The following is a 113579-nucleotide window of genomic DNA, read 5'->3' as shown; positions in this document are numbered from 1 at the left end:
AGGAGAGCCGCGGTTCGCACGCACGCGAGGATTACACCGAGGGCGCATTCGCCGGCCGCGACGACGTCAACTGGCGCAAGCATACGCTCGCTTGGGTGAACGAGGCAGGCGAGGTGAAACTCGACTATAGGCCTGTTCACACCGAGCTGATCGCCGAAGGCATCGATCCGCACAAGATCGAGCCGAAGGCGCGCGTCTACTGATCTCAAGAGGAACCTCGCATGGTTGAACTCGCTCTCCCCAAGAACTCACAGATGCGCGAAGGCAAGGTCTGGCCGAAGCCGGCCGGTGCGACAAACACGCGCGAATTCCGCGTCTATCGCTGGAGCCCGGACGATGGTCAGAACCCGTCGATCGACACTTTCTACATCGATGTCGACGATTGCGGCCCGATGGTTCTCGACGGCCTGCTCTACATCAAGAACAAGATCGATCCGACGCTGACGCTGCGCCGTTCCTGTCGCGAGGGCATCTGCGGCTCCTGCGCGATGAACATCGACGGCACCAACACGCTTGCCTGCACCAAGGGCCTCGACGATATCAAGGGCGCGGTGAAGATCTATCCGCTGCCGCATCTGCCCGTCGTCAAGGATCTGGTGCCCGATCTCAGCAACTTCTACGCCCAGCATCGCTCGATCGAGCCCTGGCTGAAGACGGTGTCGCCGACACCGGCCAAGGAATGGAAGCAGAGCCATGAGGACCGGCAGAAGCTCGACGGTCTTTATGAATGCATCCTCTGCGCCTGTTGCTCGACCTCGTGTCCGAGCTACTGGTGGAACGGCGACCGTTATCTAGGTCCGGCCGTTCTGCTGCAGGCCTATCGCTGGCTGATCGACTCCAGAGACGAGGCGACCGGCGAGCGTCTCGATAACCTCGAGGATCCGTTCCGTCTTTACCGCTGCCACACGATCATGAACTGTGCGCAGACCTGCCCGAAGGGCCTCAACCCAGCCAAGGCAATCGCCGAAATCAAGAAGATGATGGTCGAGCGCCGGGTCTGATCGGTATGCATGCCACTGGCGGATTGGACGGCTTCGATCCCGGAGCCGTCACGGAGATCAGGTCGCGGCTCGCCTCCGTGCGCGAGCAGGGCATCCGCATCGGTCTGGCGGTCGAAAGCGGCAGCCGCGCTTGGGGCTTTCCGTCTCCCGACAGCGATTATGATTGCCGCTTTATCTATATCCGTCCTGTCGAACATCATCTCGCGCTTGTTTCAGCACGCGACGTCATCGAGTGTCGGCGATATCGCGGGCGGCTGGGATCTGCGCAAGGCGCTCCGGCTCGCTTTGAAGGGGAACGCAGTGGTGGTCGAATGGTTGAAATCGCCGATCGTCTATGAGGAGGAAGCGGGCTTTCGCTTGCGCCTCGGCGCGCTGCTCGATCTGATCATGGTGCCGGAGAAGGTTGCCGCACATTATGTCGGGCTCATGCGGCAACATTTTCAAGGCCACGGCGAAGAGACGATCAGACTGAAGAAGCTGCTTTACGCCGTGCGTCCGGCCATCGCGCTCGAATGGATGCGGCAGAGTTCGTTCCGCGCGCTGCCACCGATGAATATGCTGGAATGCCTCGGGGCGATCTCCATTGCGCCGGAAGTCCGGGCGGCGATTCTCGATCTCGTGCATGTTAAGAAGCAGACCCGTGAGATGGGGGAAGGTCTGCCGCCGGAGCCGGTGCGGTTATTCCTGCGGAGCTCATTCGAGCACCATTCCGAGACATTGCGGGAGTTTGGCAGAAATCCTGCCAGAGATGAGGGTGCGCAACACCTTGCTGACAAATTCTATGTGCAGGAAGTTTTGCAGCAGGGCAGTTGAACTGTATCGTTTTTCGGTTAGGTGTTGTCACGGGCAATTTCTGCAACCCGACTTGATTAACCAAAGCGAATTACGATAATCGGACGTGTCTCACGCCCGTTCTTTGCGGCGATAGCCGAATTCAGGAGTATGATGATGCAGTTGCGATATGCGATGACAGGTCTGGTGGTGGCTCTCGCGCTAGCCGGTTGTCAGCGTACGGCATATGATTATAGCTCCAACTCGAACGCCGGACCGGCGCCGTTGACGGCGCAGCCTGTGCCCTCTGTGCAGGGCGGCCAGCTTCCGCCGCCGACCGGCAGCTCGCAGTTTCCGGCCGCGCCGACGGCGACGGCACCGATGCCTGGGGCGCAGTCCGGCGCCATGGCAGCGAATGCGCTCGACGTCACCAAGGAATCAATGGTCGGAAGCTGGCGCGTCAACGGCAGCTGCGACATGTTCCTGACGCTCACCAATCTCGGCAGCGGGTCGCGTGGCGGCACGCGCGGCTGCGTCGGCGAGCTGACGGCAATGGGCTCCTGGGAGGTCGCCGGCAAGCAGGTGCTGCTCAAGGATCGTTCGGGCAACCAGATCGGCAGCGTCTACAAGACGGCCGACAATCGCTTCCAGGGCCAGACGAATACAGGTCAGCAGATCAGCCTCAGCCGGTAAACCAACCGCGCGGTAAACGATCCGGCGGCGCGCCGCTGATGACTGACAGGCGGACGTGCCCTCATGCAGCCAATGCCAGATTATACGCTCAGCGTTTGCGAACAGCTCAAATCGCTGACGCTTGCTGGTGCGTTGCAGGTCGATTCCGCCCAGATGGAGGTGGCCAAAAGCCTGGACCGGGTGCTTGCCGGGCTGAAGCAGCTGCGGCCGGCGGCCAAAGCGAGCGCGCTCGGTTGGCTGTTTGCCAAGAAGAAGAAAGCCGCCGACGGCATCAAGGGGCTTTACATTCACGGCAGCGTCGGACGCGGCAAGACCATGCTGATGGACATGTTCTTTGCCATGGCGCCGTGCAGGAAGAAGCGCCGGGCGCATTTCCATGAATTCATGGCGGATGTGCACAACCGTATCGCGGCACACCGGCTGAAGCTCAAGAACGGCGAGACGAAGCAGGCCGATCCGATGCCGCCGGTCGCCGCAGCCCTCTACGATGAAGCGGAACTGCTCTGCTTCGATGAATTCACCGTCACCGACATTGCCGACGCGATGATCCTGTCGCGGTTGTTTTCCGAACTCTTCGCGCGGGGATGCGTGCTGGTGGCGACCTCGAATGTCGAACCGGACAATCTCTACAAGGATGGGCTCAATCGCGGCCTGTTCCTGCCCTTCCTCGCTCTGCTCAAGCAGCATGTCGATGTCGTCACACTGGATTCGCCGACCGACTACCGGATGGAGAAGCTGAACAGCCAACCGGTCTATCTCGTGCCGATCAACGAACATAATGACATGGCGATGGAGGCATCCTGGACACAGGCGCTGCATGGGCGCAAGGCGCAGCCGCTCGATATTCCGATGAAGGGTCGCTCCATCCACGTGCCGCTTGCCGCCGACCGGATGGCGCGCTTCTCTTTCGCCGATCTCTGCGACAAGCCGCTCGGGGCCGCCGACTTCCTGGCCATTGCCGAGCGCTTCGACACCGTGTTCCTCGATCACGTTCCCCTGCTCGGGCCGGAGAAGCGGAACCAGATCAAGCGTTTCATCATTCTGGTCGATACGCTCTACGATCATGCCGTGCGGCTATACATATCCGCGGCGGCGTTGCCGGAGGACTTACTCATCAACCGTCGGGGCACCGAGAGCTTTGAATTCGATCGCACGGCATCGCGCCTGTTCGAGATGCGGAGCGCGGAATACCTTGCACTGCACCATGAGAAACGCGCCGCTGAATAACAGCATTGCGACAAAATATCTTACGTTTACGTAAGAATTTTGGGGTCTAAACGATTGAAAACGCTGCATCAAAATTAATGGATTGCCATTTTTAGTCTTTGGGTCTATGCGATTGCGTCATTGAGCGGCCTTGCAGCGTCGTTCGACGGATTTGATCGCAAAGGAAACAGCGAAATGGCGCGTAACAAGATCGCACTCATTGGTTCTGGCATGATTGGTGGTACACTGGCGCATCTCGCCGGCCTGAAGGAACTGGGCGACATCGTCCTCTTCGACATCGCCGACGGCATCCCCCAGGGCAAGGGCCTCGACATTGCACAGTCCTCGCCGGTCGAAGGCTTCGACGCCAATCTGACCGGCGCCAGCGACTACTCGGCGATCGAAGGCGCCGACGTCTGCATCGTCACCGCTGGCGTCCCGCGCAAGCCGGGCATGAGCCGCGACGACCTTCTCGGCATCAACCTCAAGGTCATGGAGCAGGTCGGCGCCGGCATCAAGAAGTATGCCCCGAACGCCTTCGTGATCTGCATCACCAACCCGCTCGATGCCATGGTCTGGGCGCTGCAGAAGTTTTCCGGCCTTCCGGCAAACAAGGTCGTGGGCATGGCAGGCGTTCTCGATTCCTCGCGCTTCCGCCTCTTCCTCGCCAAGGAATTCAACGTCTCCGTTCAGGACGTGACGGCCTTCGTTCTCGGCGGCCACGGCGACACGATGGTGCCGCTCGCCCGCTACTCGACGGTCGGCGGCATTCCGCTCACCGACCTCGTCACCATGGGCTGGGTCACCAAGGAGCGCCTCGAAGAGATCATCCAGCGCACCCGTGACGGCGGCGCCGAGATCGTTGGCCTGCTGAAGACCGGTTCGGCCTATTATGCGCCGGCTGCCTCGGCGATCGAAATGGCCGAATCCTACCTCAAGGACAAGAAGCGCGTTCTGCCTTGCGCGGCCCATCTGACCGGCCAGTACGGCGTCAAGGACATGTATGTCGGCGTTCCCACCGTCATCGGCGCCGGCGGCGTCGAGCGCGTCATCGAGATCGACCTCAACAAGACTGAGAAGGAAGCCTTCGACAAGTCGGTGGCCGCTGTCGCCGGTCTGTGCGAAGCCTGCATCAACATCGCGCCTGCCCTGAAGTAATCGGCGCTGAAGTAATCGAAACAGGGATAGACCCATGAACATTCATGAATATCAGGCCAAGGCTCTGCTCAAGGGCTATGGCGCGCCGGTTGCCGAGGGTGTGGCAATTCTCAAGGTTGAAGAAGCCGAGGCGGCCGCCAAGTCGCTTCCCGGCCCGCTTTACGTGGTCAAGAGCCAGATCCATGCGGGCGGCCGCGGCAAGGGCAAGTTCAAGGAGCTGTCGCCGGAAGCCAAGGGAGGTGTACGTCTCGCCAAGTCGATCGAAGACGTCGTTGCCAACGTCAAGGAGATGCTCGGCAACACGCTGGTGACTGCGCAGACCGGCGAAGCCGGCAAGCAGGTCAACCGTCTCTACATCGAAGACGGCGCCGACATCGAACGCGAACTCTACTGCTCGCTGCTGGTCGACCGCTCGGTCGGCAAGGTCGCCTTCGTCGTCTCCACCGAAGGCGGCATGGACATCGAGGCCGTCGCGCACGATACGCCCGAAAAGATCCAGACGATCGCCATCGATCCGGAAGCCGGCGTGACGACTGCCGACGTCGCCAAGATATCCGCCGCTCTCAAGCTCGAAGGTGCTGCCGCAGAAGACGCCAAGTCGCTCTTCCCGCTGCTCTACAAGGCCTTCAACGAGAAGGACATGTCGCTTCTCGAAATCAATCCGCTGATCGTCATGAAGAATGGCCATCTGCGCGTTCTTGACGCCAAGATGTCCTTCGACGGCAATGCGCTCTTCCGTCACGACGACGTCCGGGCGCTGCGCGACGAGACCGAAGAAGACGCCAAGGAAATCGAGGCTTCCAAGTGGGACCTCGCTTACGTCGCGCTCGACGGCAATATCGGCTGCATGGTCAACGGCGCGGGCCTCGCCATGGCAACGATGGATATCATCAAGCTGTACGGCAAGGAGCCGGCCAACTTCTGCGACGTCGGTGGCGGCGCCGGCAAGGAAAAAGTCGCTGCGGCCTTCAAGATCATCACCGCAGACCCGAAGGTCGAGGGCATTCTCGTCAACATCTTCGGCGGCATCATGAAGTGCGACGTCATCGCTGAAGGCGTCATTGCCGCGGTCAAGGAAGTCGGTCTCAAGGTTCCGCTCGTCGTGCGCCTTGAAGGCACCAATGTCGAGCTCGGCAAGAAGATCCTGAACGAGTCGGGTCTCGCGATCACGGCGGCTGACGACTTGGACGATGCGGCCAAGAAGATCGTCGCGGCGATCAACGGCTAATTTTGAGGGATCGGAAAGAATGTCTATTCTCGTCAATAAAGACACCAAGGTCCTCGTTCAGGGTCTGACCGGCAAGACCGGCACGTTCCACACCGAACAGGCGCTCGCTTATTACGGCACCCAGATGGTCGGCGGCATCCACCCGAAGAAGGGTGGTGAAACCTGGACCGGCGCAAAGGGCGAAAGCCTGCCGATCTTCGCGACCGTTGCCGAGGGCAAGGAAAAGACCGGCGCCGATGCGACCGTCATCTATGTTCCGCCGGCGGGCGCTGCCGATGCGATCATCGAAGCGATCGACGCCGAGATACCGTTCATCACCTGCATCACCGAAGGCATTCCGGTCATGGACATGGTGCGCGTGAAGGCTCGCCTCGACCGCTCCAAGTCGCGCCTGCTTGGGCCGAACTGCCCGGGCATCCTGACGCCGGAAGAATGCAAGATCGGCATCATGCCGGGCTCGATCTTCCGCAAGGGTTCGGTCGGGATCGTGTCCCGCTCGGGCACGCTGACCTATGAAGCCGTCTTCCAGACCTCCAACGAAGGTCTCGGCCAGACGACGGCCGTCGGCATCGGCGGCGACCCGGTCAAGGGCACCGAGTTCATCGATGTGCTCGAGATGTTCCTCGCCGACGAAGCCACGACTTCGATCATCATGATCGGCGAAATCGGCGGCTCCGCTGAAGAAGACGCAGCCCAGTTCCTGAAGGACGAGGCCAAGAAGGGCCGCAAGAAGCCGATGGCCGGCTTCATCGCAGGCCGTACGGCACCGAAGGGCCGCACCATGGGCCATGCCGGCGCCGTGGTATCCGGCGGCAAGGGCGACGCTGAATCGAAGATCGCGGCGATGGAATCGGCTGGCATCAAGGTGTCTCCGTCTCCGGCCCGCCTCGGCAAGACGCTGGTGGAAGTCCTGAAGGGCTGAAGCCGCCTATAGACCGGGCGGAGGAACGGCATCTGCGCCTTCGCCCGCTTGCATACGAGAGCAGCAGATGCGCCGCGGACAGGCGGCGATCGGAATGCGGCAGCCGGCGATCGATCCGGCAAAATCATCAAAGTCAGGAGGCGGACGGAAGCGTTCGCATATCACCATGGCACGGCAAGAAGCCAACGAGCAGTTTCAGATCACCTCGTTTCTGGATGGCGCCAACGCGGCCTATATCGAGCAACTCTATGCGCGCTACGAAGAGGATCCGGCGTCGGTCGACGATCAATGGCGCGCCTTCTTCAAGGCGCTGGAAGACGATCCTGCCGATGTGAAAAAGGCGGCAAAGGGAGCTTCCTGGCGTAGAAAGAACTGGCCTCTGGCAGCCGGCGGCGATCTGGTGTCGGCTCTCGACGGCGACTGGGGCATCGTCGAGAAGGTGATCGAGACGAAGGTGAAGGCGAAGGCCGCAGCCGAGGGCAAGCCCGCCGACAGCACCGACGTGCTGCAGGCGACGCGCGATTCCGTCCGCGCCATCATGATGATCCGCGCCTACCGCATGCGCGGCCACCTGCACGCCAAGCTTGACCCGCTCGGAATCGCCGCCACCGTCGATGATTATCGCGAGCTGTCGCCGGAAAATTATGGCTTCACATCAGCCGATTACGACCGCAAGATCTTCATCGACAACGTGCTCGGCCTGGAATACGCGACCATCCGCGAAATGATCGAGATCCTCGAGCGCACCTACTGCTCGACACTCGGCGTCGAATTCATGCATATCTCCAACCCGGAAGAGAAGGCGTGGATCCAGGAGCGCATCGAAGGCCCGGACAAGGGCGTGGCCTTCACGCCTGAGGGCAAGAAGGCGATCCTTTCGAAACTCGTCGAAGCCGAAGGCTACGAACAGTTCCTCGACGTCAAGTTCAAGGGCACCAAGCGCTTCGGCCTGGATGGCGGCGAATCGCTGATCCCGGCTCTGGAGCAGATCCTGAAGCGCGGCGGTCATCTCGGCCTGAAGGAAGCCGTGTTCGGCATGGCCCATCGCGGCCGCCTCAACGTGCTCTCGCAGGTCATGGGCAAGCCGCACCGCGCCATCTTCCACGAATTCAAGGGCGGTTCCTACGCACCCGATGAAGTCGAAGGCTCGGGCGACGTCAAGTACCATCTCGGTGCATCCTCCGACCGCGAATTCGACGGCAACAAGGTACACGTGTCGCTGACGGCGAATCCATCGCATCTCGAAATCGTCGATCCCGTGGTGATGGGCAAGGCTCGCGCCAAGCAGGACATGAGCGCTACGGTGTGGGAGGGCGACATCATTCCGCTTTCCGAACGCGCCAAGGTTCTGCCGCTGCTGATCCACGGCGATGCGGCCTTCGCCGGCCAGGGCGTCATTGCCGAAATCCTCGGTCTTTCCGGTCTGCGCGGCCACCGTGTTGCCGGCACCATGCACGTCATCATCAACAACCAGATCGGCTTCACCACCAATCCGGCCTTCTCGCGCTCGTCGCCCTATCCGTCCGACGTCGCCAAGATGATCGAAGCACCGATCCTGCACGTCAACGGCGACGATCCGGAAGCGGTCGTCTACGCAGCCAAGATTGCGACCGAATTCCGCATGAAGTTCCACAAGCCTGTGGTACTCGACATGTTCTGCTATCGCCGCTACGGCCACAATGAAGGCGACGAGCCGTCCTTCACGCAGCCGAAGATGTACAAGGTGATCCGCGGCCACAAGACCGTGCTGCAGCTCTATGCGGCCCGCCTGGTCGCCGAGGGACTGGTTACCGAAGGCGAAGTCGAGAAGATGAAGGCCGACTGGCGCGCGCATCTCGAGCAGGAGTTCGACGCCGGCCAGCACTACAAGCCGAATAAGGCCGACTGGCTGGATGGCGAGTGGTCGGGCCTGCGCACGGCCGACAATGCCGACGAACAGCGCCGCGGCAAGACCGCGGTGCCGATGAAGACGCTCAAGGAGATCGGCCGCAAGCTCTCGGAAATCCCGGCAGGCTTCAATGCGCACCGCACGATCCAGCGTTTCATGGAAAACCGGGCCAACATGATCGCCACCGGCGAGGGCCTCGACTGGGCGATGGCCGAAGCGCTCGCCTTTGGCGCGCTCTGCCTGGAAGGCCACAAGATCCGTCTGTCCGGTCAGGATTGCGAACGCGGCACCTTCTCGCAGCGTCACTCGGTTCTCTACGATCAGGAGACCGAGGAACGCTACATTCCGCTCGCCAATCTTTCGCCGACGCAGGCGCGCTACGAAGTCATCAATTCGATGCTTTCGGAAGAGGCCGTGCTCGGCTTCGAATACGGCTACTCGCTCGCTCGCCCGAATGCGCTGACGCTCTGGGAAGCGCAGTTCGGCGATTTCGCCAACGGCGCGCAGGTGGTCTTCGACCAGTTCATCTCCTCGGGCGAACGCAAGTGGTTGCGCATGTCCGGCCTCGTGTGCCTGTTGCCGCACGGCTATGAAGGCCAGGGTCCGGAGCACTCCTCGGCTCGCCTGGAACGCTTCCTGCAGCTCTGCGCGGAAGACAACATGCAGGTCGCCAATGTCACGACGCCGGCGAACTATTTCCACATCCTGCGCCGGCAGCTGAAGCGCGACTTCCGTAAGCCGCTGATCCTGATGACGCCGAAGTCGCTGCTGCGTCACAAGCGGGCCGTATCGACGCTTGCGGAACTCGCCGGCGAATCGGCTTTCCATCGCCTGCTGTGGGATGATGCCGAGGTGATCAAGGACGGCCCGATCAAGCTGCAGAAGGACAACAAGATCCGCCGCGTCGTCATGTGCTCCGGCAAGGTCTATTACGATCTTCTCGAAGAGCGTGAAAAACGCGGCATCGACGACATCTATCTCCTGCGCGTCGAGCAGCTCTATCCATTCCCGGCAAAGGCGCTAATCAACGAGCTGTCGCGCTTCCGCAATGCCGAGATGGTCTGGTGCCAGGAAGAGCCGAAGAACATGGGCGCATGGTCGTTCATCGACCCGTTCCTCGAATGGGTGCTCGCCCATATCGATGCGAAATACCAGCGCGTCCGCTATACCGGCCGTCCGGCCGCCGCCTCGCCGGCGACGGGCCTGATGTCGAAGCATCTGTCGCAGCTCGCCGCATTCCTCGAGGATGCATTGGGCGGCTAAATCAAGGGGGGGCGCAATGGCTTACTTCTTTCTGAGACTGCTGCCGCCGCGCCCCACTTTTCCGCACGACGGGACGGGGGAGGAAATGGCGGCGATGAAACGCCACGTCGAATATTGGCATCGGCAGGCCCTTGCGGGATCGGCAATTGTCGTCGGTCCCGTGTTCGAGGGTCAAGGCGCCTTCGGCATGGCAGTCGTCGAAGTCGAGGATCAGGCGGCGGCACAAGCGCTTGCCGACGGCGATCCCATCATCGCTTCCGGTCTCGGTTTCCGTTTCGATATCCTGCCGATGCCCTCGATCATTTTGCGGCCGCCCGCCGTCTGAAACGCATAAACGAAAACACACGAAATCAGGATTTGAACAATGGCCACAGAAATCCGCGTTCCAACTCTCGGTGAATCCGTCAGCGAGGCAACCGTCGGCACCTGGTTCAAGAAGGTCGGCGACGCCATCAAGGCCGACGAGCCGATTCTGGAGCTTGAAACCGACAAGGTGACCATCGAAGTTCCCGCGCCCGTCTCCGGCACGCTTTCGGAAATCGTCGCTGCCGCCGGCGAGACCGTCGGCCTCGGTGCATTGCTAGGCCAGATCTCCGCAGGTGCCGGCGCCGCCGCCGCGCCGGCTGCTGCCGCACCGGCCGCTCCCGCCCAGCCAGCCCCGGCTGCCGCGGCCCAGCCAGCTGCTGGTGCCGCTGCATCGTCGTCGAGTGCTTCCGTCTCCACCATGCCGCCGGCACCGGCGGCTGCGAAGATGCTGGCCGAAAGCAATCTTTCCGCCGATCAGGTCGACGGCAGCGGCAAACGCGGCCAGGTGCTGAAGGGCGATGTCATCGCCGCCGTCGCCAAGGGCATTTCCGCTCCGGCGGCCGTACCGGCAGCGGCGCCGGTTGCAGCGCGTGGCCCGTCGACGGTCGAGGATGCCTCACGCGAAGAGCGCGTGAAGATGACGCGCCTGCGCCAGACGATCGCCAAGCGCCTCAAGGACGCGCAGAACACCGCCGCCATGCTGACCACCTACAACGAGGTGGACATGAAGGCAGTCATGGACCTGCGCAACAAGTACAAGGACATTTTCGAGAAGAAGCACGGCGTCAAGCTCGGCTTCATGGGCTTCTTCACCAAGGCGGTGACGCATGCCCTGAAGGAACTGCCGGCAGTCAATGCCGAGATCGACGGCACCGACATCATCTACAAGAACTACTGCCATGTCGGCATGGCCGTCGGCACCGACAAGGGCCTCGTCGTTCCTGTTATCCGCGACGCCGACCAGATGTCGATCGCCGAAATCGAGAAGGAACTCGGCCGCCTTGCCAAGGCGGCCCGTGATGGCTCGCTTGCTATGGCCGACATGCAGGGCGGCACCTTCACCATCACCAATGGCGGCGTCTACGGTTCTCTGATGTCTTCGCCGATCCTCAACGCGCCGCAGTCCGGCATTCTCGGCATGCACAAGATCCAGGAGCGGCCGGTTGCAATCGGCGGCCAGGTGGTCATCCGTCCGATGATGTATCTGGCGCTGTCCTACGATCACCGTATCGTCGACGGCAAGGAAGCGGTCACCTTCCTCGTGCGTGTCAAGGAGAGCCTCGAAGATCCGGAACGTCTGGTTCTCGATCTCTAAGGAGCATTTCGATGCGGAACCGGGTCATGCGAGCGGCGCGCCTTCTTCTTTGCGCTGCCGTCGCGCATGCGCCGGTCTCCGCGTCGGCTGCCGGCTGGGATGTCGGCAAGGCCAGCAGCAATTTCGAGTTGGTGGCGCTTGATGATGCCGAACTCTCCAGCCGGTCGATCGACGTGGTCCATATGGGCGATGTCGAGCTGACATCGGGGCGCATTGTCGCTGCCGATCCGCTTGCTCAGCCGGATCGTCCGGCGCTGGCAAGAACGGTTGCGCCGGGCGACTATCCGGTGACGCTCTACCGGGCCTTCGGGCGCGTCGCGGCGGCCAGCATGCGGTTTGCCGAGGGCAAGCCCGATCATTGGGAGCTAGCTGTCCTTCCCGGGCAGGACCCGGCGATGCTGAAGGATGACGAGATCTTCGGCTATCCCGTCGATGCCGGCATCGGCTGCTACATGGATGCCGATACGCTGGCGCTGATCGATGAGCGTGAAGCGCAGGTCCAGGCGCAGAAGCCGGGCGTCGACATCAACTATTATGATGACGTGCTGGCTTCGGACCTCGATGCCAACAAGAACCACTATGCGCTGCACCGGCCGATTGCCGGCAAAAAGGGCAACGTCGCTGTGTTCTGGAGCGGCTGGGGCGACGGTGTCTATCCTGTCCTCTGGGGCCTCGACAAGGGCGGTCGTCCATTGGTGCTGTTGACGGATTTTGGTGTGATCGAGAATGCCGATGGACGGCGAGAGGCGATGGTGCAATGAGCGGGTCGATCGGGATCATGGCAGGGCGGAAAGGCGTGGCTGCAATTGCAGCCGCCGCGGTTTTCACCACTCCGGTTGCCGCGTTCGCCGCCGACTGCAAACAGGAGCACGCCGTTTACGTCGACCGTGACGGCGCCTATGAACTGCGTTTTATATCGCTGAATTCTCCCTCGGCTGCCGCCAGCAACCAGTTCAAGGTCAATGCGCTCGAGACATCCGTCGTCATGGAAGGCTACGTGATGCCATCGGAAGATCCGGTGCGGGCGATCGGCATCCTGATGTTCAACTGCCCGGAGGGAGACGCGACCGGCGCCGACCTCGATGCATGCACCGTCTGGCAGGGCGCCGTCTACGGTATGAATGCCCAGGGCGAGATGGACAATCTGCAGCCGGAGGGCGCGGCGGCGGCCGAAAAGCTCGTGCTTCCCGGCCTTGGTCCCGCCATTCGTGAATCGAGCGCCTGGGGCGAGGGCAAGGCTTCGGTGGCGCCGTGGGACGTGCTGACTTTCAAGGAGTGTGCGACATGAGTGATGCACCTGTTGTTCTCGTGACCGGCGGCAGCCGGGGTATTGGCGCCGCGGTCTGCCGGCTCGCCGCGCGCCAGGGCTGGCGCGTCGCCGTGAATTACGCCTCCAGCCGACAGGCGGCGGAGGCTGTCGTTGCGGCGATCACCGAGGCCGGCGGCGAGGCCGTGGCGATCCAGGGCGATGTCGGCAAGGCTGCCGATATCGCCGCGATGTTTGCAGCGGTCGACCGTCATTTCGGCCGGTTCGACGGGCTGGTCAACAATGCCGGCATTGTCGATTATCCGCAGCGGGTCGATGAGATGTCGATGGAGCGGGTCGAAAGGATGCTGCGCGTCAATGTGACCGGCTCCATCCTGTGCGCGGGAGAGGCCGTTCGCCGCATGTCGAGCCGTCATAGTGGGCGGGGCGGCGCGATCGTCAATGTTTCGTCGATGGCGGCAATCCTCGGCTCGGCCACACAGTATGTCGATTATGCGGCTTCGAAGGCGGCGATCGATACCTTCACCATCGGGCTCGCGCGTGAGGTCGCAGCCGAGGGTATTCGTGTGAATGCCGTCAGACCCGGTATCATCGAAACCGATCTGCATGCTTCGGGCGGACTGCCGGACCGGGCCCGCGAAATGGCACCGTCGGTCCCGATGCAGCGTCCAGGCACAGCCGAGGAGGTGGCAGACGCTATCCTCTATCTTCTTTCTCCTTCCGCCTCCTATGTCACCGGCGCGATCCTCAACGTGAGCGGCGGCCGCTAGAAAGACGGGTAAAAAACAGCATGCAGTATACGCTCGTGCATCACGATACGCCTGTCCTTATCCAGTTTTTCCTACGGCATCGGCATGGCGACGGCGCTGGTCGCCTTGTTTGCCGGCGTCTTCTATTTCTTCACGGTCAGGCGATCCGTGACCGCTTCATCGCCAGCGGCAAATGGTTCAACCGCATCACCGGAGCGGCACTCGTCGCCTTCGGCTTCCGCCTGGCGCTGTCGCGCGAGTCGACTAATCGATAAATTCAAAGGGAAAAGTAATGTCTTATGATGTGATCATTATCGGAACCGGCCCGGGCGGCTATGTCTGCGCCGTCAAGGCAGCCCAGCTCGGCCTCAAGGTCGCCGTCGTCGAAAAGCGCGCGACTTATGGCGGCACCTGCCTGAACGTCGGCTGCATTCCGTCGAAGGCGCTGCTACATGCTTCCGAAATGTTCCATCAGGCCGGCCACGGATTAAGCGCGCTTGGCATCGACGTGCCGGCGCCGACGCTCAACCTCGGCAACATGATGGCGCACAAGGATGCGACGGTGAAGTCGAATGTCGACGGCGTCGCCTTCCTCTTCAAAAAGAACAAGATCGACGCTTTCCAGGGTACCGGCAAGATCGTTTCGGCCGGCAAGGTTTCCGTCACCGCCGAGGATGGAACGGCGCAGGAGATCGAGGGCAAGAACATCGTCATCGCCACCGGCTCCGACGTCGCCGGAATTCCCGGCGTGCAGGTCGAGATCGATGAAAAGACCATCATTTCCTCCACCGGCGGCATCGCACTGGAAAAGGTGCCGGAAACGTTGATCGTCGTCGGCGGCGGCGTCATCGGCCTCGAACTCGGCTCGGTCTGGTCGCGTCTCGGCGCGAAGGTCACGGTCGTCGAATATCTCGACACCATCCTCGGCGGCATGGACGGCGAGGTCTCCAAGCAGTTCCAGCGCATGCTTGCCAAGCAGGGCATCGATTTCAACCTCAGTGCCAAGGTCACCGGCGTCGAGAAGGGCGGCAAGGGCGCCAAGGTCACATTCGAGCCGGTCAAGGGCGGTGACGCGGTGACGCTCGACGCCGAAGTCGTGCTGATCGCCACCGGCCGTAAGCCCTATACCGCAGGCCTCGGCCTGGAAGAGGCAGGAGTCGTGCTCGACAATCGCGGCCGCGTCGAGATCGACGGCCACTTCAGGACCAATGTCGCCGGCATCTATGCGATCGGCGACGTGGTGAAGGGTCCGATGCTGGCGCACAAGGCGGAAGACGAGGGTGTGGCGCTCGCCGAAATTCTCGCCGGTCAGCATGGCCACGTCAATTATGAGGTCATTCCGAGCGTCGTCTATACCCAGCCGGAGGTCGCCTCGGTCGGTAAGACCGAGGAGGAACTGAAGGCGGCGGGCATCGCTTACAAGGTCGGCAAATTTCCCTTCACCGCAAACGGCCGCGCCCGCGCAATGCTGGCGACCGACGGCTTCGTCAAGATCCTCGCGGACAAGGAGACCGATCGCGTGCTCGGCGGCCATATCGTCGGCTTCGGTGCCGGCGAGATGATCCACGAGATCACCGTGCTGATGGAATTCGGCGGCTCATCGGAAGATCTCGGTCGGACCTGCCATGCACATCCGACGATGTCCGAAGCGGTCAAGGAGGCTGCACTCGCGACCTTCTTCAAGCCGATCCATATGTAATCTTACATCTTCGTAATGAAGCGCGCAGCCGCTTGCCGAGAGGCAAGCGGCTGTTTTAGTTGTCTCATATCGCAAAGTTCGAGCATCGGGGGAGATCAGGAATTGCAGCAGCCGTCCATCCTGAGTTACAGTCTCAGCCAACGTTTCCTCCACTGGGCCGTGGCGCTGCTGATCTTCTTCAATCTGCTGTTTCCCGACGGGATGAATATTTGGCACCGCCTCGTTCGCAGGGGCGAGGTTCCGACGCCCGAGCAGATTGCCTCGGCGAATATTCACGCCTACGTCGGCATCGCCATTCTGCTGCTTGCCGTCCTCAGGCTCTGTCTGCGTTTTATGCAGGGTGTGCCGCCTGAGGTTTCGCAGGAGCCGGCGATCTTTCGTCTAGGGGCAAAGCTCGCCTATGCGGCGCTTTATATCCTGCTCTTCGCGCTGCCGCTTTCCGGCATCGCCGCTTACTATTTCGGCATCAATCCCGCCAGCTTCGTGCACGCGGATGTCTTGAAGATCGTTCTTTGGGGGCTGATCGCCGCCCACGTCGCCGGCGCGCTCGTCCATCAGTTCTATTGGAAGAGCAATGTGCTGCGCCGCATGACGCTCGGCTGACCGAAAACGAGTTCAGTTCACGGCGGTAACGGTGAAGCCCTGCTTGCGCAGCAACTCGATGACGCCGCCCTCGCCGGGCAGATGCAGGGCGCCGACGGCCATGAAGACGTTGCCACCGTCGAGAATGGGTGCGGCGCGCTCTGCCATGACCTTGTTTCGATCGAGGATGACCCGCTGTTCGAAGGCAGCATAGTCGCTGCTTTCTCCTTCGTTCTCCGGCGTCACTGTCTTCAGGATCGGCATGGTCATGCCGATATCGCCGGAGAGGTAGAGATCGGTCATCGTTTCGACGACATCATTCATTTTGGCTCCGAGTTCCAGCGTCTCGATCAGCGACTTCATATGGAATTCGACCGGCAGATCGGCCATGGCCTGGATCTGCTCGGCAAGGGTTTCCAGCCCCTTGACCTGCTTGCCTTCAGCAACGGCGTCGCTGGCAATTTTCTGGTCGAGAAACTGCACGCCTCTGGCCTTGCGTGCGAGTTCGCAGGCCGGAAGGGCGACGGCGCTGGCGATCATCCATGGCCGCATGCGGGAGACGGCGGTGAGGGGGATGCCGCGCTGCTTGAGGCCGGCTTCCAGGCGCTTGTAATCCTCGGCAGAGAGCAGCTTGTCGATCGTCGTGCCGTCGGTGAACATCGTCAGTTCCGGCCGCGCGAGCAGGGCGGCGGTTGCCTTGCGTTCATCGAGGATCTCGTCGGATTCGATGATGATCGTATTGGCTGCGTCGTGGGCGGCCTGGGCGCGCGGTGGCAGGGCAAGCACACGGGGATCGGTCACATGCATGCTGCCGAGCAGCCATGAGGGGGCAAGTCCAGGCTTTTCGATCTTCCAGAAGATGCCCTTGCCGTTCGGCGTTGCCTCGGCTTCCTTGACCGCCTCGGCATATCGGGCGGGGTCGCTCTGCTGCAAGTCGACCATCAGATTGCGGCCGGTGCACGCAGCGTCTTCGGCCGCCGCCGGCCTTGCGGCCAGGAGGGCGACAAACAGGGCTGCTACAAGCAGCATGTGGAAGGCCGCAATCAGCCAGAGCAGCAGATTGCCGGGTGCTGCGAGGAAAAAAGCCCGGCGGCTGATCGAAGTCGTCATCATGGTATTCCCCACATGCCCAATCGCTTCTGCTCTACGCTCGGCTTACGCATAATCCTTTAAGAGAATGCGTTAACGAAAACTTAGCGCATCGCATCCAGCCGAATTCATGGGCGCTGAGCGTGTCGAATGTGGGGTGCCGTCGTCACAAGCGCTGCAGAAATGCATCAAGCGCGCGGATGCGCTCGATCATACACCTCAAGCAGCCGCGACGCATCGACGCCGGTATAGACCTGTGTTGTCGAAAGGCTGGCGTGGCCGAGCAGTTCCTGGATGGTGCGCAGATCGCCGCCGCCGGCAAGCAGATGGGTGGCGAAGGAGTGGCGGAGCGCATGCGGCGTCGCCGTCTCCGGCAGGCCGAAGGCGCCCCGCAGCTTCTGCATGGTCCGCTGGATGATCGCCGCCTGCAGCTTGCCGCCGCGGGCGCCGCGAAACAGCGGCCCACCGCTGTCGAGATCATACGGGCAGAGTGCGCGATATTTTTCGACCGCGTCAAAAACCACGGCCAGAAGCGGCACCAGCCGTGTCTTGTTGCCTTTGCCGGTGATGCGCAGCGTCGTCGCGCCCTTTTGCAGGTCGGCGGGAACGAGATTCAGTGCCTCGGAGATGCGTAGGCCGCAGCCGTAGAGCAGCGTCATGACAGCCGCATCGCGCGCGGCAATCCAGGGTTCGTCATGCAATTGGGCTTCATCGCTGACGATGGTGATCGCCTGCGTGTCCGACAGCGGTTTGGGCAGCGACTTCGGCTGCTTCGGCGAACGGATCGCGCCGGCGCCGGCGGCATTGACCAGGCCTTTCTTTTCCAGGTGACGCAACAGCGAGCGAAGGCCGGCAAGATTGCGGCCGAGCGAACGGGCGCCGGAGCCTTGTCTGCGCCGAGCGGCAAGGAAGGCGCGGAAATCGGCGGGGCGCAATTCCCTGATATCCGCGAGGGTCGCCGGGCCGGCGAGATGGCCGGTCAGGAAGGTCAGAAACTGGCGGGTGTCGCGCTCATAGGCATCGAGCGTATGCTCGGAAAGACGGCGTTCACGAGCGAGGTTTTCGAGCCACGCAGCGCGTTCCGCCATCAGGCGCGGGTCGGCGATTACAAGCAGTTCATTCACGTTGCTGGCCTTGAATTTGCCTTCAAGTCCGCCAATTTGAAGCAGGAACGGTTATCGAATTGCTAATGCCGGCCAAGCCATTGTCATCCTTCGATCATATTGTACTGCGATAGCTTACAGCCCATAGACAGGATCTTTCATGGCACGGCGCGACTCCATGACGGCTTTCGGACAACTCGCGGAAGCGATCGCTCTCGTTTCACAGGGAAAGCCCGGTCACATCGTCGATACGCTGATTGCCGAACGCGGCCAGAGGATCGTGAAACATCCGCTCTGGCCGGTCATGCGACCATTCCTCTACACGCTTCTGCGCTATAACAAGGCGATCGAATTCGCCAATGCGGTTGCCAAGATGCCGGGGTTCCAGTCGTTCGAGTATTTGAGCGACGTGCTGAAGCTCGACATCGGCGTCGCCAACGGCGAACGCATTCCCGACAGCGGCGGCTTCATCCTCGTCAGCAATCACCCCACTGGCATTGCCGACGGGGTCGCCGTATTCGATCTGCTGAAAACGCGCCGGCCTGATATGATGTTCTTTGCCAATCGCGACGCGATCCGCGTCAACCCGCGTTTTGCCGAGATGGTCATCCCCGTCGAATGGCGGGAGGAGCACAAGAGCAAGCTTAAGGCGCGCGAGACGCTACAATTGACGAACCACGCTGTGCGGGAAGGCAAGGCCACCGTGCTCTTTCCATCGGGCCGCATCGCCTATTGGGCGAACGGCCGGCTCAACGAACGCCCATGGAAAACGTCGGCCGTCGGGCTGGCGCGCAAATACAATCTGCCGATCCTCCCCGTCCACATGACGGCGCGCAATTCCGGCCTGTTCTACTGGCTGGCGAAGTGGTCGACGGAGCTTCGCGACATGACGGTTTTCCACGAACTCTTGAACAAGCGCGGCGACCGTTTCGATTTCGTCATCGGCAATCTCATTCCCGCCGAACATCTCGATGGCGATGTCAACGAGGTGACGAAGGCGCTGGAGAAACATACGGTCCACGACATGGCCCGCGATGGGGACGCGACCTTCGTGCCGGTCGCCGGGCCGGCTGCGGCGATGCCGCGCGAGATGTCGGTTCTGGCCGTCTAGAACCGTGACGATCGATATTCGCATCTTCCGTGATCGTTTGCCGGAGGCGATGGCGGGGCTTGCGCACGACGCCCGGCAGGAAGGCCATCTCCATATCGGCCGGCTTATCGATGAGTGGGCAGCTGGCGACATCCGCTTCGCGCGTGACGGCGAAAGGCTGCTCGGCGCCTTTGCCGGCGAAACACTCGTTGGCGTTGGTGTCATCGAACCCACCCTGCCGGAAGCGCTGCGGATGCGGCGCTTCTACGTCCGCCCTGGGATGCGCAGTCGCGGCGTCGGGCGGATGCTTGCGCTCGCCCTTCTGGATCACGCGCGGCGCTTCTGCCGTTGTGTCACCGTGCATGCGGGAAACGACGGTGCGGCGAAATTTTGGGAGTCGCTTGAGTTTCGTCCCAGTGAGCAGGATGGCTACACCCATGTTCTCGACCTGCGCGGTTGAGGCGAGACCGCACACCATCATGCGCCGATCTCCTTGAGGCGGACGCCCTGGCGGGCCAAAAGCCGCTCGACATCGGCAATGTCGAGCGCTGAAAGTCTAAGCCCCGGCTTGCGCAAGGCGGGGGACTTGATGACGCCGCGCTTGGCAAGCACGTATTTGCGGCAGGCAAGACCGATGCCCTGCTGCTGTTCATAGCGGGCGAGCGGCAGGTAGGCATCGAAGATTTCGTAGGCGCGATCAGCATTGCCGGCGCTATAGGCATCGACGACACCGACCATCATTTCGGGATAGCAGAAGCCGGTCATGGCGCCGTCGGCGCCCCGGCCCATTTCTTCGGGCAGGAAAAGCCCTCCATTGCCGCAGAGAATGGAGATGCGCCGCATGCCGCGCGTGTCGCTGGCTGCGCGGAGTGCGGTGATTTTCGACAGGCCAGGCCAATCCTCGTGTTTGAGCATGACGCAATTCGGCACCTCCCTGACGATGCGCTCGATGACCGCGGATGCGATCGTCACATTGGTCGTGAGCGGATAGTCCTGCAGTACGAAAGGCGTATCACCCAGGGTTTCACCAACCGACTGGTAGAAGGCGAAGGCCTGATCGTCGGTCCTGATGGTCCACGGCGGCGCAACCATGACGCCGGCGGCACCTTCGCCCATGACGGCCTTGGCGAGTTCCCTCATCGGGGCAAGTCCGGGCGCCGACACGCCGACGACCACCGGCAGGCGCCCGTCGAGGCGCTTCAGTACACGCTCGACCACGATCCGCGATTCGTCCGCAGTCAGCTTCGGGGCCTCGCCGAGCTGGCCGAGCACTGTCAGGCCGGTGACGCCGGCGCCTTCGTAGAAATCGACCATGCAGTCGACGCTTTCGAGATCGAGCGCGCCGTCGTCGGCAAAGGGAGTTACGGCGATAACGTAGACGCCTTTGGCATTCTCGGTCAGTCTGGCCATTCATGCTCTCCGATTCAGCTGTCGAACAAATCTACCGGAAATCTAGGCGGCCGATTGCTTGCCCCGCAACCTTTTCGTCAAGACGCGGTCCGTCTTGGCGCGTCTTCGTTATCCACATTCTCCCCCGACGAGGCATCGCGTCTTTGCGGTTCCAATTCCAGCGATTTGCGGGCATGGTCTCGCGCGATGAGCATAGATTCGTCCGATCTCTTTGGCGCGCTTTTCGAAGCACCGCCCGTGAACCGAACGGTTCCGGTGCTGGTGCCGATGCCGGCGCCGAAACCCTATTCCTACTCGGTGCCTGAGGGCATGGCGGTCGAGCCCGGCTCGGTCGTGCAGGTGCCGCTCGGGCCGCGGCAGGTGATCGGTGTCGTCTGGGACGGCGGCGAAGATGGCGTCGATCCGAAGAAGCTTCGGCCGATCAGCCATGTCTTCGATTGCCCGCCGCTTTCCAAGGAAATGCGGGATTTCATCGATTGGGTGGCGAGCTATACGCTCTCCCCGCCCGGTCTCGTCGCGCGCATGGCGCTCAGGGCGCCGAACGCCTTCGAGCCGGAGCCCATGGTGGAGGGGCTGAAATTCGTCGGCGGCGAACCTGAGCGGATGACACCGGCGCGTGCGCGCGTGCTCGCGGCCGCCTCCGACGGTCTGTCCTGGACGCGCAGCGGTCTGGCGCATGCGGCCGGTGTTTCGACGAGCGTGGTCGATGGACTGGTCACGCTCGGCATTTTCGAAACGGTGTTCCTGCCGCCGCCGCCAGTCGTGGCGATGCCGGATCCCGACTTTGCCGCCGCGCGCCTCGAAGGGCCGCAGAAAGAGGCGGCGGCGGAAATCGTCTCCGACGTCCGCAGGGGCGAATTTTCGGTGTCGCTGATCGATGGCATCACGGGTTCCGGCAAGACGGAAGTCTATTTCGAGGCGATCGCCGAGACCCTGAAACGTGGCAAGCAGGTGCTGATCCTGCTGCCGGAGATCGCGCTGACGGCCAGTTTCCTCGAGCGTTTTCAGGGACGCTTCGGAGCAAAGCCGGCCGAATGGCATTCCGATCTCGCCCCGCGCATGCGCGAAAAAGTCTGGCGCCAGGCGGTGACCGGCGAAGTGCGCGTCGTGGCCGGCGCCCGCTCGGCGCTCTTCCTGCCTTTCGAGAATCTCGGCCTCATCATCGTCGACGAGGAGCATGATCCCGCTTACAAGCAGGAAGATCGGGTTTTCTACAATGCCCGTGACATGGCCGTCGTGCGCGGCCGCATCGGCGATTTTCCCGTCATCCTGGTCTCTGCGACACCATCGGTCGAAAGCCAGGTCAACGGACAGAACGGCCGCTACAGCACTGTCCACCTGCCCACCCGATTCGGCGACGCGGCGCTGCCGGACCTGCATCTCATCGATATGCGCAGACACGCGCCGGAGCGGGGTGGCTTCCTCTCGCCGGTGCTGATCCGGGCGATCGGCAAGACGGTGGAGAGGCGGGAGCAGGCGCTGCTTTTTCTCAATCGGCGCGGCTATGCGCCGCTGACGCTCTGCCGGGTCTGCGGTCACCGCTTCCAATGCCCGCAATGTTCGAGCTGGCTAGTCGAGCATCGCTTCCGCAAGCAGCTGCAGTGCCATCAATGTGGTCATGCCGAGCGCACGCCCGAGGCATGCCCGGAATGCGGGACGCTCGACCATCTGGTCGCCTGCGGGCCAGGCGTCGAGCGCATCGCCGAAGAGGTGGAACGACATTTCCCCGAGGCGCGGACGATCGTCCTCTCCTCGGACATGATGGGCGGCGTGAAGCGGCTGCGGCTGGAGCTTGATGCGATCGCGAAGGGTGAGGCCGATATCGTCATCGGCACCCAGCTCGTTGCCAAGGGGCATAATTTTCCGCTGATGACGCTGGTCGGCATCGTCGATGCCGATCTCGGCCTTGCCAATGGCGATCCGCGCGCGGCCGAGCGCACTTTTCAGCTTCTGTCGCAGGTGACGGGCCGCGCCGGCCGCACCGGTCTCAAAAGCCACGGGCTGCTGCAGACCTACCAGCCGCAGCATCCGGTCATGCAGGCCATTGTTTCCGGCGATTCCGATGCCTTTTACGAGCGCGAAATCACCGAGCGCGAACGCGCGGCATTGCCACCCTTCGGCCGGCTCGCCTCGATCATCGTTTCGGCCGAAACGCGCCATGACGCGGAGAACCATGCGCGTGGCATGCGCAACGCTGCACCCCAGGTCTCCGGCATCTCAGTGCTCGGCCCGGCGGAAGCGCCGCTTGCCCTGGTGCGCGGCCGCCACCGCTTCCGCCTCTTGGTCCACGGACGCCGCAACTCCGACATGCAGGGTTTTCTGCGGGCGATGCTGTCGCAATCTCCGAAGGAGCGCGGGTCGGTACAGGTGCAGCTCGACGTCGATCCGCAGAGTTTTCTCTAATGGCGCCATTTCCTCCTTTTCCGGCTCATGTCATAAAACACCGATTCTTCGGGTGATTTGAGGCTGATGCATGGAATTCTATTTTCCGACCGAGCTCGGCGAGCAGCTGGCGTTCTGCGCCGCCGCTTTTACGGCGCTGGCCGGCTTCATCATGATGTTTGCGCCGGGCCATGCTTTCCGTCTTCTCGGCTTGCAGGTGCAGGAGGGGCGGTCGGAAGGATATGGCGAGGGACGCTCGATGGGCGGCTTCTATCTCGGCTTCGGGCTTTCGGCGATCCTGCTTGCGCAGGACTGGATCTACATGGCGCTCGGCGCCTCCTTCAGCATGGCTGCCTTTGCGCGGATCATATCGATCCTGTCCGATAAGGGGAGCAATCTGGTCAACTATTTACTTCTGGTTGTGCAAGTCGTGCTTGCTGCGTTACCGCTGCTTTATGTTTTCGGCTTCATTCAAACGTGAATTTCACCGCTGGCGGGCCGCCTTCGCGGCCTGTCCGGAAGCCTTTGCTCAATTTTGCGAACAGAAATTCATGCGAAAGGCGTATTCGGACGTTACGCGTGTTGCGAGTCCGAACATCCTATGTTAGACGGACCCCGAATTTCGGAAGAAGCAAGAGGCTTCTCTTGTGATTTCTGGGGGAAATCAAAACGAATTCAAGATCATAGGTTCGGCGCCCGCCGAGAGCCGGATTTTGGATTGAAATCAGGGAAATTTGTGCCAGTGGCAGACACGTCCCAGCTTACTTCTGGTGTTGCAGAGCGCTATGCCTCGTCGCTTTTCGAGCTGGCGCTCGAAGAGGGTGCCGTCGCTACCGTAACTGCAGACCTTGACCGTTTCCAGGCGATGCTGGATGAGAGCGATGATTTGAAGCGCTTCATACTGAGCCCGGTTTTCTCTGCCGAGGACCAGCTGAAGGCCATCGTCACCATCAGTGAAAAGGCCGGCATCTCGGGCTTCTTTGCCAACTTCCTGAAGGTCGTGGCGCGCAACCGACGCCTCTTCGCTCTGCCCGGCATGATCAAGGCCTTCCGGCTGATCGCCGCCAATCATCGCGGCGAAATTTCTGCCGAGGTCACCTCGGCCCATGCTCTCTCAGCAGAGCAGGAAAATGAATTGAAGGCGGCGCTGAAGGGCGTCACCGGCAAAGACGTGGCAATTGCTGTCACGGTTGATCCGTCAATTCTTGGTGGTCTGATCGTCAAGGTCGGGTCCCGTCAGATTGATACGTCTCTTCGTACCAAACTCTCTACCCTTAAGCTTGCATTGAAAGAGGTCGGCTGATGGATATCCGCGCCGCGGAAATTTCCGCAATTCTCAAAGACCAGATCAAAAATTTCGGCAAAGAGGCAGAAGTCTCGGAAGTCGGCCAGGTTCTCTCCGTCGGTGACGGTATCGCTCGCGTTTACGGTCTGGACAATGTTCAGGCTGGTGAAATGGTCGAGTTTCCCGGCGGCATCCGCGGCATGGCCCTGAACCTTGAATCCGACAACGTTGGTGTCGTTATTTTCGGCTCCGACCGCGACATCAAGGAAGGCGACACCGTCAAGCGCACCGGCGCCATCGTCGACGTGCCGGTCGGTCCGGAGCTGCTTGGCCGCGTCGTCGACGCTCTCGGCAACCCGATCGACGGCAAGGGCCCGATCAACGCGACCCGCCGTGCGCGCGTTGACGTCAAGGCTCCAGGCATCATTCCGCGCAAGTCGGTTCACGAGCCGATGTCGACCGGCCTCAAGGCCATCGACGCTCTGATCCCCGTCGGCCGCGGCCAGCGCGAGCTCGTCATCGGCGACCGCCAGACCGGCAAGACCGCCATCCTGCTCGACACCTTCCTGAACCAGAAGCCAATCCACGACAACGGCCCCGACAACGACAAGCTCTACTGCGTCTACGTCGCCGTCGGCCAGAAGCGCTCCACGGTTGCCCAGTTCGTCAAGGTTCTCGAAGAGCGCGGCGCCCTGAAGTACTCGATCATCGTCGCTGCGACCGCTTCCGATCCGGCTCCGATGCAGTTCCTCGCTCCGTTCGCAGGTTGCGCAATGGGCGAATACTTCCGCGACAACGCTCAGCACGCGCTGATCGGCTATGACGACCTGTCCAAGCAGGCTGTCGCTTACCGTCAGATGTCGCTGCTGCTGCGCCGTCCGCCGGGCCGCGAAGCCTATCCGGGCGACGTTTTCTACCTGCATTCGCGCCTGCTCGAGCGCGCCGCAAAGATGAACGACGACAAGGGCGCCGGTTCGCTGACCGCTCTGCCTGTCATCGAAACGCAGGGCAACGACGTTTCGGCCTTCATTCCGACCAACGTGATCTCGATCACCGACGGTCAGATCTTCCTTGAAACCGACCTGTTCTACCAGGGTATCCGCCCGGCCGTTAACGTCGGCCTGTCGGTTTCGCGCGTCGGTTCCTCAGCCCAGATCAAGGCGATGAAGCAGGTTGCCGGTTCGATCAAGGGTGAACTCGCCCAGTATCGTGAAATGGCCGCCTTCGCCCAGTTCGGTTCGGACCTCGACGCTGCGACGCAGCGCCTCTTGAACCGCGGTGCACGCCTGACCGAACTCCTGAAGCAGCCGCAGTTCTCGCCGCTGAAGACGGAAGAGCAGGTCGCCGTGATTTTCGCAGGTGTCAATGGCTACCTCGACAAGCTGCCGGTCGCTCAGGTCGGCAAGTTCGAACAGGGCCTGCTGTCCTATCTGCGCTCGGAAGGCTCGGCCATCCTCGATGCGATCCGCACGGAAAAGGCAATCAGCGACGATACTCGGGGCAAGCTCACCGCTGCTCTCGATAGCTTCGCCAAGTCTTTCCAGTAATCGGGCCTAGTTAGGACGGATAACGGATGCCTTCACTTAAGGATCTGAAAAACCGGATCGCCTCCGTCAAGGCGACGCAGAAGATCACCAAGGCGATGAAAATGGTCGCCGCGGCGAAGCTTCGGCGTGCGCAGGAGGCGGCCGAGGCCGCCCGGCCATATTCGCAGCGCATGGGTGCGGTTCTGGCGAACATTGCCAAGGCCGTCACCGAGGCGGATGGCGCGCCGGCGCTGATGACCGGCACCGGCAAGGACCAGGTCCATCTGCTGGTGGTCTGCACGGCCGAACGCGGTCTTTGCGGCGGTTTCAACTCGCAGATTGCCCGCTTTGCGCGCGACCATGTCCGCAGGCTGCTTGCCGAGGGCAAGACGGTGAAGATCTTCACCGTCGGCAAGAAGGGCTACGATATCCTGCGACGCGAATATGCATCGCTGATCATCGAGCGCAAGGAACTGCGCGAAGTCAAGAAGATCGGTTTCGAGAATGCCGACCAGATCGGAAAGCGCGTCATCGAGATGTACGAGGCCGGCGAGTTCGACATCTGCACGCTGTTCTACTCCGAGTTCAAGTCGGTCATCTCACAGGTTCCGACCGCCCAGCAACTCATCCCGGCCAAGGCTCCGGAAGCCGTCGCCCAGGATGCAGAACATGCAGGCGCCGTCTATGAATACGAGCCGGATCCGGCGTCGATCCTCGACGACCTGATCCCGCGCAATATCTCCGTCCAGATCTTCCGTGCTCTCCTTGAGAACGTCGCGGGCGAGATGGGCGCCAAGATGAGCGCGATGGACAATGCGACGCGCAATGCCGGTGAGATGATCAACAAGCTGACGCTGAGCTACAACCGTCAGCGTCAGGCTCAGATCACCAAGGAATTGATTGAAATCATTTCGGGCGCGGAAGCGCTCTGAGTTAGGGAAAGAGGGTAAGAATATGGCTGAGGCAGCTACCCGCTCTGTCGGCAAAGTCACCCAGGTTATCGGCGCCGTCGTCGACGTTGCTTTCGAAGGCGAACTGCCGGCGATTTTGAACGCGCTTGAAACCGACAACAACGGCGTCCGCCTGGTTCTCGAAGTCGCTCAGCATCTGGGCGAAAACGAAGTCCGCACCATCGCGATGGACTCGAGCGAAGGCCTCGTTCGCGGCCAGCAGGTCATCGATACCGGCGCTCCGATCTCGGTTCCTGTCGGCGACGAAACGCTCGGCCGTATCATGAACGTCATCGGCGAGCCGGTCGATGAAGCAGGCCCGCTGACCACCGCTCACAGGCGCGCCATCCACCAGGACGCTCCGGCTTACGTCGAGCAGTCCACGGAAGCGCAGATCCTCGTCACCGGCATCAAGGTCGTCGACCTTCTCGCTCCTTACGCAAAGGGCGGCAAGATCGGCCTGTTCGGCGGCGCCGGTGTCGGCAAGACCGTTCTCATCATGGAGCTGATCAACAACGTCGCCAAGGCGCACGGTGGTTACTCGGTCTTCGCAGGCGTGGGTGAGCGTACCCGCGAAGGCAACGACCTCTACCATGAAATGATCGAATCGGGCGTCAACAAGCATGGTGGTGGCGAAGGCTCCAAGGCTGCGCTCGTTTACGGTCAGATGAACGAACCGCCGGGCGCCCGCGCTCGCGTCGCTCTGACGGGTTTGACGGTTGCAGAACACTTCCGCGACCAGGGCCAGGACGTTCTGTTCTTCGTTGACAACATCTTCCGCTTCACGCAGGCAGGCTCGGAAGTGTCGGCTCTGCTCGGCCGTATTCCTTCGGCCGTGGGTTATCAGCCGACGCTCGCGACCGACATGGGCTCGATGCAGGAACGCATCACCACGACGACGACCGGCTCGATCACCTCGGTTCAGGCCATTTATGTTCCGGCCGACGACTTGACCGACCCGGCACCGGCAACCTCGTTCGCCCACTTGGACGCAACGACCGTTCTGTCGCGCTCGATTGCTGAAAAGGGTATCTACCCGGCCGTCGACCCGCTCGACTCCACCTCGCGCATGCTCGACCCGATGGTCGTCGGCGAAGAGCACTACGAGGTCGCTCGTAAGGTTCAGTCGACGCTGCAGCGCTACAAGGCCCTGCAGGACATCATCGCCATCCTCGGCATGGACGAACTGTCTGAAGAAGACAAGCTGGCCGTCGCTCGCGCCCGCAAGATCGAACGCTTCCTGTCGCAGCCGTTCTTCGTCGCAGAAGTCTTCACCGGTTCGCCGGGCAAGCTGGTTGCTCTGGAAGACACGATCAAGGGCTTCAAGGGCCTCGTCAACGGCGAATACGACAATCTGCCGGAAGCTGCCTTCTACATGGTCGGTTCAATCGACGAAGCCATCGAAAAGGCCAAGAAGCTCGCTGCTGCTTGATGAGCGACGCTAAGGACGAGATATTCTGCTGCGACTCGCTAAAAGGGGTCGTAGCGGAACTCCCAGAGCCAGCCGCACCGACCATCTACCGTGCCGATAACGGCGTGATCATGATGGTCGTGGGACTGGTTCAGACCGAAGAAGGTCTCGGATATCTCGACCAGGCGATACTGCACTGCCCGTTCTGCGGGACCAAATTGCAAGATGCAAAAGCCATAGCCGAGAAGGTAAGTCACTGATGGCTGACAATTTCAACTTTGAGCTCGTTTCGCCGGAGCGTCTGCTGCTGTCGGAGATGGTGACCGAGGTCGTCATTCCCGCGACTGAGGGCGAGATGACCGTGATGGCGCACCATGCGCCGACGATGACGACGGTCAAGCCGGGTGTCGTGAGCGTGCGTTCAGCTTCTGGGAAGAAGCAGGACTATGTCGTGTTCGGCGGCTTTGCCGACATTCTGCCGACCGGCTGCACGTTGCTGGCAGAGTCCGCCGTTCCAGTCGAGGAACTCCATAAGGACGAACTGACCCGTCGCATCGAGGCAGCCCGCAAGGAACTCGAACATGCCGAGTTGCACGAGCACAAGTCGAAGCTCGAGCATTTCATCATGGAACTGACGCATCTTAGCGGCATCGTCCAGCAGGATTGACCAATCGACAGCTTCGATGAAAGGCGGCCCGCGAGGCCGCTTTTTTATTTCTGCGAGCGAGTTCGAAGCGCCTCATCAAAGATTTGAAAAAGAGCGGGCGTTCAAAACCGCTTTTGTCGGGCTCATGACCGAGAGGCCACATTTGCAGCGCCGCGCGTCTTCAGGGCGCGCAAAGGCGCTACGGCCCTTGATACTCGCGTTGCTGACTTGCTTCTCACGCTTTAGCGCTTCGTTTGGCTGATGTCGTTTTTGCAGTGTCGCACTTTTGCGCGTGCGACGCTATGGACCAACCAGGAGGGTTCGAGAGCGGTTCAGGTTTTCACCGAAGCGCAGAATCGCCCTAAGATTTTATTTTACGCAATTCCGAACGGAAAAACGTCCCATACTTTTCCTGGAATTGCTCTAGAAGCCGGTGCCGCCGCGCAGCTCGATGACCAGCGTCTTGAACAAGATTTTCAGGTCGAGCAGCAGACTGAAATGCCTGACATAATAGATATCGCAGGCGATCCGGGCCCGGGCTTGCAGCGGCCGTGCGGTCGGCCCGCGCCAACCGCGTGTCTGCGCGAGGCCGGTGATGCCGGGGCGCATGACGTGGCGGTGGTGGTAGTTCGGGACCAATTCTTCGTAGAGCCGGCCGGCTGCGCGCATGTTGATGGCATGGCAGCGCGGACCGACCAGGGACATGTCGCCCCTGAGGACGTTCAGAAGCTGCGGCAGCTCGTCAATGTTGGTCCTGCGGAGCATAGCGCCGAAGCCTGTCACCCGGCTGTCGCCCTTGACGGTCTGCTGAATGCCGCTGGGATCGCAAGCTTCGATGTGCATCGAGCGGAACTTGAAGACGGTGATCTTCCGCCCGTTCAGGCCCCAACGGATCTGGCGGAAGAATACGGGGCCTCCATCGTCGAGTTTGATGAAAAGAGCGATTGCCAGGAAAAGCGGCGCCAGTACGAGCAGAGCGCTGGCCGAGATGACGATATCAATCAGCCGCTTTACGGCCAATCGCAGAGCCGCCCTCCCTTCGACACCGGAAAAGCTGTCCGGCTGGCGAATGTTGGAGTTCGCTACAACCAGGGTGCGGATTTTGTTCTGACGCTGAGACGAATCGAAGCGTGAACTTATCTTCGAAGTAAAAGCATACATTACTCAATGCCCAGAAGTTTAGATGCGATACTGAACAGCGGGGAGACGGATACATGCTTACGTATGGTTTGTCATCGTTATAAATAAGAAATCGGTAAGCATAAAGACGCCAAAAATGGGAGTATTTCGCGTTAACCTTAATGCCTCTAGTTGAGCGGCGTTCGAAATTATACTTCTAAAGGAGTAGCCCGATGAGGCGGCGCGATGTCAGACGATTGCCAAAATCGATTACCGGTCGTTCCAACAGATAATAACTGAGGCTTGCCACCAGAAAAACGAGCGCCGCTGTCAGTGTGCAGGATTGCATCCAACCGGTGACCACATTCTCGGAGGAGGCGCCGAACGAGCCGGGGTCCAGTCTCTGGATCAATGTCAGGATGATCTCCTGCCAGATGTAAATGCCGAAGGAGATCTTGGCGATGTAGCGGACGGGAGCGTTATCAAGCAGCCTGCCCAGACGCTGCGAATGGCTGAGTGAAACGAGCGCTGTTGCAACGGCCAGTGGGAAGACCGGAAATCCATAGGGGATGTGAAGCCAACCGTAACCTTCGGCCGAGCCGCCTGGGGATATGAGGAGGCGGTAAGCGGCAACCGCGACGGCGAGGAGTGCCGCGGCGTCGAACCAGGGAGATCGTCTTGCGGGCAACATCACTTCGATGCCGGCGGCAAGCGCGCCGAGTGCGAAGACAGCAAAGAAGCCGATCGGATTATAGTTGGGCATCCATTCCTTCGCTCCACCCTGAAGGCCATATGCCCAGCCGCGCCCGATATCGTCGAGCGCAAAGAGCCTCAGGATCATCAGATGGGCAAGAAGGACCACGGCAATGACGCAGAGCCAGGCGGCGCGGGCGAAGAACGGACGTTGACGCAGCAGCGGCAAGCGAAACAGCACGAAAAAGCCGACCGGGAGGAGCACATAGCTGGTGACCTCGAAGGGAATGGACCAGAGCGGCCCATCGGCTTCGACGGGAAAAAACGTGCGCCAATGCCACTGGCTCATGAACAACAGTCCCGAAATATAGCGGACGACGAGTTCCGGCGTCAGCGGCAGGGCAAGCAGCGTCAGGCTAAGGACGAAGCTGACGCTGGTGGCGACCCAGAAGCCCGGAGCGATGCGCGCCAACCTGCGGATGGCGTAGTGCCCAAGGGTGGGCATGGCGCCGCCGGCGTCGAGAGCGTGCCAGAAGGGGCGGGCAAGCAGAAAGCCGCTGAGCACAAAGAAGATGGCGACGCCGAAATTGCCGAAGCGGAGGACGTTTGCCGTTGCCGCAAATTCATCCGGAATTCTGCGCATATCCAGCCGAAGCGCGAGATGGTGCGCGAGCACCAACAAGCAGGCCATTGCGCGCAGAAAGTCGGCTCCGGCCAGTCTGTCCTGTGCTCGCATGTCGTTCCCCGCCCTGCCCGATTCGGCTCAAACCGCCCGGGCGCAAAGCATTGCCTGGGAAGACCGCCTCGGCAAGGCCCCGGGCGGGCTCAGCCGAGGAGTTCGTTGGTGTAATAGGTGGAAAAGTCCGGCTTCTCCTTGAGCACGACGCCATTCGCATCGACGAGAATGCCGTTCTTGACCAGGAAAGCGCCGATGGCATCGACCTTTGCCGGATCAAGCGTGCCGATCACGCCGGCCTCGGATCTCAGGAAATGGCCTTCGATCAACGCCTTCTGAGATGCTCTTACCAGTTCCGTGTTCATCAGCGCACCGTTACTTCCTGATATCAGCAGGTCGCAGGCTTCGTCGGGATGATCGATGGAATAGACATAGCCTTGACGCGTGGCCTGGATGAAGGCGCGCGCGTGTTCTCGACTGGCAGAGAGATAGGCGTCACTGGAAACGATGACTGTCGTCTGCTCGTCGGGAATGCCGTAATCGGAATAGTGGAAGCGGCTGATCTGCCGATTTTCCAGCTCAGCGGCAATGCCCTCCCAGGTGTAGATCTCCAGCGTGAAGTCAATCGAGCCATTGTCCAGCGCTTCATAGGCGGAGGTGCCGAGGGTGACGGTCTTGACGTCGCCCTTGCCGCCGTCATTGCGGATCATCGCCGAGACCAGCGCGCTTTCCCAAGTGCCGCCGAAGCCTCCATAGGTCTTGCCATCGAGATCTCTAGGGCTCTTGATGTCGTCCCGCCCGCCCTTGAAGATCAGGCGCGCGGTTTCCGTCTGGACGACGCCGTAGACCATCTTCACGTCACCGCCGCCAGCACGCTGCGTCAGGGCCTCGATCTCGCTACTGATGCCGAAATCGGCGACCCCGTTTGATACCAGCGTGCCGGCACTCGTGTCGGTAAAGGGTAGAATTTCGACATCGAGGCCGGCGGCCGTGTAGAAGCCCTTCGCCTTGGCGACGTAGATGCCGATGTGATTGGTGTTGGGCGTCCAGTCGAGCGCGATACGAACCTTTGCGGGCGCCGATTGAGCGAAGGCGACGCGGCCGGCGAGGCTTGTCGCGATGGCGGCGAGCATCGTCTGGCGGCGGGTGAGAAGCGGCATGGTGACCTCCTCAGGTCTTTAGAGCATGACGCCGAAAAGTCCGGTTTTCGAACGACATCAGACTCTAACTCTTTAAATTGGAACAGGATTCAGATTTTGGGCCGACCGGCCTAAAACCATCCTGTTCTAGCGGATGAAGCAGGGTTTGCAGGATTTCGGTCTCGATCGCCTGGGCCGCCGGCGAACCGAGATCGGCAATGCTTCTCGGGCGGGGCAGGGGAACGCGGAATTCGCGGATGACACGCGCCGGACGGGCAGACAGCACGTAGATCCGGTCGGAGAGGAAAACGGCCTCGCGAACATCGTGGGTGATCAGCAGCGCCGTCCAGCGATGTTCGGTCCACATGCCTTGCAGCCACTCCTGGATCTGCGTGCGGGTTAGCGCATCGAGCGCGCCGAAGGGCTCGTCGAGCAGCAGCATGTCCTGCTCCTGGATGACGGTGCGCAGCAGCGCAGCACGTTGGCGCATGCCGCCGGAAAGAGCGGCGGGGTAGTGATGTTCGAAGCCGGCAAGGCCGAACCGCTCGAAGAGGGGCGCGACAGCGGCGCGGGCAGCCCGGCGAGCCATGCCCTTCACTTCCAGGCCGAGCGCGGCATTATCGATGATCCGGCGCCAGGGCATCAGCGCATCGCGTTGCGGCATGAAGGCAAAGGAATGCGGCGTCTGTTCCAGCGCTGCACCGTTGAAAAGCATGGCGCCGGAATCGGGTCGCAGCGCCTGTGTCAGCAGTCTCAGCACGGTCGATTTTCCGGAGCCGGATGGGCCGACGATCGAGACGAACTCGCCGTCTGCGACGGCGAGCGAAATGTCGTCTAGAACCTTCATGCCGTCGAAGGACTTCGAGATGTTGCGCAGCTCAAGCATCTGACCGGTCATCGGCGCCGCTCCTGGGATGGCTGCCAGGGCATGACGAAACGCTGGATAACCAGCGTCAGCGCGAAGAGGCAGAGCGTCAACAGAGCGCTGACGATCACGGCGGCGAGCACGAGATCGGGACGGAAATTGTTCTTGGCGTTGAGGATATAGATGCCGAGGCCGCTTGCAGCGCCGGCATATTCGGCAAAGATCGCGCCGACGACGGCATAGGTGATCGAGATTCGGAGGCCGGCGAAGAAATAGGGCAGGGACGAGGGAAACCGCGCCAGGCGAAAAATGCGCCAGCGGCTCGCTTTCATCGAATTCAAGAGCTCGGCAATGTCGCGATCGGTCGCCTCATAGCCCTGAAGCAGGGCAACAAGCAGCGGAAAGAAGGTGACGAGCGCCACCAGCAATATCTTCGGCAAAAGGCCGAAACCGAACCAGAGGACGACGAGAGGCGCGATCGCCACCAGCGGCAAAGTCTGGCTGGCGATGAAGATCGGCAGCATTGCCCGGCGCATGAAGGGCATGAAATCCATCAGGATCGAGGAGACGAAGGCGAAGGCGAGCGACAGGGCGAAACCACCGAGTGTCGCTCCGAGCGTCGGCCAGGTGTTTGCTATCAGCGCCTCTCGGTTCAGCCAGCCCTGGACAAGGATACGCGAAGGCGCCGGCAGAATGGACGGTTTGATACCGGAAAGATCGACATAGAGTTCCCATGCCACCAGAAAAGCAAAGCCTGCGAGCAAGGCGGGCATTGCCCGGTACACGGCGAGATAGAGCGTCGCAAGGCGCGAATCCGATGGTCGTGGCGATGTCATCGGCGTTCGGTTTCAGGCTTTCGCCGGGCTGTTCGCGCAAACCTGTCGAGGGCATCGGTGTCGATGCGCAGCCTGCCGCGATTTGGGGCGGTTGCCTTGAGGGCATCGATAGGGATGCCGACGGAATTGCCGGACGTCCGGTAGAGTGACACTTGCGCGCCGGAATACATTTGGACCTCGCTCCGCTGGCATTACCCAGATCAGCTTAGAAGGGTCCGGAGGCTTGCGCCTCACATCTCAGCCCCGGCGACACGGAGCTCCCCTGTTATTTCGGCGAAAACTATCATCGGGGTTTTCTTGCCGCAACCGCAAAATTGCAAACCCGTCCGCCCGGTCGGATGGGGCGCAGATAAAAAACACCCGGACGGAGGTCCTGTCCGGGTGTTTTCCGAGGTTCCGTACCTGCCGGGAACGGACCCCGAGCGCTTGTCTTTCAGGCGGCAATATCGGCAGGGGCGATCGGCGCGGGCCGGGCAAGCGCCGACGCCATCATTTCAGCTTGTATCGACCGGATGATCTCACTGACGCTCCTTCCTGCGCCTCGTGCTTTACGGCCGGGGAAGCAGCGGTTATAAAACCTCAACTAATATTGAGGTCAATAGGCGATGAATAGGATTTCTGCAACGCCGCTCGGCAAGCTTCTGACGGTCGGCGAAGTGGCGCAACGCAGTGGTCTTGCCGTCTCGGCGCTACATTTCTATGAGGCCAAGGGGCTGATCTCGAGTATCCGCACGCGCGGCAACCAGCGGCGCTACGGACGCGATGTCCTTCGCCGGCTCGGCATCATCAAGGTGGCGCAACGTGTCGGCATTCCGCTTTCGGAAATCCAGACGGCATTTGCCTCCCTGCCGCAGGGGCGTACGCCGACGATTGCCGACTGGCAGACGCTGTCGGCGCGCTGGAAGGATGAACTCGACACGCGAATCAGACGGCTGAGCCTGCTGCGAGACCGTCTGACCGGCTGCATCGGCTGCGGTTGCCTGTCGATCGAAAGCTGTCCGTTGCGCAATCCCTTCGATCAGCTCGGCGAGGAAGGGCCAGGCGCACGGCTGCTGGAGATCGAAATCGAACTATGAACTTTCAGGGAAGAGCGCCAGCCTCTGGCGGAAAGATGATGCCTGCCTTTCTTTCGGCCCGCGCGCTCATATGTTAAGGGCGAATGGCGCAACAGGCGGCATTGTCCGCGAGGAGGACAGCTTCGTGTTCCACCCGAGACTATTCGAAAATCGCAATGTCATCGTAACCGGCGCCGGGCGGGGCATCGGTCTCGAAGTGGCCCGGCAGTTCCTGGACTGCGGCGCGAATGTGATCGTCCATACTGGACGCAAACCGGGGCGCGATCTGCCGGATTTTCTGCTGACGGCTGAATCCGAAAGACGGGCGCTGTTGCTGCACGCCGATTTCACTGCCGCTGGCGGCGCTGCGCAATTTGCCGAAAATGCGCTTACCTTTTTCGACAAGGTGCATGTGCTCGTCAACAACGCCGGCACTATGCTCGGCCGTTTTCCAGCTGCCACACTGACTGACGCAGATTATGAGGCGATCGTGCGTTTGAACCAGACGTCGGTGGTGGCGCTGACGCGTGCGTTGCTGCCGGCATTGAAGGCGGCGGAAGGCGCTGCCATCGTCAACACCGTTTCAATTTCCGCGCTGACCGGCGGCAGTCCCGGTTCTTCGATTTATTCTGCCTCGAAAGCCTTCGTTTCGACCTATTCCAAGGCGCTTGCCCGCGAGCTCGCGCCGGATGGCATCCGCGTCAATTGTGTCTCCCCCGGAACGATCGAGACGGATTTCCACGAGCGCTATTCCTCCCGCGAAAAGCTGGAGCAGACGAGAAAGTCTATTCCCCTGCAGCGGCTGGGCACAGCGGAGGATTGCGCTCCCGCCTATCTGTTTCTGGCGGCGCCCTCGCTCTCCGGATACATTACCGGCCAGGTCCTCGAGATCAATGGCGGCCAGCTTATCTGCTGATTTAGTTAGACCTTTTTTGACATTTCATCACTTTTGGCAAATTCGTGTGTGCGAATATGCTATTGTGCTGATCTGCCTTTTTGCTTCCCTTCCGAGATGTCGAATGCCATTGCCCAAGCCCGAGCCGGGAATGTCCGGTCAGGAACTGCACAAACTCGCTGGAAACGCTCGTGAGGCGAGCGATCTGCTGAAGGCGCTGGCGCACCAGACTCGACTTCTGATTCTTTGCATACTCGCGACCGAGGAGCGGACGGTGAGTGAAATCGAAAACATCCTTGGCATTCAGCAGGCAATGGTCTCGCAGCAGCTCGCGCGTTTGAGGCTCGAAGGTCTCGTCAATACGCGCCGTCAGGGCAGGCTGGTCTATTACCGTATCGGCAATACAAACGTGCTTGCCTTCCTTGAATCGCTGTTCGATCTTTTTCCGGCCGCTGAAAACAATTAGTACCCGCCCTTGCGGAGCACGGTTGCTGCGTCGAAGATAGCTGATCCGGATGATTTCGCGCCGGATCGGGAGACCGGATGATCGACAAGCTGGAATTTTTCATCGCCCTTGCCAACGAAAAGCATTTCGGCCGCGCCGCGGAGGAGTGCGGGGTTTCCCAGCCGACGCTTTCAGCCGCGATCCGGCAGCTCGAGGATCAGCTTGGTGTCATGCTGGTGCAGCGCGGCTCGCGCTTTCAGGGGCTGACGCCGGAGGGCCAGCGCGTCCTGGAATGGGCCCGGCGCATCGTCGGCGATGCCCGCACCATGCGCGAGGAGATGCGCGCGGCCCGCCGCGGACTTTCCGGCCATATTCGCCTTGCCGCCATTCCGACGGCGCTCGCCATGCTTTCGCGCATCACCACGCCCTTTCAGGAACGACATCCGGGAGTGACCTTCTCGATCGTCTCGCGGAACTCGCTGCAGGTGCTGAGCATGCTCGAAAATCTCGAAATCGACGCCGGCATCACCTATCTCGAAAACGAGCCGCTCGGCCGGGTCACCAGTGTTCCGCTCTATGCCGAGCGCTATCATCTGATCACGGCTGCAGGCAGCCCGCTGTCCGATCGCGACAATGTGACCTGGAAGGAGGTCGGCGATCTTCGGCTTTGTCTATTGACCGCCGACATGCAGAACCGCCGCATCATCAACCGGCATCTGACGGAAGCCGGCGCCACTGTGCATCCGACGCTCGAATCCAATTCGATGATCGTGCTGTTCTCGCATGTCAGGACCGGACGCTGGGCGAGCATCATGCCGCGCAATGTGGCCAAATCCTTTGGTTTTCCGGTGGAGATCCGGATGATTCCGATTGTAGAACCGGAAGCCCACCATCTGGTTGGCCTCGTCGCACCCTATCGGGAGCCCTTCACCCCGCTCGTTTCGGCCCTGCTCCACGAAGCGAGAGTGCTCGTGCGGGACGAGGAACTCTGATAGAAAAAACCTATCAATCCACGAGATAGCTTTATTGATCGTCGTCGGCTTCCCTGAGATGTTGTCTGCACGATGGCGCTCGGCTGGGGAGGCCTGCCATCCCGAAACGAGCGAGCCGCCGGGAGGGCTGCCTGATGACCATTCATATCGCCCAAGGCGATATCGCAGCGCGTACGCGGACCATCGTCGCCGACCTTCGCTTCCTTGAAGGACCGCTGCTTCCCATTCTGCACGAGGTTCAGCGAGAATTCGGTTATGTGCCGCAGGAAGCCCTGCCTGTGATTGCGGAGGAACTGAACCTCTCGCGCGCCGAAGTGCACGGGGTGATGACATTCTACCACGATTATCGCGACCATCCCGCCGGCCGCCATGTGCTGAAGCTCTGTCGCGCCGAGGCCTGCCAGTCGACGGGCGGCGACGCGTTGGCTGATCGCGTCAAGGCGCTGCTCGGGATCGATTTTCATCAGACGACGCTCGACGGCGCCGTGACGCTGGAGCCGGTCTACTGTCTCGGCCTTTGTGCCTGCGCCCCGTCGGCGATGCTCGACGGCGAGGTTTATGGCCGCGTAGACGATCAGATGGCGGCGGAACTCGTTGCGGAGGCACGTCGATGACAGTCAAGATTTATGTTCCGCGCGATGCCGCTGCGCTGGCGCTCGGGGCCGAAAAGGTGGCAAAGGCGATTGCCCAGGAGATCGCCGCCCGCGGCTTCGATGCAGAGATCGTGCGCAACGGCTCGCGCGGAATGTTCTGGCTGGAACCGCTGGTCGAAGTCGAGGCCGCCGGCAAGCGCATCGGCTACGGGCCGGTGAAGGCAAAGGATGTGCCTGCTCTGTTCGACGCCGGAATGCTGAACGGGAGCGGCCATCCGCTCTGTCTCGGGGAGGTTGAAGACCTCCCGTTCCTGAAGGAACAGACCCGCCTGACCTTCGCCCGCTGTGGCATCACCGACCCGCTTTCGCTCGGCGATTATGAGGCGCATGGCGGCCTTGCCGGCCTTCGCCGCGCCGTTTCGATGACGCCTGCCGAAATCGTCAAGGAAGTCACGGATTCCGGCCTGCGCGGACGCGGCGGCGCCGGTTTTCCCACCGGCATCAAGTGGAAGACCGTTCTCGATGCCAGCGGCGAACGCAAATATATCGTCTGCAACGCCGACGAGGGCGATAGCGGCACCTTTGCCGACAGGATGATCATGGAAGGCGATCCCTTCGTCTTGATCGAGGGCATGGCGATTGCGGGGCTTGCGACCGGCGCCACGAAGGGGTTCGTCTACACCCGTTCGGAATATCCGCATGCGATCGCCATGATGAGCGAGGCCATCGGCATTGCCAGACAGGGCGGCATTCTCGGCCCATCGGTGCTTGGCTCGGGCCGCGCCTTCGATATCGAGGTGCGCACCGGCGCCGGCGCCTATGTCTGCGGTGAAGAAACGGCTCTCTTGAACAGTCTCGAAGGCAAGCGCGGCATCGTGCGCGCCAAGCCGCCGCTGCCGGCGCATAAGGGCCTGTTCGACTGTCCGACCGTCATCAACAATGTGATTTCACTGGCCTCAGTGCCTGTGATCATGGAGAAGGGTGCCGCCTTCTACCGCGATTTCGGCATGGGCCGCTCGCGCGGCACCATTCCGCTGCAGATCGCCGGCAATGTCAGATATGGCGGGCTTTATGAGACCGCTTTCGGTCTTTCGCTCGGCGATATCGTCGACAGGATCGGCGGCGGCACGAGGACCGGCCGGCCGGTCAAGGCGGTTCAGGTAGGCGGGCCGCTCGGCGCCTATTTCCCGCGGGCGCTGTTCGATACGCCTTTCGACTACGAGGCCTTCGCCGCCAAGGATGGGCTGATCGGCCACGCCGGCATCGTCGTCTTCGACGACACGGCCGACATGCTGAAGCAGGCGCGTTTCGCCATGGAATTCTGTGCCGTCGAAAGCTGCGGCAAATGCACGCCCTGCCGCATCGGTTCGACGCGCGGCGTCGAGACGGTCGACAAGATCGCGGGCGGCATCGAGCCGGAGAAGAACCGGGTACTGCTTGGCGATCTCTGCAATACCATGAAATTCGGGTCGCTCTGTGCGCTTGGCGGCTTCACGCCCTATCCCGTGATGAGCGCCATGACGCATTTCCCGGAAGATTTTTCGCCGGCACCGGTCGTGGAGGCGGCTGAGTAATGGTTTTTTATTCGAAGTTGCCCCTCACCCTAACCCTCTCCCCGCCTGCGGGGAGAGGGGACGTGCCACGAGGGCGCGTATCGAGTGAAGGTGGTGCGGCATACCCCTTCGCCCCGCTTGCGGGGAGAAGGAACCGGCAGGCGGATGAGCGGCATGCCTCAAGGCGCCCGATACTGAAATCTAGCGGAGGTGCAATCCATGTCTCTCATCCATGAAATCGACTACGGCACTCCCGCTTCGAAATCCGAAACCATGGTGACGCTCACCATTGACGGGCAGCAGATCAGCGTGCCGGAGGGCACCTCCATCATGCGCGCCTCAATGGAAGCCGGCATCGAGGTGCCGAAGCTCTGCGCCACCGACATGGTTGATGCCTTCGGCTCCTGCCGGCTCTGTCTTGTCGAGATCGAGGGCCGCGCCGGCACGCCGGCCTCCTGTACGACGCCGGTGGCGGCAAACATGGTGGTGCACACGCAGACCGGACGATTGAAGGATATCCGCCGCGGTGTGATGGAGCTTTATATTTCCGATCATCCGCTCGACTGTCTCACCTGCGCTGCCAATGGCGATTGCCAATTGCAGGATATGGCCGGTGCTGTCGGCCTCCGTGACGTACGCTACGGCTATGAGGGCGACAATCACGTCAAGGCGCGCAGCAACGGCGACATCAATCTGAAATGGATGCCGAAGGACGAGTCCAATCCATATTTCACCTATGATCCCTCCAAATGCATTGTCTGTTCGCTTTGCGTGCGCGCCTGCGAGGAAGTGCAGGGCACCTTCGCGCTGACGATCGAAGGGCGTGGTTTTGGCTCCCGCGTGTCACCCGGCATGCATGAGAATTTCATGAATTCCGAATGTGTTTCCTGCGGCGCCTGCGTCCAGGCCTGTCCGACGGCGACGTTGACGGAGAAATCGGTGATCGAGATCGGCCAGCCGGAGCATTCGGCCGTCACCACCTGCGCCTATTGCGGTGTCGGCTGCTCCTTCAAGGCGGAGATGCGCGGGGAGGAGCTGGTGCGCATGGTGCCGTGGAGGGACGGACAAGCCAATCGCGGCCATTCCTGCGTCAAAGGCCGCTTCGCCTACGGTTATTCCACACACAAGGACCGCATTCTCAACCCGATGATCCGCGAAAAGGTCAGCGATCCCTGGCGGGAGGTGAGCTGGGACGAGGCCTTCGCGCATGTGGCGTCGGAGTTCCGCCGGATTCAGTATCAATATGGGCGCGACGCGATCGGCGGCATTACCTCCTCGCGCTGCACCAATGAGGAAACCTATCTGGTGCAGAAGCTGGTCCGCGCCGGTTTCGGCAACAACAATGTCGATACCTGCGCCCGCGTCTGCCATTCCCCGACTGGCTACGGTCTCGGCCAGACATTCGGAACCTCGGCCGGCACACAGAATTTCGACAGCATCGAACATTCGGATGTCGTCGTCATCATCGGCGCCAACCCGACGGATGGCCATCCGGTGTTCGGCTCGCGGCTGAAGAAGCGGCTGCGCCAGGGGGCGAAGCTCATCGTCATCGATCCGCGCCGTACCGATATCGTCCGGTCGCCGCATGTCGAGGCTTCCTACCACCTGCCGCTGAAGCCGGGCACCAATGTCGCGGTCATGACGGCGTTGGCGCATGTGATCGTCACCGAAGGGCTCTACGACGAGGCATTCATCCGCGAGCGCTGCGACTGGTCGGAATTCGAGGACTGGGCGGCCTTCGTCGCCGAACCGCAGCATAGTCCCGAAGCGACGGAGGTTTTCACCGGCGTGCCGGCGGCGGATCTGCGCGGTGCGGCAAGGCTCTATGCCAAGGGCGGCAATGGTGCGATCTATTACGGCCTCGGTGTCACCGAACACAGCCAGGGTTCGACGACGGTCATCGCGATTGCCAATCTGGCGATGGCGACCGGTAATATTGGCCGTCCCGGCGTCGGCGTGAACCCGCTGCGCGGCCAGAACAATGTGCAGGGCTCCTGCGATATGGGTTCCTTCCCGCACGAGCTGCCCGGCTACCGGCATATTTCCGACGATGCCACGCGCGACATCTTCGAAAAGCTCTGGGGTGTGAAGCTCAGCGACGAGCCGGGCCTGCGCATTCCGAATATGCTCGATGCGGCGGTCGACGGCTCCTTCAAAGGCCTTTACGTCCAGGGCGAGGACATTCTCCAATCCGATCCCGACACGAAACATGTCGCGGCAGGCCTTGCGGCAATGGAATGCGTCGTCGTGCAGGACCTGTTCCTCAACGAAACCGCCAACTACGCACATGTCTTCCTGCCCGGTTCGACCTTCCTCGAGAAGGACGGCACATTCACCAATGCCGAGCGACGCATCAACCGCGTGCGCAAGGTAATGACGCCGCGCAACGGTTATGGCGATTGGGAGGTGACGCAGAAGCTTGCCCAGACCATGGGGCTCGACTGGAATTATGCCCATCCGTCCGAGATCATGGACGAGATTGCCGCGACGACGCCGAGTTTCGCGCTTGTGTCCTACGATTACCTCGACAAGATGGGCTCGGTGCAGTGGCCCTGCAACGAGAAGAACCCGCTCGGTTCGCCGATCATGCATGTCAACGGTTTCGTGCGCGGTAAGGGCAAGTTCATCCGCACTGAATATGTGGCGACGGACGAGCGCACCGGCCCGCGCTTCCCGCTGCTGCTCACCACGGGCCGCATCCTCAGCCAGTATAATGTCGGAGCGCAGACACGCCGGACGGAGAACGTCGTCTGGCACGCGGAAGACCGGCTGGAGATCCACCCGCACGATGCCGAACAGCGCGGCGTCCGCGATGGCGATTGGATCAAGCTCGCCAGCCGCTCCGGCGACACCACGCTCCGGGCGTTGATCACCGATCGTGTCGCGCCCGGTGTCGTCTATACGACCTTCCATCATCCCAATACGCAGGCCAACGTCATCACCACCGACTTTTCCGATTGGGCGACCAACTGCCCGGAATATAAGGTGACAGCGGTGCAGGTCTCGCCGTCGAACGGACCGAGCGAGTGGCAGCTCGAATATGACGAGCAGGCACGGCAATCGCGCCGCATCGCCGGCAAGCTCGAAGCGGCGGAGTGACGATGCCGGGGCGATTTGGCGTTGTCGGCGAGATCCTCCCTTCTTTCCTCGGGGAGAAGAGGAGGCGTCTGTGATGACTTTCGCCACCACGGCGCGTGCTCCCGAAACCGCCCGCCGCAACGGCGTCATGCACAGCGGTTCGCGCATCGTGCCCGAGGAAGTGCCGATCGCCTTTTCCTATGGCGGCAGTTCGCATGCGGTGATGATGGCGACACCGGCGGATCTTGAGGATTTCGCCGTCGGCTTTAGCCTGACGGAAGGGATTATCGCCAAGCCGGCGGAGATATCCGCCGTCGAGATCATCGAGGGGGGGCAGGGCATCGACGTGCAGGTCAGCCTTACCGACGACGTCGCCGATCGGCTGCGGGCGCGCCGCCGCAGCATGGCCGGACCAGTCGGCTGTGGGCTCTGCGGCATCGAATCGATCGAACAGGCGGTGCGGCCGGTGCCCGATGTCTCGACATCGCCGTTGACGCTGTCTCATGCTGATATCGTTCGCTCCGTATCATTTCTGAACGAGGCGCAGCCGCTGCATCGTGAAACGCGGGCCGTACATGGCGCTGGATTCTACCTTCCCGGCCGCGGGCTGATCGCGGTTCGCGAAGATGTCGGCCGCCACAACGCGCTAGACAAACTCTGCGGCGCCGTCATTCGCGCCGGTGAAAGCGGCGGAAATGGCGCGGTCGTCGTCACCAGCCGGCTGTCGGTCGAAATGGTGCAGAAGGCGGCGATCCTCGGCAGCCCAGCGCTCATTGCCATTTCAGCGCCGACGGCCCTTGCCATCCGCACGGCCGAAGCGGCCGGCATGACGCTCGTCGCGCTGGTGCGCGGCGAAGATTTCGAGATTTTCACACACCCGCACCGCATCTCGCCCGGAAGCATCGCCGATGTCGCATGATACCAAAACCAAGCTTGTCTATATGGCAAACCAGATCGCCACCTTTTTCAAAAGCCAGCCGCAAGACGAGGCCGCGCAAGGCGTCGCCACGCACATCAACAAATTCTGGGAGCCGCGCATGCGGCGGCAGTTGTTTGAAATTCTCGAGAAAGAGGAGAATGGCCTGGATGCTCTCGTGCTTCAGGCCGCTCCACTGATCCGCAAGCCGGAGGCGGAGGCAAACCGGGTCCGGTAATTCAAAGTGGTGTCTGCCGGAGGGGAGACAGCAGCAAACTGCCTGCGCACGCGCCACTGCCCTCTATACCGGCACCATGTATATCCTTGCCGTCATGCCGGCGCCCGGTCTCATCGCCAACGCGCTGGTCAGGCCGCTTCCGGACAAGTGGTTCTGAAGGATGGCGAGGTCGCGGCGCTGCAAGAAAGTCGGCGGCAATAAAAAACCGCCGAAAGCGGCGGTTTTCCGATATCCAATTGTTCCGGCAGATCAGGCAGCCAGTTCATCCGTCTCATTTTCCTTGAACATCTTGGCGAGGTTCAGGAAGCAGATCATGCCGTTTTCCGAAGCGATGATGCCTTCGCAGAAAGCGCGGTCGAAGGAGGCGGTCACCTCGGGCACCGGCTGGACCTGGCTGGACGAGATGGTGAGAATATCCGAGACGCGGTCCACGAGCATGCCGATGACCATGCTATGAACTTCGGCGACCACGATGGCGCTGCGTTCGTTGGCAACCGTACTCTTCATGCCGAGCTTATAGGCGAGATCGATGATCGGGATGACCGAACCACGCAGGTTCATGACACCGATAACATCGGCCGGCGAATGCGGGATCGGGGTCGAGGGCGCCCAACCGCGGATTTCGCGGATGGTCGTGGTCTTGACGCAAAATTCCTGATCATGGAGGCGGAAGGCAATGATCTCGAGCGTATCGCCGCTGAAGCTAGTGGAATTGATCGTGGCCATTAGAATTCTTCCCAACTGTCGTAAGCCAAAGCAGAAGCGAGTGCGCCACCATTGGCGCGGACGAGCTTTGCCTTCACACCACGCGATGACTCTGCACTCAAAGCATCGTTACGGTTAGCGACGACATTAACGGAAGAGTGTTGCCCAAATCTAAATCGGGAACGGGAGCATAAAGCTTTTCCGCCTCGCTCTACTTCAGCCGATCGTCTTTTCGATCTGCGAGACGGCCCAATCGACCTGCTCCCTCGTTATGACAAGTGGCGGAGCGAGGCGAATCGTGTGGTCATGGGTGTCCTTGGCGAGAAGGCCGCGCTCCTTCAGCGCATGGCAATATTGCCGCGCGCCGCCGGCTTCGGGCTCCAGCTCGATCGCCATCATCAGGCCACGGCCACGTACATCTCTGACAATGTTGGAGCGGATCGACCTCAAGCCCTCGAGGAAATAATCGCCCATCGCGGCGGCGTTCTCGATCATGCCTTCCTCCACGAGCACCTTGAGGGCCGTGCGCGCCACCGCGCAGGCGAGCGGATTGCCGCCGAAGGTCGAGCCGTGCTGGCCAGGCTTCAGCACGCCCAGCACCTCGGAATTGGAAAGGACGGCGGATACGGGATAGAAGCCGCCGGAAAGCGCCTTGCCGATCAGCGTCACATCGGCCTCTATGCCTTCGTGCTCCTCCGCCAGCAGCTTGCCGGTACGGCCGAGGCCGGTCTGGATCTCATCGAGGATTAGAGTGACGTTGTTATCAGTGCAGAGCTCGCGGATGCGGGTGAAATAGCCGACCGGCGGGATGATGACGCCGGCTTCGCCCTGGATCGGCTCGATCAGGGCTGCCACTGTATTGCCGCTGATCGCGGCCTCGAATGCCTCGGCGTCGCCGAAGGGAATGATGCGGAAGCCCGGCGTGTAGGGGCCGAAGCTGGTGCGGGCGTCGGGATCTGTGGAGAAACTGATGATGCTCAGCGTGCGGCCATGGAAATTGTCGGCGCAGACAATGATTTCCGCATTTCCTTCAGGAACGCCCTTCACCTCGTAACCCCATTTGCGCACCGCCTTGATGGCGGTCTCCACCGCTTCAGCGCCGGAATTCATCGGCAGGATCTTGTGCGAGCCCGTCAGCGCCGCAAGCTCCTCGTAGAGATGGGCGAGCTGATCGTTGCGGAAGGCGCGGGATGTGAGCGTCAGCCTGCCCGCCTGTTCGACCATGGCGGCGAGGATCTTCGGGTGGCAATGGCCCTGATTGACGGCAGAATAGGCCGAGAGGCAATCGAGATAACGATTGCCGTCGGTATCCCAGACATACACGCCTTCGCCACGCGTCAGCACCACGTCGAGCGGCTTATAGTTGTGGGCGCCGAGCCGCTGTTCCGTTGCGATCAGTTTTTCCGAAGTGTTCATGGCGCTTCTCCCTCAGCTTGTCTATGCGGCGCGTGTCGGACGATCGAAGATGCGGCGGCCGAAGAGGCTTGCCGTCAGTTCCACCAGTATACGGGCGCTCTTGCCGCGATCATCGAGGAACGGATTGAGCTCGACGAGATCGAGCGACGAGACGAGGCCGCTGTCGGAAAGCATTTCCATGACAAGATGCGCTTCGCGGAAGGTCGCACCGCCAGGCACCGTCGTGCCGACTCCGGGCGCGATGTCGGGATCGAGGAAGTCGAGATCGAGGCTGACATGCAGCAGGCCGTTGGCCTTTGCGACAACAGCGAGAATCTCGCGCATGATGGCGCCGATGCCCTGCTCGTCGATCGCCCGCATGTCGAAGACGTTGACGCCGTGTTCATGGATTTCCTCGCGCTCGCGCGCATCGACCGAACGGATACCGACCTGGAAGACATTCTTCGGGTCGACGAAGGGCCGGTCCTTCGGGAGGATTTCGGCGAACTCCGCCTCGCCGCAGAAGAAGGCAACAGGCATGCCGTGAATATTGCCGGAGGGTGACGTTGCCGGAGAGTTGAAATCGGCATGGGCATCGAGCCAGAGCACGAAGAGCGGGCGCTCCTTGCTGGCGGCATAACGCGCCATGCCGGAGACGCTGCCCATCGACAGGCTGTGATCGCCGCCGAGAATCAGCGGAAAGCGGCCGGCGGCGGCGACGTCATAGACGCTGCTTTCCAATGCGCGGGTGAAGGCACCGACGATCCTCAGATTATGGGCTTTCGGATGATTCGGCAGATCCATCGCCGGCAGGATAGAGAGATCGCCGATATCGGCGACGTCGTGGCCGAGATCAATTAGGGTCTGGTCGACGCCGGCGATCCGCAGGGCCGCAGGGCCCATGGCGGCGCCTCTCCGACCCGAACCTTCTTCCAAGGGTGCGCCGATGAGGGTGACAGATCGCGATTGCGCATTCATTCGAGGGCTCCGTTTGAGGCCTGTTTTCGGCCGATAGTGGGATAAAGGGCTGGCGGCAAAAAGATGGAAAAGTGCCAGAAATGGATTATGATTGCGCAGATTGATAAAGCTATTTTGACAAAGTGTTCGACGTGGACGATCTCGATACCGAACTTCTGAGTGCGCTTCGCCACAATGCTCGCATGTCCGTCTCCTCGCTCGCGGCAATGACCGGTGCATCGCGGGCGACGGTCGCCGCCCGTATCGATCGGCTGGTCGCCGGCGGCACCATCGTCGGCTTCACCATCCGCACCAGTCACGAGACGCGATCCGCCGGCGTGCGCGCGATCGTCATGATCGAGGTGCTCGGCAAGCTCGCCGACAGGGTGGCCGATCAGCTCAGGGGTCTGCCACAGGTGCGGGCGCTTCACAGCACCAATGGCAAATGGGATTTCGTCGCCGAGCTGGAGGACCGCGATCTTGCCGCCTTTGACGAGACGCTGCGTCGAATCAGGTTGATCAACGGCATCAATTCGACCGAGACCAACATTCTTCTTAAAACGAGCAAGACGGGTTTCTAAGCTGCTTTAATATTCCCGTTCATAGACGATGCCCGCTTCGCCGGCGCCATTCCCGCCGGCGGCTCCCCGCAATTTGACGCCACGGCCGACATCGAGATTGATGATTGCCTTGGCGCCGGCCGAGCCGCCCTGCTGCAATTCGAAATAGGTACGGTCGTTGAGATAGCGGCCGACGCTGACGCTCGTCTGGCCCTTCGCGTCGGTGCTGATGTCGAAATCGTCGACGCCGAGCTGGTTGCGCAGACCCTCGAAAAGCGAGGTGGAGCGGTTGCCGGCCAGCTGGCTGACGGCGTCGGCGAGCTGGGCGATCTGCACCGGCGAGAGCTTCGACATCGACTGGCCGAAGATCAACTGCGCCAACACCTCGTCCTGCGGCAGCTGAGGCGAGGAGGAGAAGGTGATTGACGGATCGGTGGCAAGGCCTGAGACATCGACCGTCAGGGTCGTCGTGCCGGAGGTGGAGGTCGCTTCCATGTCAAGCGCCGGCGTCAGGTCGCCGGCAAAGGTGATTTTGCTCTTGTCGGAGAAATTGAGGCGACGATTGAGAATGGTGAGCCGGCCGCGGCGCATTGTAAAGCCACCGGTGACGATCGGTGCTGCCGCCGTTCCGCGGATCGTCACGAGACCTCCAAGCTCGGCATCGATGCCGCGGCCGCGCACGAAGATCTGCGAGGGCGCATCGATTTCGAGGTCGAGTGTGATAGTCGAGGACTTCTCGCCCGGCTTCCGTTCACCGTCATCGCGCAGCTGCGCCAGCACCGATCGCGGTGCGTTTTTATGCCGGATGTCGATTTCACGGAGTGAGGTCGGCAATCTTTCCGGGACGGTGATCGAGGTCTTGTCCAGCCGAAGCTTGCCGCTCAGCGTAGCACTCAGGATCGGCCCGCGCAGGCCGACCGTCCCGTTGACGGTCGAGACGACAAGTGTTCCGTCGACATAGACGGCCTTGTCGAGCTTAATCGAAATGTCGGCGGGAAATCCGCCGGCGGGCTGGATGCCGATGGTACCGCTTGCCGAAATCGTGCCGCCGCCGCCCAGATTGCCGCTGAGGCGCGAGATGACGGCCTGGTTGCCATTGAAGGTGACTGTGGCTGCGAGATTGTTGACGGCAAGATTGCGCCTGACGTCGACAAGCTTGGCGCCTGATGTCGAGACCGTGCCGTTGATGACGGGGGCTGCGGCCGTTCCGCCAATCTTAAGATCGACCTTGGCGACGCCGTCGGCGACAAAGCCCTGCTGTGCGAGCGGGGCGCCAAGCACGGCGAAGGGAACATTGCCGTTGAAGCGCATGTCGAGGGCGCGGTTGCCCGATATCACGACGCTGCCGCCGCCTTTCAGCGACATACCGGCGTCGCCGGTAAGGTTGGTGTCGACCGTCAGCCTGTTATCGGCAAGCTTGCCGGATGCGCCGATGGTGAATGGCGAAAGACCGGCGCCCTTCGTCTGGCTCGTTGCGGCATTCTTCCAGTCGACCTTGAAGTCCACGACGGGCGAGCTCAGCGTGCCAGTCACTTTGGCCGTCGCCGAGATCGTGCCTTCGGCTCCTATGCCAGGAACAAAACCGTTGGCGATGGCGGCCGGAACATTGGCGGCGTTTGCGGTGACGTCGATCGATCGGATCGTTGTGCCTGCAATGGAAAGATTACCAGCGGCTTTCAGCGAAATGCCGCCACCGCCGCTGAGGTCGGCATCAAAATCCAGCCGGTCGCCGGCATATTTTCCCGTCGCCGCCAAGGCAAGGCGGGAGAGGCCGGCGGCCTTGGTGTGGCTGGTCGCGGCATCTTTCCAGTTCAGCTTGAAATCGACGATCGGGTCTGCCGGCGTTCCCGATGTCTGGGCGCTCGCCGACAGCGTGCCTTCGGCACCGAGGCCGGGAACAAAGGCATTGGCGATATTTGCGGGCAGCGCCGGAATATCGGCATTGATCGAAAGGTCGCGTATCGCGGTTCCCGCGATCGTCGCGCCACCCGCCGCCTTGGCCAACATGCCGTCCTTGCCGGTAAGGCTAGCATCGAAGTCGACCCTGTCATTGGCGAACTTGCCGGTGACCGCGGCACTCAGGCCCGACAAGCCGCTGCTCCTGGTCTGGGCGGTGGCGGCGTTCTTCCAATCGAGCTTGAAATCGACGGCGGGTTTCGGCAGCGCTCCGGAGGCGGATGCCGTTCCCGACACGGTGCCCTCGGCGGAAAGACCGGGAACGAAGCCGTTGGCAAGGCTCGCGGGCAGATTGGCGAGATCGGCTTTGACGTCAATGTTGCGGACCGAAGTGCCCGATATCGCCACATTGCCCGCGGCATTCAGTGAGAGACCGTCCTTGCCGCCAAGATTGGTGTTGAAGTCGAGCTTGTTGTCGGCGAGGTGTCCCGACGCGGCAAGCGCGAGGCCGGAAAGATGCGCGCTTCTGGTGTGGCTAGTTGCGGCGTCCGCCCAGTCGAGCTTGAAATCGGCCTTGGGTGCAGCGGGTGTTCCGGCTGCAGAGAGCGTGCCTGATATCGTGCCGCCGGCCGCCAAATCGGGGAGGAAGGCATTTGCGAGAGCAGCCGGGAGTTTGACGATTTCGGCATCGACCTTCACGCTGTCAATCGCCGTACCGGCGAGAGCGACATTGCCCATGGCCTTCAATGAGAGACCTTGATCGCCACCGGCGGCCGCGTTGAAATCCAGCTTGTTATCGGCAAATTTCCCCGATGCGGTCATGGCGAGAGCCGCAAGGCCGGCACGCTTCGTGTGGCTTGTCGCAGCGTCTTTCCAATTGAGGTCGAAATTGGCGGTCGGGGCGGAAAGCGAGCCCGCAGCCGAGACCCTCCCCGAGACTGTGCCTTCGGCGGCGAGATCGGCGACGAAGCTGTTTGCCAAGCTTGCCGGAATATTTGACAGCGTCGCATCGGCCGCGACGGTGCCGATCGTCGTGCCGGTCACGACGACATTGCCGTTCGCCTTGAGCGAGAGGCTGTCTGCGCCGGCGACCGCGGCGTCGAAATCAAGCTTATTGTCGGCAAATTTGCCGGACGCCGTGGCATCAAGACCGGTGAGGCCGGCTCGTTTCGTGTGGCTCGTCGCGGCGTTTTGCCAATGGAGATCAAAATCGGCGATTGGAGCTGCAAGCGACCCGCTGGCGGCGACCGTTCCGGAGAGAGCACCTTCCGCTGCGAGATCGGGAACGAAGCCGTTGGCAATAGCCACGGGGATATTGTCCAGTGTTGCGTTGATCTTGACGCTGCCGACCGTCGTTCCGGTGATGTCCACGTTGCCGTTTGCCTTGAGCGAGAGGTTGTTGGCGCCGCTGGCCGCAGCGTCGAAATCGAGCTTGTTGTCGGCGAACTTTCCGGACGCCCTAGCGTCAAGACCGGTAAGGCCCGCTCGTTTCGTGTGACTCGTCGCGGCGTTTTGCCAATGGAGATCAAAATCGGCGATCGGAGCTGCAAGCGACCCGCTGGCCGAAACCATTCCCGAGATAGTGCCATCCGCTGCGAGATCGGGAACAAAGCCGTTGGCAATAGTTGCGGGGATATTGGTCAGCGTTGCGTCCGCCTTGACGCTGCCGACCGTCGTCCCGGTGATATCAACGTTGCCGTTTGCCTTGAGCGAGAGGTTGTTGGCGCCGCTGGCCGCAGCGTCGAAATCGAGCTTGTCGCCCGCGAATTTGCCGGACGCGGTCACATCAAGAGCCGCGAGGCCGGCGCGCTTCGTGTGGCGCGTCGCAGCGTTTTTCCAGGCGAGATCGAAATTGGCGGTCGGAGCCTTAAGCGAACCGGAGGCAGTCACCTTTCCCGTGATGGCGCCCTCGGCGGCGAGATCGGAAACGAAACCATTGGCGACCTGCGCCGGCAGGTTGAGGATATCGGCATCGATATCGAGCACCGGCGCCGTCGGATCAGCGAGCCCGACGTCGCCGCGGGCCTTGAGCAACAGGCTGTCGGCACCGGTGATTGTCGTGTCGAAATCGAGCTTCTTGTCGACGAATTTACCGTTGGCGATGATGCCGAGCGGTGCCAGGCCCGCGCCCTTAAGTTGTCCTGTGGTCGCATCCTTCCAGTCGAGTTTGAAATCGGCGATGGGTGCTGACGGCGTTCCCGTCACGGCAATCGTTCCCGAGATCGTGCCGCCAGCCGAAAGATTCGGCACGAAACCGTCGACGAGTGATGCTGGCAGCTCTTTGATGATGGCATCGAGATTCAGCGTCTCGCCGGCCGAACCGGTAACCGATACCGAGCCGGTGCCGGTCTTCAACGTCAGTCCGTCCAGATTAGCGACGCCGCCGGTGACCGTGACCCGCGTCGGAACAGCGAGTTCGATCGGAATGTTGCGGGGGCTTGCCGAGAGCCGATCGAGGTTGAGGCCGACATTGCCGGCGGCCATCTCGATGGTGCCGTCCGCCATCACGGGATTGCCGTCATAGGCAGCATCGAGGTCGAAGTTGGTGCGGTCTTGCTGCTTGGTAAAGCTGAGAGAAAGTCCGCCAAGTTTGTTCGCTCCGGCAGCTACTTCCTCGGCCCTGAGCGTGCCGTTTGCCGCAAGGGTGCTGAGATCGCTGACCGTGAGGTCGATATCCGGCTTAGCGATCGCCATCGTATCACGGTGGATCGAGGCGCCTGACGCAACGAGCTTGAGCGCGATCTTGCCGTCATGGCTATCGATGCCGAGCGAGCCCTTGAGGTCTCCTTCGGCTTTCTGTCCGCCGAGCGCGGCCAGCAAGCCGAGCTTGGGAAAATCGAAGGTCAACCCGCCCGAGGGTGTCAAGGAGGGCGAGAGCTCCAGATTGCCTGTCAGCCGGTTGCCGCCGACATCGGCGGTCAGTGCGGGAATGCTCGTCTTGCCGTTTTCAGAACGGATGTCGCCGTTGATGCCGAGCGGCTGTCCGTCGATCGTGCCGGTGGCCGCAAACTTCCCCTGCGGTGCCTTGGGATCGGCGACACCCGACAGATCGATATTGACGTCGGCGAGCGCGCGATCAGCTATCTCAAGGCTGGGAGCCTTGATATTGGCTGTCACGGAGATCGCCGGCAGTTCGCCTCCGATCCTCAGCGCGTAACCTGCTCCGCCGCTCGCGCCTGTCATCAGCTTGCCGATATCGGGCAGCCGGCCTGAAAGATCGGCGTTCAACATCGAGCCGTCGAGCGCGACGTTGCCGGCAGCTTCAAGCGTGCCGGATTTCAGGACGAGGTTGGACAGCGCGAATTTCGACGGGATCGTGCCGGTCACCTGGCTTTCGACCAAGATCGGCTGATCGAACCTGCTCGTCGCCGCGGCCGGCAGGGCCGCCGGTTCGACGCTCAGCTTGACATTGCCGGTCAGCGCGCGGTCCGCCAGCCGATAGGAGCCGTTGAGGCTGCCGTTGATATTGGCGCTTTCGACGGTGGTGCCGTTGAAGCCGATGTCGCCCGGCGAAATCTGGAGCGGCGCCGCGATCGTGATAGGGCCTTGAACTGCGCGGTTGAGGTTCGGCTCGGCAAAGGTTGCGTCGCCGGCCACGAGGCGTAGCTGAACGCTGCCGGAACGGCCGGCAAGATTGAAGGCGTCGCTCTTTGCTGTCAGCTTGACGTTGCCGATATCGGCCTGCGGCAGGGTTGCGCTGTCGAGCGAGCCGCTGAGGCTCAGTCGGGCGGTCTGCGCCTCGCCTGTTAGAGCCAGGTTGAGGCCTGATATCAGAAAGCGCGCTTCGCCTTCGGCGAGCGGCCAGCGGAAATCGACGGGGCCGGATGTGCCGAGGAGATTGGCGTTCAGGCTGTTGTTGCCGGCCGGATCAAGCGCGCCCGATGCGGCGATGACGACGCTGCCGGTGGCGATGTTGCCGGTCTGGATATCGAGCTTGCCATGATCGTCGAAGGTGGCGGCAAGGTCGATATTGGTTTGGCCGGCGAAAAGCGGCCGGAATGCCGCGGGAAGAAGCGAACTCAGGTCACCGCCACCCTTGAGATCGAGATGGTGCAGTCCGTCTGTGCCAATCGCATGCCGGCCCTCGATTGCAGCGCGCTGCTGTCCGTCGAGCGCAGCCTGCACTTTGCCCGTCCAGTCGGATATCGGTCCCTGACCGTCGAGGTCGATGTTGACGGCAGGATTGTCAGGCAGGCCGAGGAAGCCTGCCAACAGCCCACCCTTCGGCTCGGCAAGCTCAGCCTTCAGCCGCAGCCGGTTTTCGGCCGGCGCATAGGCGATATCGGCAGTAAGGCGCGCATCCGGAACCGCGTGGCGGCTGACATTGACCATCGCTTCGCCGCCGTCGCCATCGGCCGAAAGGCTGCCGTTGGCGGCGAGCGCGAAGGCGCGCCCGGCAAAAGCTTCGGCCAGATTGATATCGGGCAGGGCCACATGGTCGACATCGATCTTGACCGGAAGTGCGAAGCCGCCGGAATTTTCGGCGCCGGGCCGCGAAGGCAGGGTGCGCACCGGCTTGCGCAGCACGTTGATCGTGTCGATCTGGAAACGCTTGGCGCGGAATGTTCCCGTCAGCAGCGCCAGCGGGTTCCAATCGATTGCCACGCCGTGAATTTCCGCAAAAACGCCCCTGGTGTCGGATAGGGAGATTTCGGCGGCGCGAAGCCCGCCAGTCAAAAGCCCTTCCGGTTCGCGCACCTCGATCGTCATGTCGCGGTTGGAAAGAGTGGAGGCGATCCTTTCGGTGACGATGCGGGCGCCAAAGGAGGTGAAGCCGAAGATCGCAAGTGCCGCGACAGCGAGAATCAAAATGGCGCCTACGGCATAGCCGGTGACCCGCACGATCCAGTTGACGATTTTTGCCAGCGTTTGCATCGGCGCGGACTACCCCGTTTTCATGCGGCCCATCGATCGGAAGAAGCCGGAATCGCAACCCTAGAAGGATTGGCCGATGCCGGCATAAATTCCATAATCTGTGCCATCTTCGTACTTGTTCAGCGGCACGGCAAAATCAAGCCGCAACGGCCCGAAAGGTGTGGCATATCGTATTCCTGCGCCGGCGCCGGCGCGGATATCGGAAAAACCCGGGAAGGTGCTATCCGATACAGTGCCGACATCGATGAAGGGCACGAGGCCGATCGTATCGGTGATCTTGAAGCGGGCCTCCAACGACCCGGTCACATAGGAGCGGCCGCCGGTGGCATCGCCATTGTCATTGTAAGGCGAAATCTCCTGATAGCTATATCCGCGCACTGAACCGCCGCCGCCGGCGAAAAAACGCTGCGTGGCAGGAATGTCCTCGATCCCGCCGCCGCCGATCAGCACGCCGGCGGCGATCTTGCCGGCAAGCACGAGGCGGTCCTCGGCGCCGAATGGCAGATAGCCGGAGATCGAGCCCTCGAATGCCGCGTAGGGTGTGGCGTTGATGATCTCGTAGCCGGGCTTTGCCGATGCTGTCGCCCGATAGCCTTCGGTCGGATTGAACTTGTCGTCGCGTGCGTCACGATCATATTGAAGCGGCAGGGCGATGGTCAGATAGTCATTGGTGCCGAAGGCGTCATCATCACGCTCCCAGCTGACTTCGCCGCTCGCCGACACCGTGTCCTTGTCGGTCAGTTCATAGGAAAGGCCGAGCGAGGCGGTGACGAGCGTCGCATTATAAGCGTCCGGGTTCTGGGTCTTGGCGACGATGCCGGCCTTCAACGTGGCGGCCGGGAAGAAGGCGCCGGGCTTGGTGAAGAGGATGCCGGCGGAGTAGTCGAGGCTGCCGACATCGGTTGTTTCGCCGAGCCGCGAGACCGAGCCTTCGATCCTCAGCGTCTCGGCCTCGCCGAATAGGTTGCGGTGACCCCAGTAGCCCTGGATGCCGAGGCCGTCGGTGGTGGAATATTGCGCGCCGACGCCGAAATAACGCCTCTTGCCTTCGGAAACCTCGATCGTCATCGGCAGCGTACCATCAGGCGCCAGCACATCGCCCTGATGAATGGTGACGCTTGAAAAGACGCCGAGGGCGCGAAGCCGCTCGCCGGCCTTTTTCAGCCTTTCCGGCGAATAGGCGTCCCCCTTGTTCAGCCGGGAATAACGCTGGATGAAACCGGGCCGCACGGTTTTTTCGCCGGTGACCCCGACATCGCCGATCGGGGCGACAGGCCCGCCTTCGGCAGCAAGCACGATGTCGACCGTATCGCTCCTGTGATCGGCGACGACCTTGCGTTCGGTCAATTTGGCGAAGGGCCGGCCTTCACTTTTCAACTGTTCGACAATCTTGTCGCCGGCCTTGATGATGGCGAGCGAGCCGGCCTCGGCGCCGGGGGCAAGGTCGTAATCGGCGGGATTACGATCTGCGGCGTCGCCGCCGAACTGCACCTCTCTGACCCTGAACACGGGGCCGGGTGTTATATTGACGGTGACGGGGACCGGCCCGGAGCGGTCGAAGGTCGGATTGGGCGGCAGGTCGTCGATGTTTCTGCCATCGATGGTGATCGTCACCACGCCGCCATAGCGCGCCTTTTCGTACAAGGCGGCGATCAGCCGCTCGCGGTCGTCACGCGCCTTGACGACGATGCCGAGATCGCCGGAGACCGGCTGTTTCTGGTCGCTGACGAGGCGGGAGCTGTTTTCGAGCGCTTCCTTAAGATCGGGATCGGCGGTGTCGGCCTTGAGGTCGACTTGATAGCGCACCGGATCGGGCACCTGTTCGCTCTCGTCCTCCTCCTTGCCGAAGATGGTGATGCCGAAAAGCTTGAAGGCGTAAGCATCGCCGATCAGGACCGGTGAGAAAGCAGCTGCCGCTGCGACCACCATCATGGTGCCTGTTCGCCGATACGCAAAACCTATTTTCGGACTTGTCCCTCTAATCCGCATCCGCTGCTTTTGGTTACGCCTACATGAAGCTTCGTTGCCCAGCCGTGAACAGCTTAGCGGCAAAATCGCGCAGGGTGTACCATTTTAAATTGCCCACGCACTAATTCAGCACAAAAAATCCCGGATGTGTGTCCGGGATTTCCTGTTTTGCCGCTTTGTCAGCGCTCTCAGCGCGGGCAAGCGTCGATGTAACGGCGACCATAGCGGTCGCGATAGTAGCACTGGCCGGGCTGTTCCGCGACGCTGCCGATAAGAGCGCCTGACACGCCGCCGATGGCGGCCCCGACGGCCGCGCCGCGGACATTGCCGGTGACCGCGCCACCGATGACGGCGCCCGATGCAGCGCCGATACCGGCGCCCTGCTGGGTCGGCGTGCAGCTTGCGATCGACAGGCCGATCAATGCGAGTATGACAGCTTTTTTCATCTCTTCTCTCCGAGGTTGTTGTCCAGTGGGCAAAGGCCGTCCCTTTTGTTTTTTTGGCAGGCTAGCTGGAAAACTATGTCGGAAGAAAGGGTTGTCCACTCTTGGCCTGATTTTTTTCGCGAAGAGTGTTGTTGCGGCCGTGCGGATTTTGCGCCTATGTCAGGCGCTTTTGCGGCACCGGTCCCACTGATTGTGGCGCACGCATTTTTTCCTCTGGAATCATTCAAAAATCTGGGCCTTTTGCCGCAGTTGATGTTAAAGCAAAGGGTAAGCATTGACGCGCGGACGTCCGGTCGGCAAGAACGGCCGCGCGATACTGGAGCATATGATGGATTTCGAAGCATTTTTCAAAAACGAGCTGGACGGGCTTCATGCCGAGGGCCGCTACCGCGTTTTTGCCGATCTCGAACGTCACCGCGGTAATTTCCCGCGCGCGACGCGCCATACGTCCGACGGCGAGAAGGAAGTCACGGTCTGGTGCTCCAACGACTATCTCGGCATGGGCCAGAACCCGAAGGTGATCGAGGCGATGAAGGCCGCCATCGACCACTGTGGCGCGGGTGCGGGAGGCACCCGGAATATTTCTGGCACCAACCATTATCACGTTCTGCTCGAGCGGGAGCTTGCCGATCTGCACGGCAAGGAATCAGCACTGATCTTCACCTCAGGCTATGTCTCCAACTGGGCCGCACTCGGTACGCTCGGCGCCAAAATTCCCGGCCTGATCATCTTCTCCGACGCGCTGAACCACGCCTCGATGATTGAGGGCATCCGTTACGCCAAGTGCGACAAGGTGATCTGGAAGCATAACGACGTCGCCGATCTCGAAGCCAAGCTCAAAGCCGCCGATCCGAAGGTGCCGAAGCTGATCGCCTTCGAGAGCGTCTATTCGATGGACGGCGATATCGCCCCGATCAAGGAGATCTGCGATCTCGCCGACAAATACGGGGCAATGACCTATCTCGACGAAGTCCATGGCGTCGGCATGTACGGCCCGCGCGGCGGCGGCATTGCCGAACGGGAGGGGCTGATGGACCGGCTGACGGTGATCGAGGGCACGCTCGGCAAGGCCTTCGGGGTGATGGGCGGCTATATCGCCGCGTCGACAGCCCTTTGCGATTTCATCCGCTCCTTCGCCTCCGGCTTCATCTTCACCACGGCGCTGCCGCCGGCGCTCGCCGCCGGTGCGGTGGCCTCGATCCAGCATCTGAAGGTCAGCCAATTCGAGCGCGCCCGCCATCAGGACCGGGTGCGCAAGCTGCGCTCGCTGCTCGACCAGCGCGGCATTCCGCATATGCACAATCCCAGCCATATCGTACCGGTGATGGTCGGCGATGCCGCCAAGTGCAAGTGGATCTCCGACCTGCTGCTCGACAATTGCGGCGTCTATGTCCAGCCGATCAACTATCCCACCGTGCCGAAGAAGACCGAGCGACTGCGCATCACCCCGACGCCGCTGCATTCCGACGCCGATATCGCCCATCTCGTCGAGGCCCTGCATTCGCTCTGGTCGCGTTGCGCGCTGGCAAGGCACGTCGCCTGATCTAGCGATCGCTTGGGTTCTAGCTTCCGCGAATCAGAACCTCCATCGGGTTCTGACGGCGGTTGTTCGTTCCGCATTCATTAGCTGATTAAGATTATCCAGCGCTGCCCTTCGCTCTAAGATGAGTGACGCATTGCAAGTCGGTCCTATGGATTCGCATCGGCCGTTGCAACGCCTTCCTTCCAGACAATCCATGCCTCGCCGCTCCGTCTCTCGAATTGCATGAGAAAACCTTTTCTCACTTGACAGGCAGAATGGTAAAAGCTTTTCTCAAGCCATTTCAGAAGGAGGAAAGCCTGAACATATCGGGAGGAAAAAGAGGCAGGATCACCATCCATGAGGTGGCGTCGGCCGCCGGGGTGAGCATCTCGACGGCGTCGAAGGCGCTCAACGACACCGGTCGGATGGGGACGGAAACCCGCGAGCGCGTGAAGCGGATTGCCGGCGAAATCGGATATCGGCCAAATGCGCTGGCAAGAGGTCTTCTCAGCAAGCGCAGCTTCACCATCGGGCTGCTGACGAACGACACCTACGGCCGTTTCACGCTGCCTGTGATGGCGGGTATTTCGGACGCGCTCGTCGATCATGGCGTTTCGGTTTTCCTATGCGCCATCGAAGACGATCCGGCGCTCGCTCAGATCCATGTCGATGCGATGCTGGACAAGCAGGTCGACGGTATCATCGCAACCGGCAAGCGGCTGGACAGGCGTCTGCCCGTCGATCTGTCGAATTTGCATGTGCCTGTCGTCTACGCCTTCACCGAGGGGACGCCGAACAGCGTTACTTTCCGTTCGGACGACGGGCAGGGTGCGAGATTGGCGGTGGAATGGCTCGTGACGATCGGGCGGCGGCGGATTGCGCATATTACCGGGCCGGAGGACTTCTTTTCGGTGCGGGAGCGGGCCGGGGCCTATCGTCAGGTGGCGGGCCACCGCGAGCCGGTGCTCTACGGCATCTGGTCGGAGAGCTGGGGCCATGAGGCGGTGGAACAGCTTTGGAAGAGGCCAGGGGAAAAGCCCGATGCGCTCTTCTGCGGCAACGACCAGATCGCCCGTGGGGCGGTGGATGCGCTGCGTGAGCGCGGCGTCAAGGTGCCGCAGGACGTGTCGGTGATCGGCTTCGACAATTGGGAGATTGTCGCGGCCCAGACGCGGCCGCCGCTGACGACGGTAGATATGGAACTGAAGGAACTCGGGCGGCAGGCCGGATTGACCGTGCTGGCGCTTGCGGAAGGACGGCCTGTCGAGCCGGGAGTGAGAAAGTTGCCCTGCCGGCTCGTCGTTCGGCGGTCATGCGGGGGTAGAACCCCCGGGGAATGAGAATCACGGAAATGAGCAAAGGCGCGAGGAGAGCGCCATATTGGGAGGAGTGTCATGATCAAGCGTCTATTGGCGGCGACCGGTATCGCCACCTTGTGCCTGGTTTCGGCTGCATCGGCGGCCGAAAACGTCGAAATGTGGGTTCGCTCGGGGATCGGCGACGCCTTCAAGAAAGTCGTCGAAGCCTATAATTCCAGCCACGAGAACAAGGTCGTAATGACCGAAGTGCCGTTCTCCGAGCTGGTGCAGAAATATGCGACGGCAATCGCTGGCGGACAGGCGCCCGACGCGCTGTCGATGGACCTCATCTACAATCCTGCCTTTGCCGCGGCCGGCCAGCTCGAAGACCTGACGGACTGGGCGAAGTCGCTGCCCTATTTCAATTCGCTTTCGCCGTCGCATGTCCGCCTCGGCACCTATCAGGACAAGATCTACGGCCTGCCGCTCTCCGTCGAGACATCGGTCTTCGCCTGGAACAAGGACCTCTACAAGAAGGCCGGTCTCGACCCGGAGAAGGCGCCGGCGAACTGGGATGAAATTACCGCCAATGCGGAGAAGATCCGGGCACTCGGTGACGACACCTACGGCTTCTATTTCTCCGGCGGCGGCTGCGGTGGCTGCATGATCTTCACCTTCACGCCGCTCGTCTGGGGTGCGGGCGCCGACATCCTGTCGGCCGACAGCAAGACGGCGACGCTCGATACGCCTCAGATGCGCAAGGCCGTCGACATCTACCGCAACATGGTCAAAAAGGACCTCGTGCCGGCGGGTGCGGCCAGCGACAACGGTACGAACTTCCTGACCTTCACCAACGGCAAGATCGGCCAGCAGAGCCTCGGCGCCTTTGCCATCGGCACGCTGGTGACCCAGCATCCCGAGATCAATTTCGGTGTGACCCTCATCCCCGGGGTCGACGGCAATCCTTCCTCCTTTGCCGGCGGCGACAACTTCGTCATCACCAAGGGCACCAAGAAGATCGACGCCGTGAAGGAGTTCCTCGAATATATCTATTCCGAGGACGGCCAGAAGGTGATGGCGAAATATGGCAGCCTGCCGACCCGCGGCGACATCGCCGGTAAGGTGCTGGAAGGTCTCGATCCGCGCATGCAGGTCGGCCTCAAGGCGATCGGCGTCGCCAAGACGCCCTATACGCTGCAGTTCAACGACCTGATCAACAGCGCCAACGGCCCATGGGCAAGCTTCACCAACGCGGCGATCTTCGGCGACGATGTCGACGGCGCGTTCTCGAGCGCCCAGTCGGAAATGCAGTCGATCATCGATAGCGGCCAATAACTCTCCCGAGGCCGCGGCCGGGGAGCGGTGGCAGCTTCCCGGCCATTTTCAATTGACAGATGCGGAGCGTTTCGATGACCGGTTCCGGTTCGAATATCCTATTGCCCCGGCGAAAGCGGCGGCGCAGATCGAATTGGCGCGGCCCGCTCTACATCGCGCCGGCCATGGCGCTGGTCATCGTCTTCTTCGTCATGCCGGTTCTCTTCACGGGGTGGATGAGCCTTCACAACTGGCCGCTGATGGGAGCGTCGCGCTGGATCGGCTTCAACAATTATTTCCGTATGTTCAACGACACCCGTTTCATAGCGGCACTGAATTTCACCGCCTATTACACCGTGATCGTCACTATCGCGATCTTCGCTGTCGCCTTTCCGCTGGCGATCTTCGTCGAAAAGGAACGGCAGTTCGTCAGCGCCTACCGCACGATCATCTTCCTGCCGGTCGTGGTCGGCCTTGCCACGGCCTCGCTGCTCTGGGTCTGGCTTGCCAATGTCGATAGCGGCTTCATCGGCCCAGCCTTGAAAGCACTCGGTCTTCTGGAAAAGAGCCCCAACCTGCTTGCGACCTTCGACACCGCCTTTCTGACGGTCGTGGTGATGGTCGTCTGGAAGATCGCCGGCTTCACCATGATCATTCTGCTGACCGGGCTGCAGGCCATTCCATCCGAGCTGACGGAGGCGGCCCGCATCGACGGCGCCGGCCGCTGGCAGCGCTTCCGGCACCTGACGCTGCCGCTGATGCGCAAGACGATCGCGCTAGCCCTGATCGTCTCGGTTACCGGCTCGATCCTCGCCTTCGACCAGTTCTATATCATGACGGGGGGTGGACCGCAGAACAAGATGATCTCGGTGGTCTATTACATCTTCAACCAGTCCTTCGTCTCCTTCAATCTCGGCTATGGCGCGGCCCTCTCGATTGCGCTCCTCGCCATTCTGGTCGCCATCAGCATCGTGCAGCTCTGGCTGCTGCGCGTCGGGGAGGAGCGTCCATGACGACCTCAAGGCAACGCCGCGCCCGCAAGGCCATCCGCACGAAGTCGACCTATCATCTGGCAGGCATCGCCATTTCGATCTTCTTTCTGGCGCCGTTCGCGGTCACGCTGCTCGCTTCCTTCCGGCCGGGTGCCGAGGCCACCTTGCCGCCCTTGCCGCCGTGGCCGACATCCAGCATCAGCTTCGATGCCTATGCGCTGCTCGATACGTTCGGTGCCGGCATCTGGCGGCACATGATCAATTCGCTGTTCGTTTCGGTCGCCACCGTGGTGCTGACCGTTCTTGTCAGCCTGCTCGCCGGCTATGGCTTCTCGCGTTATCGCTTCCCGATGAAGAATGCACTGTTCGTGCTGATCATTGCTACGCTGATGATCCCGTTCCAGTCGATCCTGACGCCGCTCTTCATCATCCTGGCAAAACTTGGCCTCAACAATTCGCTGCTCGGGCTGACGCTCGTCTATGTGACGCTGCAACTGCCCTTCTCCGTTTTCATGATGCGCAATGCCTTCGACGCCGTGCCCAAGGAGATCGAAGAGGCAGCGCGCATCGACGGTGCGCGCGATCTGAGGCTGCTGGCGCGCGTCCTGCTGCCGCTGGTGCTGCCCGGTGTCGCGACGGTGGCGATCTTCGCCTTCCTCAATGCCTGGAACGAGTTTCTCGCTGCGCTCGTGCTGCTTTCCAGCAATGAGAAATACACCCTGCCGGTACTGATGACGGCGGTTCGCGCCGGACGGCTCGGCGCCATCAACTGGGGAGCGGTGCAGGCTGGTGTCGTCGTCATGACGATCCCCTGCCTGATCGTCTTCCTGCTCCTGCAACGCTACTACATGCGCGGGCTGATGGCCGGCGCGGTGAAATGATCGCAAGAACAGGATGATTTAGGCCGTCGGCCTAAAATCTGAATCCTGTTCTCAATTAAATAGTTAGAGCATGATGTCGTCCGAAAACCGCTCACACTTTTCGGCATCATGCTCAAGGTAGAGCCCATGACCAAGTCAAGCAATGACCGCCAGTTTCGTCCCGTCGCCGTTCCCGATGTCGAGCTCGGCGGCTTCTGGGGCAAGTGGCAGGACGCCGTCTGCAATTCCACCGCCGAGACTCTGCTCGACCGCTGCGTCGAGGCCGGCATGCTCAAGGCGATCGACGTCAACCAGCCGAGCCCGGGCGTCGTCATTCCCATTCAGCCCTGGGGCGGGACGACGCAGATGTTCTGGGATTCCGATCTCGGCAAGTCGATCGAGACGATCGCCTACTCGCTTTATCGCCGGCCGAACCCGAAGCTTGAGGCGCGCGCCGATGAGATCATCGACATGTATGAGCGGATGCAGGACAAGGACGGCTATCTGAACGCCTGGTTCCAGCGCGTCGAGCCATCCCGCCGCTGGACCAATCTGCGCGATCATCACGAACTCTATTGCGCGGGCCACCTGGTGGAAGCCGCGGTCGCCTATTATCAGGCGACCGGCAAGCGCAAGCTGCTCGATATCATGTGCCGCTACGCCGATTACATGATCAAGGTGTTCGGCCATGGTGAGGGGCAGATCCCCGGCTATTGCGGCCATGAGGAAGTCGAGCTGGCATTGGTCAAGCTCGCCCGGGTGACCGGCGAGAAGAAATATCTCGACCTGTCGAAATACTTCATTGACGAACGCGGCACCGAGCCGCACTTCTTTACGGCCGAGGCCGCTCGCGACGGCCGCAGCGCTGCCGACTTCCATCAGAAGACCTATGAATATGGCCAGGCGCACCTGCCGGTACGCGAACAGACGAAGGTCGTCGGCCATGCTGTGCGGGCCATGTACCTCTATTCCGGCATGGCCGATATTGCCACCGAATATAACGACGACAGTCTGACGGCGGCGCTGGAAACACTCTGGGACGATCTGACGACCAAGCAGATGTACATCACCGGCGGCATCGGCCCGGCCGCCTCTAACGAAGGCTTCACCGATTATTACGATCTGCCCAACGACACGGCCTATGCGGAAACCTGCGCCTCCGTCGGCCTGGTCTTCTGGGCGAGCCGCATGCTCGGGCGCGGACCGAACCGGCGCTATGCCGATATCATGGAGCAGGCGCTTTATAACGGCGCGCTGCCGGGTCTTTCCACAGACGGCAAGACCTTCTTCTATGACAATCCGCTCGAAAGTGCGGGCAAGCACCACCGCTGGAAGTGGCACCATTGCCCCTGCTGCCCGCCGAACATCGCCCGTCTGGTGACGTCGATCGGCTCATACATGTATGCGGTTGCCGATGATGAGATCGCCGTCCATCTCTATGGCGAAAGCACCGCCCGGCTGAAGCTTGCCAATGGCGCCGAGTTGGCGTTGGAGCAGAGCACCAATTATCCGTGGGACGGCGCGGTCGCCTTCACTGTCAAGCTGGCAAAGCCGGCTCGGTTCGCGCTGTCGCTGCGCATTCCGGATTGGGCAGAGGGCGCAACCGTCAGCGTCAACGGGGCGATGCTCGACCTCGGTGCTCATGTCCGCGACGGATATGCGAGGATCGACCGCGAATGGGCGGACGGTGATAAGGTGGCCGTCTACCTGCCGCTGGCGTTTCGTCCGCAATATGCCAATCCGAAAGTGCGCCAGGATGCCGGCCGCGTCGCCTTGATGCGCGGTCCGCTCGTCTATTGCGTTGAGACAACGGACAATGGCGAGGACCTCAACACCATCGTTCTGCCCCGCGACCTGTCGGCCGCCGAAACGGTCGTGCTGAAGGACCTCAATGATGCCGTCGCTCTCGATCTCAAGGTCGAGCGTGAGGAAACATCGAATTGGGGCACATCGCTCTACCGCAAGGCGCCGGCCGAAAGGCGGGTCGCCACAGCACGCTTCGTGCCCTATCATCTCTGGGACAACCGCGCGCCCGGAGAGATGCTCGTCTGGGTCCAGGCGGACAAGTAGGTCGTTTGGGGATGACGAACGGTATGGGTAACAAGAGCGTCGTCCTTCAGGACGTGCGAAAAAGCTATGGCAATCTGCAGGTGGTCCATGGCATCGACCTGACGATCGAGGAGGGCGAATTCGTCGTCTTCGTCGGTCCGTCCGGCTGCGGAAAATCGACGTTGCTTCGCATGATCGCCGGCCTGGAGGACGTGACCGATGGCGAGATCGAGATCAAGGGACGTGTTGTCACCGATCTCGATCCGTCCGAGCGCGGCATCGCCATGGTCTTCCAATCCTACGCGCTCTATCCGCATATGAGCGTGCGCGACAACCTGGCCTTCGGCCTGAAGATGGCGCGTACGAATGGTGCGGAGATCGAGACGCGCGTCAAGGCAGCCTCGGCGATCCTGAAGATCGATCATCTGCTCGACCGGCGCCCCGGCCAGCTTTCCGGCGGCCAACGCCAGCGCGTGGCGATCGGCCGGGCGATCGTGCGCGAGCCCGATGTTTTCCTGTTCGACGAACCGCTGTCCAATCTCGATGCGGAGCTGCGCGTGTCCATGCGCATCGAGATCGCCCGCCTTCATCGCGAACTCGGCAATACGATGATCTATGTCACGCATGATCAGACCGAGGCGATGACGCTCGCCGACAAGATCGTCGTGCTGCGCGACGGCCGCGTCGAGCAGGCCGGAACGCCGCGGGAAATCTACGAAAATCCTTCGAATACGTTCGTGGCGGGTTTCATCGGTTCGCCGAGGATGAATCTCCTGAATGCCCGATGGGGCGAAGGCGGCTTGGTCGATATCGCCGGCGGGGGCGTCGAAAGCGGCCTGCTGGCGAAAGACAGGCTGGCCGGTACGGCCGTGACGCTCGGTCTGCGGCCGGAGCATCTGAAAGTGGCGCCCGAGCTCAATGGCAGCCTGAGGGCAAGAGTCGATTTTTCGGAGTATCTCGGCGGAACGCAGTATCTCTATTGCCAGCTTGGCGATGGTCAGTCGCTCACCGTCGAGCACCGGTCGCCGACCAGCATTGCGGCCGGCGAAGAGGTCAGCCTGCAGTTCGAGCCCTCGAATTGCCGATTGTTCGACGAGCACGGCAATCGGCTGCGCTAGCCGACCGAGCTCTCAACCGACGAGATCGAGTTTCAGCAGCGCCGCCGCGCGCTGCCGGGCTTGCCGGTCGGCGTTGAAGACATCGTCCATGCCGGCAGCCGGCGGCAGGTGGGCCAGGTCATCCATGACCCTCTCGGTGACCTCGGCCATGGCGAGGAAGGAGAGGCGCCCCTCGATGAAGGCCTCGAGCGCCACTTCCTTGGCGCCGTTCAGCACCGCGCCCTGAACGCCGCCGCGCGTCATCGCAAGGCGCGCCAGCCGCAAGGCGGGAAACCGCACCTCATCCGGCGCTTCGAAATCCAGCCTCGCGAGCTTGGCGAAATCCAGCCGCTCGACCGGCAGGTTCGGCCGGCGCGGAAAGGACAGCGCGTAACCGATGGCGGTGCGCATATCAGGAGCGCCGAGCTGCGCCAGCACCGAACCGTCGGTATAACCCACCATGGAATGGATGATCGACTGCGGATGGAAGATCACCTCGATCTGCTCGGGCCTCAGTCCGAAAAGATGGCGGGCTTCGATCATTTCCAGCGCCTTGTTGAACATCGAGGCGCTGTCGATCGAGATCTTCAAGCCCATCGACCAGTTCGGATGGGCGCGTGCGGTTTCCACCGTCACATCGGCCATCTCCTTCAACGAGGCGGTACGGAAGGGACCGCCCGAGGCGGTCAGGATGACACGCTCGACGGCATGGCGCTGGTTTTCTTCCAGCACCTGGAAAATCGCATTGTGCTCGCTGTCGACGGGAAGCAGCTTGCCGCCGCCGGCGCGGATCGCCCCGATGAAGAGATCGCCGGCCGAGACCAGACATTCCTTGTTGGCAAGGGCGATATCAGCGCCACGGCGCGCAGCGGCAAGCGTCGGCGCCAGACCCGCCGTGCCAACGATTGCCGCCATCACCCAGTCGGCTTCGCGGTCGGCCGCTTCCATCAGGCCGGATTTCCCCGACGCGACCGCGATGCCGCTGCCGAAAAGTTCGTCCTTCAGCGCTTCATAATGCCGGTCGTTTGCCGTCACCGCCAGCCGCGCGCCGAAGGATCTGGCCTGCCGAGCGAGCAGCTGGACATTGCCGTTGCCTGTCAGAACGGAAATTTCGAAGTTCTCCCGCCCGCCCAGATGTTCGACGACATTGAGGGTATTGCGGCCGATCGACCCGGTCGAGCCGAAGATGCTGAGGCGCCGCGGCGCGGTTTTGCCGGTCATCATTTGGAATTTCGCGAAAAATGTCTCTCGTAGGCTCAGGCTCTACTAGGGTTTGGAGGGTGCGGCAAGTGTGCGGTGCAGCAGATTTCAGCTCCTCGGGGGTTTACAGAGCGGCGGCGGGGTGTGATCCTTATGACATTCCTGAAGGGAAGTGATTCCCCTGCCGCCGCTCGTCGGCGCATGGGCAACCGGGGCGCTGCGGCGGCCATTGAAAAAGGGCACTTGGCTGCCCTCGGCTTTTTCGGCCAAACACTAAATCGAGGATGACGTCGGGATGAACGGCTTGGCCGTGCTGCCTGTCCGTGTTCGCTGCCGGCACTTTGGTGCGGTATCGTGCCATTCGATGAGCCAGCACGTGTCAGGTCAAAACGATCGGAACACATGACGATATTCAGAATAGCCATCATTCTTTCCGCCATCGTGCTTTCGCTGACCGCGACCGCAAAGGCGGACGACCTGTTGATCTGGTCGCCTGCCAAAGTCTCGGATCGATCATACAAGGCAACGATGGGTTTTCGTCTGCCGGCGGAATGGGAGACGAGCGCCGGCGCCGATCTCGCATTGGCAGCGACAAAAGGCGGCGCGCCGCTACCCGATTCCGAACAGGCCATGCTCTGGGGCAGGATCAGCAAGACGAGCGTTACGCCGGCAGGCCAATCGCAGCGGGGCGCCAGGGTCAGCGTCGATACGCTGCGCGGCAGCGGCGCTCTGACGCTCAGCCGCTCGCGCAACTGGATCCTGTCGGATTCGCTCGACATGCAATCAAGCCGCTCCCTGAGCGTCCGTTACGATCCAGTCGATGCCAGGGAGACTTCGGTGACGGCGTCACAGGCGCTGAAGTTGATCCATCCCTGGACGGGAACCTCGCTTTCGGCAGGCGCCGGGGTCAGCAATGCCAGCGGCGACTTCTCGAGCACGGTGGCGGTCGACCAGGCGATCCTGCCGAACCTCAACCTCGATGCCTCGGTCAGCAATCCGTTCTCGCCTGATGAGGCGAGCAGCGTCAATCTCCGCTACCGCGTCAGCTGGTAACGCAGGAAACCAAACCAGGCCGATGGCGTTTCTTCTTGGGATCTTTCGGAGGAACGGAATATGGTTTTCAAAGAGCCGACATTTCACGGGCTTGCGCCCGAAGTGGAAGCGGAGATCGCCAATCGCGCATCTCTCGAGGCCGCCGTCGCCAATGCATTGGCAATTGCCGGCGGCATCGATGCATCGGATGTGGAAGTGACGATGGAGGAAGATCAGGTCGTGTTGACAGGCACCGTCGGTACGGTCGGGGAAATCGAACGGGCAACCGCCGTCGCCCGGGCGGTCGAGGGCGTGACCGCGGTGCAGAACCGAATCCTGCTCAGCGGGTCTGCCGTCGGCAACCCACATTGATATTAGCGAAACGTGTCCCGCTTGCGAGCGCCGGCCTCTACGCCGGCGCTCGGCTGATCAACCGGCGAAGCGCTCGACGAGGAAGGACGCGCCTTCCAGGCGATCGGTCTTCGCTGTGGCCACCGACCCCTGCGGCTGATACGCGATGGCGAGCAGCAGAGCGCTGACGGCGACATAGGCGATTGCCAAAAGAGTCATCTTGATACGCATGATGAGTTCTCCCTTTTTCGCGATAAACGCAGCCGATGTTGCGAAGTTCCTGAAGAGCCCGGCCGGGGAGGAGCGGCCGGGCTTTTCATGCATGGACCGCCTTATCGGCAGATCCGGGTCTCCTTGATGATCGTATGGCCGTGACGGCGGATTCTTTCCGTCTTGGTGAAGCAATCATCGGAGACGCGGCGCATCATGTGATGGCGGTAGTAGGGCCGGTGGCGATAATAAGGGCGCTCCGAATCGCGATAATAAGGACGCTCCAAATCTCCATAATAAGGACGCGGGTTATCGGTGGTGATAGTCACGCTTGCCGCCTGGGACGGCATGGCGGAAAGGACGGACGCTGCAGCGAGCGTGCAAGCAAGAATGAACTGTTTCATGACGAGCCTCTCTTTCTGAGTTGGTCATAGTCTCAACTCGCCGGAAGCGCCGCCGGTTCAATCACATAGCGTTACCGATTGTGTCGAAGGCAGAAACCTTTGCGGCCGCGGATCGTTAGCGCAGGAAACAGCCCACGGTCGTGGGACAGATTGCAAGGATCATCGCCCTTGTCGCCGGACTTGCCGGCGGCACGGTCTTTTCGCAAGCGCCTGAATTTGCGCAGCAATATCGCCAGCGGATCGGCGGCGCGATCGATGAGCTGCGTGTCATCGTCGAGGACTTCAACCGCCAAGCCGCCCAGCATCAGCTCGACCGCGAGCAGGCGCTGAACGCCTATGCCCAATCTTCCGATGATTTCCTGCGCGACCGCGGCGTCTCGATGCAGAGCACGATTACTCGTTATGAAAGGCTGCAGTCGCAGCAATTGAAACTCGGCGCCGCGGCCCCCGTCGCCAAGCCCTTCGTGCTGCTAAGGAATGCGGATGATGTGGTTTTCGCCAATACCTGGCGCGATTTTGTGCCTGGGGTGCCTATGAGCTTTGCCGGCCTCGTCTGGGGCGCAATCGGTTTTGTCGGCGGATCGGTTGTGGCGGCGTTGCTGGGACTAGGGGCACGGCGGATCATAAGAAGACGAGGAGCCTATCGTCAGGTGCCATAGGTTAGCACGGGAGCTTTCATAAGGGGCAGCGATTGAAGCTGAAATCCGCATCGGGAATTTCTGTTACTGCAGTCTCGGCTTCACATTCTCAGGGCTCAGGCAAGCACCCGAAGCGCAGCAAGGTCGGCGGGCTGATCCAGCGAAGGGAATATGCCGGCAGAGCCGCGATCAGCGCGCGGCTCTCGTCGCGGAGCTGTAGGAAATCCATTTTCCAGGATGGGCTTCCAATAGGTTGGGGAATTTTGCGCGACTTCAAGATGGTGTTCTACGAGGGAGGTGGTGCCCGGCCGGCTTCGCCGGTGATGCATATCTCTTAAGAAATTAGAATTAGATTCAAATGCCAATGTTGGGAGAATCGTCCTATGGCTGAGACATCGATCGAGTGGACAGACGCAACCTGGAATCCTGTTGCCGGGTGCAGCATTATGAGCGCTGGCTGCACCAACTGCTACGCCATGCGCATGGCAGCTCGCCTCGATGCCATGGGGATGGAGAAGTACCGAGACTTAACGAGGAAAACCGGCGGACGCGCCAAATGGACCGGAAAGCTCTACCTCGATGAGGCAGCATTTGACATACCGAAAAGCTGGAAGCGGCCCCGCAATGTCTTCGTAAATTCTATGTCCGATTTGTTCCATCCCGACGTGCCAATAAATTTTATCCGGCGGGTTTGGGAAGCTATGAGCGCCACGCGCCGGCATACCTATCAGATACTTACCAAACGCCCTGACCGAATGGCTGAAGTGGTTGGCGGCGCCGGCTTCGATGTTCTTCCGAATGTCTGGCTTGGAACCAGCGTCGAAGATTCGCGGGTGCTTCATCGGCTGGACGATTTGCGCCAGGTGCCAGCTGCGGTCCGTTTCGTATCGTTCGAGCCGCTCATTGGCTCCGTCGCTGGTGGTCGCCTTGACGGCATACAGTGGGCGATCGTCGGTGGCGAATCCGGGCCTAATGCGCGCTATCTGGATCCAGCTTGGATTGATGAGATTTTTGATATGTGCGGCGATGCAAATTCCGCCTTCTTCTTCAAGCAATGGGGCGGCAAGAATAAGAAAGCTGCCGGCCGCTCCTACCGCGGCCGAACATGGGACGAGATGCCGTCGGCTTCAGCTTAGAACAGCGAACCTTGTCCATCATTCGACGCCTCGTTCCAGAACTTGTGCGCAAGGTCGTGTTTGGCGGCAAGCAGGAGCCAGTAGAGGTGCTGGCCCTTGCTGCCCGTGATGAGCTTCATATTCGCTGACGGAGCAATGCCCGCGCCCGCGACGAGATTGCGCCAATGATCGAACACGCCACGCCTAATTCCCGCTTGCGGTTGCGAAAGATCGACAACACTCCTCCAGCCGGGGGCGAAAATCTCGAAAGCATCCTGCTGCGCCTTCACATTGAAGCCGAGATTACGTTGGAGGTCCATCTTACTGACATGAACGATCGTATCGATGCGCTGAAAGCCTGCGAAGGCCTTCATCACTTCAAAGTCAAAGGCACCCAGATTAAAGGGATCGATGAAAGCAAAGTGCAGTCCATAAGGATTCAAACCCTTTGCAATGACTTTTGCGGTATCGGCGGCTTTTCCCAGATGAGCTTTTACAGGCGCGCCAGCCTTCCGAAGGCGATGCTCGGCCAACTGCAGTCGGACAGGATCGGAATCAGCGATGATGACTTCCGAGAAGGGGGAACCGCCCCGGCGGCTCATTTCCCAGGCGGCAACACAGCTGCCATCGATGAACTCGCCGTTGCGGATCTTGGCTCGGCCGGGCCCCGAAAATAGGTCAATGTAAGTAGCGCCGGCAGTGCGCGGCCCGATAAAACGCTGCCTGACACCGCGGGAGATATCGATATATCTCCGCAGGTACTCATGCTTTGCGGTTGCCCAGGAGCCGACCTCCTCAACAAGGTTGCCGTCGTCACCAGGAATCAACTCTCCCATTCCGATCTCCGCTCGATTCGCACCTAGCTAACAGGCTGAGATTGCGGCCGCGGATCGTCAACGCCCAGTCGTGGTTGTACACAGCAGACTGGCACGTTAGCGATCGCAGGATCGAGAAGTCAGTCCTTAGAGAAGAACTTATCCTTATCGTGCTGGCAGCTCGCGCAAAGACCGCCGCCGTGAAGGGCGTAATATGCCTGGTCCCATGAAATATGGTCGCCGCATTGCGAACACTTCGGGGACAGGTAAGGTTTTTTCACATGCTCGTCGAAAGTCCATATCTGTCCTCCGACAAGGCTCTCTTCACCGTCTGTGATCACCTTCTTTGTGACGCCGGCAGCCGCGCCTGTAATATCCTCGCCCTCGATAAGCTGCTGAAGAAAAGCTTTGTAATCGCGCTCCTCGTCTTCGCGTTCTTTTTGCTCCGCTATGCCAGACATATCGATGGTTCCTCCTAACAGCTATAAACTACGCTTAGGGTTAAGCGGACGCACGCGCGATCGCAGCGCCGTCGAGATCAATTCCCACCTTCTGAAGTCGAGCCGCCAGTTTTGGCACCGCTTCCTTCACGTGGTCGTTAAATGGAATGTAAATGATTCCGGCCGTGTCGGATGGATGTTCGACGAATCCTTTTTGTAGGATCGCAACGCGCTCGCGGGTGAGTGACGCGAGGAGCATTCCCATCTCCAAAATCACGTTTTGTCGCGATCGAGGTTTAGCTTCAGCCTCCCCATCTTTTTTCGCGTAACCCATGTCGTCTGGGGTCAAGAGAACGATCCCGAAATAGCTCTCGGCATTCTTGCCGATCATCTTTTCAAGACTTTCGATGATGGTCAGCCCTCCTCCGTCCGTGTTTTGCAAGACGAACGGTTCAAGGCCAAGTTTATGGAGAACCAATTCAAGCTGCTCCCGCGAAACCGAATCGTGTCCATGTACAACAAAGATCGTTTTTGCTCCTGCTGCCGGTTGCGGCGCGGGAGCCCCGCCATTAAGTGCGGATTCGACAGCGGACTGAAGCTGTTCTTTTGCCGGTGACGGGCCATCGTACCAGAGCGTGCCCTTACTCGACGACCAATTAAGGCCGGCGCGGTTTTTCCCAACCATACGCCAGCAGCTGTTCGGCTTGGGCTGCCATTCTCCCTCTAGCCCTATCGTACCTGCAAGTTGCTTTAATTCATCGATCGTTCCGTGAAATCCCATCTGCATCCTCGTTTCATGTCGCATCCCATGTTGCACGGATTCGCCGCCACTGCAGGGAAACAGCGGGAAATGCTTGGAAGCCGGCGCACCACAAACACAACATGAAAGCTCAGGCTTGATGCCTTAAAGTAATTGAAATGAATGGTGATCCCGGCGCGATTCGAACGCGCGACCCCCAGATTAGGAATCTGATGCTCTATCCTGCTGAGCTACGGGACCACTTGGATGCCATGCATACAAAAGGCTTGGCGCGAAGCCAAGCCTTAATTCTTATCAGAGACCCAAGCGTTGTTCGGCAAGGCGCACCCAGTAGGAGATGCCGTGGGCGATGGCTTCGTCGTTGAAGTCGTAGGCCGGGTTGTGGAGGCCAGCGCTGTCGCCGTTGCCGATGAAGATGAAGGCGCCGGGACGGGCGTTCAGCATATAGGAGAAGTCCTCGCCGCCCATCATCGGATCGATTTCGGCATTGACGTTTGCTTCGCCGGCAATGGCGCTCGCAGTGGCGACCGCGTGCTCGGTCTCATCGGGATGGTTGACGGTGACGGGGTAGTTGCGGTTGAAGCTGATTTCGGCCTCGGCCCCATGAGCCGCGACCAGGCCCTCGATGATCTGCCGAAAGCGCGTCTCGGCAAGTGTGCGCATCTCAGGGTCGAGGGTGCGAACGGTGCCGGCGAAGGTCGCATCATTGGGGATGACGTTATGGGCGAAACCGGCATTGAACTTGGTCACCGAAACGACGACCGAGCGGATCGGGTCGGCGGTGCGCGAGGCGATCATCTGCAGATTGCCGACGATCTGGGCGGCGATGGCGATCGGGTCGATCGTCCGGTGCGGCTGGGCGGCGTGGCCGCCGCGGCCCTTGATGGTGACGGTGAATTCGTCGGTTGCCGCCATGATGGCGCCCTTGCGGATCGCAAACTGTCCCACAGGCAGGCCCGGCAGGTTGTGCATGCCGTAGACTTCTTCGATCCCGAAGCGCTCCATCATGCCATCCTTGACCATCAGATTGCCGCCGCCGCCGCCTTCTTCGGCGGGCTGGAAGATGACGGCGACATTACCATTGAAATTGCGGGTTTCGGCGAGATATTTCGCAGCGCCGAGCAGCATGGCGGTATGGCCGTCATGTCCGCAGGCATGCATCTTGCCCGGCGTCTTCGAAGCCCAGGGCTTACCGGTGATTTCAGTCAGCGGCAGGGCATCCATGTCGGCGCGCAGGCCGATCGTGCGGCGGCCTTCGCCCTTGCCCTTGATTAGGCCGACGACGCCGGTGCGGCCGATGCCGGTGACGATCTCGTCAACCCCGAATTGCTTGAGTTTCTCAGTGACGAAAGCGGCCGTGTTTTCCACCGCGAAAAGAAGCTCGGGCCGGGCATGGATATGGCGGCGCCATTCGGCGACTTCGTCCTGCAATTCGGCGGCTCTGTTCAAAATCGGCATCTTGGCGTTCCTGTTATCAAATTCCGACAATCGTTCGTCGCTTCAAATGGGCGTGAGGCCCGTGCAATTACTTCGTCAATGACCTTTGCCATGTCATAGCCATATAGGCTAGATAGATGAAGGTTGCGAGATTTTCCGGACATCTGAAGGACGAACCGTGTCGACGAGCCACTTCCGTTTGTTTGCCGCCATGCGGCCGTTTCGTTTCATGGTTGCGGCAACTGCCGCTTTTGTCGCTTCCGTTTCGTTCGTCCAGGCCAATCCGCATATTCTCGTCGACGTGCAGACAGGCCGCGTTCTCGAACACGAAGAAGCCTTCCGAAAGTGGTATCCGGCCTCACTCACCAAGCTGATGACCGTCTATACCGTCTTCGATGCGATCCGCGCCGGCCAGATCAGCCTCGATACGCCCATCGTCATGAGCAAGCGCGCCGCCGCGCAGCCGGCCGCCAAGATGTATTTCAAGCCGGGCCAGAAGCTGACGCTCGACAGTGCCTTGAAGATCCTGATGGTGAAATCGGCCAACGATATTGCGGTCGCGGTCGCAGAAGCCGTCGGCGGTACGCAGGAAGGTTTCGTGACCCGGATGAACGGCGAGGCGCTGAAGCTCGGCATGACGGATTCGCATTTCGTCAATCCGAACGGCCTGCCGGGCAAGGGGCAATATACGACGGCGCGCGACCTGGCGGTGCTGACGGTGGCGCTGCGTCGCGAGTTTCCGCAATATGCCAGCTATTTCGCGCTCGAGGGCTTCACCACCGGCCAGCAGAACGTGCCGAACCTCAATATGCTGATCGGCCGCTTCGCCGGCGCCGACGGCATGAAGACTGGCTTCATCTGCGCCTCGGGCTTCAACCAGATCGGTTCGGCGACGCGCAACGGCCGTACGCTTGTTTCCGTCGTGCTCGGCACGGACAGTCTCGCGGCGCGTGCCGATGCGACGGCGAATCTGTTGCAGAAGGGCTTTACGACGCAGTTTCCCGGCAATGAGACGCTGGGTTCGCTAAAGCCCTACGGCCCCGGACAAGACCAGGTGACCGACATTACAGCCGATATATGCAGCGCCAAGGGCGCCAAGATACGCAGCGAAACGCGAGACGAGGTCGGCCGCATGAAGGTGCACTCGCCCTACATTCTGGAAATGGACCACGACCCGCAATTCGTCTTCGCCGGCCTCATTCCGGGGCAGGACCCGCAGCCGTCTCAGCAGCCGGAAAAGGTGGCGACCGGCGATACGGCTGGCGGCATCGCCAACGTGCCGGTGCCGCTGCCGCGCCCGACCGCGTTTTAAGACAAGATGGGCTTCTAAGGTAAGGCAGATATGAGCGCGTTTAACGACAGGATTCCGGTCACCATCCTGACCGGCTTTCTCGGCGCCGGCAAATCGACGCTGCTGAACCGCATCCTCAAAGATCCTGACATGAAGGATGCGGCTGTCATCATCAATGAATTCGGCGATGTCGGCATCGACCATCTGCTGGTCGAAAGTTCCGGCGATTCGATCATCGAATTGTCCGACGGCTGCCTCTGCTGCACGGTGCGCGGCGAGCTTGTGGATACGCTGGCGAACCTGATGGACGCCATCCAGACGGGCCGCGTCAAGCCGGTGAAGCGCGTCGTCATCGAAACGACCGGTCTTGCCGATCCCGCGCCCGTCATGCAGGCAATCATGGGCAATCCGGTCATCGCCACAAATTTCGAACTCGACGGCGTCGTGACGGTCGTCGATGCGGTCAATGGGCTGCAGACGCTCGACAATCACGAAGAAGCGCGCAGGCAGGCTGCGGTTGCAGACCGGCTGATTGTCTCAAAGAGGTCGATGGCCGGCGCAACGGCGGAGCTGGAACAGCGCCTGCGGACGCTCAATCCGCGCGCGGCGATGATGGATGCCGACGGCGCCGAGGCCGGCGGCGCCGCGCTCCTGGTGAACGGTCTCTACGACCCGGCAACGAAGATCGCCGATGTCGGGCGCTGGCTGCAGGACGAGGATGCGCATGAGGCGCATCATCATGATCATGACCACGATCACGATGGCCATCACCATCATCGTGATGACCACGGCCACCACCATCATGATCATGCTCAGCAGGATCCGCACGACGTCAATCGTCACGATGCTTCGATCCGGTCTTTCTCCATCGTCGAAGAAAAGCCGATCGATCCGATGGCGCTCGAAATGTTCGTCGATCTCCTGCGCTCGGCCCATGGCGAAAAGCTGTTGCGGATGAAGGCGATCGTATCCGTCTCCGACCGACCGGAACGGCCGCTGGTGCTGCACGGCGTCCAGAGCATCTTTCACCCGCCGGTGCGGCTGCCGGCGTGGCCTGATCCGCAAGACCGGCGCACGCGCATGGTGCTGATCACCAAGGATCTGCCCGAAGCTTTCGTGAAGGATCTTTTCGACGCCTTCCTCGGCAAGCCGCGGATCGACACACCGGATCGTCAGGCGCTGTCCGACAATCCACTCGCCATTCCGGGTTTGCGCATCTAAAGGCGCGCCGCGTCGTTCTTATCGAGTCCGATTTTTCAGGCTGCTACGTCAAGTGACATGTTTTACCGCTTGCGGATCAGGAAGCGGTGGCCGTCTTCGGTCTTTTCCGTCGCGACCAGTTCATGACCGTCCTCATTGCAGAAATGCGGCATATCGATCACTGCCATCGGATCGCTGGTATCGACGAGGACGAGCGTGCCGCTTGTCATGGCGGCAAGCTTCCGGCGCGTCTTCATCACGGGGAGTGGGCATTTCAGGCCGCGAAGATCGTAGCGAACGGGGTTCAAGCCGTTCAGTTCCGCGCCCAGAATTTCCAGAACGGCTTCTTTGCCGCGGCTTCTGCCGTCTCCTGCGGTTCGGGCGCTGGCGCGGCATAAGCGAGCGGATTCTGCATCGGCACCGGCACGACCGCAGGCGTTGCGGCGGCGACGGTCGTTGCCTGCGGCTGGGCCGGCGTTGCGGGTGTGGCGCCGGCCGCGGAGTTGGCGGTGAGGCTCTGCGTCGTGCGCTTGGCCATCAGGTCCTCGAGTTCGGCGACCCTGACCATGCGGCCGGCTTCCAGCGAGGTGCCTGTCGGCGCGAAAGCGAGTTCGCGGCCCTTGCGCAGCTTGGCGACCACGGCCTTGCGCTCGGCTTCCGACGGATCGTACCAGGCCATGCCGTCATATTTGCTCATCGCCTTGGCATAGTCGGCGTCATAGGTCTTGCCGTAGGAGGCAAGGGCTGCCGTCAGCGCCGGCGGCGTCGACATGGCAGGGCATTTGCCGGCGGCGTTGAAGGCGCCGCCATCGGTTGCCTGCTGGTTGAAGACGTATTTCTTCTCGCAGACGTTCACCTCGGGCGGGCGCTTCGTCACTTCGAAATTGTCGTAGCCGACCTTCAGCATCTTCCAGAAGTCATAGTTCGGGTCGAGACGATGCTTGACCATGTTTTCCGCCGTCATGCGGAAAGGGAAGGCCTGCAGTTGCACGGTCGACTGGCCGCCCTTGAAGGCGTCACGGGCAAAGGCATAGATCTCCAGCACCTGCTGGTCGGTCATCGAATAGCAGCCGGATGACGAGCAGGCGCCGTGGATCATCAGATCGGAACCGGTGCGGCCGTTCACTGCGTCGTAGCGGTTCGGGAAGCCGGTGTTGATCGCCAGATAATATTTGGAATTCGGGTTCAGGTTGGCGCGGGTCAGCTCGTAGAAGCCTTCCGGCGCCTGCCGGTCGCCGGTCTTGACCTTCGGACCGAGGCGGCCGGACCAGGCGCAGATCTTGTAATCGGCGATCTTGTCAAAACGGTTGTCGGTCTTCGCTTTCCAGATCTCCATTGCACCTTCTTCCTTGAAGATGCGGATCATGATGGGCGAATTGCGGTCCATGCCCTTAGCGGCCATGGCGTTGAGGATATGGGGAGGGAGCGGCTGTTCGACCTTGTTCTTGACCTTGGAAAGATCGACCTGCGCCACTTCCAGCGTATCGTTGCAGCCGGCGAGAGCCAGCGCCATGACGGAAACATAGGCAAAATGACGTATGCGCATCCAAACTAGCCCATAAAGATAGTGCGACCCGGTCCGCCTATGGAGTTCGGGCATTGGAAGGAATCATAGGCGGCTTATACTTTATAAACCCTTACCAGCCTATGACGTGCCTCGAACATCCCCGCAAGCGCGAATGTTACAGATAATATCAATGTGGCCAAGATTTGGCCCCAATCGCGGAAAAGCGCAACTTGTCTTAGAGGTTGCGGCCCATATTGAGGAATTTCTGACGCCGCTCATTGCGCAGCTGTTCCCCGGAACGCGAGGCCATTTCGCCGAGCGCATTGGCGATCACGTCGCCGGTTGCGGCAATCACGCTATCGGGATCGCGATGGGCGCCGCCGAGCGGCTCGGAAATGATGCCGTCGATGACGCCGAGGGATTTCAGGTCTTCGGCGGTGATCTTCATGTTGGTCGCCGCTTCCCGGGCGCGGGTCGAATCGCGCCAGAGGATGGAGGCTGCCCCTTCCGGGGAAATGACGCTGTAGATCGAATGCTCGAGCATATAGACCCTGTTGCCGGTTGCAATCGCGATCGCGCCGCCCGAGCCGCCCTCGCCGATGACGACGGAAACGAGGGGAACCTTGACGCCGAGACACATTTCCGTCGAGCGGGCAATCGCCTCGGCCTGGCCGCGCTCCTCGGCGCCGACGCCGGGATAGGCGCCTGCCGTATCCACCAGCGAAATGACAGGCAGGCCGAAACGGTCAGCCATTTCAAGGATGCGGATCGCCTTGCGGTAGCCTTCCGGCCGGGGGCTGCCGAAATTGTGCTTCAGGCGAGTCTTGGTGTCGTTGCCCTTTTCCTGGCCGATGACGGCGACGGGCTGGCCGCGGAAGCGGGCAAGGCCCGCCTGGATCGCGGCATCCTCGGAAAACTTGCGATCGCCGGCAAGCGGGGTGAATTCCTGAAACAGCGTCTTGGCGTAATCGACGAAGTGCGGGCGCTGCGGGTGGCGGGCGACCTGCGTCTTCTGCCAGGCGTTGAGCTTGGAATAAATTTCGACGATCGCTTCGCGGACGCGAACCTCCAGCCTGCCGATCTCATCGGTGGTGTCGATGCTCTCGTCTTCCATTGCGAGCTTCTTCAGCTCGATGATCTTGCCTTCGAGGTCGGAGATCGGCTTTTCGAAGTCGAGATAATTGTGCATGAGGTGCGTTTCCGTTCCTTGTGCCCGGGGCGTTTTCCTGGCTCCGCCCCTTGTCGCCGGTCCTATTCGTGCTTTTTCGCCTGTTTGGCAAGGGGGTGATGCATCTGGACGAGCTGCTGCAGCCGCTCTTCGAGGACATGCGTATAGATCTGTGTGGTCGAAATGTCCGAATGGCCGAGGAGTTCCTGCACGACGCGCAGATCGGCGCCGTTGGCAAGCAGGTGGCTGGCAAAGGCGTGGCGCATGACGTGCGGCGAGATCAGCGACGGCGTCAGGCCGGCGCGGATCGCCAGGTTCTTGAGGTCGCGGGCGAAAACCTGGCGCGGCAGGTATCCCTCCTTGGAGGCGGCAGGAAAGAGCCAAGGGCTTTCCTGCGGCTCCTTCGCCGCGGCGGTCTCGGTCGCCAGCAGGCGCCCATACGATTTCAGGGCCGCGATCGCCGAGTGCGACAGCGGCACCAGCCGCTCCTTGTTGCCCTTGCCGCGGATCATCAGGAAACGGCCCTCCTGGTCAAGTACGCGGGCCGGTAGCGAGACGAGTTCACTGACGCGCATGCCGGTGGCATAGAGCAGTTCCAGCAGCGCCAGCATGCGCAGGCGCTGCAACTGGCCCGGGGCCGGGTCGTCGGCCTCGGCCTGCGCTTGCGACAGCAGCCTACCGACCTCTTCAACCCCCATTGTCTTCGGCAGCGGACGCCCCTTCTTCGGCGCATCGAGAACGCCTGTGGGGTCGTCGGTCCGCAGGCCCTCGGCATAGAGGAACTTGTAGAATTGCCGCATCGCGGCGAGCCGGCGTGCTTGCGAGGAGGGCTTGAAGCCCTGACGGGCGAGCGAGGCGAGATAGGCGGCCAGGTCGGCGGAACCGGCTTCGGTCAACCTTATGCTGCGGCCGTTCAGGAAAGCGCTGACATCGTCGAGGTCGCGCTGGTAGGATTGCAGGGTGTTGGCGGCAGCGCCACGTTCGGCGCTCATCATTTCCAGAAAGGATTCCACGTGGACGCGGCTTAGATCCATCATCTCACTCACTTACCGGTCGTGTTGATTGTGCCCGTCGCCGGCGGGTTGACCCGCTCGGAGGGAAGACGAATCGTCACGTCGCGCGGCTCGGGCTCGACGAAGGTCACGAGCGCCAACATCGCTCCGTAAACCGTCCCGGCGAGGATCGCGCAGAAGAACAGGAAACGGAACAGGGTCGGCATCCGGCAACTCCTTCATGCTGTGCTTCTGTTATAAGAAGCGTATTCGCAAGTGCAAGAAGCGCCATTCGAGCCATGATTCCCTTGTCCGCGACTTGACGCTCTACCTGCATTTGTCGATACGGTTTGCAAACAAAGTGTGAATGGACCGATGAGTGAACCACTGCTGACCGTTGCTGACAGCCTGAAAGACAGAGCTCGCGCTGCGCTCGGTTCACGCAATCTGATCCTCGTCGGCCTGATGGGCGCCGGGAAATCCTCTGTCGGGCGGATCGTCGCCAGCCAACTCGGCATTCCCTTCATCGACAGCGATCATGAGATCGAGCGGGTGTCGCGCATGACCATTGCCGAACTTTTCGCAGCCTATGGCGAGGAAGAGTTCCGGGCGCTGGAAACGCGAGTGATGAAGCGGCTCCTGAAGAGCGGACCGCGCGTCGTCTCCACCGGCGGCGGCGCCTTCATCAATGACCGCACCCGCAGGCATATAAAAAAGGGCGGGCTTTCGATCTGGCTGAAGGCTGATCTCGACGTGCTTTGGGAGCGGGTCAACAAGCGTGACACGCGGCCGCTGCTCAAGACCGAAAATCCCAAGCAGACCCTCGAAAATCTGATGAAGGCGCGTTACCCGATCTATGCGCAGGCAGACCTCACCATACTCTCGCGTGATGTGCGCAAGGAAATCATGGCGGACGAGGTGCTGAAGGCTGTGGTCGAACAGAAAGAAAGTGCAGCGTCATGAATGCGATAAGCTCCACCTCATCAGTCCAGACGGTGCATGTGCCGCTCGGCGAGCGCGCCTATGACATCCTGATCGGGCCAGGGCTGATTGCGCGGGCCGGCGCCGAGATCGCCTCGCGTCTCAAAGGCCGCAAGGCGGCCATCATCACCGACGAAAACGTCGCTCCGCTCTATCTCGAGGCCGTCGTCGCGAGCCTCAATGCGGCAGGTGTCGTCTCGGCCGAGGTCGTGCTGCCGCCCGGCGAAAAGACGAAGAGCTTCGAACATCTCATTGATGTCTGCGACAAGGTGCTTGAAGCCAGGGTCGAGCGCAACGACTGCGTGATCGCGCTCGGCGGCGGCGTCATCGGTGACCTCTCGGGTTTTGCCGCCGGCATCGTCCGCCGCGGCGTGCGCTTCGTGCAGGTGCCGACTTCGCTGCTGGCGCAGGTCGATTCCTCCGTCGGCGGCAAGACCGGCATCAATTCCCGCCACGGCAAGAACCTGATCGGCGTCTTCCATCAGCCGGACCTGGTCCTGGCCGATACGGATGTGCTGAATACGCTGAGCGGGCGGGAATTCCGCGCAGGCTACGCCGAGGTCGCAAAGTATGGGCTGATTGACAAGCCGGATTTCTTTGTCTGGCTGGAAGCGAACTGGAAGTCGGTGTTTACGGGCGGCTCGGCCCGCATCGAGGCCATCGCTGCCAGCTGCCAGGCGAAAGCCGATGTCGTCGTTGCCGACGAGCGGGAAACCGGCCAGCGGGCGCTGCTCAATCTCGGCCATACGTTCGGGCATGCGCTGGAAGCGGCGACCGCTTATGACAGCCGCCGGCTGGTGCATGGTGAGGGCGTGTCGATCGGCATGGTGCTGGCGCATGAATTTTCCGCACGAATGAACCTTGCGAGCCCAGACGATGCGCAGCGCGTCGAGCGGCATCTGAAGGAAGTCGGCCTGCCGACCCGCATGGCGGATATCATGGGCGAGCTGCCGCCGGCTGAATCGCTGATGGATGCGATCGCGCAGGACAAAAAGGTCAAGAGCGGCAAGCTCACCTTCATCCTGACGCGCGGCATCGGTCAGTCCTTCGTCGCCGACGATGTTCCGGCATCCGAAGTGCTCAGTTTTCTCCGGGAAAAACATCCTTGACGACAATCGAAGGCGCTTTGGCGTTTCTTGCGACATACTGGCCGGAGATCCTTTCGATCACGGCGCTCGTGCTGACGTCCGCCTTCTTCTCCGGCACCGAGACGGCGCTCACCGCCGTTTCGCGCAGCCGCATTCATACGCTTGAGGTCAACGGCGATGAACGCGCCGGCCTCGTCAGGCAGTTGATCGAACGGCGCGACCGGCTGATCGGTACGCTGCTGATCGGCAACAATCTTGCCAACATCCTCTCTTCCTCGATCGCCACCAGCCTTTTTCTCGGGCTGTTCGGCAGTTCGGGTGTGGCGCTGGCGACGCTCGCCATGACCATCATCCTCGTCATCTTCGCGGAGGTGCTGCCGAAGAGCTGGGCGATCTCGGCGCCGGAACGCTTCGCGCTGGCGGTCGCATTTCCCACCAGACTGTTCGTCGCTATCGTCGGCCCGGTGTCCTCCTTCGTCAATGCGGTTGTGCGACAGATCCTGGCGCTGTTCGGCATCAATCTTTCGCGGGAAGTTTCGATGCTGACGGCGCATGAGGAGCTGCGCGGCGCCGTCGATCTGCTGCACCGCGAGGGATCGGTGGTGAAGGCCGACCGCGATCGCCTCGGCGGCGTGCTCGACCTCAGCCAGCTGGAGCTATCAGACATCATGGTCCACCGCACCAAGATGCGGGCGATCAATGCCGACGATCCGCCGGAAGCGGTGGTGCGCGCTATTCTTGAAAGTCCCTATACGCGCATGCCGTTGTGGCGCGGCACGATCGACAACATCATCGGCGTCGTCCACGCCAAGGATCTTCTGCGGGCCCTGGCCGAGCCGAACATGGAGCCGCAGAATCTCGATATCGTGAAGATGGCGCAGAAGCCGTGGTTCGTGCCAGACAGCACCAATCTTGAGGACCAGCTCAACGCTTTTCTGCGCCGCAAGCAGCATTTCGCCGTCGTCGTCGACGAATATGGTGAGGTGCAGGGCATCGTCACGCTGGAGGATATTCTCGAGGAAATCGTGGGCGACATTTCCGACGAGCACGATATCGAGATGCAGGGCGTGCGTCAGGAAGCGGACGGCTCTGTCGTCGTCGATGGCAGTGTGCCGATCCGCGATCTCAACCGCGCGCTCGACTGGAACCTGCCCGACGAGGAGGCGACGACCATCGCCGGCCTTGTCATCCATGAATCGATGACCATCCCGGAAGAGCGTCAGGCCTTTACCTTCTACGGCAAACGTTTCGTCGTGATGAAGCGGGAGAAGAACCGCATCACCAAGCTGCGCATCCGCCCCGCGCAGGAAGACGACACAAAACCGGTGTGATCCGGTTGGATTGCCTGCGCCCTATACCCATATAGGCTGCTGTGCCGCTACCAGCGGGTGGGTTCACCAGGTGCCGCCGGTTCGACGGTCAGCGCGTGCAGGCCGGCATCGAGCTCCGGTTTCAACAGATCGGTGATCGCCCGGTGACGCGCCAGGCGGGAGAGGCCGGTAAATTTTGCCGAAACGATCCTCACCCGCATGTGGGTTTCGCCGGTGCCCGTGATGTCAGGCTGGTGGCCGGCATGCAGATGGCTTTCGTCGATGACGCTCAAGCGTTCGGGCGCGAAGGCTTCGATAAGTTTTTCTTCGATGCGGGTCCGCAGGGTCATCATCCGGTCTTGCTGCTTCGCGAAAAGGGTTCCCACCAAGCCAGCAACATTCCCATTTGTCAATTCTTGTTGTCGTCTCGCGACAGCCCCATAATTAGCGCCGCCATGAGACTTGATTCAAAATACTTCGATCGCATCCGCACACGCCGCAAACGCGAGCAGGAGACGGAGCAGGCGCCGCCTACCTGTCAATGGGACGGCTGCGATAAGAAAGGTGCGCATCGCGCTCCGGTGGGGCGCAATGCGGAAGGCCAGTTCTTTTTGTTCTGCTTCGAGCACGTCAAGGAATACAATAAGGGCTATAATTATTTCTCCGGCCTTTCGGACGGCGAGATCGCGCGCTACCAGAAAGAGGCGATCACCGGCCATCGACCGACATGGACCGTCGGCGTCAATAAGTCGGCCAAGGACAGCCCGCTGCATTCCGAGGTGCGCTCCGGCGCCTACTCGCGCGTTCGCGATCCCTTCGGCTTCGTCAAGGAAGGCGGCAAGGGCAGCGGGCCGCGCTTTCCCCAGGCGCGCAAGCTGAAATCGCTCGAAAGCAAAGCCTTCGACACGATGGGTCTCCACGCCAACGCGACCTCGGCGGAGATCAAGAGCCGCTACAAGGAGCTGGTCAAGAAGCACCATCCGGATGCCAATGGCGGCGACCGCGGCTCGGAAGAGCGTTTCCGCGCCGTCATCCAGGCGTATCAATTGTTGAAGCAGAACGGTTTTTGTTAATTCCCGTCCTTGCTCTTGGGCTTCAATCGGGTATGGTCCAAATCGGCTGAGGCCGCAGGCAAACGCGGCTCCTATCTGCGTGTTTTCCCGACATCGCCTCGGCCGACCTTCCGGACGCGGCGTTTCTTGTCCGGGACTCTTTCAAGAATGCTCGCACGCGGTCATCATCCCGCCGAGGTTTCGTCTCAGTCCCGGAGAAGTATCGCCGACGTTCCGACCTGGACGGGCGCGGAATAAAATCGCGGCGTCACGGTTGCGACATGGCCTAAGACAGTTTGGCCGGGTGGCTTCACCCGCCTTGGAGACATGATGAGCAAGATCGACCTCGATATTTCAGAACTGCCCGATACTACCGTTTCGGTCCGCGAGACCTTCGGCATCGATTCCGACATCCGCGTTCCTGCCTACAGCAAGGGTGACGCCTATGTGCCGGATCTCGATCCCGACTACCTGTTCGACCGCGAGACGACGCTCGCCATTCTCGCAGGCTTCGCGCATAACCGCCGCGTGATGATCTCCGGCTATCACGGCACGGGCAAATCCTCGCATATCGAGCAGGTGGCGGCGCGCATCAACTGGCCCTGCGTGCGCATCAACCTCGACAGCCATGTCAGTCGTATCGATCTCGTCGGCAAAGACGCGATCGTCGTCAAGGACGGGCTGCAGGTCACCGAGTTCAAGGACGGCATCCTGCCTTGGGCCTATCAGCACAATGTCGCGCTCGTCTTCGACGAATATGATGCCGGCCGTCCCGACGTGATGTTCGTCATTCAGCGCGTCCTGGAATCGTCAGGCCGCCTGACACTGCTCGACCAGAGCCGCGTCATCCGGCCGCATCCGGCTTTCCGCCTGTTTGCGACCGCCAATACGATCGGCCTCGGCGACACCACCGGCCTTTATCACGGCACGCAGCAGATCAACCAAGCGCAGATGGACCGCTGGTCGATCGTCACGACGCTGAACTACCTGCCGCATGATCACGAAGTGAATATCGTCGCCGCCAAGGTGAAGAGCTTCGGCAAGGACAGGGAAGGGCGTGAGATCGTCTCGAAGATGGTCCGCGTTGCCGATCTGACGCGCGCCGCCTTCATGAACGGCGATCTTTCGACCGTCATGAGCCCGCGCACGGTCATCACCTGGGCCGAGAATGCCGAAATCTTCGGCGATCTCGCCTTTGCCTTCCGCGTCACCTTCCTCAACAAGTGCGACGAGCTGGAGCGCCCGCTGGTCGCCGAGCACTATCAGCGCGCCTTCGGCGTGGAGTTGAAGGAAAGTGCTGCCAACATCGTCCTCGGAACCTGAGGCCCGACCGATCATGGCAGCTCGCGGTGACAATTCGAAAGCAAAGCCCGGTGCGCCCGTCGACGTCGAGCCGTTGCGCCGGGCGATATCCGGCTGCGTCCGCTCGATCGCCGGCGTCGGCGATATCGAGGTGACCTTCGCCAACGAACGGCCTGGTATGACCGGCGAGCGCATCCGGCTGCCGGAGCTTTCCAAGCGGCCGACGGCGCATGAGCTGGCGGTCACCCGCGGGCTAGGCGATTCCATGGCATTGCGCCTCGCCTGCCATGACGAGAGGATGCATACGACGATGGCGCCGCAGGGCTCCGATGCCCGAGCGATCTTCGATGCGGTCGAGCAGGCGCGTGTCGAATCGATCGGGACGCTGCGCATGGAGGGCGTGGCGGCGAACCTGCGTTCCATGACGGAAGAGAAATATGCCAAGGCGAATTTCACCGGCATCGAGCGCCAGGAAGACGCGCCGATCGGCGAAGCCGTCGCCATGATGGTGCGCGAGAAGCTGACCGGCCAGCGTCCGCCTGCCTCCGCCGGCAAGGTGCTCGATCTCTGGCGCGGTTTCATCGAAGACAAGGCGGGGGCTGAACTCGGTAACCTGTCGGGTGCGATAAACGACCAGCAGGCCTTCGCCAAGGTCGTCCGCAACATGCTGTCGGCGATGGAAATGGCCGAGGAGTATGGCGACGACGACAGCGAAGCTGACAATGACGATCAGTCGGAGCAGGAAGACCAGCCGAGCGGCGAGGAGCAGGACCAGGACGAGGTCGACGAGGATGCCGGCACCGATGCCGCCCCGGTCGAGGACAGCGAGGTTTCCGACGAGCAGATGGAGGACGGCGAGACTGAAGGCGCCGAAATCTCCGACGACGACATGATGGAAGAGGGCGAGGACGATTCGGAAACGCCTGGCGAGACCCGCCGCCCGAATACGCCGTTTGCCGATTTCAACGAAAAGGTCGATTATCACGTCTATACCGAAGAGTTCGACGAGATCATCACCGCTGAGGAACTCTGCGACGCCGCCGAGCTGGAGCGCCTGCGCGCCTTTCTCGACAAGCAACTGGCGCATCTGCAGGGCGCGGTCGGGCGCCTTGCCAACCGGCTGCAGCGCCGCCTGATGGCACAGCAGAACCGCTCCTGGGATTTCGATCTGGAGGAGGGCTATCTTGATACGGCCCGGCTACAGCGCATCATCATCGACCCGATGCAGCCGCTCTCCTTCAAGATGGAGCGGGACACGCAGTTCCGCGATACGGTCGTCACCCTGCTCATCGACAATTCCGGCTCCATGCGCGGCAGGCCGATCACGGTAGCCGCCACCTGCGCCGACATTCTCGCCCGCACGCTGGAGCGCTGCGGCGTCAAGGTCGAGATTCTCGGTTTCACCACGAAAGCCTGGAAGGGCGGGCAGGCGCGTGAAACCTGGCTTGCCGGCGGCAAGCCGCAGACGCCGGGTCGTCTCAACGACCTTCGCCACATTGTCTACAAATCGGCTGACGCGCCGTGGCGGCGGGCACGCGCCAATCTCGGGCTGATGATGCGCGAAGGCCTGCTCAAGGAAAACATCGACGGCGAGGCGCTGATCTGGGCGCATAACCGCCTGCTCGCCCGCCGTGAACAGCGCCGCATTCTGATGATGATCTCGGACGGCGCGCCGGTCGACGATTCGACGCTGTCCGTCAATCCGGGTAATTATCTCGAGCGGCATCTGCGCGCCGTCATCGAGCAGATCGAGACGCGCTCGCCCGTCGAACTGCTGGCAATCGGCATCGGTCACGATGTAACGCGCTACTATCGCCGCGCCGTGACGATCGTCGATGCGGACGAGCTTGCAGGCGCGATGACCGAACAGCTCGCCTCGCTCTTCGAAGATCAATCCGCCCAGCCTCGCGGCGGCCGGTTACGCCGCGCCGGCTGACGCGGGAAGGAAACATATGGAATGATGGTCAAGCGCCTGTGCCGCGCGGCATCGATCCCGCTCTGCCTGGCAGGGGGAGCTTCCGCGGCTATGGCCGGCGACGAGATACCCATAATTAGCCGGCAAATTAGCGATTTCAGGATCGGATCGTCGGAGACGACGTTCGGCTCGCTGGAATTTCTCGGCGGGCTGGAGATGGTTTCCAGCCGAGCGTTGTTCGGCTCGCTTTCCTCCATCCGTTTCCGGCAGGACCAGAAACACTTCATCGTCGTGCTCGATACCGGCCAGTGGCTGACCGGCAGCATCGAGCGCGATGCCAGGGGCAGGCTTTCGGGCCTCTCGGCTGTCGAGATCACCCCGATCAAGGACCGCGCCGGCCGTAGCCGAGAGGGCAAAGCCCAAATGGATGCAGAGGGCGTGGCGCTCGATGGCGATCGAATATTGGTCTCTTTCGAGCAAAATCATCGCGTCGACGTTTATCCCGATCCCGGCTTCGCCGAAGCGCGCGCGACCGCGACCCTGCCGATCCTCATCCCGCGCAAGATGCTGAGCGACAATCGCGGTATCGAAACCATTGCCGTGGCACCCGCCTCCAGTCCGTTGAAGAGCGGCGTGGTCATCGTCTCCGAGCGCGGTCTCGACAGCGAGGGCAATCGGATGGCGGCTATTCTCAGCGGCCCGCTGAAAGGGCTGTTCTCGATCAAACGCGATGGCAGCTTCGACGTCACCGACGGTGCTTTCCTGCCGGACGGCGACCTGCTGCTCCTGGAGCGGCGCTTCAACATGGCCGAAGGCATCGGCATGCGGCTTCGGCGCATCAAAGGCGCCAATATCCGGCCGCAGGCCGTCGTTGATGGCGAGTTGCTGCTCGAAGGCACTTTCAACTCGCAGATCGACAATATGGAAGGGCTTGACGTGTTTCAGGCCGCCGACGGCACGACCCATATCATCATGGTGTCGGACGACAACCATTCGATCCTGCAGCGCAATCTGATGCTGGAATTCCGGCTCTCCGATAGCCGCATGCTCAGCGCGGCGTCAGATTGACGTCACATGTCCCGGCTATGCCATTGTCGCGTCGAGAGCAGCTTTCGGAGGGACAATCATGGTGCATATTCATATCATGGGTGCATCCGGTTCCGGCACGACTTCGCTCGGTCATACGCTTGCCGAACGGCTCGATATCGCCCATCTCGATACTGACGATTTCTTCTGGCTGCGGACCGACCCGCCATTCACGACGCCGCGTGACGCCGACGAACGCATTCGGCTGCTGCTTGCAGAAGCGGCACGGCATGACGGCTGGGTCCTCTCCGGATCGGCGCTGAAATGGGCGAGGCAGATCGAGCCTTTCTATGAACTGATCGTGTTTCTCAGGATCGAGCCGGAGCTGCGGATGGCGCGGATCCGCGCGCGGGAGATTGCCCGCTACGGAGACAGGATCGGGCACGGCGGTGACATGGAAATCAAAAGCGGGGAATTCATGGAATGGGCGGCAAGTTACGACACGGCCGGTCCGGAACGCCGCAGTCTTGCAGCGCATGAGCAATGGCTGGAAACGCAGACGGCCCCGGTCTTGCGGCTTGATTCGTCACGAGAGATCGATGATCTGGCTGCAGAGGTTCTGCTGCATCCCGCAATCGCCGCCGGAGCGGTCCGGCAGCGCCGTTGAAAGGCTTTAGCTGACGCGTGCGGGCTGCATCGGCCGCAGCACGTTCATCAGCGCGCCGTAAGGCAGCAGCATCACAAGGCCGACGATCATCTTGACGGCGAAATCGCCGATCGCCCAGGAAATCCAGCGCGGCGCCTCTACGGCAAAGACGCCGAGGACAGGAGCTGCTTCGAGCGCAAAGGGCTCGTTCGGGCCGAGGAAGACGAAAAACGCGGCAAAGGACAACGAGAAGAACATCACCGTGTCGAGCGCCGAGCCGATCAGCGAGCCCAAAAGCGGCGCGCGCCACCAGGCTTGGCGGCGAAGGCGGTTGAAAACGGCGATATCGAGCAACTGACCGGCGAGATAGGCCGAGCCGGAGGCGATGGCGATGCGTGGCACCGAGGTGAAGAAGGACAGCGTCACGCCGACGACGAACCCGGCAAAAACGACCTTGCGGGCTGCCTTCGGGCCGAACTGACGATTGGTCAGATCGGTGATCAGGAAGGCGATCGGATAGGAGAAGGCGCCCCAGGTCAGGATGTCGGCCAAGTTGATACCCGCGACTTCGGCGTTCAGTGGAAACTGGACGAGGAAGTTGGAGGCGACGACGACAAGCGTCATCAGTGCGACATAGGCAAGCGTATAGCGGGTCTTCAGCATTTTTTTATCCTGGGTGATGCCACCAGTTGGAGTGCCCAGGCAAAGCAAAAGGCTTGTCCGGCATCATCCGTCCAAGCCTTTTGAAGCCGTATGAAAGAAGGTCAGAAGCTTACGCAGCAGCGGCTTCGGCGGTCTTCTTCACAATCTGACGGCGCAGCAGGCGCGCGCGCATCGACAGTTCGTTTTCGCTTGCCTTGATCAGGAAGGCATCGAGGCCGCCACGATGTTCGACGGAGCGAAGAGCCGCAGCCGAAACGCGAAGACGATAACGCTGGTTGAGAGCGTCGGAGATCAGCGTTACCTGGCACAGGTTCGGCAGGAACCGGCGCTTGGTCTTGTTGTTGGCATGGCTGACATTGTTACCAGTCAGGACGGCCTTGCCGGTCAATTCGCACACGCGGGACATTGAACACCTATTCTTGTTTTTCTCGGGCCATCGAATTGTTATCCCCGGCAAAACCGGGCTCGCAATCCAACAGGCATGATTGGAAAGTTGCGGTTCTATAGTCAGAGAGGCTGCGCGCGTCAAGCCAAACCTTGGCCTTTCCCGCAATTCTGTCAAAAAGCTGCTGTTTTCTTCTCTTTACGGCAGGAGTATAGAGCGTTCGGCAGGGCTGCCGGCGCGCGGCAAGACAAGGCTTCACTCATGGCTCATTCGGGCAGACGCATTTTCATTTCGGCCATCGCCGCACTCCTTGCCATACCGGCATCGGCGGCCGAAATCCAGCATCAGACCGTCTATCGGGTGACGCTTGCCGGCCTGCCGATCGCGCGTGCGGCGTTTCTGACGCAGATCGAGGACGATCACTCTTACAAGATTGCCGGCGATATCAAATCCGCCGGGCTTGCCGATCTCGTCAAGACGATCTCGGCAAAGACCAGCGTCACCGGCGTCGTCCGTAACGATCGGCTGCAGGCGCTGAAATATTCGCTCTATTACAAGAGCGGCAAAAAGGCCCGCGTCTACGAGGTCAGCTATCGCAACGGCAACATCATCTCGGCAACGACGACGCCGCCGCCGAAACGGCCGAAGAACTGGATCGACGTCACGCCGGGCGACATGCGTTCGGTGCTCGATCCGATCTCCGGCCTTGTTTTCACCGGGGATACCAAGGTCTGCGCGCAGACGCTGCCGATCTTCGACGGCGAGACGCGCATGGACCTCGTGCTTTCGCCGAAAGGCGACGAGGATTTTTCGACCGAGGGCTTCAAGGGCAAGGCAGTCGTCTGCGGCGTGCGCTTCGTGCCGCGCTCCGGCTACAAAAAAGGCCGCAAGGACATCGACTATCTCAGCAAGAGCGACCGCATGGAGATCTGGTTTGCCAAGTCGGAGGCGGCCAATGTATATGCTCCGGTCTATGTGCGCATTCCCACGGAATATGGAATGGTGACGATCACTGCCGTCAAATATGGCAGTGTCAGCTGACGGAGCTTTCGCCTCCGTGAAGGGGGACAGGTGAAGCTTCGTGCCACGGTGGTCGGTTTTACGGCTATTCTGATGTGGTCGTTCCTGGCACTGCTGACGGCCGGCTCCGGAAAGATGCCGCCCTTCCAGCTTTCGGCCGTCTGCTTTGCGATCGGCAGCATTCCCGGCCTCGTCATGCTTGTCCTCAATCCGGCGCGGCTGGCGTTGCTGAAGCAGCCGCCAAAGGTCTGGATAACCGGTATTGCAGGCTTGTTCGGCTATCATTTCCTGTATTTCACCGCGCTCAGGAACGCGCCGGCGGTGGAGGCGGGACTGATCGCCTATCTATGGCCGCTCTTGATCGTGGTCGGCTCAGCGCTGCTGCCGGGCGAACGGTTGCGCTGGTATCACGTGGCGGGCGCGCTTGCCGGGCTTTGCGGCACCTTCCTGATCGTCGGCCGCAACGGCATCGATTTTGACGGCGCCTACGCGGTCGGTTATGGGGCTGCCTTCCTCTGCGCCTTCACATGGTCGGGCTATTCGCTGCTGACCAGGCGTTTCGAAGCTGTCTCCACAGATGTCGTCACTGGCTTCTGCCTTGCGACCTCCATCCTGTCCCTCTTCAGCCATCTCGGCCTGGAGGTGACTGTCTGGCCGGAAACCAGCGTCGAATGGGTGGCCGTCGTCGGGCTCGGCCTCTTCCCGGTCGGGGCGGCCTTCTATGCCTGGGATTACGGCGTCAAGAATGGCGATATCCAGATTCTCGGCGCGGCAAGCTATGCCGCGCCGCTGCTTTCGACGCTCATCCTGACGTTGTTCGGATTTGCCGAGCCGAGCTGGCGCGTTGCTCTCGCCTGCCTGCTCGTCACCGGTGGAGCGGTGCTCGCCGCCCAGGAAATGTTCCGCCGCAAAATTCCGGCGCATTCTGCGGCAGCGGAGTAGCCCTCAGTCGCCCGGCTTCCAATCCGCCGGCGCCATCTCAAAGCTCGAAAATTCGAAGCCGGGCGAGACAGTGCAGCCGACCAAGGCGAAGTCACCGAGCGGTTCGGCCGATTGCCACCAATTGGCGGGGATGATTGCCTGCGGCCGCTCGCCGGCGGCAAGGTCTGTTCCGAGCGTCAGGGTTTCGCTTGTCATCCCGTCCTGCGAGCGGTGCAGAGCCAGCGGTGCGCCGGCGTAATAATGCCAGACCTCGACCGCGTCATGGACGCGATGCCAGTGCGAACGCTGTCCTTTTGTCAGCAGATAATAGATCGCCGTCGAATGGCCGCGCTCTCCACCCGCCTTGTCGCGGAACGTCTGCACGTACCAGCCGCCTTCGGGATGCGGCTGCATGCCGAGCTCGCGAATGATCTTCTCAGGCGACATCAGAAATTGTCCTTGCGCTTCCGGATCTCGGCAAAGACCTCCTCGTTCGTCTTGCCTTCCATGATCAGATTGCGGCGGATCGCGGGATCGGCGGCGCGCAGAAACGGGTTCGTTTCCTTTTCCAGCCCGAGCGTCGTGGGGATGGTGAATTTGCCTTCGGCGCGCCGAGCTTCGATCTCGGCAGCGCGGCTTTTCAGGCGCTCATTGTCGGGATCGACCGTCAGTGCGAAGCGGGCGTTGGACAATGTATATTCGTGGCCGAAATAGACAGCGGTCTCGTCCGGCAGGACCGCGAGCTTCTGCAGGGAATGCCACATGTCGGCGGCGGGGCGTTCGAAAAGGCGGCCGCAGCCGAGGGCAAACAGGGTGTCGGCGGCAAAGAGCAGCTTGTCGTCGACGAAGTGATAGCAGATGTGACCGGCGGTGTGACCGGGGGTTTCAATGACCTTGACCGTGTGATCGCCGAAAAGAAAGCTGTCGCCATCGGCCATCGTTCGGTCGAGACCGGGAATGGCGATGGCCTCGTTGATCGGGCCGATGATCTCGCAGCGGAACTGCTCCTTCAGCGTCAGGTTTGCCGCGACATGATCGGTGTGGTGATGCGTGGTGAAGATGTGGGTGATCTTCCAGCCGCGCCGTGTTGCCGCTTCCAGGATCGGCGCCTCCTCCGGCGCATCGATCGACGCGGTAAATCCTGTCTCCGGATCGTGCACGAGCACGCCGAAATTGTCGGTGCGGCAGAGAAAAACGTCTAATTCCAAAGGTTTCATCTTTAAACAATCCCTTGTCCCACGACTCTCGCGGGAATGTAGAGACTCCGGCCTTGAAGTCCAACCGCCCGCTGATAACATTTATCGCGATGCACGCAGATATCGTCGACCTTCGTCAGTTCTACCACTCCGACCTCGGGCGTCTTGCCGAGCAGTCGATCGCCATGGCGCTCTCCTCGCTCTGGGTGCGCCTGCCACAGGAGCGTCTCGTCGGACTCGGTTATGCCGTGCCGTTCCTCGATCGATTCCAGGCCGATACCGAACGCACCTTCGCCTTCATGCCGGCCGGACAGGGGGCGGTGAACTGGCCGATGGGCTCGCTGTCGTCGACGACGCTGATTTTCGATGAGGAACTACCGCTGCCGGATTCCTCGATCGACCGGGTGCTGATGGTGCATTCGCTCGAGTTTGCGGAAAGCCCGCGCGAGACGCTGAAAGAGCTTTGGCGGGTGCTGGCACCGGGCGGGCGGCTTGTTATCGTGGTGCCGAACCGGCGCGGGGTCTGGGCCCGCATGGAACACACGCCCTTCGGCTCGGGCCGGCCCTATTCCCGCGGTCAGCTGACGCATCTGCTGCGCGAGACGAATTTCACGCCGGGTGCGACCGCCGAAGCGTTGTTCTTTCCGCCCTCGAAACTCAGAACCATCCTGCGCCTTCGCCGCGCTTTCGAGCGGATCGGCCGCACTTTATGGCCAGCCTTTTCGGGTGTCATCATCGTCGAGGCGCAGAAGCGGCTCTATCAGGGTTTGCCGGTCGCCGCCCGCGCCTCCCGCCGTGTCTTCGTGCCCGTTCTCGCGCCGCACGGCGTCCCGACCACACGCAACAGCTGAAGAACATGGGACACTCTCCGGTTGCTTGTGTCACGCCCATGCCTCTCGACAACAATCACATTCCGCTTTAATGCCACTTGGTCATTTTCCGGAAAATCCAAGGTCGACCCATGAGCGTTGAGATGAGCAAGCCCGTTCCGCGTCCCGGTATTCTCGATATCGCATCTTATGTGCCGGGCAAGGAACATGCGCCGGGTGTCGCCCGCGTTTACAAGCTCTCCTCCAACGAGACGCCGCTCGGCGCCAGCCCGAAGGCGATAGAGGCCGTCAAGGCAGCTGCCGACAATCTGGGACGTTATCCCGACGGGCAGGCGGTCGAACTGCGCGAGGCGATCGCCGCTGTACATGGCCTCAATCCGGCAAACATCCTCTGCGGCAATGGTTCCGACGAGCTGCTCGGCCTGTTGTGCCATGTCTATCTGGGCGCCGGTGACGAAGGCATCATCACCGAGCACGGCTTTCTTGTCTACAAGATCCAGATCATGGGCACGGGCGCCATGCCCGTCATCGTCAAGGAGAAGGACTATACCGTCGACGTCGACGCGATCCTGGCGGCGGTGACGGAAAGGACGAAGATCGTCTTCATCGCCAATCCCGGCAATCCCACCGGTACATACGTTCCCGTCAGCGAGATTCGCCGCCTGCAGGCCGGCCTGCCCAAGCATGTCGTCCTCGTGCTCGATGCGGCGTATGCCGAATATGTACGCCGCAACGATTATGAAGCCGGCATCGAGGTCGTATCGTCCAGTTCCAACGTAGTGATGACCCGCACCTTTTCGAAAGCCTACGGTCTTGCGGCTCTGCGCGTGGGCTGGATGTATGCGCCAGTGGAGATCGTCGACGCTGTGAACCGTGTACGCGCTCCGTTCAACCTGAATGCGGCCGCGATCGCCGCCGGTGCCGCGGCCATCCGCGACCAGGCCTTCGTCCAGCAGGCCGTGTCTTTCAACCAGATGTGGGTGGAGACGCTCACGGAGGCTCTCGAAGCGATCGGGCTGAAAGTGACGCCGTCCGTCGCCAATTTCGTCCTTATCCACTTCCCCGATATCGATGGAAAGCGCGCGGCCGATGCCGACGAGCTTTTGACGAGCCGCGGTTATATTCTCCGCGCCGTGCGCAGCTACGGCTTTTCCAATGCGCTGCGCATGAGCATCGGTCCGGAAGAGGCCAATCGCGGCGTCATTGCCACGCTGCGTGAGTTCATGGGACGGCAGGCATGAGCGTGCTGTTCGATCGCATCGCGCTGATCGGCATCGGCCTGATTGGCTCTTCGCTCGCCCACGACATCAGGCGGCTCGGGCTTACCAAGGAGATCGTCGTTGCGACACGCAGCGCCGAGACGTTGAAGCGCGCCGAAGAGCTCGGTCTCGGCGACCGCTATACGACCTCTTCGGCTGATGCTGTTCGAGATGCCGACCTCATCATCGTTTCGGTTCCGGTCGGCGCTTCGGAAAGCGTGGCGAAGGAAATCGCCGGCAATCTCAAGCCCGGCGCTATCGTCACCGATGTCGGTTCCACCAAAGCATCCGTCATCGCGCAGATGCAGCCGCATATGCCCGACAATGTGCATTTCATCCCCGGCCATCCGCTGGCCGGCACGGAAAAATCCGGCCCGGATGCCGGTTTCCCCGGCCTCTTCGAAGGCCGCTGGTGCATCTTCACGCCGGTTGCCGGCACCGACGAGACGGCGCTGAAGCGGCTGCGCGGCTTCTGGGAAGGGCTTGGATCGAAAGTCGACGAGATGGATGCGGAGCATCACGACAAGGTGCTCGCGATCGTTTCGCACCTGCCGCATATCATCGCCTACAACATCGTCGGCACCGCCGACGATCTGGAGACGGTGACGGAGTCCGAGGTCATCAAATATTCGGCCTCCGGCTTTCGCGATTTCACCCGCCTTGCCGCTTCCGACCCGACGATGTGGCGCGACGTCTGCCTGCACAATCGCGATGCGATCCTCGAAATGCTGGCGCGCTTCTCAGAAGATCTCGCCTATCTGCAGCGCGCGATCCGCTGGGGTGAAGGCGACAAGATTTTCGAACTCTTCACCCGCACGCGCGCCATTCGCCGCTCGATCATCCAGGCCGGCCAGGATGTCGACGCCCCCGATTTCGGCCGCCCCCACGCGCTGGATAAGAAGTAGACTCTCGCGATGGTGGAGGTGGCGAGCGCAAGTCAGGCGGATATCGACTGGCTGGCTCGCGAGGATGCCACTGCAGGCAAGGTGTGGGTATCGCGATGCGTCGCGCTTGGCGAATATCTCATTGCCAGGGAGGCCGGCGAGATCGTCGGCTTCCTGCGCTTCTCCCGCTTCTGGGGCAGGGTTCCCTATATGGAGGTGATCCGCGTTCTGCCCGGCCATCGCCGGTCGGGCGTCGGCACCGCGCTGTTTCTCGCCTGGGAAAGAGCCATGCGCGGCGAGGGCGCTCGGCTGCTGATGACGTCGAGCGAATGCGATGAGAGCCGGCCGCAGGACTGGCATCGCCGTAACGGATTTACAGAAACCGGTGCGATCGAGCTGCCTGGTCTGCAATCGGTGCCTGAGGTTTTTTTCATCAAGCGGATTGATTACGGCCTTTCCAGCACTCTAGCCCCGGAAAAGCCTTAGATCGGTGGGATCTGACCGAGCGGAATGAAGCCGCTGACGGTGGCATTGCCGCGATCGACGACGAGATCGACTGAGACCTTGTCTCTACCGCCGGCCAGCGCCTTCAGCATCTTCGTCGCCGTGTTGACGGTCGGAGCAAGATCCGGGAAAGCCTGTTTCAGGCTGTCGCCCCAGGGGCCGAGCCGTTCAATTTCCAGCTTGAACTTCCCGGAGAGAAAGCCTTGCTCGTCGAAGGAAAACGGGCCGGTGAGCGTCATCACCTTGCCGTCGCCGATGTCGGCAACGATGCGACGCAGTTCGCCGGCAGAACCATTGAGGCCGTTCGGGTCGCTGCCGTCGATCAGGCCGGCCTTGCCGGCAATCGTGAGATCGATGCTGGCAGAGAGTTTCGGGAAGAGCTGCGGCCAGTCCTTGATCGCGGTGTTCGCATCCTGCAAGGAGATCGCGCCGTCGAGATTGGCGCCGTTCTGGCGCAGGTGAATTTCGGTGCGAGCCGCGTCGAAGCTGATGGTCTGGCCGGAATAGGAGGAGACCGCCGTCGCCTTCAGGCCCTCGATGACAGTCGAGCTGCGATCGATGCCCTGCAGCCTGGTCGTCAGGCTCGCCTGCAGATTCGCCCATTGGGCCGAGACCGAAAGGCCGTTTGTGGTGCGGATTTCGGCCGGTGAATCGAGCTCCCAGACGATATGGCTCGGCGCATAGACCTGTGCGGCGGAGCGCAATGCGCCGAAGGTGGCGGAGACGCCGTTGACATTGTCGTCGACATCGACCTTGGAGCAGAACAGACCGATGCGGAAAGGATAGCCGCGGAATTCGATATCGGAGCATTCGCCGGTGACGCCTGCCTGATCGCGCGGCGCGATTGCTTTCAGCACCGTCGTTTTCAAGGCCGATGCGGCATAGAACCAGCCGCCGGTATAAAGCGCGATCACCAGGAGGATGCCTCCGCCCAGCAACCAAAATTTCTTGCTGTTGCCGGTTTGGCTGCTGCCGGATCGGCTTGACGCTGCCATGATGTTCTCCAATGGTGAATCGCAATGTGATTCCGGTCTGGCGTGCGATATGGACGAATTTTGGGTGTTTGGCTACGGCTCGCTGATGTGGAATCCGGGCTTCGAGTTCCTGGAGCGGGCAGAAGCTCTGGTGCATGGCTACCGGCGTTCGCTGTGCGTCCGATCCTTCGTCCATCGCGGCACGCGGGAAAATCCCGGCCTGGTCCTCGGCCTCGACAGGGGTGGCGCCTGCCGCGGCATGGCGTTTCGTATTTCGGCGCACAAATGGGACGAGGTGATCGATTATCTCCGCGCCCGCGAACTCGTCACCAATGTCTATCTGGAGCGCCGGGTTCGGCTGCAGTTTGCCGGCGGTCGCCGAACGGAAGCGGTTACCTACATCGCTGATCGCGACCACGAGCAATATGCCGGTACGCTCGATGCGCTTGCGGCCGCGCGGGTGGTGAACGAGGCCAAGGGGCAGTCAGGCCCGAACGACGCCTACGTCTTCAACACGCTTGCGCACCTGAGACAGATGGGCATTCGCGACCCGTGGCTGGAGCAGGTCGGCAACGAGGTGGAGCGGCTGCGGGCCGGCTGATCAGGCCGTCGCCGCCCTCACTTTGCGCAGCTCGGTCAGCCGAGCGACCGCTGTCGGCGGCAACGGCAGATGCGGATTACGGTCGACGGTGTCGATGAGGAGCTCGTCGCTTGCCCGTTCCGTGACCTCGATCAGATGAGCGAAGAAAGCATCGGGATCCATTCCCGGCATGATCGGCGGCAGGATCCTGACCTTGAAATGACCGGGATAACGGCGGACGCTCCGCCGCGGCCAGAAGAGGCCTGGATGCATCGCAACCGGCACGACGGGAATGCCAAGATCGCGGTACATGCGGGCGATGCCGTATTTATAGACCGGCTCGGCACCCGGGGGGCGGCGGGTGCCCTCCGGATAGATGATCAGCTGGCGGCCGGTCGAAAGCTCTTCCCTGGTGCGTTTCAGCACTTCTACCATCACCTTGCCGCGGGCGCCGCGGTCGACAGGGATCATGCGCTGCTTCTTCGCATACCAGCCAAAGAGCGGAATCCACATCAGCTCGCGTTTCAGGATGTAGACCGGATCCTTGAGGTCGGGCAGCAGCGCATAAGTGTCCCAGAAGGACTGGTGCTTCGGCGCCAGGATAAAACTGCCCTCAGGCAGGTTCTCCAGCCCCTCGATCTCGAAGGTCGTGCCGACGATCATGCGCATCAGCCAATGGTTGGAGCGCGCCCAATTCTTTGGGATCGCATAGGCGGTCAGCCGCGGCACCACGAAATAATAGGGCGAGAGCACGATCATCCGGATGATGAGATTGGCGTAGAAGATCGTGTTGAAGACGACGGAACGCAGGGCGATCATGAAATTATCCCGAGGCATGCTCATGCGACCGGCCTACACGATATTGCCCGTGATAAAAAGCGTTTGATGCCGCCCCGATGCAAAAGCTCAGTCTGCGCCGGATAAACTTGCCGAGCGCAGTCCGGTGTGACGGCCGAAGCCGGTGATATTGCGAGCGCCTGTTAACAGCACCTTTGCATATTCGGCGAGCATGACCCGCATCGCGTTCGGGTCGGTAAACCAGTTGCGGGTCTTCAAATCCGAATTGACCACCGGATAAGGGATGAATTCGATGTCCGGATCGACATAGGAGAGTTCTGCGAGGCTGCGCGGCATATGATAATTGTTGGTGACGACGAGAACGCTTCTGTATCCCCTGGCGTGGATCCAGTTGGAAGTTTCCTCGGCGTTGCCGATCGTGTCTATCGCATCGTGGCCGATATCGACGCAGCAGGAGAAAAGATCGGCCGAGCCTTGCGTCATTTTGCGAATCTGCGCCGGCGTCGTCGTCGGGTGGACGCCCGAGATCAGCAGTCGTTTGCCCGCCCCCTTCTGCAGCAGTTCCACGGCCTGGTCGATACGCTGGTAGCCGCCTGTCAGCACGACGATCGCGTCTGCCTTGGGCTCGGCCGGAGGCTTGAGCGTTGTCACGGAATCGGCAAACCGCAGAAAGCCGCCGAACACCAGGGCGATTGCCAGAACGCAACCAAAGCCGCCCCAGCGCAGCAGGCGGCGGATCGGACCGCGCCGCGGCGGCAGGCCCGCCGGACGATCAAGCTCCGGGTCCTGCCGAATCGGATTGCGTGTCGTATCGCCCATGGTCATGAATCGTGATTATACGCTGATTGCGGCGCGGAACAGACGCTTTCACGATAAAACGGCATGGCACGATCAACTTGCGATGCCGTCGGTGCGCGTCGGGTCCGAACGCAGTGTATCGATTTCATAGATCGTCCGCATGACGGTCAGCCGCGCCGTGACGGTCGTCAAGAGCGCGATGACGATCATCGTCGCGAAGATGCCGGCATAACCGAGTACGCCGACGGAGAATGTGCCGAACAGCGCCGTTGCCTGATCCGTCTCCGGTGTTGCCAGCGTGCGGCTCTGCCAGAAGCCGGCGGTGGCGAAAAAAAGAGCCGCAAGCGCGCTGCCGATCGCCGAGCCCTTGAAACTGATCTTCAGAAAATGCTTCTGAAATTCGGTGGCGACGAAGGAGCTCTCGGCACCGACGAAATGCAGCACTTCGACGATGTGGCGGTTGCCCGACAGCGCACCGCGCGTGGCGAAGACGACGGTGAGCACCATTGCCGAGAAAACCAGGAGCAGCACGCCGGTGCCGATCAGCACCGTCGTATGCGCCATGGAGACCAGCCGGTCAACCCAGGTGCGGTGATCGTCGAGGCTCGCCTGCGGAATGCTGTCCTTGAGGAGCCCTCGCATTGCATCGAAATCCGGCGGATTGTTTTCGTCGATGGTGATGACGACGAGACGGGGAACAGGCAGATCCTTGAGATCGAGGCCGGGGCCGAGCCACGGTTCGAGCAGCCGGGCGGTGGCTGCCTCGTCGACGATCTGGCCGCTTTTGGTGCCGACGAATGTCAGCGCCAGGTCGCGTGCCTGCGTCAGCGCTTTTTCCATATCGAGATTGTCGTCCGGCTTGATCTGGATGGTGATCTCGCGGGAGATCTGGCTCTCCCAGCTTGCCGCCGTCGAACGCACCATGCTGACGCCGCCGAGCGTCAGACAGGCAAGAAAGGCCATGATCGATATGACCACCATCAGGGCGTTGCCCTGGATATTGGAGGGCGGCAGGATCGGCGCGGTCGGGCGCACGCGCATTTCCGGCCGCTTCTGCTGGGCGGCAGGCTGAGCCGGCGCCTTCTCTCGGTTCCTGGACGGGGGTTCAGTCATAGATATCGAGATGCCCCTCCGAGAGGATCATACGGCGGGCTTCTACCTGTTCCATCAGCGCCAGATCATGGGTGGCGATGACAACCGCCGTACCAAGCCGGTTGAGTTCGAGGAAAAGATTGAGCAGGCGCCTTGCCATCGGCGGGTCGACATTGCCCGTGGGCTCGTCGGCCAGTAGGACTTCCGGCCGGTCCATCAGCGCCCGTGCAATGGCGGCGCGCTGCTTTTCCCCGCCGGAGAGGACCGGCGGCAGCACGTTGATGCGTTCGCCGAGCCCGACCCATTTCAAGAGTTCCAGAACGTCGGTTTTGTAGGAGCTTTCATCCTTGCCGCGCACGCGTAAGGGCAAAGCGACATTCTCATAGGTCGTGAGATGGTCGAGCAGGCGAAAATCCTGGAAGACAATGCCGACGCGCCGGCGCAGCAGCGGCAGTTCCGGCCGGGGAATTTCGGAAATGTCGCGCCCGAACATGCGGATCAGGCCACGTGTCGGCTGCAGCGACATGAAGAGCAGCCGCAGCAGCGAAGTCTTGCCAGCACCGGATGGGCCCGTCAGGAACTGAAAGGATTTCTTCGGAATGTCGAAGGTCAGGTCCCGGAGGATTTCCGGGCCCATGCCATAGCGCAAACCGACATTCTCGAAGTGGATCAACGGGCAGCTCAGTCTGTTCTTGGTTTCACCGCGTGACTTGTTAACCAACACCGTTAACAGCCGGTAAAGTTTGCCGAAAAGACGCCCGTTTAATGGCAATCTTTGCGAAGCATTAACCATTAAAATTTACGACTGAGGAGGATTCGTTTCAATGCCAAGATTTCTTGCGGCAGCGAAACCATGTGGACATCTGCGAGGCAGCCACCATGGAAGCATCCTCCTTCAGCCGCCGTACGCCGGGCCAGGCCTATGATTTCCTGCCGCCCGAACCCGTAGGCCGCCAGTATCGTTCGACACGTCCTGCTGATGTCTCCGACGCCGAATTCGTGACGGTCGGCAAAACCCGGCCGAAGGACTTCAGCACCAGGATCCATAACGACAACGGCAGGCGCATGGCGGCAGCGCGCGTCGCACGGCCGCCGCTCCTGTCGGCGATGGCTGCTTCCGCTCTGCGAAGGGCGGAATCCTGGCTGCAGCGAGCGTCGCCGCGCAGTTTCGCGGTGCTGGTACTGGCGCTCGCCGTGCTCGTTTTCGGGCTCGCAGGCGGCTTTTCCGGCCTTTCCGCCGCGGGCGCCTCCTCCGGAGCGCCGCTGCATTTCACCCATGTCACCGTGACGCCGCGTGATGCGAACGGCATGCGTGTGCTCGTCGTCAATGGCATCATCGAAAACGAAAGCGGCACAACGCAGACGGTGCATCCGATCCGCGCCGATCTGGTGACCGACGAACGACTGACGGCAAGCGTCGTCATCGATCCGCCCGCCGACGTCATCTACGACGGCCAAAGCCGTGGCTTTTCAGCCCGCGTCCAGCACGCCGGCGGAAAATTGCCGGAGGTCCGGCTTTCTTTCCTGCCGTAGAAATAACGGGTTTCGTGATGGCTTTCCGCCACAGGACGCACCAATCCCGTTGATTTCATGAGCGGCGAGGCTGTTTCAGGCGCGCATATGTGCTAACGGCTTACCCTTCTTTTCATGGAGCAAGCCCTTATGCCTGTCGTGCGCGGAAAAAATATCGAGCCGCTCTTCACCGCCGAGCAGATCGCGGAGCGCAATCATGCGATGGCGCGGGAGATCGCCAACGGTCCGACCAAGGACCTGCTCGTCATTGCCGTGCTCAAGGGCTCCTTCATCTTCGCCGCCGACCTGATCCGCGCCCTGCACGACAGCGGACTTGCCCCCGAGGTCGAGTTCATCACGCTGTCGAGTTACGGCACCGGCACCGTTTCGCAGGGCGTGCGCATCGTCAAGGATATCGACAGCGACGTACATGGCCGAGACGTCCTCCTGATTGACGATATTCTCGAGTCCGGCCGGACGTTGCTCTTTGCCAAGGAACTGCTCTTCGAACGTGGCGCGCGCAACGTGACGATCGCCGTGCTGCTCGACAAGCGGGTCAAGCGCAAGGAAAAGCTGGAGGCCGATTATGTCGGCTTCGAATGTCCCGATTACTTCGTCGTCGGCTACGGCATGGACGTTGCCTATGCATTTCGCGAACTGCCTTTCGTGGGCGTAGTGACCGGCGACGCCTGAGGGAATGCAGGCGTCGCTTCATTGCCGCGTGAAGACGGGTCGTTAACCATCTCGCCTATCGCTTCGCCATCTTTACCGATCGAAAAGGAAAGTCTGGTGATTTCCGTCGCGGGGCTGAAGACGGAGCAATGCACATATGGCAAGAATTCTGATTACGGAAGACGAGGATTCCCTGCGGTCTTTCGTAGCCCGGGCCTTGCGGCTTGACGGTCACGAGACCGATGAAGCGGCCGACGGCGCCGAGGGGCTGGAGAAGCTGAAGGACGGGGTCTACGATCTGCTGCTGTCGGACATCCGCATGCCCGTGATGGACGGCATCGAACTCGCCCATCAGGCGAAGGACGCCTTCCCCGCTTTGAAGATCCTGCTGATGACCGGCTATGCCGAGCAGCGCGAGCGCGCCGACGATCTCGCAGAAAAAATCATCGACGTCGTCGCAAAGCCATTTGCGCTTCCCGATATCCGCAAGGCTGTCGCCCGGGCACTTGTCGCTTAAAGCGCACGCCTATCTTTGACGGCGGTATAAGGCTTACTGGATGTCCAGAAGCCGTTCGAGATACCGCCGTTCCATTTCCTGTGGCGGATTGTTGCCGAGCTTCTCGCGGATCGCATCGAGAATTTCGCGTGCGCGCTGAACGTCGATTTCGTCAGGCACCTTCACGCCATCGTTGTCGATATAGCCGTTGGTCATGCGCGGTCGCCCCAACGGATCCCGGCCGTTCTGATCGCCCTGGCCGACTTGGCCGTTCGGGCCTTGTCCCTGCTGGCCCCGCTGCGCCTGCATCATCTGGTTCATCATGTCGCGAGCGCCCTGGCGAAGGGCTTCCAGCGCACGGCCCTGGTTCTCGACGGCCGTGTCGCCGCGGCCCTGGCCGAGCTCGCGGCCGGCGCCGTCCATCTCGCGTTGGGCCTGGCCGAAGCCCGGGCCGGGCTTCATGCCCATTTCGCCAAGTTTCTTCTGCAATTCCCCGAGCTGCTTGCCGAGGGCATCCTGCTGGGCGCGCAACTGCTTCAGCGCTTCTCTGAGCTGCTCGGCGGTCATCTGGTCGGAAGGTTTCTGGCCCTGACCTTGCTGGCTCTGGTCTTGCTGCCCTTGCTGCTGGTCCTGCGGTTCGCCAGTCTCTCCCGGCATCATATCGTCGAGCAGCGGATCGTTTTCGCCCATATCGGATTCGCCACGCTGCATACGGTCCTTGAGCTGCTGATCGAGGCGGAAGGTTTCTTCCATCAGCTTCTGCTGATCGCGCAGGATCTCGCCGAGCTTGTCGATCTGCTTGCGGGCTTCGCTGTTTTCCTGACCCTGCTGGCCCCGCTGCGGCCGGCCGGCCTGCAGGTTGTTCATCATGCGCTGCAATTCCGACAGCATCTGCTGTGCCGCGTCGCGATTGCCGGAGCGGGCGAGATTCTCGATCTGGTCCATCATCCGTTCCAGATCCTGCTGGCGCAGGATGTTCTGCGCGTTCTGGTTCGGCTGCATCGTCGGGGCATTCTGCATGCGTTCGGCAAGCTCCGTCAGATAGTCCTGCATCGCCTTGCGCAGCTCATCCATCAGCTTCTTGATCTCTTCGTCGGGCGCGTTGCGGTCCAATGCGTCTGCAAGCTTCTGCTGGGCTTCACGCAGCTTGCGCTCGGCAAGCGAAAGATCGCCGTCCTCCATGCCGAGCGCGATTTCCCAGAGATACTGGGCTGTATCCTTCAGCGCCTCCTCGCCTCTTGCCAGCTTCATGCGGGCCAAGGCCGATTCCAGCAGCAAGTAGTTGGTAAGCTTGGGGATGGTCTCCTCGGGACGGATGGTCAGCGCCTCGTTCAGCGCGATCGCCTGCGGCATCTTACGGGTATCGAGCGCGAAAACCTGCCGTTCCTCGGCGACAGCTGCGGCAAGCGGCTCGTTGAAGGGTCGCGACGGCAGCGTCATCTCGTAGGGCGGGCTGCGGCCGGTCTGGCCGGCGGCATCCTTGGCGACGAGGGTAATGCGCACCGGCTTGCCGGCAAGCGGATGTTCGGTCAGATTCCGGCTGGTCACGCCCTTGGCGTCGCGGGCGTTGCGACGGGGAATATCCAGCCGGTACTCCGGCAGCGGATATAGCGGCGTCGCCGTCGGATCATTTTCCAGAGGAACGATCTCCGCATGGGCCTCCTGGACGCCGTAATCGTCCTTGACGGTGAAGCCGACTTCCAGCGCGCCGTTGACGCTTGCCTTCGGCATGCCGTCAAAGGCGATTTCAGGCGCCTTGTCAGGCAGCACGTCGAAGCTCCAGCGGCGACCGTTGACTTCGAGCGCGCCGTTTTCCCCAAGCTTCATCACATGCGTCTGCGCGATGAGGGCATTATTGGCAGGCGCGCCGGCCGTCGGCTGCTCGCCGGCAGGCGCGCTTGCCTGCTGTGGCTTTGCGTCAGCCTGCACGGCGATATCCCGCGCCTCGCCGTTCGCCTTGCGGAACACGACCTTTTCGGCCGTCTTTCCGCCGCTGACGCGCACGGTGAGGCCGGAGAACTGCGGAACGCCGATCGGCGCCTGTTCGCTGCCGTCGGCAGTCAAGTAAACCGGCGCGCGACCGGTATAGGAGGGCGGCGTCACCCAGGCATCGATGCGCACCGCCGGATCGACCGCCACCTGTTCGGGCGCTGACTGCAATGCGTCACTGACCGAGCCACCGTTGAGCGACAGCGAATAGCCAAAAGCGGTGACAACAAGCAGAGCAGGGATGGCGCGCAGGGCGAAGCGGTCATATGTGGCGATATCAGGCCGCGGCATGCCGGCATCGAGTGCTGCGATCTTTTCGGCCATGCGCACCTGGTGCTCACGCCAAAGTGCCCGCGAAAAGGGTGTGTCGTAGGCCGGCTCGTCTTCCTGGACGGCAACCGGCTGGTGCGGCAGGCCGTTGCGCTCTTCCAGCATGCGATCGGCTTCAGCGGTTTTCGGCCAGCGCAGATGGCGGAAGGGAACAAGCGAGACGAGGAACGCCGCGGCAAAGGCGATCAGCAGCAGGATGCGCAGCCAGTCCGGCACGTTGCGGAAGATACCGAACCAGGAGGCCGAAAGATAAATGGCGACGATGGAGAGGACCGGCATCAGCAGCGGCAGCAGTTGCTCGAAGAAGAGCACGGTGCGCGCCAGCAGGCGTTTCGTCGTTACCAGCCGGGCAAGCGAGGGACGGAGCGCAAATGCACCCTTCCTCTGCCTTGAGGGGCTTGTCATCGGTCCGGTCTCCGCGATCTGGCGTTCTGGTACAGAGGGCGCTTCCGGCGATTGCGGGGCAATACGCTCATGAACGAAAGGATAACACTCTTTGTGGCGAAGGCGAGGGCGAACGGGCAGGAATACCGCCTTTTCACGTTTATTCGCCGAAAAGTGATGGTGCTGCTAAAGCGCGCCGCGATCTTTCAGATTCGCTTCTTGCGCTTTAGCTCTATGCTTTACGGATGTCGTTAACGCAAAATCGCCTCACACTTTTGAGCGACATGCTCTAGTCGAGCCAGGCCGGAACGGAATCGAGGCTGATCAGGTCGGCATAGGTCCTGCGCGGGCGGATCACATGAAAATCGCTGCCCCTGACCAGAACTTCGGGCACCAGCAGGCGGCTGTTATAGGTGCCTGCCTGCACCGCGCCATAGGCGCCGGCAGTGCTGACGGCCATCAGGTCGCCGGGCTTCGGCATCGCCATTTCGCGGTCGAGCGCCAGATAATCGCCGGTCTCGCAAACGGGGCCAACCACGTCGGCGCGGATGCGCGGCGCGTTTGCTGCCGATATCGTCACCGGACGGATCTCGTGATAGGCCTCATAGAGCGTCGGTCGAATGAGGTCGTTCATCGCACCGTCGACGATGACGAAAGTCTTCTCGCCGCCGTCCTTAACATAAAGAACTTCGGTCACGAGAATGCCGGCATTGCCGACGATCAGGCGACCGGGTTCGGTGACGATCTTGCAGTTCAGGCCGCGAAGCTGGTTCTTGACGATCGCCGCATAGGCATCGGGCAGCGGCGGCGGATTGTTGTCATCCTTATAGGGAACGCCAAGGCCACCGCCGATATCGACGTGATGGATGGAGTGGCCGTCGGCACGCAATGTCGCGACGAGATCGCGCAGCAGCTTGAAGGCGTCGTCGAAGGGCTGCAGCTCGGTGATCTGGCTGCCGATATGCATGTCGATGCCCGTGACTTCGATGCCGGGCAGCTTGGCGGCATGGGCATAGATGGCGCGGGCGCGATCCCAAGAGATGCCGAACTTGTTTTCCTTCTTGCCGGTCGAGATCTTCGCATGCGTCTTGGCATCGACATCCGGATTGATGCGGAAGGAGACCGGCGCCTTCTTGCCGGCGTTGACGGCGCGCTGGTTAAGAATCTCCAGCTCAGGCTCGGATTCGACGTTGAAGCAGTAGATGCCAGCCTCGAGGGCGAAATCCATCTCCTGCGGCGTCTTGCCGACGCCCGAAAACATGATGCGGCTCGCCGGAATGCCGGCGGCAAGTGCACGGCGCAGTTCGCCTTCCGAAACGACGTCGATGCCGGCGCCGAGGCGTCCCAGGGTCTTCAGCACGGCTTGGTTCGAGTTCGCCTTCATCGCATAGCAGACCATGGAGTCGACATCGGCGAAGGCTTCCGAGAAGACGCGATAGTGGCGCTCCAGCGTTGCGGTTGAATAGACGTAGAACGGCGTGCCGACCGCCTTGGCGATCTCCGGAACGGGGACGTTCTCGGCGTAAAGGATGCCGTCGCGGTAATCGAAATGGTTCACGGGGTGCGCGCCTTAAAGGAGGGGGTCAAGGAGGAAGGGCTTGTCAACGGTGCCGGGCTGTTTCGTCGGCTTGGAAACGTCGCCTTCCTTCGTCGCCGCAGCACTCGGCGGATCGAGATCGCCCTTACGTCCGCATCCGGCACCGGCAAGGCCGATGACGGCGAGCACCGCCGTCAGGCGGATGAGGTGCGGCAAGCTCTTCTGCATGGATATCCTCTTGTGCGGCCTATGGCTGATATCGTTCATCGAACGACGGGATCTTCATAGCGAAGTTTCTCAGCCTTGTGCACCCTGATTGTTGGGCGGTTTCGAGCGCTGGCAGAAGGGCGAGGCGGCTTTCGGCCTGCCCTGTACCCTCAATTGCGGGCGCGCCAGAAGGCGATCTGCTTGCGGACTTCGGACGGGGCCGTGCCGCCGAAGCTCTTGCGGCTGGCGACCGAGGCTTCCACCGTCAACACGTCGTAGACCTTGTCGGTGATTGCAGAATGGATCGCCTGCAGGTCGGAGAGCGGCAGTTCGGCAAGATCGCAGCCCTTGCTTTCGGCGAGCGCCACGGCGCGGCCGGTGACGTGATGGGCATCACGGAAGGGCAGGCCCCCTTCGCGCACCAGCCAGTCGGCAAGATCGGTCGCCGTCGAAAAACCGGAGCCGGCCGCCGCCTTCATGCGCGCGGTATTGACGGTCATGTCGCGCACCATGCCGGTCACGGCGGCAATCGCCAGTTCCAGGCTCTCGGCGGCGTCGAACACCTGCTCCTTGTCTTCCTGCATATCCTTTGAATAAGCGAGCGGCAGGCCTTTCATGATCGTCAGCAGCGCGATCAGCGAGCCGTTGATGCGGCCGGTCTTGGCGCGCACCAGTTCGGCTGCGTCTGGATTCTTCTTCTGCGGCATGATCGAGGAGCCGGTCGAGAAGGCGTCGGACAGGCGCACGAAACCGAATTGCGGGGTCGACCAGATGACGATCTCTTCCGCGAGGCGCGACAGATGCATGCCCGTGATCGCGGCGATCGCCAGGAATTCGATGGCGAAGTCACGGTCGGAGACCGTATCGATGGAATTGCGGGTCGGCTCGCGGAAACCCAATGCCTTGGCCGTCATATGGCGATCGATCGGATAGCCGGTGCCGGCAAGGGCGGCAGCGCCGATCGGGCTCTCGTCCAGATGCTCGATAGCATGGCGCACGCGCGAGCGGTCACGGCCGAACATTTCGACATAGGCCATGCAGTGATGGCCGAAGGTGACGGGCTGGGCGGTCTGCAGATGGGTGAAGCCCGGCATGACGCTTTCGGCATGTTCCTCGGCACGGTCGAGGAAGGCGGCGATCAGGCCGGTCAACATCCGTTCGGTCTTCTCAAGCTCTTCCTTCACCCAGAGACGGAAGTCGAGCGCCACCTGATCGTTGCGCGAGCGGGCGGTGTGCAGCCGGCCGGCCGCCGGACCGATCAGCGTCGCCAGGCGTGCTTCGATATTCATATGGATGTCTTCGAGCTGGCGGGAGAATTCGAAGTTGCCGCTTTCGATTTCTGACAGGATCGTGTTTAGCCCGTGAACGATCTTGTCCTTATCGTCTGACGAAATGATCCCCTGATGGGCGAGCATCGTCGCATGGGCGACGGAACCACGGATATCCTGCGCGAATAGCTTCTTGTCGAAACCGATCGAGGCATTTATCTCCTCCATGATCGCGTCCGGGCCGGAGGCGAAGCGCCCACCCCACATCTGGTTGGAGGATTTGGTGTCCGTGGTGTTCTCGGCCATAAGATGCCCGTCCTGGAGAATGAAATGACGACAAAAAAACCCTTCGGCCTGCCGTCCGGAAAACTGATCGCAATCGCCGCCGTCGCAGGTGTCGTTGCAGGTGCGGCAGCGGTATACGTGAAGGAGACGGGCATTGGCAATGGCATCGGCAGCAGCGCTTCGGCCGAATGCCCGCTGGCAAAGGAGCGCGCCGCCGATCTGACGCCGCTGATGAAGGGGCAGGTCGCTGCCATGGTTGCCGCCAACGAGCCGCGCAAACTGGCGACGGTTTCCTTCAACGGACCGGATGGTAAATCGCTGACGCTCGATCATTTTGCCGGCAAGACCGTGCTGCTCAATCTCTGGGCCACATGGTGCGTGCCCTGTCGCGAGGAGATGCCGGCGCTGAACGCGCTGGAAAAGGAAATGGGCAGCGACAAGTTCCAGGTCGTGCCCGTCAATATCGACACTGGCAATGATGAGAAGCCGAAGACTTTCCTCGCCGAGACCGGTGTCGATGCGCTGCAGCTTTACCGCGACAATACGATCGGCGTCTTCAACAGCCTGAAGAAGGAAGGTCTCGCTTTCGGCCTGCCAGTGACGCTGCTGCTCGACGACAAGGGCTGCCTGATTTCGGCCATGAACGGGCCTGCCGCTTGGGACAGCGAAGATGCAAAGGCGCTGATCAAGGGTGCGATCGGATCGTGAGTGCGCTCAGGAGTCCCCATCTCCTCTTATGAGGAAGACGCCCGCGAGTCCGATAAGGACGCAGCATTGCAGCAGGAACATGGGTGTTTCGGTCGACATGGCATTCCTCCCGTTCCGGCAAGGAAAGCATTTAGCGGGCGTGCGGTCCACTCGCCCTTTCTGATGATCTCTTATCGGGTCGGGACGGGCACTTCGCCACGATAATCGTAGAAGCCGCGGCCGGATTTGCGTCCGAGCCAGCCGGCTTCGACATATTTCACCAGCAGCGGGCAGGGGCGATACTTCGAGTCCGCCAGCCCGTCGTGCAGCACCTGCATGATCGAGAGGCACGTGTCGAGGCCGATGAAATCGGCAAGCTGCAGCGGCCCCATCGGATGGTTGGCGCCGAGCTTCATCGCCGTGTCGATGGCGTCGACGGTGCCGACACCTTCGTAGAGCGTATAGATCGCCTCGTTGATCATCGGCAACAGAATGCGGTTGACGATGAAGGCCGGGAAGTCCTCGGCGACGGTGACGGTCTTCTCCAGCGAGCCGACGAATTCCTTGGCGGCGGTGAAGGTCTTCTCGTCGGTCGCAATGCCACGCACCAGCTCGACCAGCTTCATCACTGGCACCGGGTTCATGAAATGTATGCCCATGAAGCGCTCGGCGCGGTCGGTGGCAGCAGCAAGACGGGTGATGGAAAGCGAAGAGGTGTTCGTGGCCAGCAGCGCTTCCGGCTTCATCACCGGGCAGACCTGGCTATAAATCTTGCGCTTGACGCTTTCGTCCTCGGTGGCCGCCTCGATGACGAGATCGGACGGGGCGAGATCGTTGACATCGGCGGAGCCTGATATGCGCGACAGGGTCGCCTTGCGTTCCTCGTCGGTCATCTTGCCGTTCGTCACCAGGCGGGCGAGATTGCCGTTGATGGTGGCGAGGCCGGATTCGATGCGGTCCTGCGAGAGATCGTAGATGTGAACCCTGTAACCTGCGGCGGCCGAAACATGCGCGATGCCGCAGCCCATCTGGCCAGCACCGATAATACCAATATTCTTCAACACCGCATTCATCTCCAAACCCCCGCCGGCAGTCGCCCCCGCGTTGCCGTATTATATTAGCAATACTGCCGGACGAAAGATCGCCCGGCAGTAAGTAGTAGACCGATAAAAGACAATTTTCCAGTCATTCGCAAGTGCGAAAGAAAGGCATTTGCCTCGCTCAGAGCGCCTTTTGCAATTCCGGCAGCGCGTCAAAGAGATCGGCGACGAGGCCATAGTCAGCAACCTGGAAGATCGGCGCCTCCTCGTCCTTGTTGATGGCGACGATCACCTTCGAATCCTTCATGCCGGCCAGATGCTGGATGGCGCCGGAGATGCCGCAGGCGATATAGAGATCGGGCGCCACCACCTTGCCGGTCTGGCCGACCTGCCAGTCGTTCGGGGCATAACCGGCATCGACGGCAGCACGGCTGGCGCCGACGGCAGCACCGAGCTTGTCGGCAACCGGCAGGATGACCTCCTTGAACTTCTCGGACGAGCCGAGTGCGCGGCCGCCCGAGATGATGACCTTGGCCGAGGTCAGTTCCGGACGTTCCGACGCCGACAGGGCATCGGAGACGAAACGCGACAGGCCCGGATCGGAGACGGCCGGGATCGCCTCGACCGTTGCCGAACCGCCTTCCGCTGCCGAGGCGAAGGAAGCGGTGCGCACGGTGATCACCTTCTTGGCGTCGCTTGATTGCACCGTCTGGATTGCGTTGCCGGCATAGATCGGCCGCTTGAAGGTGTCGGCGGAGACGACCTCGATGATCTCCGAGACCTGGGCGACATCGAGCAGGGCTGCCACCCGCGGCAGCACCGTCTTGCCGACCGAGGTGGCGGCCGAGACGATCGTGTCATAGGAGCCGGCAAGCGAGACGATCAGCTCGGCCAGCGGTTCGGCGAGATTGTTGGCAAGCGCGTCGCTTTCGGCGAGCAGCACCTTGGAGACGCCGGAGAGTTTTGCCGCCTGATCGGCCGCAGCCCTGGCAGCCTTGCCGGCAACCAGCACATGCACATCGGGGCCGATCTGGCTTGCGGCCGTCAGCGCCTTGGCGGTCTGGTCGGAAAGGTGATTGCCGTCATGATCGGCCAGAAGAAGAATGGTCATGATAGTTGCTCCTGTTCCAGCCCGATTACAGCACGCCGGCTTCGTTCTTCAGCTTGTCGACGAGTTCGGCGACCGACTTGACCTTGACGCCGGCCTTGCGGCCGGACGGCTCCTCGGTCTTCAGCACCTTCAGCCGCGGCGCCGTGTCGACGCCGAAATCGGCAGGGCTCTTCTTGTCGAGCGGCTTCTTCTTCGCCTTCATGATGTTCGGCAGCGAGGCGTAACGCGGCTCGTTCAGTCTGAGGTCGGTGGTGATGACCGCCGGCAGCTTGATCTCGATCGTCTGCAGGCCGCCGTCGACTTCGCGGGT

The 113579-nt window shown here is 61.4% G+C and carries 112 protein-coding genes, 1 tRNA gene, 2 pseudogenes and 1 riboswitch (1 of these 116 running past the window's edge); of the genes and pseudogenes, 71 read left to right on the top strand and 44 right to left on the bottom strand.

The features are described 5' to 3' along the window. The 18 genes and pseudogenes from sdhA to PH551_RS24225 form a co-directional block, all read left to right on the top strand. A protein-coding gene (gene sdhA / locus PH551_RS24310) for a succinate dehydrogenase flavoprotein subunit (RefSeq protein ID WP_285195352.1) crosses the window boundary here: on the top strand, positions 1-203 show its 3' end. 1639 nt of this gene lie to the left of the window's left edge; the window shows 203 of its 1842 coding nt (coding positions 1640-1842); the start codon falls outside the window, past its left edge; the stop codon is at positions 201-203. Between the two features lie 18 nt (positions 204-221). Then, the gene (locus tag PH551_RS24305) at positions 222-1001 is read left to right on the top strand and encodes a succinate dehydrogenase iron-sulfur subunit (RefSeq protein ID WP_285195351.1); all 780 of its coding nucleotides are present in this window, start codon (positions 222-224) and stop codon (positions 999-1001) included. Positions 1002-1024: 23 nt separating this feature from the next. After that, positions 1025-1339: a DNA polymerase beta superfamily protein gene (locus tag PH551_RS24300; protein WP_285195350.1), complete on the top strand. Its 315-nt coding sequence runs from the start codon at positions 1025-1027 to the stop codon at positions 1337-1339. After that, a complete protein-coding gene (locus PH551_RS24295) occupies positions 1302-1814 on the top strand; it encodes a DNA polymerase beta superfamily protein (protein ID WP_285195349.1) in 513 nt (170 codons plus the stop codon). The genes PH551_RS24300 and PH551_RS24295 overlap by 38 nt, the downstream gene beginning before the upstream one ends. A gap of 135 nt (positions 1815-1949) precedes the next feature. Beyond that, positions 1950-2465, top strand: a complete 516-nt coding sequence (locus PH551_RS24290) for a protease inhibitor Inh/omp19 family protein (protein WP_088391343.1) — start codon at positions 1950-1952, stop codon at positions 2463-2465. Between the two features lie 63 nt (positions 2466-2528). Then, complete coding sequence (zapE, locus tag PH551_RS24285) at positions 2529-3692, top strand: cell division protein ZapE (RefSeq protein WP_285195348.1); 1164 nt, start codon at positions 2529-2531, stop codon at positions 3690-3692. A gap of 174 nt (positions 3693-3866) precedes the next feature. Further along, entirely contained in the window at positions 3867-4829 is a 963-nt protein-coding gene (mdh, locus tag PH551_RS24280; protein ID WP_004679265.1) for a malate dehydrogenase, read from the top strand. Positions 4830-4863: 34 nt separating this feature from the next. Beyond that, on the top strand, positions 4864-6057 hold the full coding sequence (gene sucC, locus PH551_RS24275; RefSeq protein WP_085779704.1) for an ADP-forming succinate--CoA ligase subunit beta: 1194 nt from the start codon (positions 4864-4866) through the stop codon (positions 6055-6057). A gap of 19 nt (positions 6058-6076) precedes the next feature. Then, positions 6077-6979 carry a succinate--CoA ligase subunit alpha gene (gene sucD, locus PH551_RS24270; protein WP_008528022.1) on the top strand — a complete coding sequence of 301 codons (903 nt, stop codon included), beginning with the start codon at positions 6077-6079 and terminating at the stop codon, positions 6977-6979. 166 nt (positions 6980-7145) lie between these two features. Beyond that, complete coding sequence (locus PH551_RS24265; RefSeq protein WP_085780223.1) at positions 7146-10130, top strand: 2-oxoglutarate dehydrogenase E1 component; 2985 nt, start codon at positions 7146-7148, stop codon at positions 10128-10130. Positions 10131-10146: 16 nt separating this feature from the next. Next, positions 10147-10455, top strand: a complete 309-nt coding sequence (locus PH551_RS24260; RefSeq protein WP_085779703.1) for a YciI family protein — start codon at positions 10147-10149, stop codon at positions 10453-10455. A gap of 39 nt (positions 10456-10494) precedes the next feature. Beyond that, entirely contained in the window at positions 10495-11751 is a 1257-nt protein-coding gene (odhB, locus tag PH551_RS24255; protein ID WP_285195347.1) for a 2-oxoglutarate dehydrogenase complex dihydrolipoyllysine-residue succinyltransferase, read from the top strand. A gap of 11 nt (positions 11752-11762) precedes the next feature. Further along, entirely contained in the window at positions 11763-12512 is a 750-nt protein-coding gene (locus PH551_RS24250) for a DUF4241 domain-containing protein (protein WP_285195346.1), read from the top strand. Continuing rightward, on the top strand, positions 12509-13039 hold the full coding sequence (locus PH551_RS24245; protein ID WP_285195345.1) for a hypothetical protein: 531 nt from the start codon (positions 12509-12511) through the stop codon (positions 13037-13039). Before PH551_RS24250 ends, PH551_RS24245 begins: the two co-directional genes overlap by 4 nt. After that, positions 13036-13788, top strand: coding sequence for an SDR family oxidoreductase (locus PH551_RS24240; protein WP_085779699.1), 753 nt, complete (start codon positions 13036-13038; stop codon positions 13786-13788). Before PH551_RS24245 ends, PH551_RS24240 begins: the two co-directional genes overlap by 4 nt. A gap of 17 nt (positions 13789-13805) precedes the next feature. Further along, positions 13806-14042 (top strand): annotated as a pseudogene (locus PH551_RS24235) (LysE family translocator); the annotation flags it as partial. A 17-nt stretch (positions 14043-14059) separates the two neighbouring features. After that, on the top strand, positions 14060-15466 hold the full coding sequence (gene lpdA / locus PH551_RS24230; protein ID WP_285195344.1) for a dihydrolipoyl dehydrogenase: 1407 nt from the start codon (positions 14060-14062) through the stop codon (positions 15464-15466). A 102-nt stretch (positions 15467-15568) separates the two neighbouring features. After that, positions 15569-16069 (top strand): cytochrome b, encoded by a 501-nt coding sequence (locus PH551_RS24225; RefSeq protein WP_285195343.1) that lies wholly within the window; start codon positions 15569-15571, stop codon positions 16067-16069. A gap of 12 nt (positions 16070-16081) precedes the next feature. Here the strand turns inward: PH551_RS24225 and PH551_RS24220 are convergent, their stop codons facing one another. Together PH551_RS24220 and PH551_RS24215 are read right to left on the bottom strand one after the other, a co-directional pair. Continuing rightward, on the bottom strand, positions 16082-17158 hold the full coding sequence (locus PH551_RS24220; protein WP_085780222.1) for a TraB/GumN family protein: 1077 nt from the start codon (positions 17156-17158) through the stop codon (positions 16082-16084). Positions 17159-17325: 167 nt separating this feature from the next. Beyond that, positions 17326-18261 carry a tyrosine recombinase XerC gene (locus PH551_RS24215; protein ID WP_285195342.1) on the bottom strand — a complete coding sequence of 312 codons (936 nt, stop codon included), beginning with the start codon at positions 18259-18261 and terminating at the stop codon, positions 17326-17328. Positions 18262-18400: 139 nt separating this feature from the next. Between PH551_RS24215 and PH551_RS24210 the strand changes: the two genes are divergently transcribed. Then, the gene (locus PH551_RS24210) at positions 18401-19351 is read left to right on the top strand and encodes a GNAT family N-acetyltransferase (protein ID WP_285195341.1); all 951 of its coding nucleotides are present in this window, start codon (positions 18401-18403) and stop codon (positions 19349-19351) included. A gap of 4 nt (positions 19352-19355) precedes the next feature. Then, positions 19356-19790, top strand: coding sequence for a GNAT family N-acetyltransferase (locus PH551_RS24205; RefSeq protein WP_285195340.1), 435 nt, complete (start codon positions 19356-19358; stop codon positions 19788-19790). A 17-nt stretch (positions 19791-19807) separates the two neighbouring features. On the opposite strand, the gene PH551_RS24200 is transcribed toward PH551_RS24205, so the two are convergent. Continuing rightward, positions 19808-20740: a dihydrodipicolinate synthase family protein gene (locus tag PH551_RS24200; protein WP_285195339.1), complete on the bottom strand. Its 933-nt coding sequence runs from the start codon at positions 20738-20740 to the stop codon at positions 19808-19810. 186 nt (positions 20741-20926) lie between these two features. Between PH551_RS24200 and PH551_RS24195 the strand changes: the two genes are divergently transcribed. The 8 genes from PH551_RS24195 (at position 20927) to PH551_RS24160 (ending at position 28961) form a co-directional block, all read left to right on the top strand. After that, positions 20927-23143 carry a primosomal protein N' gene (locus tag PH551_RS24195; protein ID WP_285195338.1) on the top strand — a complete coding sequence of 739 codons (2217 nt, stop codon included), beginning with the start codon at positions 20927-20929 and terminating at the stop codon, positions 23141-23143. Positions 23144-23213: 70 nt separating this feature from the next. Continuing rightward, positions 23214-23603, top strand: coding sequence for an AGROH133_08824 family phage infection protein (locus PH551_RS24190; protein ID WP_085779691.1), 390 nt, complete (start codon positions 23214-23216; stop codon positions 23601-23603). A gap of 255 nt (positions 23604-23858) precedes the next feature. Then, positions 23859-24425, top strand: a complete 567-nt coding sequence (locus PH551_RS24185) for a F0F1 ATP synthase subunit delta (protein ID WP_285195388.1) — start codon at positions 23859-23861, stop codon at positions 24423-24425. Next, positions 24425-25954: a F0F1 ATP synthase subunit alpha gene (gene atpA, locus PH551_RS24180; protein WP_008527976.1), complete on the top strand. Its 1530-nt coding sequence runs from the start codon at positions 24425-24427 to the stop codon at positions 25952-25954. The genes PH551_RS24185 and atpA overlap by 1 nt, the downstream gene beginning before the upstream one ends. A 26-nt stretch (positions 25955-25980) precedes the next feature. Continuing rightward, the gene (locus PH551_RS24175; RefSeq protein WP_097598151.1) at positions 25981-26865 is read left to right on the top strand and encodes a F0F1 ATP synthase subunit gamma; all 885 of its coding nucleotides are present in this window, start codon (positions 25981-25983) and stop codon (positions 26863-26865) included. Between the two features lie 22 nt (positions 26866-26887). Then, positions 26888-28315 carry a F0F1 ATP synthase subunit beta gene (gene atpD, locus PH551_RS24170; RefSeq protein ID WP_183705101.1) on the top strand — a complete coding sequence of 476 codons (1428 nt, stop codon included), beginning with the start codon at positions 26888-26890 and terminating at the stop codon, positions 28313-28315. Further along, positions 28315-28554 carry a hypothetical protein gene (locus PH551_RS24165; protein ID WP_097598149.1) on the top strand — a complete coding sequence of 80 codons (240 nt, stop codon included), beginning with the start codon at positions 28315-28317 and terminating at the stop codon, positions 28552-28554. The genes atpD and PH551_RS24165 overlap by 1 nt, the downstream gene beginning before the upstream one ends. Next, positions 28554-28961 (top strand): F0F1 ATP synthase subunit epsilon, encoded by a 408-nt coding sequence (locus tag PH551_RS24160; RefSeq protein WP_085779686.1) that lies wholly within the window; start codon positions 28554-28556, stop codon positions 28959-28961. Before PH551_RS24165 ends, PH551_RS24160 begins: the two co-directional genes overlap by 1 nt. A gap of 402 nt (positions 28962-29363) precedes the next feature. On the opposite strand, the gene PH551_RS24155 is transcribed toward PH551_RS24160, so the two are convergent. The 5 genes and pseudogenes from PH551_RS24155 to PH551_RS24135 form a co-directional block, all read right to left on the bottom strand. After that, a complete protein-coding gene (locus PH551_RS24155; protein WP_085779685.1) occupies positions 29364-30101 on the bottom strand; it encodes a sugar transferase in 738 nt (245 codons plus the stop codon). 167 nt (positions 30102-30268) lie between these two features. Then, a pseudogene (locus PH551_RS24150) lies at positions 30269-31488 on the bottom strand (acyltransferase family protein). Positions 31489-31577: 89 nt separating this feature from the next. After that, positions 31578-32588 (bottom strand): ABC transporter substrate-binding protein, encoded by a 1011-nt coding sequence (locus PH551_RS24145; RefSeq protein WP_285195337.1) that lies wholly within the window; start codon positions 32586-32588, stop codon positions 31578-31580. 64 nt (positions 32589-32652) lie between these two features. Beyond that, a complete protein-coding gene (locus tag PH551_RS24140) occupies positions 32653-33465 on the bottom strand; it encodes an ABC transporter ATP-binding protein (RefSeq protein ID WP_285195336.1) in 813 nt (270 codons plus the stop codon). Further along, positions 33462-34268 (bottom strand): ABC transporter permease, encoded by an 807-nt coding sequence (locus PH551_RS24135; protein WP_285195335.1) that lies wholly within the window; start codon positions 34266-34268, stop codon positions 33462-33464. The genes PH551_RS24140 and PH551_RS24135 overlap by 4 nt, the downstream gene beginning before the upstream one ends. 160 nt (positions 34269-34428) lie before the next feature. Continuing rightward, positions 34429-34542, bottom strand: a riboswitch (TPP riboswitch). 331 nt (positions 34543-34873) lie between these two features. Between PH551_RS24135 and soxR the strand changes: the two genes are divergently transcribed. The 9 genes from soxR to PH551_RS24090 all read left to right on the top strand — a co-directional run bounded on the left by soxR (position 34874) and on the right by PH551_RS24090 (position 44033). Continuing rightward, positions 34874-35344: a redox-sensitive transcriptional activator SoxR gene (gene soxR / locus PH551_RS24130; protein ID WP_285195334.1), complete on the top strand. Its 471-nt coding sequence runs from the start codon at positions 34874-34876 to the stop codon at positions 35342-35344. A gap of 124 nt (positions 35345-35468) precedes the next feature. Further along, positions 35469-36239 carry an SDR family NAD(P)-dependent oxidoreductase gene (locus tag PH551_RS24125; RefSeq protein WP_285195333.1) on the top strand — a complete coding sequence of 257 codons (771 nt, stop codon included), beginning with the start codon at positions 35469-35471 and terminating at the stop codon, positions 36237-36239. Positions 36240-36342: 103 nt separating this feature from the next. Next, positions 36343-36684 (top strand): ArsR/SmtB family transcription factor, encoded by a 342-nt coding sequence (locus tag PH551_RS24120; RefSeq protein ID WP_085779680.1) that lies wholly within the window; start codon positions 36343-36345, stop codon positions 36682-36684. A 77-nt stretch (positions 36685-36761) separates the two neighbouring features. Next, on the top strand, positions 36762-37655 hold the full coding sequence (locus PH551_RS24115; protein WP_085779679.1) for a LysR family transcriptional regulator: 894 nt from the start codon (positions 36762-36764) through the stop codon (positions 37653-37655). A gap of 134 nt (positions 37656-37789) precedes the next feature. Continuing rightward, a complete protein-coding gene (locus PH551_RS24110) occupies positions 37790-38269 on the top strand; it encodes a formate dehydrogenase subunit gamma (RefSeq protein WP_085779678.1) in 480 nt (159 codons plus the stop codon). Further along, complete coding sequence (locus tag PH551_RS24105) at positions 38266-39822, top strand: formate dehydrogenase beta subunit (protein WP_285195332.1); 1557 nt, start codon at positions 38266-38268, stop codon at positions 39820-39822. Before PH551_RS24110 ends, PH551_RS24105 begins: the two co-directional genes overlap by 4 nt. A gap of 198 nt (positions 39823-40020) precedes the next feature. Further along, positions 40021-42900 (top strand): formate dehydrogenase subunit alpha, encoded by a 2880-nt coding sequence (fdhF, locus tag PH551_RS24100; protein WP_285195331.1) that lies wholly within the window; start codon positions 40021-40023, stop codon positions 42898-42900. Between the two features lie 73 nt (positions 42901-42973). Continuing rightward, entirely contained in the window at positions 42974-43798 is an 825-nt protein-coding gene (gene fdhD, locus PH551_RS24095; protein ID WP_285195330.1) for a formate dehydrogenase accessory sulfurtransferase FdhD, read from the top strand. Continuing rightward, positions 43788-44033 carry a formate dehydrogenase subunit delta gene (locus tag PH551_RS24090; RefSeq protein ID WP_285195329.1) on the top strand — a complete coding sequence of 82 codons (246 nt, stop codon included), beginning with the start codon at positions 43788-43790 and terminating at the stop codon, positions 44031-44033. Before fdhD ends, PH551_RS24090 begins: the two co-directional genes overlap by 11 nt. Positions 44034-44282: 249 nt before the next feature. On the opposite strand, the gene PH551_RS24085 is transcribed toward PH551_RS24090, so the two are convergent. The 3 genes from PH551_RS24085 to rocF form a co-directional block, all read right to left on the bottom strand. After that, positions 44283-44759, bottom strand: coding sequence for a chemotaxis protein CheW (locus tag PH551_RS24085; RefSeq protein ID WP_064707940.1), 477 nt, complete (start codon positions 44757-44759; stop codon positions 44283-44285). Between the two features lie 195 nt (positions 44760-44954). Further along, on the bottom strand, positions 44955-46154 hold the full coding sequence (gene rocD, locus PH551_RS24080) for an ornithine--oxo-acid transaminase (RefSeq protein ID WP_285195328.1): 1200 nt from the start codon (positions 46152-46154) through the stop codon (positions 44955-44957). A gap of 21 nt (positions 46155-46175) precedes the next feature. Then, positions 46176-47111, bottom strand: coding sequence for an arginase (gene rocF / locus PH551_RS24075; protein ID WP_285195327.1), 936 nt, complete (start codon positions 47109-47111; stop codon positions 46176-46178). Between the two features lie 122 nt (positions 47112-47233). On the opposite strand from rocF, the gene PH551_RS24070 reads away from it, so the two are divergent. Beyond that, positions 47234-47671: an Lrp/AsnC family transcriptional regulator gene (locus PH551_RS24070; protein WP_184454824.1), complete on the top strand. Its 438-nt coding sequence runs from the start codon at positions 47234-47236 to the stop codon at positions 47669-47671. A 6-nt stretch (positions 47672-47677) separates the two neighbouring features. On the opposite strand, the gene PH551_RS24065 is transcribed toward PH551_RS24070, so the two are convergent. From PH551_RS24065 to PH551_RS24055, 3 genes are all read right to left on the bottom strand, one after another. After that, positions 47678-54421, bottom strand: coding sequence for a translocation/assembly module TamB domain-containing protein (locus PH551_RS24065; protein ID WP_285195326.1), 6744 nt, complete (start codon positions 54419-54421; stop codon positions 47678-47680). A gap of 60 nt (positions 54422-54481) precedes the next feature. Further along, entirely contained in the window at positions 54482-56410 is a 1929-nt protein-coding gene (locus tag PH551_RS24060) for an autotransporter assembly complex protein TamA (RefSeq protein ID WP_285195325.1), read from the bottom strand. A gap of 167 nt (positions 56411-56577) precedes the next feature. Further along, positions 56578-56835: a YMGG-like glycine zipper-containing protein gene (locus PH551_RS24055; RefSeq protein ID WP_004679653.1), complete on the bottom strand. Its 258-nt coding sequence runs from the start codon at positions 56833-56835 to the stop codon at positions 56578-56580. Between the two features lie 328 nt (positions 56836-57163). Between PH551_RS24055 and hemA the strand changes: the two genes are divergently transcribed. The 7 genes from hemA to PH551_RS24020 all read left to right on the top strand — a co-directional run bounded on the left by hemA (position 57164) and on the right by PH551_RS24020 (position 65988). Continuing rightward, entirely contained in the window at positions 57164-58378 is a 1215-nt protein-coding gene (gene hemA / locus PH551_RS24050; RefSeq protein ID WP_285195387.1) for a 5-aminolevulinate synthase, read from the top strand. Between the two features lie 341 nt (positions 58379-58719). Then, the gene (locus tag PH551_RS24045; RefSeq protein WP_285195386.1) at positions 58720-59697 is read left to right on the top strand and encodes a LacI family DNA-binding transcriptional regulator; all 978 of its coding nucleotides are present in this window, start codon (positions 58720-58722) and stop codon (positions 59695-59697) included. 54 nt (positions 59698-59751) lie between these two features. Next, complete coding sequence (locus PH551_RS24040) at positions 59752-60990, top strand: ABC transporter substrate-binding protein (RefSeq protein ID WP_285195324.1); 1239 nt, start codon at positions 59752-59754, stop codon at positions 60988-60990. 74 nt (positions 60991-61064) lie between these two features. Continuing rightward, the gene (locus PH551_RS24035) at positions 61065-61982 is read left to right on the top strand and encodes a carbohydrate ABC transporter permease (protein ID WP_285195323.1); all 918 of its coding nucleotides are present in this window, start codon (positions 61065-61067) and stop codon (positions 61980-61982) included. After that, positions 61979-62842: a carbohydrate ABC transporter permease gene (locus PH551_RS24030; RefSeq protein WP_085779667.1), complete on the top strand. Its 864-nt coding sequence runs from the start codon at positions 61979-61981 to the stop codon at positions 62840-62842. The genes PH551_RS24035 and PH551_RS24030 overlap by 4 nt, the downstream gene beginning before the upstream one ends. Before the next feature lie 126 nt (positions 62843-62968). Beyond that, positions 62969-64891, top strand: coding sequence for a glycoside hydrolase family 127 protein (locus PH551_RS24025; protein WP_285195322.1), 1923 nt, complete (start codon positions 62969-62971; stop codon positions 64889-64891). A 23-nt stretch (positions 64892-64914) separates the two neighbouring features. Next, on the top strand, positions 64915-65988 hold the full coding sequence (locus PH551_RS24020; RefSeq protein WP_285195321.1) for an ABC transporter ATP-binding protein: 1074 nt from the start codon (positions 64915-64917) through the stop codon (positions 65986-65988). Positions 65989-66000: 12 nt separating this feature from the next. On the opposite strand, the gene dxr is transcribed toward PH551_RS24020, so the two are convergent. Beyond that, positions 66001-67191 (bottom strand): 1-deoxy-D-xylulose-5-phosphate reductoisomerase, encoded by a 1191-nt coding sequence (gene dxr / locus PH551_RS24015; protein ID WP_285195320.1) that lies wholly within the window; start codon positions 67189-67191, stop codon positions 66001-66003. A 378-nt stretch (positions 67192-67569) separates the two neighbouring features. On the opposite strand from dxr, the gene PH551_RS24010 reads away from it, so the two are divergent. Together PH551_RS24010 and PH551_RS24005 are read left to right on the top strand one after the other, a co-directional pair. Further along, positions 67570-68220: a hypothetical protein gene (locus PH551_RS24010; RefSeq protein WP_285195319.1), complete on the top strand. Its 651-nt coding sequence runs from the start codon at positions 67570-67572 to the stop codon at positions 68218-68220. 60 nt (positions 68221-68280) lie between these two features. Further along, on the top strand, positions 68281-68571 hold the full coding sequence (locus PH551_RS24005; protein ID WP_097601551.1) for a BON domain-containing protein: 291 nt from the start codon (positions 68281-68283) through the stop codon (positions 68569-68571). 57 nt (positions 68572-68628) lie between these two features. Here the strand turns inward: PH551_RS24005 and PH551_RS24000 are convergent, their stop codons facing one another. Next, entirely contained in the window at positions 68629-68781 is a 153-nt protein-coding gene (locus PH551_RS24000) for a hypothetical protein (RefSeq protein ID WP_176536406.1), read from the bottom strand. A gap of 101 nt (positions 68782-68882) precedes the next feature. Continuing rightward, positions 68883-69164 (bottom strand): hypothetical protein, encoded by a 282-nt coding sequence (locus PH551_RS23995; protein WP_085779661.1) that lies wholly within the window; start codon positions 69162-69164, stop codon positions 68883-68885. Between the two features lie 140 nt (positions 69165-69304). Here PH551_RS23995 and PH551_RS23990 point away from each other — a divergent pair, with 140 nt between their 5' ends. Genes PH551_RS23990 through PH551_RS23980 form a run of 3 tightly spaced genes read left to right on the top strand, consistent with a single transcriptional unit; the run spans position 69305 to position 70938 of the window. Continuing rightward, the gene (locus tag PH551_RS23990; RefSeq protein WP_285195318.1) at positions 69305-69823 is read left to right on the top strand and encodes a DUF2937 family protein; all 519 of its coding nucleotides are present in this window, start codon (positions 69305-69307) and stop codon (positions 69821-69823) included. A 32-nt stretch (positions 69824-69855) separates the two neighbouring features. Then, positions 69856-70140, top strand: a complete 285-nt coding sequence (locus PH551_RS23985) for a hypothetical protein (protein WP_285195317.1) — start codon at positions 69856-69858, stop codon at positions 70138-70140. A 45-nt stretch (positions 70141-70185) separates the two neighbouring features. Further along, entirely contained in the window at positions 70186-70938 is a 753-nt protein-coding gene (locus PH551_RS23980) for a DUF5131 family protein (RefSeq protein ID WP_285195316.1), read from the top strand. Here PH551_RS23980 and PH551_RS23975 read toward each other — a convergent pair. The 5 genes from PH551_RS23975 to PH551_RS23955 form a co-directional block, all read right to left on the bottom strand. Then, on the bottom strand, positions 70935-71753 hold the full coding sequence (locus PH551_RS23975; protein WP_285195315.1) for a three-Cys-motif partner protein TcmP: 819 nt from the start codon (positions 71751-71753) through the stop codon (positions 70935-70937). The two genes, PH551_RS23980 and PH551_RS23975, sit on opposite strands and share 4 nt — an antisense overlap. Positions 71754-71872: 119 nt before the next feature. Beyond that, positions 71873-72193 (bottom strand): zinc-binding metallopeptidase family protein, encoded by a 321-nt coding sequence (locus PH551_RS23970; protein WP_285195314.1) that lies wholly within the window; start codon positions 72191-72193, stop codon positions 71873-71875. Positions 72194-72233: 40 nt separating this feature from the next. Continuing rightward, positions 72234-72959 carry a nucleotide-binding protein gene (locus tag PH551_RS23965; RefSeq protein ID WP_285195313.1) on the bottom strand — a complete coding sequence of 242 codons (726 nt, stop codon included), beginning with the start codon at positions 72957-72959 and terminating at the stop codon, positions 72234-72236. 136 nt (positions 72960-73095) lie between these two features. After that, positions 73096-73172 (bottom strand) — tRNA-Arg (locus PH551_RS23960). A 54-nt stretch (positions 73173-73226) separates the two neighbouring features. Beyond that, positions 73227-74390, bottom strand: coding sequence for a M20 aminoacylase family protein (locus PH551_RS23955; protein ID WP_285195312.1), 1164 nt, complete (start codon positions 74388-74390; stop codon positions 73227-73229). 157 nt (positions 74391-74547) lie between these two features. On the opposite strand from PH551_RS23955, the gene PH551_RS23950 reads away from it, so the two are divergent. Both PH551_RS23950 and PH551_RS23945 read left to right on the top strand, forming a co-directional pair. After that, positions 74548-75681, top strand: a complete 1134-nt coding sequence (locus PH551_RS23950) for a D-alanyl-D-alanine carboxypeptidase family protein (RefSeq protein ID WP_285195311.1) — start codon at positions 74548-74550, stop codon at positions 75679-75681. A 30-nt stretch (positions 75682-75711) separates the two neighbouring features. Then, a complete protein-coding gene (locus PH551_RS23945; RefSeq protein WP_285195310.1) occupies positions 75712-76881 on the top strand; it encodes a CobW family GTP-binding protein in 1170 nt (389 codons plus the stop codon). 62 nt (positions 76882-76943) lie between these two features. Here the strand turns inward: PH551_RS23945 and PH551_RS23940 are convergent, their stop codons facing one another. The 5 genes from PH551_RS23940 to PH551_RS23920 form a co-directional block, all read right to left on the bottom strand. Next, a complete protein-coding gene (locus tag PH551_RS23940) occupies positions 76944-77168 on the bottom strand; it encodes a sulfurtransferase TusA family protein (protein ID WP_085779657.1) in 225 nt (74 codons plus the stop codon). A 5-nt stretch (positions 77169-77173) separates the two neighbouring features. After that, complete coding sequence (locus PH551_RS23935; RefSeq protein ID WP_285195309.1) at positions 77174-78406, bottom strand: L,D-transpeptidase family protein; 1233 nt, start codon at positions 78404-78406, stop codon at positions 77174-77176. A 196-nt stretch (positions 78407-78602) separates the two neighbouring features. Continuing rightward, positions 78603-79556, bottom strand: a complete 954-nt coding sequence (locus PH551_RS23930) for an acetyl-CoA carboxylase carboxyltransferase subunit alpha (protein ID WP_085779655.1) — start codon at positions 79554-79556, stop codon at positions 78603-78605. 62 nt (positions 79557-79618) lie between these two features. Next, positions 79619-80572 carry a site-specific tyrosine recombinase XerD gene (gene xerD / locus PH551_RS23925; RefSeq protein WP_085779654.1) on the bottom strand — a complete coding sequence of 318 codons (954 nt, stop codon included), beginning with the start codon at positions 80570-80572 and terminating at the stop codon, positions 79619-79621. Between the two features lie 5 nt (positions 80573-80577). Further along, positions 80578-80754: a hypothetical protein gene (locus tag PH551_RS23920; protein ID WP_157131434.1), complete on the bottom strand. Its 177-nt coding sequence runs from the start codon at positions 80752-80754 to the stop codon at positions 80578-80580. Positions 80755-80902: 148 nt separating this feature from the next. Here PH551_RS23920 and PH551_RS23915 point away from each other — a divergent pair, with 148 nt between their 5' ends. The 3 genes from PH551_RS23915 to PH551_RS23905 are packed head-to-tail and all read left to right on the top strand — an operon-like array spanning position 80903 to position 83927. Beyond that, the gene (locus PH551_RS23915; protein ID WP_085779653.1) at positions 80903-81490 is read left to right on the top strand and encodes a shikimate kinase; all 588 of its coding nucleotides are present in this window, start codon (positions 80903-80905) and stop codon (positions 81488-81490) included. Next, the gene (aroB, locus tag PH551_RS23910) at positions 81487-82617 is read left to right on the top strand and encodes a 3-dehydroquinate synthase (protein ID WP_285195308.1); all 1131 of its coding nucleotides are present in this window, start codon (positions 81487-81489) and stop codon (positions 82615-82617) included. The genes PH551_RS23915 and aroB overlap by 4 nt, the downstream gene beginning before the upstream one ends. Next, a complete protein-coding gene (locus tag PH551_RS23905) occupies positions 82614-83927 on the top strand; it encodes an HlyC/CorC family transporter (protein ID WP_285195307.1) in 1314 nt (437 codons plus the stop codon). Before aroB ends, PH551_RS23905 begins: the two co-directional genes overlap by 4 nt. Before the next feature lie 47 nt (positions 83928-83974). Here PH551_RS23905 and PH551_RS23900 read toward each other — a convergent pair whose 3' ends face one another. Next, positions 83975-84259 carry a BolA family protein gene (locus PH551_RS23900; RefSeq protein ID WP_285195306.1) on the bottom strand — a complete coding sequence of 95 codons (285 nt, stop codon included), beginning with the start codon at positions 84257-84259 and terminating at the stop codon, positions 83975-83977. A 102-nt stretch (positions 84260-84361) separates the two neighbouring features. On the opposite strand from PH551_RS23900, the gene PH551_RS23895 reads away from it, so the two are divergent. From PH551_RS23895 to PH551_RS23875, 5 genes are all read left to right on the top strand, one after another. Beyond that, a complete protein-coding gene (locus PH551_RS23895; protein WP_085779650.1) occupies positions 84362-84979 on the top strand; it encodes a J domain-containing protein in 618 nt (205 codons plus the stop codon). Between the two features lie 309 nt (positions 84980-85288). Further along, positions 85289-86281 carry a cobaltochelatase subunit CobS gene (cobS, locus tag PH551_RS23890; protein WP_285195305.1) on the top strand — a complete coding sequence of 331 codons (993 nt, stop codon included), beginning with the start codon at positions 85289-85291 and terminating at the stop codon, positions 86279-86281. A 13-nt stretch (positions 86282-86294) separates the two neighbouring features. Continuing rightward, positions 86295-88196 carry a cobaltochelatase subunit CobT gene (gene cobT / locus PH551_RS23885; protein ID WP_285195304.1) on the top strand — a complete coding sequence of 634 codons (1902 nt, stop codon included), beginning with the start codon at positions 86295-86297 and terminating at the stop codon, positions 88194-88196. A gap of 21 nt (positions 88197-88217) precedes the next feature. Continuing rightward, the gene (locus PH551_RS23880; protein WP_285195303.1) at positions 88218-89243 is read left to right on the top strand and encodes an esterase-like activity of phytase family protein; all 1026 of its coding nucleotides are present in this window, start codon (positions 88218-88220) and stop codon (positions 89241-89243) included. 58 nt (positions 89244-89301) lie between these two features. Continuing rightward, positions 89302-89868: an ATP-binding protein gene (locus PH551_RS23875; RefSeq protein WP_285195302.1), complete on the top strand. Its 567-nt coding sequence runs from the start codon at positions 89302-89304 to the stop codon at positions 89866-89868. A gap of 6 nt (positions 89869-89874) precedes the next feature. Here PH551_RS23875 and PH551_RS23870 read toward each other — a convergent pair whose 3' ends face one another. Both PH551_RS23870 and rpmB read right to left on the bottom strand, forming a co-directional pair. Beyond that, positions 89875-90510 (bottom strand): queuosine precursor transporter, encoded by a 636-nt coding sequence (locus tag PH551_RS23870; RefSeq protein ID WP_285195301.1) that lies wholly within the window; start codon positions 90508-90510, stop codon positions 89875-89877. Positions 90511-90619: 109 nt separating this feature from the next. Beyond that, on the bottom strand, positions 90620-90916 hold the full coding sequence (gene rpmB / locus PH551_RS23865; protein WP_008527777.1) for a 50S ribosomal protein L28: 297 nt from the start codon (positions 90914-90916) through the stop codon (positions 90620-90622). Between the two features lie 240 nt (positions 90917-91156). Here rpmB and PH551_RS23860 point away from each other — a divergent pair, with 240 nt between their 5' ends. Together PH551_RS23860 and yddG are read left to right on the top strand one after the other, a co-directional pair. Next, a complete protein-coding gene (locus PH551_RS23860) occupies positions 91157-91936 on the top strand; it encodes a DUF3108 domain-containing protein (protein WP_285195300.1) in 780 nt (259 codons plus the stop codon). Positions 91937-91966: 30 nt separating this feature from the next. Beyond that, a complete protein-coding gene (gene yddG, locus PH551_RS23855; protein ID WP_285195299.1) occupies positions 91967-92857 on the top strand; it encodes an aromatic amino acid exporter YddG in 891 nt (296 codons plus the stop codon). Positions 92858-92860: 3 nt separating this feature from the next. On the opposite strand, the gene PH551_RS23850 is transcribed toward yddG, so the two are convergent. Together PH551_RS23850 and gloB are read right to left on the bottom strand one after the other, a co-directional pair. Beyond that, the gene (locus PH551_RS23850; protein ID WP_285195298.1) at positions 92861-93283 is read right to left on the bottom strand and encodes a cupin domain-containing protein; all 423 of its coding nucleotides are present in this window, start codon (positions 93281-93283) and stop codon (positions 92861-92863) included. Further along, positions 93283-94053 carry a hydroxyacylglutathione hydrolase gene (gene gloB, locus PH551_RS23845; protein ID WP_285195297.1) on the bottom strand — a complete coding sequence of 257 codons (771 nt, stop codon included), beginning with the start codon at positions 94051-94053 and terminating at the stop codon, positions 93283-93285. Before gloB ends, PH551_RS23850 begins: the two co-directional genes overlap by 1 nt. A 53-nt stretch (positions 94054-94106) precedes the next feature. On the opposite strand from gloB, the gene PH551_RS23840 reads away from it, so the two are divergent. From PH551_RS23840 to PH551_RS23825, 4 genes are all read left to right on the top strand, one after another. Then, on the top strand, positions 94107-94883 hold the full coding sequence (locus PH551_RS23840; protein WP_088390792.1) for a class I SAM-dependent methyltransferase: 777 nt from the start codon (positions 94107-94109) through the stop codon (positions 94881-94883). A 122-nt stretch (positions 94884-95005) separates the two neighbouring features. Continuing rightward, positions 95006-96103: a histidinol-phosphate transaminase gene (hisC, locus tag PH551_RS23835; protein ID WP_176536408.1), complete on the top strand. Its 1098-nt coding sequence runs from the start codon at positions 95006-95008 to the stop codon at positions 96101-96103. Next, complete coding sequence (locus PH551_RS23830) at positions 96100-97026, top strand: prephenate/arogenate dehydrogenase family protein (protein WP_285195296.1); 927 nt, start codon at positions 96100-96102, stop codon at positions 97024-97026. The genes hisC and PH551_RS23830 overlap by 4 nt, the downstream gene beginning before the upstream one ends. Positions 97027-97035: 9 nt before the next feature. Then, positions 97036-97491, top strand: coding sequence for a GNAT family N-acetyltransferase (locus tag PH551_RS23825; protein ID WP_285195295.1), 456 nt, complete (start codon positions 97036-97038; stop codon positions 97489-97491). Here the strand turns inward: PH551_RS23825 and PH551_RS23820 are convergent. After that, complete coding sequence (locus PH551_RS23820; RefSeq protein ID WP_285195294.1) at positions 97488-98504, bottom strand: DUF2125 domain-containing protein; 1017 nt, start codon at positions 98502-98504, stop codon at positions 97488-97490. The genes PH551_RS23825 and PH551_RS23820 overlap by 4 nt on opposite strands. Positions 98505-98553: 49 nt before the next feature. On the opposite strand from PH551_RS23820, the gene PH551_RS23815 reads away from it, so the two are divergent. After that, complete coding sequence (locus PH551_RS23815; RefSeq protein ID WP_285195293.1) at positions 98554-99084, top strand: gamma-glutamylcyclotransferase; 531 nt, start codon at positions 98554-98556, stop codon at positions 99082-99084. Here PH551_RS23815 and PH551_RS23810 read toward each other — a convergent pair whose 3' ends face one another. The 4 genes from PH551_RS23810 to ftsE all read right to left on the bottom strand — a co-directional run bounded on the left by PH551_RS23810 (position 99085) and on the right by ftsE (position 102424). After that, positions 99085-99882: a lysophospholipid acyltransferase family protein gene (locus tag PH551_RS23810; protein ID WP_285195292.1), complete on the bottom strand. Its 798-nt coding sequence runs from the start codon at positions 99880-99882 to the stop codon at positions 99085-99087. 87 nt (positions 99883-99969) lie between these two features. Further along, complete coding sequence (locus PH551_RS23805) at positions 99970-100686, bottom strand: YdcF family protein (RefSeq protein ID WP_285195291.1); 717 nt, start codon at positions 100684-100686, stop codon at positions 99970-99972. A gap of 66 nt (positions 100687-100752) precedes the next feature. Beyond that, complete coding sequence (locus PH551_RS23800; RefSeq protein ID WP_285195290.1) at positions 100753-101772, bottom strand: cell division protein FtsX; 1020 nt, start codon at positions 101770-101772, stop codon at positions 100753-100755. After that, positions 101765-102424 carry a cell division ATP-binding protein FtsE gene (gene ftsE / locus PH551_RS23795; protein ID WP_097580683.1) on the bottom strand — a complete coding sequence of 220 codons (660 nt, stop codon included), beginning with the start codon at positions 102422-102424 and terminating at the stop codon, positions 101765-101767. Before ftsE ends, PH551_RS23800 begins: the two co-directional genes overlap by 8 nt. 206 nt (positions 102425-102630) lie before the next feature. On the opposite strand from ftsE, the gene PH551_RS23790 reads away from it, so the two are divergent. The 3 genes from PH551_RS23790 to PH551_RS23780 all read left to right on the top strand — a co-directional run bounded on the left by PH551_RS23790 (position 102631) and on the right by PH551_RS23780 (position 104452). After that, entirely contained in the window at positions 102631-103284 is a 654-nt protein-coding gene (locus PH551_RS23790; RefSeq protein ID WP_285195289.1) for a hypothetical protein, read from the top strand. A gap of 129 nt (positions 103285-103413) precedes the next feature. Continuing rightward, positions 103414-103956, top strand: a complete 543-nt coding sequence (hpt, locus tag PH551_RS23785; RefSeq protein WP_285195288.1) for a hypoxanthine phosphoribosyltransferase — start codon at positions 103414-103416, stop codon at positions 103954-103956. A 136-nt stretch (positions 103957-104092) separates the two neighbouring features. Further along, positions 104093-104452 (top strand): response regulator, encoded by a 360-nt coding sequence (locus PH551_RS23780; protein ID WP_010028815.1) that lies wholly within the window; start codon positions 104093-104095, stop codon positions 104450-104452. A 33-nt stretch (positions 104453-104485) separates the two neighbouring features. Here the strand turns inward: PH551_RS23780 and PH551_RS23775 are convergent, their stop codons facing one another. The 4 genes from PH551_RS23775 to argH form a co-directional block, all read right to left on the bottom strand. Then, positions 104486-107155: a TIGR02302 family protein gene (locus PH551_RS23775; RefSeq protein ID WP_285195287.1), complete on the bottom strand. Its 2670-nt coding sequence runs from the start codon at positions 107153-107155 to the stop codon at positions 104486-104488. Between the two features lie 268 nt (positions 107156-107423). Next, on the bottom strand, positions 107424-108692 hold the full coding sequence (gene lysA, locus PH551_RS23770) for a diaminopimelate decarboxylase (protein ID WP_285195286.1): 1269 nt from the start codon (positions 108690-108692) through the stop codon (positions 107424-107426). 12 nt (positions 108693-108704) lie between these two features. After that, a complete protein-coding gene (locus tag PH551_RS23765) occupies positions 108705-108899 on the bottom strand; it encodes a hypothetical protein (RefSeq protein ID WP_285195285.1) in 195 nt (64 codons plus the stop codon). Between the two features lie 149 nt (positions 108900-109048). Continuing rightward, a complete protein-coding gene (argH, locus tag PH551_RS23760; protein WP_285195284.1) occupies positions 109049-110452 on the bottom strand; it encodes an argininosuccinate lyase in 1404 nt (467 codons plus the stop codon). A 24-nt stretch (positions 110453-110476) separates the two neighbouring features. Between argH and tlpA the strand changes: the two genes are divergently transcribed. Further along, positions 110477-111139 carry a thiol:disulfide interchange protein TlpA gene (gene tlpA / locus PH551_RS23755; protein ID WP_285195283.1) on the top strand — a complete coding sequence of 221 codons (663 nt, stop codon included), beginning with the start codon at positions 110477-110479 and terminating at the stop codon, positions 111137-111139. Positions 111140-111309: 170 nt separating this feature from the next. Here the strand turns inward: tlpA and PH551_RS23750 are convergent, their stop codons facing one another. The 3 genes from PH551_RS23750 to PH551_RS23740 all read right to left on the bottom strand — a co-directional run. Next, complete coding sequence (locus PH551_RS23750; protein WP_064805274.1) at positions 111310-112191, bottom strand: 3-hydroxybutyryl-CoA dehydrogenase; 882 nt, start codon at positions 112189-112191, stop codon at positions 111310-111312. Positions 112192-112339: 148 nt separating this feature from the next. Then, positions 112340-113269, bottom strand: coding sequence for an electron transfer flavoprotein subunit alpha/FixB family protein (locus PH551_RS23745; RefSeq protein WP_285195282.1), 930 nt, complete (start codon positions 113267-113269; stop codon positions 112340-112342). A 25-nt stretch (positions 113270-113294) separates the two neighbouring features. Continuing rightward, on the bottom strand, positions 113295-113579 hold a 285-nt coding region (locus tag PH551_RS23740), incomplete at its 5' end, for an electron transfer flavoprotein subunit beta/FixA family protein (RefSeq protein WP_483315443.1).

This window comes from Rhizobium atlanticum (assembly GCF_030182485.1).
Taxonomy (GTDB): domain Bacteria; phylum Pseudomonadota; class Alphaproteobacteria; order Rhizobiales; family Rhizobiaceae; genus Rhizobium.
Note: the sequence above shows the minus strand (reverse complement) of the source record. Positions and strands in the feature narration are given on the sequence as shown.

Bases quoted from the DNA above. Each gene is read 5' to 3' on its own strand.
- PH551_RS24305 (WP_285195351.1), top strand. From the start codon at position 222: ATGGTTGAACTCGCTCTCCCCAAGAACTCACAGATGCGCGAAGGCAAG.
- PH551_RS24290 (WP_088391343.1), top strand. From the start codon at position 1,950: ATGCAGTTGCGATATGCGATGACAGGTCTGGTGGTGGCTCTCGCGCTA.
- zapE (WP_285195348.1), top strand. From the start codon at position 2,529: ATGCAGCCAATGCCAGATTATACGCTCAGCGTTTGCGAACAGCTCAAA.
- mdh (WP_004679265.1), top strand. From the start codon at position 3,867: ATGGCGCGTAACAAGATCGCACTCATTGGTTCTGGCATGATTGGTGGT.
- sucC (WP_085779704.1), top strand. From the start codon at position 4,864: ATGAACATTCATGAATATCAGGCCAAGGCTCTGCTCAAGGGCTATGGC.
- sucD (WP_008528022.1), top strand. From the start codon at position 6,077: ATGTCTATTCTCGTCAATAAAGACACCAAGGTCCTCGTTCAGGGTCTG.
- PH551_RS24265 (WP_085780223.1), top strand. From the start codon at position 7,146: ATGGCACGGCAAGAAGCCAACGAGCAGTTTCAGATCACCTCGTTTCTG.
- PH551_RS24260 (WP_085779703.1), top strand. From the start codon at position 10,147: ATGGCTTACTTCTTTCTGAGACTGCTGCCGCCGCGCCCCACTTTTCCG.
- odhB (WP_285195347.1), top strand. From the start codon at position 10,495: ATGGCCACAGAAATCCGCGTTCCAACTCTCGGTGAATCCGTCAGCGAG.
- PH551_RS24250 (WP_285195346.1), top strand. From the start codon at position 11,763: ATGCGGAACCGGGTCATGCGAGCGGCGCGCCTTCTTCTTTGCGCTGCC.
- PH551_RS24245 (WP_285195345.1), top strand. From the start codon at position 12,509: ATGAGCGGGTCGATCGGGATCATGGCAGGGCGGAAAGGCGTGGCTGCA.
- PH551_RS24240 (WP_085779699.1), top strand. From the start codon at position 13,036: ATGAGTGATGCACCTGTTGTTCTCGTGACCGGCGGCAGCCGGGGTATT.
- lpdA (WP_285195344.1), top strand. From the start codon at position 14,060: ATGTCTTATGATGTGATCATTATCGGAACCGGCCCGGGCGGCTATGTC.
- PH551_RS24220 (WP_085780222.1), bottom strand. From the start codon at position 17,158: ATGACGACTTCGATCAGCCGCCGGGCTTTTTTCCTCGCAGCACCCGGC.
- PH551_RS24210 (WP_285195341.1), top strand. From the start codon at position 18,401: ATGGCACGGCGCGACTCCATGACGGCTTTCGGACAACTCGCGGAAGCG.
- PH551_RS24200 (WP_285195339.1), bottom strand. From the start codon at position 20,740: ATGGCCAGACTGACCGAGAATGCCAAAGGCGTCTACGTTATCGCCGTA.
- PH551_RS24195 (WP_285195338.1), top strand. From the start codon at position 20,927: ATGAGCATAGATTCGTCCGATCTCTTTGGCGCGCTTTTCGAAGCACCG.
- PH551_RS24190 (WP_085779691.1), top strand. From the start codon at position 23,214: ATGGAATTCTATTTTCCGACCGAGCTCGGCGAGCAGCTGGCGTTCTGC.
- atpA (WP_008527976.1), top strand. From the start codon at position 24,425: ATGGATATCCGCGCCGCGGAAATTTCCGCAATTCTCAAAGACCAGATC.
- PH551_RS24175 (WP_097598151.1), top strand. From the start codon at position 25,981: ATGCCTTCACTTAAGGATCTGAAAAACCGGATCGCCTCCGTCAAGGCG.
- atpD (WP_183705101.1), top strand. From the start codon at position 26,888: ATGGCTGAGGCAGCTACCCGCTCTGTCGGCAAAGTCACCCAGGTTATC.
- PH551_RS24165 (WP_097598149.1), top strand. From the start codon at position 28,315: ATGAGCGACGCTAAGGACGAGATATTCTGCTGCGACTCGCTAAAAGGG.
- PH551_RS24160 (WP_085779686.1), top strand. From the start codon at position 28,554: ATGGCTGACAATTTCAACTTTGAGCTCGTTTCGCCGGAGCGTCTGCTG.
- PH551_RS24155 (WP_085779685.1), bottom strand. From the start codon at position 30,101: ATGTATGCTTTTACTTCGAAGATAAGTTCACGCTTCGATTCGTCTCAG.
- PH551_RS24145 (WP_285195337.1), bottom strand. From the start codon at position 32,588: ATGCCGCTTCTCACCCGCCGCCAGACGATGCTCGCCGCCATCGCGACA.
- PH551_RS24140 (WP_285195336.1), bottom strand. From the start codon at position 33,465: ATGACCGGTCAGATGCTTGAGCTGCGCAACATCTCGAAGTCCTTCGAC.
- PH551_RS24135 (WP_285195335.1), bottom strand. From the start codon at position 34,268: ATGACATCGCCACGACCATCGGATTCGCGCCTTGCGACGCTCTATCTC.
- soxR (WP_285195334.1), top strand. From the start codon at position 34,874: ATGAATAGGATTTCTGCAACGCCGCTCGGCAAGCTTCTGACGGTCGGC.
- PH551_RS24120 (WP_085779680.1), top strand. From the start codon at position 36,343: ATGCCATTGCCCAAGCCCGAGCCGGGAATGTCCGGTCAGGAACTGCAC.
- PH551_RS24115 (WP_085779679.1), top strand. From the start codon at position 36,762: ATGATCGACAAGCTGGAATTTTTCATCGCCCTTGCCAACGAAAAGCAT.
- PH551_RS24110 (WP_085779678.1), top strand. From the start codon at position 37,790: ATGACCATTCATATCGCCCAAGGCGATATCGCAGCGCGTACGCGGACC.
- PH551_RS24105 (WP_285195332.1), top strand. From the start codon at position 38,266: ATGACAGTCAAGATTTATGTTCCGCGCGATGCCGCTGCGCTGGCGCTC.
- fdhF (WP_285195331.1), top strand. From the start codon at position 40,021: ATGTCTCTCATCCATGAAATCGACTACGGCACTCCCGCTTCGAAATCC.
- fdhD (WP_285195330.1), top strand. From the start codon at position 42,974: ATGACTTTCGCCACCACGGCGCGTGCTCCCGAAACCGCCCGCCGCAAC.
- PH551_RS24090 (WP_285195329.1), top strand. From the start codon at position 43,788: ATGTCGCATGATACCAAAACCAAGCTTGTCTATATGGCAAACCAGATC.
- PH551_RS24085 (WP_064707940.1), bottom strand. From the start codon at position 44,759: ATGGCCACGATCAATTCCACTAGCTTCAGCGGCGATACGCTCGAGATC.
- rocD (WP_285195328.1), bottom strand. From the start codon at position 46,154: ATGAACACTTCGGAAAAACTGATCGCAACGGAACAGCGGCTCGGCGCC.
- rocF (WP_285195327.1), bottom strand. From the start codon at position 47,111: ATGAATGCGCAATCGCGATCTGTCACCCTCATCGGCGCACCCTTGGAA.
- PH551_RS24065 (WP_285195326.1), bottom strand. From the start codon at position 54,421: ATGCAAACGCTGGCAAAAATCGTCAACTGGATCGTGCGGGTCACCGGC.
- PH551_RS24060 (WP_285195325.1), bottom strand. From the start codon at position 56,410: ATGCGGATTAGAGGGACAAGTCCGAAAATAGGTTTTGCGTATCGGCGA.
- PH551_RS24055 (WP_004679653.1), bottom strand. From the start codon at position 56,835: ATGAAAAAAGCTGTCATACTCGCATTGATCGGCCTGTCGATCGCAAGC.
- hemA (WP_285195387.1), top strand. From the start codon at position 57,164: ATGGATTTCGAAGCATTTTTCAAAAACGAGCTGGACGGGCTTCATGCC.
- PH551_RS24040 (WP_285195324.1), top strand. From the start codon at position 59,752: ATGATCAAGCGTCTATTGGCGGCGACCGGTATCGCCACCTTGTGCCTG.
- PH551_RS24035 (WP_285195323.1), top strand. From the start codon at position 61,065: ATGACCGGTTCCGGTTCGAATATCCTATTGCCCCGGCGAAAGCGGCGG.
- PH551_RS24030 (WP_085779667.1), top strand. From the start codon at position 61,979: ATGACGACCTCAAGGCAACGCCGCGCCCGCAAGGCCATCCGCACGAAG.
- PH551_RS24025 (WP_285195322.1), top strand. From the start codon at position 62,969: ATGACCAAGTCAAGCAATGACCGCCAGTTTCGTCCCGTCGCCGTTCCC.
- PH551_RS24020 (WP_285195321.1), top strand. From the start codon at position 64,915: ATGGGTAACAAGAGCGTCGTCCTTCAGGACGTGCGAAAAAGCTATGGC.
- dxr (WP_285195320.1), bottom strand. From the start codon at position 67,191: ATGATGACCGGCAAAACCGCGCCGCGGCGCCTCAGCATCTTCGGCTCG.
- PH551_RS24010 (WP_285195319.1), top strand. From the start codon at position 67,570: ATGACGATATTCAGAATAGCCATCATTCTTTCCGCCATCGTGCTTTCG.
- PH551_RS24005 (WP_097601551.1), top strand. From the start codon at position 68,281: ATGGTTTTCAAAGAGCCGACATTTCACGGGCTTGCGCCCGAAGTGGAA.
- PH551_RS24000 (WP_176536406.1), bottom strand. From the start codon at position 68,781: ATGCGTATCAAGATGACTCTTTTGGCAATCGCCTATGTCGCCGTCAGC.
- PH551_RS23995 (WP_085779661.1), bottom strand. From the start codon at position 69,164: ATGAAACAGTTCATTCTTGCTTGCACGCTCGCTGCAGCGTCCGTCCTT.
- PH551_RS23980 (WP_285195316.1), top strand. From the start codon at position 70,186: ATGGCTGAGACATCGATCGAGTGGACAGACGCAACCTGGAATCCTGTT.
- PH551_RS23975 (WP_285195315.1), bottom strand. From the start codon at position 71,753: ATGGGAGAGTTGATTCCTGGTGACGACGGCAACCTTGTTGAGGAGGTC.
- PH551_RS23970 (WP_285195314.1), bottom strand. From the start codon at position 72,193: ATGTCTGGCATAGCGGAGCAAAAAGAACGCGAAGACGAGGAGCGCGAT.
- PH551_RS23965 (WP_285195313.1), bottom strand. From the start codon at position 72,959: ATGCAGATGGGATTTCACGGAACGATCGATGAATTAAAGCAACTTGCA.
- PH551_RS23955 (WP_285195312.1), bottom strand. From the start codon at position 74,390: ATGCCGATTTTGAACAGAGCCGCCGAATTGCAGGACGAAGTCGCCGAA.
- PH551_RS23945 (WP_285195310.1), top strand. From the start codon at position 75,712: ATGAGCGCGTTTAACGACAGGATTCCGGTCACCATCCTGACCGGCTTT.
- PH551_RS23935 (WP_285195309.1), bottom strand. From the start codon at position 78,406: ATGCGCATACGTCATTTTGCCTATGTTTCCGTCATGGCGCTGGCTCTC.
- PH551_RS23930 (WP_085779655.1), bottom strand. From the start codon at position 79,556: ATGCACAATTATCTCGACTTCGAAAAGCCGATCTCCGACCTCGAAGGC.
- xerD (WP_085779654.1), bottom strand. From the start codon at position 80,572: ATGATGGATCTAAGCCGCGTCCACGTGGAATCCTTTCTGGAAATGATG.
- PH551_RS23920 (WP_157131434.1), bottom strand. From the start codon at position 80,754: ATGCCGACCCTGTTCCGTTTCCTGTTCTTCTGCGCGATCCTCGCCGGG.
- PH551_RS23915 (WP_085779653.1), top strand. From the start codon at position 80,903: ATGAGTGAACCACTGCTGACCGTTGCTGACAGCCTGAAAGACAGAGCT.
- aroB (WP_285195308.1), top strand. From the start codon at position 81,487: ATGAATGCGATAAGCTCCACCTCATCAGTCCAGACGGTGCATGTGCCG.
- PH551_RS23900 (WP_285195306.1), bottom strand. From the start codon at position 84,259: ATGATGACCCTGCGGACCCGCATCGAAGAAAAACTTATCGAAGCCTTC.
- PH551_RS23895 (WP_085779650.1), top strand. From the start codon at position 84,362: ATGAGACTTGATTCAAAATACTTCGATCGCATCCGCACACGCCGCAAA.
- cobS (WP_285195305.1), top strand. From the start codon at position 85,289: ATGAGCAAGATCGACCTCGATATTTCAGAACTGCCCGATACTACCGTT.
- cobT (WP_285195304.1), top strand. From the start codon at position 86,295: ATGGCAGCTCGCGGTGACAATTCGAAAGCAAAGCCCGGTGCGCCCGTC.
- PH551_RS23880 (WP_285195303.1), top strand. From the start codon at position 88,218: ATGATGGTCAAGCGCCTGTGCCGCGCGGCATCGATCCCGCTCTGCCTG.
- PH551_RS23875 (WP_285195302.1), top strand. From the start codon at position 89,302: ATGGTGCATATTCATATCATGGGTGCATCCGGTTCCGGCACGACTTCG.
- PH551_RS23870 (WP_285195301.1), bottom strand. From the start codon at position 90,510: ATGCTGAAGACCCGCTATACGCTTGCCTATGTCGCACTGATGACGCTT.
- rpmB (WP_008527777.1), bottom strand. From the start codon at position 90,916: ATGTCCCGCGTGTGCGAATTGACCGGCAAGGCCGTCCTGACTGGTAAC.
- PH551_RS23860 (WP_285195300.1), top strand. From the start codon at position 91,157: ATGGCTCATTCGGGCAGACGCATTTTCATTTCGGCCATCGCCGCACTC.
- PH551_RS23850 (WP_285195298.1), bottom strand. From the start codon at position 93,283: ATGTCGCCTGAGAAGATCATTCGCGAGCTCGGCATGCAGCCGCATCCC.
- gloB (WP_285195297.1), bottom strand. From the start codon at position 94,053: ATGAAACCTTTGGAATTAGACGTTTTTCTCTGCCGCACCGACAATTTC.
- hisC (WP_176536408.1), top strand. From the start codon at position 95,006: ATGAGCAAGCCCGTTCCGCGTCCCGGTATTCTCGATATCGCATCTTAT.
- PH551_RS23830 (WP_285195296.1), top strand. From the start codon at position 96,100: ATGAGCGTGCTGTTCGATCGCATCGCGCTGATCGGCATCGGCCTGATT.
- PH551_RS23825 (WP_285195295.1), top strand. From the start codon at position 97,036: ATGGTGGAGGTGGCGAGCGCAAGTCAGGCGGATATCGACTGGCTGGCT.
- PH551_RS23820 (WP_285195294.1), bottom strand. From the start codon at position 98,504: ATGGCAGCGTCAAGCCGATCCGGCAGCAGCCAAACCGGCAACAGCAAG.
- PH551_RS23815 (WP_285195293.1), top strand. From the start codon at position 98,554: ATGGACGAATTTTGGGTGTTTGGCTACGGCTCGCTGATGTGGAATCCG.
- PH551_RS23810 (WP_285195292.1), bottom strand. From the start codon at position 99,882: ATGATCGCCCTGCGTTCCGTCGTCTTCAACACGATCTTCTACGCCAAT.
- PH551_RS23805 (WP_285195291.1), bottom strand. From the start codon at position 100,686: ATGACCATGGGCGATACGACACGCAATCCGATTCGGCAGGACCCGGAG.
- PH551_RS23800 (WP_285195290.1), bottom strand. From the start codon at position 101,772: ATGACTGAACCCCCGTCCAGGAACCGAGAGAAGGCGCCGGCTCAGCCT.
- PH551_RS23790 (WP_285195289.1), top strand. From the start codon at position 102,631: ATGGAAGCATCCTCCTTCAGCCGCCGTACGCCGGGCCAGGCCTATGAT.
- hpt (WP_285195288.1), top strand. From the start codon at position 103,414: ATGCCTGTCGTGCGCGGAAAAAATATCGAGCCGCTCTTCACCGCCGAG.
- PH551_RS23780 (WP_010028815.1), top strand. From the start codon at position 104,093: ATGGCAAGAATTCTGATTACGGAAGACGAGGATTCCCTGCGGTCTTTC.
- PH551_RS23775 (WP_285195287.1), bottom strand. From the start codon at position 107,155: ATGACAAGCCCCTCAAGGCAGAGGAAGGGTGCATTTGCGCTCCGTCCC.
- PH551_RS23765 (WP_285195285.1), bottom strand. From the start codon at position 108,899: ATGCAGAAGAGCTTGCCGCACCTCATCCGCCTGACGGCGGTGCTCGCC.
- argH (WP_285195284.1), bottom strand. From the start codon at position 110,452: ATGGCCGAGAACACCACGGACACCAAATCCTCCAACCAGATGTGGGGT.
- tlpA (WP_285195283.1), top strand. From the start codon at position 110,477: ATGACGACAAAAAAACCCTTCGGCCTGCCGTCCGGAAAACTGATCGCA.
- PH551_RS23750 (WP_064805274.1), bottom strand. From the start codon at position 112,191: ATGAATGCGGTGTTGAAGAATATTGGTATTATCGGTGCTGGCCAGATG.
- PH551_RS23745 (WP_285195282.1), bottom strand. From the start codon at position 113,269: ATGACCATTCTTCTTCTGGCCGATCATGACGGCAATCACCTTTCCGAC.